Annotated in this window: 107 protein-coding genes, 1 pseudogene and 1 riboswitch (2 of these 109 cut by a window edge); of the genes and pseudogenes, 19 read left to right on the plus strand and 89 right to left on the minus strand. The window is 33.2% G+C overall.

The annotated features are described in order from the left end of the window. On the minus strand, positions 1 to 322 hold the 5' portion of the coding sequence (locus Z053_RS0100405) for a hypothetical protein (RefSeq protein ID WP_025663052.1). 284 nt of this gene lie to the left of the window's left edge; the window shows 322 of its 606 coding nt (coding positions 1-322); the start codon lies at positions 320 to 322; its stop codon lies off the left edge, out of view. A gap of 169 nt (positions 323 to 491) precedes the next feature. Here Z053_RS0100405 and Z053_RS0100410 point away from each other — a divergent pair, with 169 nt between their 5' ends. Next, the gene (locus Z053_RS0100410; protein ID WP_025663053.1) at positions 492 to 1,358 is read left to right on the plus strand and encodes a winged helix-turn-helix domain-containing protein; all 867 of its coding nucleotides are present in this window, start codon (positions 492 to 494) and stop codon (positions 1,356 to 1,358) included. A 67-nt stretch (positions 1,359 to 1,425) separates the two neighbouring features. Here Z053_RS0100410 and Z053_RS0100415 read toward each other — a convergent pair whose 3' ends face one another. The 24 genes and pseudogenes from Z053_RS0100415 to cbiE form a co-directional block, all read right to left on the minus strand. Beyond that, complete coding sequence (locus Z053_RS0100415; RefSeq protein ID WP_025663054.1) at positions 1,426 to 1,644, minus strand: hypothetical protein; 219 nt, start codon at positions 1,642 to 1,644, stop codon at positions 1,426 to 1,428. 14 nt (positions 1,645 to 1,658) lie between these two features. After that, complete coding sequence (locus tag Z053_RS27625; RefSeq protein WP_025663055.1) at positions 1,659 to 2,075, minus strand: hypothetical protein; 417 nt, start codon at positions 2,073 to 2,075, stop codon at positions 1,659 to 1,661. Next, positions 2,072 to 2,617 carry an RNA polymerase sigma factor gene (locus Z053_RS0100425; RefSeq protein ID WP_025663056.1) on the minus strand — a complete coding sequence of 182 codons (546 nt, stop codon included), beginning with the start codon at positions 2,615 to 2,617 and terminating at the stop codon, positions 2,072 to 2,074. Before Z053_RS0100425 ends, Z053_RS27625 begins: the two co-directional genes overlap by 4 nt. A 233-nt stretch (positions 2,618 to 2,850) precedes the next feature. Then, positions 2,851 to 3,432, minus strand: coding sequence for a fibrobacter succinogenes major paralogous domain-containing protein (locus tag Z053_RS29715; RefSeq protein ID WP_051475958.1), 582 nt, complete (start codon positions 3,430 to 3,432; stop codon positions 2,851 to 2,853). A 195-nt stretch (positions 3,433 to 3,627) separates the two neighbouring features. After that, positions 3,628 to 4,845, minus strand: coding sequence for a DUF418 domain-containing protein (locus tag Z053_RS0100435; protein WP_025663058.1), 1,218 nt, complete (start codon positions 4,843 to 4,845; stop codon positions 3,628 to 3,630). Positions 4,846 to 4,931: 86 nt separating this feature from the next. Then, positions 4,932 to 5,687: an alpha/beta fold hydrolase gene (locus Z053_RS0100440; RefSeq protein ID WP_025663059.1), complete on the minus strand. Its 756-nt coding sequence runs from the start codon at positions 5,685 to 5,687 to the stop codon at positions 4,932 to 4,934. 236 nt (positions 5,688 to 5,923) lie between these two features. Further along, positions 5,924 to 6,679, minus strand: a complete 756-nt coding sequence (locus Z053_RS0100445; protein ID WP_025663060.1) for a hypothetical protein — start codon at positions 6,677 to 6,679, stop codon at positions 5,924 to 5,926. A 75-nt stretch (positions 6,680 to 6,754) separates the two neighbouring features. Beyond that, positions 6,755 to 6,901 (minus strand): annotated as a pseudogene (locus Z053_RS30625) (DUF2200 family protein); the annotation flags it as partial. A 16-nt stretch (positions 6,902 to 6,917) separates the two neighbouring features. Further along, positions 6,918 to 7,346 carry a hypothetical protein gene (locus Z053_RS0100450; RefSeq protein WP_025663061.1) on the minus strand — a complete coding sequence of 143 codons (429 nt, stop codon included), beginning with the start codon at positions 7,344 to 7,346 and terminating at the stop codon, positions 6,918 to 6,920. A gap of 137 nt (positions 7,347 to 7,483) precedes the next feature. Next, complete coding sequence (locus Z053_RS27635; RefSeq protein WP_025663062.1) at positions 7,484 to 7,981, minus strand: VOC family protein; 498 nt, start codon at positions 7,979 to 7,981, stop codon at positions 7,484 to 7,486. Positions 7,982 to 8,057: 76 nt separating this feature from the next. Beyond that, entirely contained in the window at positions 8,058 to 8,873 is an 816-nt protein-coding gene (locus tag Z053_RS0100460) for an AraC family transcriptional regulator (protein ID WP_025663063.1), read from the minus strand. A 130-nt stretch (positions 8,874 to 9,003) separates the two neighbouring features. Beyond that, positions 9,004 to 9,447, minus strand: coding sequence for an acetyltransferase (locus Z053_RS0100465; RefSeq protein WP_025663064.1), 444 nt, complete (start codon positions 9,445 to 9,447; stop codon positions 9,004 to 9,006). A 106-nt stretch (positions 9,448 to 9,553) separates the two neighbouring features. Next, on the minus strand, positions 9,554 to 13,300 hold the full coding sequence (gene cobN, locus Z053_RS0100470; protein WP_025663065.1) for a cobaltochelatase subunit CobN: 3,747 nt from the start codon (positions 13,298 to 13,300) through the stop codon (positions 9,554 to 9,556). Beyond that, on the minus strand, positions 13,291 to 14,586 hold the full coding sequence (locus Z053_RS0100475) for a cobyrinate a,c-diamide synthase (RefSeq protein WP_025663066.1): 1,296 nt from the start codon (positions 14,584 to 14,586) through the stop codon (positions 13,291 to 13,293). Before Z053_RS0100475 ends, cobN begins: the two co-directional genes overlap by 10 nt. 199 nt (positions 14,587 to 14,785) lie before the next feature. After that, positions 14,786 to 16,450, minus strand: coding sequence for a VWA domain-containing protein (locus Z053_RS29720; protein ID WP_025663067.1), 1,665 nt, complete (start codon positions 16,448 to 16,450; stop codon positions 14,786 to 14,788). Between the two features lie 57 nt (positions 16,451 to 16,507). Then, positions 16,508 to 16,960, minus strand: a complete 453-nt coding sequence (locus Z053_RS0100485) for a tRNA (cytidine(34)-2'-O)-methyltransferase (RefSeq protein WP_025663068.1) — start codon at positions 16,958 to 16,960, stop codon at positions 16,508 to 16,510. A 90-nt stretch (positions 16,961 to 17,050) separates the two neighbouring features. Beyond that, positions 17,051 to 17,764 carry a hypothetical protein gene (locus Z053_RS0100490; protein WP_025663069.1) on the minus strand — a complete coding sequence of 238 codons (714 nt, stop codon included), beginning with the start codon at positions 17,762 to 17,764 and terminating at the stop codon, positions 17,051 to 17,053. After that, the gene (locus tag Z053_RS27645; RefSeq protein WP_035094530.1) at positions 17,761 to 18,858 is read right to left on the minus strand and encodes a cobalt-precorrin-5B (C(1))-methyltransferase; all 1,098 of its coding nucleotides are present in this window, start codon (positions 18,856 to 18,858) and stop codon (positions 17,761 to 17,763) included. Before Z053_RS27645 ends, Z053_RS0100490 begins: the two co-directional genes overlap by 4 nt. 91 nt (positions 18,859 to 18,949) lie before the next feature. Further along, positions 18,950 to 19,687, minus strand: a complete 738-nt coding sequence (locus Z053_RS27650) for a precorrin-6A/cobalt-precorrin-6A reductase (protein ID WP_035094532.1) — start codon at positions 19,685 to 19,687, stop codon at positions 18,950 to 18,952. Continuing rightward, complete coding sequence (gene cobM / locus Z053_RS0100500) at positions 19,684 to 21,540, minus strand: precorrin-4 C(11)-methyltransferase (protein WP_025663070.1); 1,857 nt, start codon at positions 21,538 to 21,540, stop codon at positions 19,684 to 19,686. Before cobM ends, Z053_RS27650 begins: the two co-directional genes overlap by 4 nt. Before the next feature lie 96 nt (positions 21,541 to 21,636). Further along, positions 21,637 to 22,650, minus strand: coding sequence for a glycosyltransferase family 2 protein (locus Z053_RS0100505; protein ID WP_025663071.1), 1,014 nt, complete (start codon positions 22,648 to 22,650; stop codon positions 21,637 to 21,639). Next, entirely contained in the window at positions 22,647 to 23,654 is a 1,008-nt protein-coding gene (locus Z053_RS0100510; protein ID WP_025663072.1) for an NAD-dependent epimerase/dehydratase family protein, read from the minus strand. The genes Z053_RS0100505 and Z053_RS0100510 overlap by 4 nt, the downstream gene beginning before the upstream one ends. Before the next feature lie 172 nt (positions 23,655 to 23,826). Then, entirely contained in the window at positions 23,827 to 24,147 is a 321-nt protein-coding gene (locus tag Z053_RS0100515) for a hypothetical protein (protein WP_206539196.1), read from the minus strand. A 198-nt stretch (positions 24,148 to 24,345) separates the two neighbouring features. Continuing rightward, entirely contained in the window at positions 24,346 to 25,542 is a 1,197-nt protein-coding gene (gene cbiE / locus Z053_RS0100520) for a precorrin-6y C5,15-methyltransferase (decarboxylating) subunit CbiE (protein ID WP_025663074.1), read from the minus strand. Between the two features lie 201 nt (positions 25,543 to 25,743). After that, positions 25,744 to 25,933, plus strand: a riboswitch (cobalamin riboswitch). Positions 25,934 to 26,038: 105 nt separating this feature from the next. Here cbiE and Z053_RS0100525 point away from each other — a divergent pair. Then, complete coding sequence (locus Z053_RS0100525) at positions 26,039 to 28,378, plus strand: TonB-dependent receptor (protein ID WP_025663075.1); 2,340 nt, start codon at positions 26,039 to 26,041, stop codon at positions 28,376 to 28,378. 104 nt (positions 28,379 to 28,482) lie between these two features. Beyond that, on the plus strand, positions 28,483 to 29,937 hold the full coding sequence (locus Z053_RS0100530) for a PepSY domain-containing protein (RefSeq protein WP_035094537.1): 1,455 nt from the start codon (positions 28,483 to 28,485) through the stop codon (positions 29,935 to 29,937). A 133-nt stretch (positions 29,938 to 30,070) separates the two neighbouring features. Here Z053_RS0100530 and bluB read toward each other — a convergent pair whose 3' ends face one another. The 33 genes from bluB to Z053_RS0100695 all read right to left on the minus strand — a co-directional run bounded on the left by bluB (position 30,071) and on the right by Z053_RS0100695 (position 78,481). Next, positions 30,071 to 30,727 (minus strand): 5,6-dimethylbenzimidazole synthase, encoded by a 657-nt coding sequence (gene bluB, locus Z053_RS0100535; RefSeq protein WP_025663077.1) that lies wholly within the window; start codon positions 30,725 to 30,727, stop codon positions 30,071 to 30,073. Between the two features lie 5 nt (positions 30,728 to 30,732). Then, entirely contained in the window at positions 30,733 to 32,088 is a 1,356-nt protein-coding gene (gene cobJ / locus Z053_RS0100540; RefSeq protein ID WP_025663078.1) for a precorrin-3B C(17)-methyltransferase, read from the minus strand. After that, positions 32,085 to 32,777, minus strand: a complete 693-nt coding sequence (gene cobI, locus Z053_RS0100545) for a precorrin-2 C(20)-methyltransferase (RefSeq protein ID WP_025663079.1) — start codon at positions 32,775 to 32,777, stop codon at positions 32,085 to 32,087. The genes cobJ and cobI overlap by 4 nt, the downstream gene beginning before the upstream one ends. A 5-nt stretch (positions 32,778 to 32,782) precedes the next feature. Then, on the minus strand, positions 32,783 to 33,367 hold the full coding sequence (locus tag Z053_RS0100550; RefSeq protein ID WP_025663080.1) for a cob(I)yrinic acid a,c-diamide adenosyltransferase: 585 nt from the start codon (positions 33,365 to 33,367) through the stop codon (positions 32,783 to 32,785). A gap of 46 nt (positions 33,368 to 33,413) precedes the next feature. Continuing rightward, positions 33,414 to 34,505 (minus strand): cobalamin biosynthesis protein CobW, encoded by a 1,092-nt coding sequence (gene cobW, locus Z053_RS0100555; RefSeq protein ID WP_025663081.1) that lies wholly within the window; start codon positions 34,503 to 34,505, stop codon positions 33,414 to 33,416. 345 nt (positions 34,506 to 34,850) lie between these two features. Next, the gene (locus Z053_RS0100560; protein WP_025663082.1) at positions 34,851 to 35,693 is read right to left on the minus strand and encodes a universal stress protein; all 843 of its coding nucleotides are present in this window, start codon (positions 35,691 to 35,693) and stop codon (positions 34,851 to 34,853) included. An 11-nt stretch (positions 35,694 to 35,704) separates the two neighbouring features. Further along, positions 35,705 to 37,300, minus strand: a complete 1,596-nt coding sequence (locus tag Z053_RS0100565; RefSeq protein ID WP_025663083.1) for a SulP family inorganic anion transporter — start codon at positions 37,298 to 37,300, stop codon at positions 35,705 to 35,707. Between the two features lie 151 nt (positions 37,301 to 37,451). Continuing rightward, the gene (locus Z053_RS0100570; RefSeq protein ID WP_025663084.1) at positions 37,452 to 37,781 is read right to left on the minus strand and encodes a hypothetical protein; all 330 of its coding nucleotides are present in this window, start codon (positions 37,779 to 37,781) and stop codon (positions 37,452 to 37,454) included. After that, on the minus strand, positions 37,778 to 38,449 hold the full coding sequence (locus Z053_RS0100575) for a TetR/AcrR family transcriptional regulator (protein WP_025663085.1): 672 nt from the start codon (positions 38,447 to 38,449) through the stop codon (positions 37,778 to 37,780). The genes Z053_RS0100570 and Z053_RS0100575 overlap by 4 nt, the downstream gene beginning before the upstream one ends. Before the next feature lie 95 nt (positions 38,450 to 38,544). Then, entirely contained in the window at positions 38,545 to 39,114 is a 570-nt protein-coding gene (locus Z053_RS0100580) for an RNA polymerase sigma factor (protein ID WP_035094542.1), read from the minus strand. Between the two features lie 520 nt (positions 39,115 to 39,634). After that, positions 39,635 to 40,303, minus strand: coding sequence for a response regulator (locus Z053_RS0100585; RefSeq protein WP_025663087.1), 669 nt, complete (start codon positions 40,301 to 40,303; stop codon positions 39,635 to 39,637). A gap of 12 nt (positions 40,304 to 40,315) precedes the next feature. After that, positions 40,316 to 42,292, minus strand: coding sequence for a tetratricopeptide repeat-containing sensor histidine kinase (locus Z053_RS0100590; RefSeq protein ID WP_025663088.1), 1,977 nt, complete (start codon positions 42,290 to 42,292; stop codon positions 40,316 to 40,318). Between the two features lie 32 nt (positions 42,293 to 42,324). Further along, entirely contained in the window at positions 42,325 to 42,480 is a 156-nt protein-coding gene (locus Z053_RS31245) for a hypothetical protein (RefSeq protein ID WP_160170031.1), read from the minus strand. 577 nt (positions 42,481 to 43,057) lie between these two features. Further along, on the minus strand, positions 43,058 to 43,297 hold the full coding sequence (locus Z053_RS0100600; RefSeq protein WP_025663089.1) for a hypothetical protein: 240 nt from the start codon (positions 43,295 to 43,297) through the stop codon (positions 43,058 to 43,060). A 763-nt stretch (positions 43,298 to 44,060) separates the two neighbouring features. After that, positions 44,061 to 44,816 (minus strand): endonuclease/exonuclease/phosphatase family protein, encoded by a 756-nt coding sequence (locus tag Z053_RS0100605; protein ID WP_160170032.1) that lies wholly within the window; start codon positions 44,814 to 44,816, stop codon positions 44,061 to 44,063. Between the two features lie 110 nt (positions 44,817 to 44,926). Further along, positions 44,927 to 46,870, minus strand: coding sequence for a glucosamine-6-phosphate deaminase (gene nagB / locus Z053_RS0100610; RefSeq protein WP_025663091.1), 1,944 nt, complete (start codon positions 46,868 to 46,870; stop codon positions 44,927 to 44,929). Between the two features lie 170 nt (positions 46,871 to 47,040). After that, the gene (locus Z053_RS0100615) at positions 47,041 to 47,940 is read right to left on the minus strand and encodes an ROK family protein (protein WP_025663092.1); all 900 of its coding nucleotides are present in this window, start codon (positions 47,938 to 47,940) and stop codon (positions 47,041 to 47,043) included. 10 nt (positions 47,941 to 47,950) lie between these two features. Next, a complete protein-coding gene (locus Z053_RS0100620; protein WP_025663093.1) occupies positions 47,951 to 49,387 on the minus strand; it encodes a sugar MFS transporter in 1,437 nt (478 codons plus the stop codon). 17 nt (positions 49,388 to 49,404) lie between these two features. After that, positions 49,405 to 52,761 (minus strand): VCBS repeat-containing protein, encoded by a 3,357-nt coding sequence (locus tag Z053_RS0100625; protein ID WP_025663094.1) that lies wholly within the window; start codon positions 52,759 to 52,761, stop codon positions 49,405 to 49,407. Between the two features lie 95 nt (positions 52,762 to 52,856). After that, positions 52,857 to 54,344, minus strand: coding sequence for a SusD/RagB family nutrient-binding outer membrane lipoprotein (locus Z053_RS0100630; RefSeq protein ID WP_025663095.1), 1,488 nt, complete (start codon positions 54,342 to 54,344; stop codon positions 52,857 to 52,859). 11 nt (positions 54,345 to 54,355) lie between these two features. Beyond that, positions 54,356 to 57,493 (minus strand): SusC/RagA family TonB-linked outer membrane protein, encoded by a 3,138-nt coding sequence (locus Z053_RS0100635; protein WP_025663096.1) that lies wholly within the window; start codon positions 57,491 to 57,493, stop codon positions 54,356 to 54,358. A 184-nt stretch (positions 57,494 to 57,677) separates the two neighbouring features. Continuing rightward, complete coding sequence (locus Z053_RS0100640) at positions 57,678 to 59,162, minus strand: alpha-L-fucosidase (RefSeq protein WP_035094548.1); 1,485 nt, start codon at positions 59,160 to 59,162, stop codon at positions 57,678 to 57,680. Positions 59,163 to 59,195: 33 nt separating this feature from the next. After that, positions 59,196 to 61,502 carry a GH92 family glycosyl hydrolase gene (locus Z053_RS0100645; RefSeq protein WP_025663098.1) on the minus strand — a complete coding sequence of 769 codons (2,307 nt, stop codon included), beginning with the start codon at positions 61,500 to 61,502 and terminating at the stop codon, positions 59,196 to 59,198. Positions 61,503 to 61,548: 46 nt separating this feature from the next. Continuing rightward, positions 61,549 to 63,885, minus strand: coding sequence for a GH92 family glycosyl hydrolase (locus Z053_RS0100650; protein ID WP_025663099.1), 2,337 nt, complete (start codon positions 63,883 to 63,885; stop codon positions 61,549 to 61,551). A 42-nt stretch (positions 63,886 to 63,927) separates the two neighbouring features. Further along, positions 63,928 to 65,280, minus strand: a complete 1,353-nt coding sequence (locus tag Z053_RS0100655; protein ID WP_025663100.1) for an alpha-L-fucosidase — start codon at positions 65,278 to 65,280, stop codon at positions 63,928 to 63,930. A 25-nt stretch (positions 65,281 to 65,305) separates the two neighbouring features. Next, complete coding sequence (locus tag Z053_RS0100660) at positions 65,306 to 67,627, minus strand: beta-N-acetylhexosaminidase (RefSeq protein WP_316930154.1); 2,322 nt, start codon at positions 67,625 to 67,627, stop codon at positions 65,306 to 65,308. Positions 67,628 to 67,720: 93 nt separating this feature from the next. After that, the gene (locus tag Z053_RS0100665; protein WP_025663102.1) at positions 67,721 to 68,731 is read right to left on the minus strand and encodes an isoaspartyl peptidase/L-asparaginase family protein; all 1,011 of its coding nucleotides are present in this window, start codon (positions 68,729 to 68,731) and stop codon (positions 67,721 to 67,723) included. A gap of 101 nt (positions 68,732 to 68,832) precedes the next feature. After that, a complete protein-coding gene (locus Z053_RS0100670; RefSeq protein WP_025663103.1) occupies positions 68,833 to 71,085 on the minus strand; it encodes a GH92 family glycosyl hydrolase in 2,253 nt (750 codons plus the stop codon). Between the two features lie 57 nt (positions 71,086 to 71,142). Further along, entirely contained in the window at positions 71,143 to 72,252 is a 1,110-nt protein-coding gene (locus Z053_RS0100675) for a putative glycoside hydrolase (protein ID WP_025663104.1), read from the minus strand. A gap of 1 nt (position 72,253) precedes the next feature. Then, positions 72,254 to 73,357: a carbohydrate-binding family 9-like protein gene (locus tag Z053_RS0100680; RefSeq protein WP_025663105.1), complete on the minus strand. Its 1,104-nt coding sequence runs from the start codon at positions 73,355 to 73,357 to the stop codon at positions 72,254 to 72,256. 11 nt (positions 73,358 to 73,368) lie between these two features. After that, positions 73,369 to 74,337 (minus strand): glycoside hydrolase family 130 protein, encoded by a 969-nt coding sequence (locus Z053_RS0100685; RefSeq protein WP_025663106.1) that lies wholly within the window; start codon positions 74,335 to 74,337, stop codon positions 73,369 to 73,371. Between the two features lie 39 nt (positions 74,338 to 74,376). Further along, positions 74,377 to 76,200 (minus strand): sodium:solute symporter family protein, encoded by a 1,824-nt coding sequence (locus Z053_RS0100690; RefSeq protein ID WP_025663107.1) that lies wholly within the window; start codon positions 76,198 to 76,200, stop codon positions 74,377 to 74,379. A gap of 10 nt (positions 76,201 to 76,210) precedes the next feature. Continuing rightward, positions 76,211 to 78,481 (minus strand): GH92 family glycosyl hydrolase, encoded by a 2,271-nt coding sequence (locus Z053_RS0100695; RefSeq protein WP_025663108.1) that lies wholly within the window; start codon positions 78,479 to 78,481, stop codon positions 76,211 to 76,213. 140 nt (positions 78,482 to 78,621) lie between these two features. Between Z053_RS0100695 and Z053_RS0100700 the strand changes: the two genes are divergently transcribed. The 7 genes from Z053_RS0100700 to Z053_RS0100730 all read left to right on the plus strand — a co-directional run bounded on the left by Z053_RS0100700 (position 78,622) and on the right by Z053_RS0100730 (position 85,105). Continuing rightward, positions 78,622 to 79,701, plus strand: a complete 1,080-nt coding sequence (locus tag Z053_RS0100700; protein ID WP_025663109.1) for a sensor histidine kinase — start codon at positions 78,622 to 78,624, stop codon at positions 79,699 to 79,701. Beyond that, the gene (locus tag Z053_RS0100705; protein ID WP_025663110.1) at positions 79,701 to 80,408 is read left to right on the plus strand and encodes a LytR/AlgR family response regulator transcription factor; all 708 of its coding nucleotides are present in this window, start codon (positions 79,701 to 79,703) and stop codon (positions 80,406 to 80,408) included. Before Z053_RS0100700 ends, Z053_RS0100705 begins: the two co-directional genes overlap by 1 nt. A 142-nt stretch (positions 80,409 to 80,550) precedes the next feature. Further along, entirely contained in the window at positions 80,551 to 81,912 is a 1,362-nt protein-coding gene (locus Z053_RS0100710) for an NAD(P)-binding domain-containing protein (RefSeq protein ID WP_206539197.1), read from the plus strand. A 93-nt stretch (positions 81,913 to 82,005) separates the two neighbouring features. Continuing rightward, entirely contained in the window at positions 82,006 to 82,191 is a 186-nt protein-coding gene (locus Z053_RS0100715; protein WP_025663112.1) for a hypothetical protein, read from the plus strand. Further along, positions 82,182 to 83,363: an MFS transporter gene (locus tag Z053_RS0100720; protein ID WP_025663113.1), complete on the plus strand. Its 1,182-nt coding sequence runs from the start codon at positions 82,182 to 82,184 to the stop codon at positions 83,361 to 83,363. Before Z053_RS0100715 ends, Z053_RS0100720 begins: the two co-directional genes overlap by 10 nt. Then, positions 83,335 to 83,874, plus strand: coding sequence for a sigma-70 family RNA polymerase sigma factor (locus tag Z053_RS0100725; RefSeq protein WP_025663114.1), 540 nt, complete (start codon positions 83,335 to 83,337; stop codon positions 83,872 to 83,874). The genes Z053_RS0100720 and Z053_RS0100725 overlap by 29 nt, the downstream gene beginning before the upstream one ends. Before the next feature lie 178 nt (positions 83,875 to 84,052). Then, positions 84,053 to 85,105 carry an ArsO family NAD(P)H-dependent flavin-containing monooxygenase gene (locus Z053_RS0100730; RefSeq protein WP_025663115.1) on the plus strand — a complete coding sequence of 351 codons (1,053 nt, stop codon included), beginning with the start codon at positions 84,053 to 84,055 and terminating at the stop codon, positions 85,103 to 85,105. Between the two features lie 267 nt (positions 85,106 to 85,372). Here Z053_RS0100730 and Z053_RS29725 read toward each other — a convergent pair whose 3' ends face one another. From Z053_RS29725 to Z053_RS0100885, 31 genes are all read right to left on the minus strand, one after another. Continuing rightward, a complete protein-coding gene (locus Z053_RS29725) occupies positions 85,373 to 86,047 on the minus strand; it encodes a hypothetical protein (protein WP_025663116.1) in 675 nt (224 codons plus the stop codon). Between the two features lie 17 nt (positions 86,048 to 86,064). Then, complete coding sequence (locus tag Z053_RS0100740; RefSeq protein WP_025663117.1) at positions 86,065 to 87,036, minus strand: hypothetical protein; 972 nt, start codon at positions 87,034 to 87,036, stop codon at positions 86,065 to 86,067. 4 nt (positions 87,037 to 87,040) lie between these two features. After that, on the minus strand, positions 87,041 to 87,739 hold the full coding sequence (locus Z053_RS0100745; RefSeq protein WP_025663118.1) for a DUF6304 family protein: 699 nt from the start codon (positions 87,737 to 87,739) through the stop codon (positions 87,041 to 87,043). Positions 87,740 to 87,746: 7 nt separating this feature from the next. Then, positions 87,747 to 88,307 (minus strand): hypothetical protein, encoded by a 561-nt coding sequence (locus tag Z053_RS0100750; protein ID WP_025663119.1) that lies wholly within the window; start codon positions 88,305 to 88,307, stop codon positions 87,747 to 87,749. Between the two features lie 64 nt (positions 88,308 to 88,371). Next, on the minus strand, positions 88,372 to 89,217 hold the full coding sequence (locus Z053_RS0100755; RefSeq protein WP_025663120.1) for a hypothetical protein: 846 nt from the start codon (positions 89,215 to 89,217) through the stop codon (positions 88,372 to 88,374). Positions 89,218 to 89,349: 132 nt separating this feature from the next. Continuing rightward, positions 89,350 to 89,940 (minus strand): hypothetical protein, encoded by a 591-nt coding sequence (locus tag Z053_RS0100760; RefSeq protein ID WP_025663121.1) that lies wholly within the window; start codon positions 89,938 to 89,940, stop codon positions 89,350 to 89,352. Positions 89,941 to 89,950: 10 nt separating this feature from the next. Beyond that, positions 89,951 to 90,457: a hypothetical protein gene (locus Z053_RS0100765; RefSeq protein WP_025663122.1), complete on the minus strand. Its 507-nt coding sequence runs from the start codon at positions 90,455 to 90,457 to the stop codon at positions 89,951 to 89,953. A 12-nt stretch (positions 90,458 to 90,469) separates the two neighbouring features. Next, complete coding sequence (locus Z053_RS0100770; RefSeq protein ID WP_025663123.1) at positions 90,470 to 91,021, minus strand: AAA family ATPase; 552 nt, start codon at positions 91,019 to 91,021, stop codon at positions 90,470 to 90,472. Next, the gene (locus tag Z053_RS0100775; protein WP_025663124.1) at positions 91,015 to 91,317 is read right to left on the minus strand and encodes a hypothetical protein; all 303 of its coding nucleotides are present in this window, start codon (positions 91,315 to 91,317) and stop codon (positions 91,015 to 91,017) included. Before Z053_RS0100775 ends, Z053_RS0100770 begins: the two co-directional genes overlap by 7 nt. A 7-nt stretch (positions 91,318 to 91,324) precedes the next feature. After that, positions 91,325 to 92,926: an SH3 domain-containing protein gene (locus Z053_RS0100780; protein ID WP_025663125.1), complete on the minus strand. Its 1,602-nt coding sequence runs from the start codon at positions 92,924 to 92,926 to the stop codon at positions 91,325 to 91,327. Continuing rightward, positions 92,923 to 93,153 (minus strand): hypothetical protein, encoded by a 231-nt coding sequence (locus tag Z053_RS27660; RefSeq protein ID WP_035094563.1) that lies wholly within the window; start codon positions 93,151 to 93,153, stop codon positions 92,923 to 92,925. The genes Z053_RS0100780 and Z053_RS27660 overlap by 4 nt, the downstream gene beginning before the upstream one ends. Before the next feature lie 18 nt (positions 93,154 to 93,171). After that, on the minus strand, positions 93,172 to 94,197 hold the full coding sequence (locus Z053_RS0100790) for an RHS repeat domain-containing protein (protein ID WP_025663126.1): 1,026 nt from the start codon (positions 94,195 to 94,197) through the stop codon (positions 93,172 to 93,174). Between the two features lie 7 nt (positions 94,198 to 94,204). Further along, complete coding sequence (locus Z053_RS0100795) at positions 94,205 to 94,585, minus strand: hypothetical protein (RefSeq protein ID WP_025663127.1); 381 nt, start codon at positions 94,583 to 94,585, stop codon at positions 94,205 to 94,207. 215 nt (positions 94,586 to 94,800) lie between these two features. Continuing rightward, complete coding sequence (locus Z053_RS29730; protein WP_025663128.1) at positions 94,801 to 95,406, minus strand: DUF6714 family protein; 606 nt, start codon at positions 95,404 to 95,406, stop codon at positions 94,801 to 94,803. A 2-nt stretch (positions 95,407 to 95,408) separates the two neighbouring features. Beyond that, entirely contained in the window at positions 95,409 to 95,831 is a 423-nt protein-coding gene (locus Z053_RS0100805; RefSeq protein WP_025663129.1) for a hypothetical protein, read from the minus strand. Positions 95,832 to 95,840: 9 nt separating this feature from the next. Further along, positions 95,841 to 96,347: a hypothetical protein gene (locus Z053_RS0100810; protein WP_025663130.1), complete on the minus strand. Its 507-nt coding sequence runs from the start codon at positions 96,345 to 96,347 to the stop codon at positions 95,841 to 95,843. Positions 96,348 to 96,387: 40 nt separating this feature from the next. Then, on the minus strand, positions 96,388 to 96,756 hold the full coding sequence (locus tag Z053_RS0100815) for a hypothetical protein (protein ID WP_152538230.1): 369 nt from the start codon (positions 96,754 to 96,756) through the stop codon (positions 96,388 to 96,390). A gap of 134 nt (positions 96,757 to 96,890) precedes the next feature. Next, positions 96,891 to 97,289, minus strand: coding sequence for a hypothetical protein (locus Z053_RS0100820; protein ID WP_025663132.1), 399 nt, complete (start codon positions 97,287 to 97,289; stop codon positions 96,891 to 96,893). A gap of 126 nt (positions 97,290 to 97,415) precedes the next feature. Continuing rightward, positions 97,416 to 98,213 carry a hypothetical protein gene (locus Z053_RS0100825; protein ID WP_025663133.1) on the minus strand — a complete coding sequence of 266 codons (798 nt, stop codon included), beginning with the start codon at positions 98,211 to 98,213 and terminating at the stop codon, positions 97,416 to 97,418. Positions 98,214 to 98,302: 89 nt separating this feature from the next. Further along, positions 98,303 to 98,743: a hypothetical protein gene (locus tag Z053_RS0100830; RefSeq protein WP_025663134.1), complete on the minus strand. Its 441-nt coding sequence runs from the start codon at positions 98,741 to 98,743 to the stop codon at positions 98,303 to 98,305. A gap of 20 nt (positions 98,744 to 98,763) precedes the next feature. Then, a complete protein-coding gene (locus tag Z053_RS0100835; RefSeq protein WP_152538231.1) occupies positions 98,764 to 99,165 on the minus strand; it encodes a hypothetical protein in 402 nt (133 codons plus the stop codon). A 32-nt stretch (positions 99,166 to 99,197) separates the two neighbouring features. Continuing rightward, on the minus strand, positions 99,198 to 99,557 hold the full coding sequence (locus Z053_RS27670; RefSeq protein WP_025663136.1) for a hypothetical protein: 360 nt from the start codon (positions 99,555 to 99,557) through the stop codon (positions 99,198 to 99,200). Positions 99,558 to 99,661: 104 nt separating this feature from the next. Further along, complete coding sequence (locus tag Z053_RS0100845) at positions 99,662 to 99,949, minus strand: DUF7677 family protein (protein WP_025663137.1); 288 nt, start codon at positions 99,947 to 99,949, stop codon at positions 99,662 to 99,664. A gap of 16 nt (positions 99,950 to 99,965) precedes the next feature. Beyond that, positions 99,966 to 100,697, minus strand: coding sequence for a hypothetical protein (locus Z053_RS0100850; protein ID WP_025663138.1), 732 nt, complete (start codon positions 100,695 to 100,697; stop codon positions 99,966 to 99,968). Continuing rightward, positions 100,694 to 101,974 carry a PA3715 family protein gene (locus Z053_RS29735; RefSeq protein ID WP_025663139.1) on the minus strand — a complete coding sequence of 427 codons (1,281 nt, stop codon included), beginning with the start codon at positions 101,972 to 101,974 and terminating at the stop codon, positions 100,694 to 100,696. The genes Z053_RS0100850 and Z053_RS29735 overlap by 4 nt, the downstream gene beginning before the upstream one ends. Before the next feature lie 38 nt (positions 101,975 to 102,012). Next, positions 102,013 to 102,354: a hypothetical protein gene (locus Z053_RS0100860; RefSeq protein ID WP_025663140.1), complete on the minus strand. Its 342-nt coding sequence runs from the start codon at positions 102,352 to 102,354 to the stop codon at positions 102,013 to 102,015. 15 nt (positions 102,355 to 102,369) lie between these two features. Further along, positions 102,370 to 103,218: an NADase-type glycan-binding domain-containing protein gene (locus Z053_RS0100865; RefSeq protein WP_025663141.1), complete on the minus strand. Its 849-nt coding sequence runs from the start codon at positions 103,216 to 103,218 to the stop codon at positions 102,370 to 102,372. A 57-nt stretch (positions 103,219 to 103,275) separates the two neighbouring features. Then, positions 103,276 to 103,662: a hypothetical protein gene (locus Z053_RS0100870; RefSeq protein ID WP_025663142.1), complete on the minus strand. Its 387-nt coding sequence runs from the start codon at positions 103,660 to 103,662 to the stop codon at positions 103,276 to 103,278. Positions 103,663 to 103,698: 36 nt separating this feature from the next. Continuing rightward, on the minus strand, positions 103,699 to 104,265 hold the full coding sequence (locus Z053_RS0100875) for a hypothetical protein (protein ID WP_025663143.1): 567 nt from the start codon (positions 104,263 to 104,265) through the stop codon (positions 103,699 to 103,701). Positions 104,266 to 104,401: 136 nt separating this feature from the next. After that, the gene (locus Z053_RS0100880) at positions 104,402 to 105,139 is read right to left on the minus strand and encodes a LytR/AlgR family response regulator transcription factor (protein ID WP_025663144.1); all 738 of its coding nucleotides are present in this window, start codon (positions 105,137 to 105,139) and stop codon (positions 104,402 to 104,404) included. After that, positions 105,136 to 107,328 (minus strand): tetratricopeptide repeat protein, encoded by a 2,193-nt coding sequence (locus Z053_RS0100885; RefSeq protein WP_025663145.1) that lies wholly within the window; start codon positions 107,326 to 107,328, stop codon positions 105,136 to 105,138. The genes Z053_RS0100880 and Z053_RS0100885 overlap by 4 nt, the downstream gene beginning before the upstream one ends. A gap of 240 nt (positions 107,329 to 107,568) precedes the next feature. Between Z053_RS0100885 and Z053_RS0100890 the strand changes: the two genes are divergently transcribed. The 9 genes from Z053_RS0100890 to Z053_RS0100930 all read left to right on the plus strand — a co-directional run. Next, positions 107,569 to 107,883: a hypothetical protein gene (locus Z053_RS0100890; protein WP_152538232.1), complete on the plus strand. Its 315-nt coding sequence runs from the start codon at positions 107,569 to 107,571 to the stop codon at positions 107,881 to 107,883. A gap of 157 nt (positions 107,884 to 108,040) precedes the next feature. Continuing rightward, positions 108,041 to 109,258: a GTP-binding protein gene (locus tag Z053_RS0100895; RefSeq protein ID WP_025663147.1), complete on the plus strand. Its 1,218-nt coding sequence runs from the start codon at positions 108,041 to 108,043 to the stop codon at positions 109,256 to 109,258. Between the two features lie 11 nt (positions 109,259 to 109,269). Continuing rightward, positions 109,270 to 109,986, plus strand: a complete 717-nt coding sequence (locus Z053_RS0100900) for an ABC transporter ATP-binding protein (protein ID WP_025663148.1) — start codon at positions 109,270 to 109,272, stop codon at positions 109,984 to 109,986. After that, on the plus strand, positions 109,983 to 111,389 hold the full coding sequence (locus Z053_RS0100905; protein WP_025663149.1) for an ABC transporter permease: 1,407 nt from the start codon (positions 109,983 to 109,985) through the stop codon (positions 111,387 to 111,389). Before Z053_RS0100900 ends, Z053_RS0100905 begins: the two co-directional genes overlap by 4 nt. Positions 111,390 to 111,391: 2 nt before the next feature. Next, a complete protein-coding gene (locus tag Z053_RS0100910; protein WP_025663150.1) occupies positions 111,392 to 112,816 on the plus strand; it encodes a DUF3526 domain-containing protein in 1,425 nt (474 codons plus the stop codon). Positions 112,817 to 112,849: 33 nt separating this feature from the next. Then, the gene (locus Z053_RS0100915) at positions 112,850 to 113,323 is read left to right on the plus strand and encodes a hypothetical protein (RefSeq protein WP_025663151.1); all 474 of its coding nucleotides are present in this window, start codon (positions 112,850 to 112,852) and stop codon (positions 113,321 to 113,323) included. Continuing rightward, positions 113,320 to 113,859 carry a hypothetical protein gene (locus Z053_RS0100920; RefSeq protein ID WP_025663152.1) on the plus strand — a complete coding sequence of 180 codons (540 nt, stop codon included), beginning with the start codon at positions 113,320 to 113,322 and terminating at the stop codon, positions 113,857 to 113,859. The genes Z053_RS0100915 and Z053_RS0100920 overlap by 4 nt, the downstream gene beginning before the upstream one ends. 349 nt (positions 113,860 to 114,208) lie before the next feature. Beyond that, positions 114,209 to 115,162, plus strand: coding sequence for a DUF5829 family protein (locus Z053_RS0100925; RefSeq protein WP_025663153.1), 954 nt, complete (start codon positions 114,209 to 114,211; stop codon positions 115,160 to 115,162). Positions 115,163 to 115,173: 11 nt separating this feature from the next. Then, on the plus strand, positions 115,174 to 115,343 hold the beginning of the coding sequence (locus Z053_RS0100930) for a hypothetical protein (RefSeq protein WP_025663154.1). It continues 649 nt past the right edge of the window; 170 of the gene's 819 nt are visible here — the first part of the coding sequence; the start codon lies at positions 115,174 to 115,176; its stop codon lies beyond the right edge, outside the window.

Consider the following 115,343-nt stretch of genomic DNA (forward strand, 5'->3'; position numbering starts at 1 on the left):
GAAATTCTATAATCGAATCTTTCATGGTAAGATGTTTAGTTTCGCCTAATGAAAGGTTAAAACGTCCCAGGAAATTACCATTAGAGTGTGGAGATACAAAATAGGATTTATCATATAAATCTATCGAAACAATAAGGCGCTGCTCACCCTTATCAGTAGTATCGGTTTTTAACGCTAACGCATAAGGATTATCCATTTTATTAATAGTTGCTGTTTTGGCTGTATCTGTCTGAGCAGTTTCTGTTACTACCTTGTCGTTTTGATTATTTTTAGTACAACCAATACTTAATAGTACTATGAGTATGATGATAGATTTGTTCATTTTTTGATTGTTTTAATGATTAGTAGAGATATACTTTCTTATGATTCTTCTTGTATTATTTTTTATTTTTAGTAAAACTAAATCGAACTGCGATTAAAAGTGTCAAAAAAGTGTCAAAGAAGTGTCAACCACTGTAAAATCTCGTAAGATTGTATGTTATTTGTAACACATGGAGAACAAAAAGATATATGCATTAGGAGCTCTGGCAGGAATTATTTTTCTCATTTTAGGTTTCTCTGATATAAAAGAGCAAACAGAAGAGTTTTCAGAAGTAGTAAAAATTGCATTACGCGATGTTGGTAATCAATTACTATTGGCTAATCAAGATAGTACTTCTTTGGTTTTGCCAGTAGTTAAACTAGAAAAGTCAAAGTATCAACTTTCTTTTGAAAATACACTTTCATTCGACCCAAGTGATTTGGTTTCTATTGTAAAAGAAAGTTTTCAAAAAGCCGGATTGCCAGAACAATATCGTGTTGAAGTCTTGCGATGTATAAATAAAGAAGTTCCGTATAGTTACCTAATAAGAAATGACGTTGCAAGAGATATTGTTCCTTGTGGTGGAAGGTTTTTACCAAAAAACTGCTATATTATTGAAGTGCGATTTACCGAAACCGCATCAAGTAGCTTTAATAATCAGACATTAATCTATGGTATACTTTTCATTGTATTTGCTCTCCTTTTGCTGGTTCTATATAGGCAAAAACGACTTCGGGGTACCAAAGAAAATGATGTAAGCTATATATCCATAGGTAGTTTTCAGTTTTATCCCAAGCAACATAAATTGATTAAACAAACTGTCGAAATTAGTCTTTCAAAAAAAGAATGTGAACTACTAGAGATTTTTGTTGCGCATCCCAATCAAATTGTCAAACGAGATGAATTAATTAAAAAAGTATGGGAAGACAATGGTGTAATCGTAGGGAGAAGCCTGGATACGTACATTTCTAAACTCCGTAAGAAATTAAAAGACGACCAGGCGATTAAATTAACAAATATTCATGGTATAGGTTATAAGTTAGAAATAGAACTTTAAGCAGTATCATTTTCACTTTTTAAAATTCAATTTTGGGTGGTTATAACAGGCTTTCTTCCCAAGAGTTTTAATCCGACAATGTTTTGATATAAAAGCCTTGTATTTCTACCAGGTCAATAACATCTCCCTCTGATAAATTCGTGGTAGCTTCAATTCTAAGTACATTGTCTATATCTTCTAGATCAATTGACCATTTAATAATATCTGAATGATTGTTAAGCACTGGTTTTAATGATCTAACTTTTTTCTTTGATTTAATATCTGTTCGAAATATTAGTAATTCCATATTAAAATGTATTGTTATTCTGAATCTGGTTTTGAAGTGTCTTCTTGCACTTGATTTGATTGTCGTTCGATATATTGTTTGTAATATTCATCACCTTCTTCTTTCCAAAATTTATCATAGTATTTCCATTTTGAGAAATCAGTCTTCGAATCTTTTTTACAGTTATCGTGTGAATCTTTTGATGATTTTTTACTGCTACCACTACCACAACCGCCAAGAAGTATTTTGAATAATATAAATACTCCCACAGCTTGCCAATAGGTAAGCGTTGTTAGTCCAAAAATCTCGGGCATAAGCCAATTCCACAACCACATAATGACAAAGCCAAATAAAATGGCTAATCCCGTTATCGCTATGGCACCAAAAATGATTATTCCTACAATCTCTACTGGTGACTTTTTTCTAAATTTATGAGTGAAAAAATTTGTCATAATATATTTTTATTTTTATTAATCTCTACTTCTATTTTTCTATATAATACTGCAATTGCTCTATGTCTTCTAGACATTAATGTTCCTATAGAAATTCCTGTTTTAGTTGAAATCTCTCTATATGTATACCCTTCAAAATCTACAGCTATAATAATATCTTTATATGCTGGTTTTAGCTGTTCGATGCATTTTTTTAATACTATTATCATCTGATCAGAAGTGTAATTATCGTTTGATTGGTGTAGTACTTCTGCCAGCTCTACTAAATCTTCATCAGCATCTACCGAATTCGTTTTTTTTGTAGTTCGCATCACATCAATGATTTTGTTTTTTATCGATCTGTAAACGAAACCAGCTACATTATTTATTGGAGCATATCGATCTGCTCCAGAAAATAATTTTAGAGCGACATCCTGGATGATATCTTCTGCATCACGATTGGCTGTGTCACTTATTTTAGTTTTCACATACCACTTGAGAGACTCATATTCTCTTCCAAAAAAGTCGGTAAGCTTTTTACTGTTTTCTGATTCCAAATTCATTAAAACCTTTTATGAAGGGTCTTCGATTAAAAAGACGATACTTTTTTAATCTATTGCATTTTTTAATATTTTTTTTGAAAAAAAATAAAATTTATGAAGGAGTGTTTCTTTTTACTAGCTACTATATAAGTCGTGCAGTAGAAAAAAGAGTTTAGACTAAAAGATAAGAATCTGTGTTTTAAACACCTAATTTAGTAAATACAAATTCATATGTCGTTGTCTTATTACTCGATTTATTTAATACATCGTATAGAAAAAGCATACGTTGGATGTTGTGAAGCTTTTCTGATTTTATTCTTACCTTTTTCCAAAATATATGTCCAAATAAAATGTTCCTCTTCTTTAGAATCTGACCAAAACAATGTGTTTTCTCCAAAATTATTTGGATGTTCTTTATTATTCCCTATTCCCGAAGGTCTTATAGAAAATCCACTGTCGTTTGAATTTATTTCTCCTTTCCAAAACTGTTTATCTTTATAATTGCCTGCTACATTATCTTTTGAAAAATTAAATAGTTTTTCCCAATCCTCATTATTTGGCAATCTCCACCCTTGAGGGCATACCTTGCATGCAGTTTCAAAATCATATAACAACCCATACAATTGAACATTACCTGAATTATTATCAGGGAAAAAATATTTTATATTATTTCCATTTATATCTCGTCTAACTTTAAGGTTTTCAGTCATCCAGAAAGTTTCTCCACACTTAGTTATCGAATATTGGTTCCCATCAATATCAGTCAATTTTGTTGTTTCACTTTTACAACTAATGATCATATAAAAAAGGAATATTCTATACAATAATTTATTCATATCTAAGCTTTTTATGATGCACAACATTATAAATAACAAATCGTAAAGAGATCAAATGTTATTAGACTCTATCTACAGCGTTGTATTGATACTAAGCCTGGTGTGAGTACAAGCATTATATCTTTTTCTTTCTAAAATCTCGTTCTACAACAAATATACAAGAAACCTTAGCTAATTATTTAACTACTATATCCTTTATACCTTACCAGATATAGTAGCCTTTTTTATGGGTAATAGTTCTTTATATGTTAAGCATCTCCAAATCCACTCTAATGGCCCAAATTGGTAATACGTTAACCAAATTTTGCTCAGTAATACCTGAAAAACAAAAACCACAATCGCTGTTAATAATGTCTGTGAAGGACTTAAAGTCTCATAAAGACTAAATCCTATTGAAGAAAATAAGATCAAACCTATAAAGCTTTGCATTATATAATTTGTAAGTGCCATTCTACCTACATATTTTAAGGGCGATACTATAAATTTATATCGTGTGTTATACCAAAACCAACCTATACCCCAAAGATAAAACAGCCCCATTGCTATGTCTGAAAACACCATTAATTTTATAAATACAGGTCGAAAAGTATCTGTAGAATAAATTGCATAGCTAGGTAGTACAAATAAAAATAATACTCTGTAGATATTAGTGATAACTGCAATAACCAACATTGGTTTTTTTATTCGTTGGATGAATGTATCTAAAGAATCATAAATTTTATTTTTACCAAGATAAAGCCCAAGAAGAAACATCGAAATAGCTACTGGTGCTAAAAAACCAAACAGCATAGGAATGTTTGACAGATATTCTAATAATCTCAACTGTATTCCTTCTACATAAGTTCCATTTTTTATGATTTGGTTGACCGTTTCTCCTGTATAATCACTCAAATAAATTTCTGGTCTAAAATTTAAAAGGTTGAATACATATTCAAAAAACTGGTCATAAAAAGGAAAGAAGAGGAAAACTACTGATAAGGTGAGAATTAATTTGTTAGACTTTTTTATCATAACCATGGTTATAAGTCCTAGTAATGCATAAAGATTTAAAACATCTCCCGACCATAAAAATACGATATGCAAAACTCCAAAAAGAAATAATATGAACATTCTTCTCGCAAAGAATGAAAACGAGAGTTTGCCTTTATCAAGCATTTTTAAAGCTTGCATTGAAATTCCTAAGCCAAAAAGCAAAGAGAAGATAGGAAAGAACTTTGTGTAAAAAAATAGTTGCAGGATTTTACCCGAAATTTGATCAATACTTGAAGTCCATTGCTTTGCAAATTCATCCTGATTAAGAAAAGTCGAATTCATTATCACAATATTGACTACAAAAATTCCGAGAATTGCAAACCCTCGGAAAACATCTAATACATCAATTCTTTTTTTTACTTTGATCGGTTGTTCATTCAATTTTACAGTATTTTTTTCGTGCTGTAGTATACAATGCTAAATATAACAAACTTCAATGTTCTGAAAAGGTATTATGAGTAGTAGCATTATCTTTTATTTAGAAACATTTTTGATTTTATGATAAACTCCTCTCTGGTTTCACCCTCATGGGCCCCATGAGAAACATTAGGTAATATCCAAAGATCAGAATTAGGTAGGTTTTCCTTCACACGTACTACTTCATTTAGATTCATCCCTTCATCATCATCTCCAATCATGATTAATACTTCTGGTTTTATGTTTTGTAATTCTTTGTCACTTAGTTTGACAATATAATGTTTAAACTGATCCATTATTGCTTTGATGTGTTCATCTCCATCATGAGATGTCTTGAGCCAAGGAAAATTGGCTCGATTTTCAAAAGTAAATGCTTCTAAATATTCGGGAAAGTCAAGAATTGTCCAAGTCCCTACTGCGCCAATTGTTATCATGCATTCTATCAAAGTTGGATTGATCAGGGCAAGTTGATAAAGTACATCTCCACCAAAACTGAATCCTATCGCTTTGATTTTTTCTAATTTTAAATATTTGATTAGAGAATTAAGATCTTCAGCCACAGATCTTATATTAAGATCTTGCTTAAAGGGTTCCGATCTTCCGTGGCCGGTTAAATCTACTAAGTACACTTCATACTCTTTTTCATAGTCTTTGACATATGATTTCCATGAATTAGAAGATTGTGTGTAACCATGTAAAAGAAACAAAGGTTTTCCTTCTCCATAAATTTCGTAATATATGTTTTTTCCATTTACCGAAACCGATTCGGCTTTCCTTGGTGATTGAGAGCGTATATTAGTTGACATTAATATTAAGGTTAAAAATATAGTAGTTCCTATCATTAAATTTAGTTGTTGGTTTTTAATTATTGCAGCAAACGTTATAAGAATGTCCTGTAGCAGAGTAAAATTACCTTGCCATAGATAGTTCTGTACTGATTACATGATTTCTCATCATAAAATCTTTGCGCTATCGCAAATATACAAGAACCTTTGATTAATCATATTACCGCTATGGTCACATACTTGATGTTGTACAATAGCTATTTTATAGCATTAATTAGATTTTCTTTCGCTAACTTTAAAATTTCATGTAATTCTTTTAGAGATATTTCTGCTGCATTATTAAAATCAACTAAAACATGATCATATTTTTTAGGATATTTTTCTTGTATAGCATCTCTAACATATTTTATCGCAGGCCTTAAATGACGATATTCTCCATCAATAACAATAGATGATTCATAGAGTGCACAAAATAAACTATAAGTATCATTTGATTCACATACTCTATTATCATTTTTATTCCAACTTTTCTTAGAATCTAGTAGTTTAATCGTGTTTTCTATAATTTTCACTTCAATTTCACTAGGCTTAAACCAGTTTCCTTGTAATTGTGCATCTTGAAAGTTAAATTTCTTAATGACTATAGGGAGTATTTTTGTCTCGTCTTCAAAGTTTCCCGCATAATAACCATCTGTATATTGAATAAGAGTTGCTATTCGTTTAGGCATATCGGGCCAAGAAATCTCTACAAACCTTTGAACTGTATCGTTTTTGATAACAGTGAATTGCATTTGAGGTCTTCCATATGGAGCGAGAATGATGCTAGTTAAAGCCCTACCCTCCTTGATTATGTTATACCTACCTTGATGTACTTTTCCGTTCTCATCTGTGTAAGTCCCAAACCAAAGCAGTTCTTTCTGTGCAAAAATAGTATTAGAGAAGAAAAATAGAAATAGCAAAAAAAGAAAGCTTGAATAAAATAGTGATTTGTTTTTTTTGATTGATGCTTGCATGGTTTTTATATTTAATTAGTTAAATATAAGAGCACAATTACATCAAAACGTTACAATTCAACAAGATAAGTTAGCTTACCCACCTCGCAAAATCTTATCCATCTTACGCCCTTTTGCCAATTCGTCTACTAGTTTGTCTAAGTACCTTACTTGTTGTGTTAACAAATTTTCGATGTCTTCTACTCGATAACCACAAATTACATCAGTAATAAGGGAAGTATTAGTGTATCATCCTTAATTAAAAGTTTATTCTTACCATCGTAATAAAAATTAGCAGCAATGTTACTATCCCAACAATAGTTGTAAACATTCCCACTTTTTTTGATTTGGTCCATCCTGATAATGAAATCATAACTGTTAGAGAAAAGAGTCCAATCATAAAAGTCAGCATCCCAATTATCCTAGGCATTAAAAAGTCATTTATAACAACATTTTTTACATATCCTCCTGGTGTAGTTATCATTGAGATTTGTATCATTGCAAATACAGTAACGAGAAAACAACCAGCAGATAACGTTGCAGACTTCAAAATTTTATTGGTTAGTTTATCTTTCTTATCAGAAACCAACAGATTAGCAACTACTGTAATAGAAAATCCGCTCAATAAAGAACTTATCAGAATAGTTTGATTAGCTAAAGTATTCCAATATTCTAATGTTATTTGCATATTCAGTTTGGTAATGGTTTGTAAAAGGCACTTCCTTTTATGTAGTAATATACCTATTTAAACACAAAATCGGTTCGAGTTTGTACCCGAACCGCTATTGTTACTATACCTTGTTTTGCGTTTGCTTTTTTCTGTAATCAATTTGGAGAATGTAACCCCATTTTATTTCCTTCAGAATCAAGAAACAATGCGAAATATCCACTTTCATCGGCATGAGGTGTTTTGGGAACAATGATTCTACCACTATTTTTCTCGACTTTATCAAGGATTACCTGAAGGTTGTCTCCTCCATTTAGATATATAGTCACACCATCTGCAGAGGGTTTAAAATCTTCTCCTTTCATAATAACACCAGTAACCATTTGTTCTTCATATGGAAATATACCCATTTCCATACCTGGCATTTCCATTTTCTCAATTTTAATATCCAAAATTGCCTGATAAAATTCGATTGCTCGTGAAATATCTGTTGCCGGAATTTCAAAAATTGAAATATAATTTTTCATGTCTTTTGCACTTTGATTTATGACTGAATCACTCTTTTGTCTCTCTAATTTGGGTTTATCTGTGCTATTACAAGCAGCAGAACCCAAGATTAATATTACTATAAAAAGACTACATATTATTCTCCTCATGCTTATTGATTAAAATATTGCGGCAAAGTTAAACTGTCTATGAGAAACAAAATTGTAAAAATGCGACAGATCTATTTCATTTGTAGAAAATGGAAGAAAGCGTCATGTTTTCATTTCCTAAAAACTCTTTCGGGCTAATTCCTGTAAACTCCTTGAAATCTTTAATAAAATGTGCCTGGTCATAGTATTCACTTTTATAAGCAATGTTAGTAAGACTTTCTCCTTCTTCATTAAGTAACATTTTTAGGGCACCTTGTAACCGAATTACTCTACCCAACTGTTTCGGGCTGATCCCTATTTGTTTTACAAACATTCTTTCAAGTTGTCTTCTTTTAGATACATCTTTTTTAAGAATATCACGTATAGATGTACTCCCCTTTGTTGATAAGAGGGTATTTATAGTTGTTTTAACAATATTGTCGACCGTGACCTGCTCACTGAGTTTATTAAGAAGAAAAAATTCGATGATCTCTATTCTTTGTTTTGTATCTGTGGCTTGAATTATGTCTTGCTCTAATTTTTTGGCGATTTTTTCTTCAAATAACATTTCAATTGGCGTTTCCTTGTTTGCCAATGTTTTGATTGGTGTAGTTACAAAATTGGCAAAACCATAAGGATAAAAACGGATTGCAAATGTGTTAACATATCCTGTTGGTTCTATATAAAAAGGGTCAATAATTTGCCCTAATACCATTGAACGAGGTTGTATAATAAAATTATCCTCGGTGGTATATCGTTTTATATCATCCCCAAGTATAAATGCCATTTCGATTGTGCCATCAGGAATTATTCGTTGTCTCTGCGTATCCTCTGTTACAGGAACTTCCAAAGTCCAATAACAACTAATTAACGATTCTAAATCTGGATGAGGCTGAAAAGTTTGATAGTTCATTAACTGTTTGTTTTTCTTAGGTGAAACATAATGTCTCAGTTATGGTTAGTAAGGAAATTAAAAATAGTAACCTTTTGGTTAAGTACTTAGCCAAAACCTGTATTAATTTAAACATTGTTGGTAGTCGTTTTTATCTTTTTAATTCCATATGTAAAACTGGGTAAGGTTTCCCAGAAGAATCTAATTCAGAGCGCCCTATTACTTCAAACCCGAAATGTTTGTAAAATCCAACTGCTTGTTCATTCTGTTCATTCACATCAACTTTCGTGACATTTAAGTTATCAATTGCATATTCCAATAATGTTTTACCAATTTTTTTTCCTCTATATTCAGGGTGAATGAATAGCATTTCTAAGTTTTGTTCAGCAATACCGACAAAACCAATTATTTTCTTCTTATTGTTCCTTATACAACGCAATTCAACTGCATCCAAGTATGTGTCTAAGATTAGAGGTTTAAAATATTCGATGTCTTCTTCTTTTAAAAAGTGATGAGTCGCTCTAACCGAAGATTCCCAAACATTTACTACTTCCTTGTATTCGGTTTTATTGATTGTATCTGTTTTTTGTTTCATTCTCTTAATTACTGTCAACAATGGAATAAAAGGTATATGTATTTACAAATCTACTGGTTTTTACCTGATCTACGACATTAACCTGTTAGCTTATACAAAGCTATACTTACTCCACCAATCCTTCACCTTCCATATACAGTTCCTCTAATTGTTTTTTAACCTCATCAGATGGATTTGCCCACATCCCTCGTTGTATGGCTTCCAACAAACGTTCACTCATATCTTTTAGTGCCCAGGGATTATTTTGGGTTATAAATTCTTTATTCTCGGGAGTTAACAAATAGCTTTCTGTAATACCTTCATACATAAAATCATCGATCAGATTTGTCGTGGCATCATAAGCAAACAGATAATCTAAGGTGGCTGCCATTTCGAATGCTCCTTTATATCCATGCCGTTGTACTCCTGCAATCCATTTGGGATTGATTACTCGTGATCGATATACTTTTAGCAATTCTTCTTTTAATGTTTTTACCTTAGGGGTTTCTGGTCGAGAATGATCTCCAAAATAGATTTCGGCTTCATTACCTTTTACTGTCTTTACGGCATTGGCCAATCCCCCGTGAAACTGATAATAATCATCACTATCCAAAATATCATGTTCTCTGTTATCCTGGTTTTGCATTACGATCTGCATTGCTTGCAATCGATACTGAAATGATTCATGTGCAGAAACTCCTTTTTTAGAATTACTGTAGGCATATCCACTCCAATTGATATATACTTTGGCAAGATCTTCCTGGGTTTGCCAGTTTTTTTCATCGATTACGGCTTGCAACCCTGCTCCATATGCTCCCGGTTTAGAGCCAAACACACGATACAAAGCGCGTTTCGAAGCTTCTTCTTGTGGTAATCCTTGCTCTTGCCACTGTGATTGTTCTGCTAAAAACCGTTTTCTGATAGGATTATCTTCTATGGATTCATCCAGATTCGCTAAACGTGTAACCACTGCATTAAACAGATTGATCACATCGGGAAATGCATCTCTAAAAAACCCTGAGATCCGTAATGTAACATCTACTCTGGGTCTTCCTAACTTTAGTAAAGGGATTACTTCAAAATCAGTAACTCTTCGATTAGCATTTTTCCATAACGGGCGTACTCCCATTAATGCAAATGCCTGTGCAATATCATCTCCTCCTGTACGCATGGTAGAGGTTCCCCATACCGAAATCCCAATAGTTTCGGGATAATCCCCGTTTTCCTGTAAATATCGATCAATAATGAGTTGTGCACTTTTCTCTCCCAAACGGTAGGCTGTTTCGGTTGGAATGGTACGTACATCAACAGAATAAAAATTCCTACCCGTAGGCAACAAATCCAATCGACCTCGTGTTGGTGCTCCCGAGGGGCCTGAAGGAACATAACACCCATTAAGGCCACCTAACAAATACCGTAGTTCATCTGTAGTCTGTTGTACCGCAACCAAAGTTGTAGATTTGATATATTGTAACATCTTGTTTAATACAGGATATTCTTCGGTTACAACATCGTTTTCAATATATGCTACCAGTTGTCTTTTTGCAATACTTTCTAATTGTTGAATCACATGTCCTGCCGTTTTACAAAAAACACCTTCAATAGTCAACTCCATAGATTCTGTATAGGCAACCTCAAGAATATTTTTGGTAATTCCCAAATCTTTGGCCAGTGCTTGTGTGATTCCTTCCTGATGATATCCCGGTACGCGATGCAAGGCAATTAACAAATCTATGAGTTGTTCATCTACAGGAGCTTTTCCAAAAACATGAAGTCCATCCCTAATCTGTGCTTCTTTTAATTCACATAAATACCCATCTAATTTAACTAATAACTCATCTACATCATCTGAAGCGATTCCCAAATCTACATTGAGTTTGGTTTGGGTAACCAGATCAGCTATTTCCTTTTCTAATACTCGCGATCGTTTGGGGTCTAGGGTAGAAGCTTCATAATATTCATCTACCAGATGTTCCAGTTTCATTAGACTACCGTAACTTTCTGCTCGGGTCATCGGCGGAATTAAATGATCTATGATCACGGCTTGATTACGTCGTTTTGCTTGTGTTCCTTCTCCCGGGTCATTAATGATAAACGGATAAAAATGCGGTAATGCCCCAAAAACAGCTGCAGGGAAACAAGTTTCGGGATCTAGTGAAACACTTTTCCCAGGCAACCACTCCAGATTCCCATGTTTTCCTAAATGAATCACAGCATCTGCCTGGTAGTTTTGTTGTAACCAAAAATAATAGGCCAGATATTGATAAGTAGGTGGTAAATCAGGAGAATGATAGATTGCCTGAGGATCCTGATTGTATCCTCGGGATGGTTGAATACTTACAAAAATATTTCCCAATAAAAATCCAGACACTATAAATCCATCACCGGTATAATACGGATCATCTTCTGGTTTCCCCCATTGCGTTATTACTTTATTTTGTAGTGTTGAAGACAATGCAGAAAAACATACATCAAAATCTGCTCGATCAAAAACTAATACATGTGGTCTGGTTATCGCGGTGGTAACGTCATTTGTAGTTACCTGTGTAATCCAATGCATTAACTCTGTACCACTTTTTGGTAGTTGCTCTCCTACATCATATCCTTCCGCTTTAAGCGTATCTAATAAAACAATGCAACTTTCGGGTGTATCGAGGCCTACTCCATTTGCGAGACGACTATCCTTATTAGGGTAATTCGGTAAAATGACCGCTACCTTTTTATCTATATTTTTTTTATACTGCAATGTTGCCCATCGCTGGGCTAATTCTGCCATAAAATCACAGGCAGGAATATGGGCTTCGTATTTTAAAATAGAACTATCGGTAAGTGTATCTTTACTAATTTCTTTTTTAAACGAAACCGCTCGACCGATAATCCGCCCATCAATTTCGGGCAAGGCAATATTCATAGCAATATCTGTAGGTGGTAAACCAAAGAGCCCTTCTTCCCATACTTCTTTATTCGCTGTAGAAAATATGGCTTGCAGGACAGGAGTTTTAAGTTTTTCGAAAATAAACGCTGAACCATCCATAGGCTTGATCGTAAACCCCGTAGTATTGATAATGGTGTGCACTACGCGCTTCCCATCATGAGTCATTAATGCTTGTACCTGATCTAATAATTTAGGATCTCGCAAGTTACTTGCAAAAACCACAAAAGCATTCATTCCTCGTTCCTGAAGCGCTGTACTCATCGCATGCAATGGCTCCATATTATCAGACAAGAAATGAGTACGATATCCTAGTAATGCCACATTAGGTTTAGAAATATCCATAGTATTTTCTAAAGCCTCTTGGGTCGTCATTCCTAATGTTTTGGTATATAAAAACACCTCTGAAATAGATATAGCAGGAGTAATGAGAAGTTTGGTATCAAAAAATTGAGTCCGCAAATAGTTCATTAATCCAATCGCATTTTCTTTTCCTCCTTCCTGTAAATATTGTCGGCACTGATGTACAATCTGTATATCGACCGATGACAATTGCATCAATTCAAAATCAGGTTCATGAGCTGGTAAAAACAATATTGTATTACCCGTTTGCTCTTGTAAACTCACCAGGGACTCAACTAAGTATTTGTAATAGCTGATTCCTCCTAGCATACTACAAACAATGACTTTGGCCTTACTTAATACTTCTTCAAGATAGGTATCTATAGTCAATTCTTGTTTGAGATATACCAGGTTAGTCATTCGTAGACTAGGCAACTTGTCACCTTCGGTTTTATATAGTTCCTTGTACGCCTCATTTAAAGTATGAATTTCGGTATCTCCTGCGCTCAGAAATACAATATCTCCCGGTTGCTGATCAATATAAAAAATACCATCATCATTGGGGTTCCACCCTCCGGGTATGGTTGCGATTAAATGCATAAGTCTACAGCTTCTTCTAACGCTGCCCAATACAAATGAATGTAGCTGGCGTATACGTTTTTATGTTGATATATTTTTGTGGTAACTTCTTTTTCTCTTGCCGAGAACACTTGGCCTACTATTGGTATGCTATCATCATTTAGCACTTTGGAATAATGAAATTCATGCCCCCAAATTTCTAATCCATTATACACTACTTTTCGATATCCTAAAGATAATTTTTTGTTTTGCATAGAGGTATTAAACGGAAATATTCCTACCATATCATATTCCTTACCTTTTTCATCAATAATGGTATTTCCCAGGTACATCATCCCACCACATTCTGCCAAGATTTTTACTCCTCGATCTGCAGCTTTTTTTAATTGATTTCGCATTGCGATATTATCAGATAACATTTCAAGATACAATTCGGGATATCCTCCTGCCAGATAAATCATATCTGCTTCGGGGAGTTCCTGACCATGAATCGGGCTAAAATATATGAGCTCTCCAATAGCTTCTAACCATTTTAGATTTTGGAGATAGGTAAATGTAAATGCCTCATCTTTTGCTATAGCTATCTTATATTTTTTTTCAGAAGTTATAATAGCTGATGCTTCCTGATCTATTTTAGGAACTATTTTTGCGCATTCTAAAAGTGTAGGTAATGATACATGAGCTGCAATATGTGATGCTGCTTTTTCGATACCGTTTTCAAAAGTACCATCGATATGTAACCCCAAATGGCGTGAGGGAATTGCAATTTCATCATTCGGCGGAATGTATCCTAACGATTGAATACCAACAGTGTCGCATGCTTCTTTAAGGAAAGCATAATGTGATTCTGTTTTTATAAAATTAAAAATAACACCAGCGATCTTAACTTTGGGGTCAAACGTTTTTAACCCGTGTAAGATTGGGGCAATCGTATATGCCATAGCACTGGCATTAACCACCAGAATCACCGGAATATCTAACAATTTAGCTATTGCTGCCGAGCTTCCCTGGTCTTTTACTGCTCCATCAAACAAGCCCATTACTCCTTCTACAATACTAATATCGGCAGATGCACTATACCGTTCGAAAACGGTTTTTACATGCTCCTCGGGCATCATCACAGTATCTAAATTTACAGCTGGTTTTCGAGCCGCAGTACTATGGTGAATCGTATCAATATAGTCGGGTCCGCATTTAAAAGTTTGCACAGTATTTCCCTGGTTACTATACCAACGAGACATTCCTAGGGTAAGTGTCGTTTTTCCCGAATTACTCCACGGGGCAGCTATTAAAAATGCTTTGGACATATAGTTTAAAAAGAATTGAGGTTTTAGATCGTTTCGCTGTTAGAGATTAGATTATAAAATTTGAATTGGTGTAATTTGGTCGATTCATTGTCATACTGATCTTGTCTAAGCAAATTATTGTATAAATGTCCTTCGACAAGCTCAGGGTGACATTCTTTTTTATACTTGTATATTTCTATATACATAATTATTTACATCATTAAAAATCAGAAACTGTAGTGTACTTCAGTTTTAGTCGTTGTGCTAATTGCCTGGCTTTACCTAATCGTACAAACCCTGTTTCTGTATCAATAACAATAGTTTTTTGAATCCTAGCCAGATATTTTTTATAGGTAGAAACCGCATATTGAAATGGGTTTTCTGCTCCTGCATTTATTTTTCCGTCTGTAAAAACAAACAATTGTACGGTTTGCGTATTTACAGATCGCAATAACTCATATACTTTAAAAAAAGCAGCTCCCAAATTTGTTTTTCCCCCTGTTTTTAATTGGTGATTTATATTCGAAATTTCTTGTGTGTTAGACGTAAATTCCTGAATAATTTTGGCTGTAGTATCCTGTAATCCAACAATAGCATACTGGATTTTTTGTAGAGGATATGACATAATTGTTTTCTCTATGATTCCCTTTAAATATGCCATTTGCTGATCTAGGGCCATAGAAGCACTGGTATCTACCAGGAATATAATTCGTGCTACTGCTTTCTGTGTTGCTTGTTTATATACTGTTGTAAATTTCCCTGTCTTTAGATATTGTTGTACCGATTTCAGTAGCGATATTTCTTGTTGTCGTTCTGCCGGATATGCTACTGAATATAATTTCTGTTGAGTATCTAAAAGGACTTCTTGTTTTTTAGTTGCCTTTGAAGCCGAAAATTTCAATCCTTGTTGTACAGCCTTTGGCAATTGAAATGCTGTATTATTTTGCTCGTTTTGAGGTGCCGTTTCTTCCTTGGGAGTATGATTTTCTGTATCAGAAGGGTTTTCTTTATTCTGATCTGTTGGAGGCGTATATTCTTTTGCACGGTGTTGCAATACAAAAGGTGCTATACTATCCACCATTTCTGTAGTTATCTGTTTCTCATTATAAAATGCTGCATACGCTCTTGCTGTTTTTAAAAGTAAGATATCTGCGCGCATTCCTTCTACCTGATTAGCTATAGTTAATGCAGCACACTGTTCTTGTATCGATTCTGGAATAATTACATCATTAAGTGTACGTCTGGCAGAAATCACCTGATTCTTAACTTGCTGTTCTTCTTCTTGAAACCGATTATAAAATGCTATCGGATCACTATCAAAACTAAGACGTTGCATTGCAATTTTGGTACGTGTCTTCATTTCTTTGGGAGTCTGGATAGTAACACTTAATCCAAATCGATCTAATAACTGTGGGCGCAGGGCTCCTTCTTCTGGATTCATAGTACCTACTAGACAAAAACGACTATCCATCCATTGAGAGATTCCTTCACGCTCTAGGTGATACCCTCCTGTTGCAGAAGCGTCTAATAATACATCCATTAGATAATCATTCAGAAGGTTTACCTCATCGATATACAAAAACCCTTGATGCGCCTGCGATAATAACCCCTTATCTACAATCGTAGTTTTCTGGTTAATCAATGCCTCTAGATTAATGCTCCCTAATACCCGATCTTCGGTAGCACCAATAGGTAAGTTAACAAACGGAAAATCTTCTCCCATCAACTGACTCAGTCCTCGTACCATAGTGGTTTTTGCAGTACCTTTATCTCCTGTTGCCAGCACTCCACCTATACTTGGATCTACCAGATTAAGTAACAAACATAATTTTAAATCTTCCTGATCGGGGATGGCAGTAAAAGGATAGGTATATTTTGGTTTCATCTGTATTTTTGTATGATTGGTAAAAATACGGAATTCTATAATGTAGCTAAGATCTATTTATTTAATATTTCTTATCCCCTCATAGACCACAATACTCACAGCATTAGCCAGGTTTAAACTTCTTACCTTATCACTGTATATTGGGATTTTATAGAGTTGATCTGGATATTTTTCTGTTATAGTTTTTGACAAACCAGTAGATTCTTTTCCAAAGACAAAAAATAGATCATCTTCATAAGGTATAGAACAATAGTCTTTTTCTGCATGACTCGATAGGTATACCATGTTTTTTCCTTTATGTATAGCATAAAACTCATCTATACTATCATACATATGTACCGAGATATGTTTCCAATAATCCAACCCGGCTCTTTTTAATCTCGAATCACTTAATTCAAACCCAAATGGTTTTACCAAATGTAGATTTGATCCCGAGGCTAAACTAAGTCTACCTATATTACCCGTATTCATAGGAATTTCTGGTTCTACAAGTACAATATTATATGCCATTCTTATTGTTTTTTAGGAATTAAATGGATTCTGGTCTTTGACGTATCCTGTGGTGAGTCGAAGGGCCGGAATGACAAAACCTCATAAAAATTATTCAAAAAGTACACTTTGTAATACGATGCAACCAACGATTATCGAAATGATACCAATAACACCATTCATCCATTTAAATATAGATATATTACGCTCTATAAAACGACTCATGGTAAAGATCAGCACATAACTATATACTGCCATAGAAAAGATAATGCCAATAGATTCTACTATTAATATCAGGATAGCATCAGAGATTGTGTCTGCACTAATAATTAATGCAGAAGTAAGGGCACCTCCTGTACCTGCCAACCCATGTAACATCCCTATCCAAAACGACCTGTTAATAGGATTCATAGCAATTTCTTCGCCTCTTTTTCCATGAAGATGAATAGGATTATTAGCTGCATGCTCATGCGCTTCTATTTTTTTATGATCTGCCATCATCTCATTAATCTTATGATTTCTTCGAATAGCCATTACGCCAAGCCAAATCATAATCGGACCAACAGAAAATTCTGCCCAAAAAGAGATACTCTCTACAAATGTAAGTAGGGCAGCTTTAAATGCTAAAGCAATCCCTCCAAACATTAACAAAGTCACAGAATGCCCTAATGCCCATTGAGATGCAGTAAACACAGTCTTAAAAGATACTTTCTTTTTCTGAATAGCATTTTCTGCTGCCAATACGGATACCGCAGACATGTGATCTGGTTCAAAAGAATGTAAAACCCCTGCGATCAGAGGGCGGACGAGGTTCATAATGTTCATATAGTGTATGATATGTGAGTTCCATCGTTATTAATCAAATACATAGCAATTGTTACATTTGGTGCTATTTTCTGACAATGATAATGGCATTCTTCTATTAATTTTTGATAAAAATTTTCTTGGGCTGTAAAAGTAAAAATTTCCCGAAGACGTCCTGCCATATTTAATGCTAAAACTTTGTTAGCAATTTCCTCTGGATATCCTGCTGATATAGCCAGCTGATATATAAAATCTTTGTCCCATGTTGCTTTTCCGCTATGTGTATTCGTTCTGCCTTGTGCTAATTTTGCTGCTTTTCCTAGCATAATCCCCATAGACACCTTGGTAATCTGGGGAGATTGATCAATTTTTTCAAAAGTTTCCTGTATCCAGTTTCCGTAATGTATACAAGATACTTCTGAAATGTTAGGAAATATAGACCTCAACATCTTCTCACTACGTGCTCCAGAGTTTATTAATAATTCTGTCATACCATTTGCAACAGCAACATCAATCCCTTGTTGAATACTAGCAATATAAGATGCCGCAGAAAACGGAGTAACAATACCCGTGGTTCCTAATATTGAAATTCCATGTAATATCCCTAAGCGACTATTCAATGTTTTTTTAGCAAGTTCTTCTCCGTTTTTCACCGATATTGTAATGGTTACTCCGTATCTCTCGAGCTGATAATCTGATATTATCTTTTTACAAACGATACGCATCATATCCCTGGGGACTGGATTAATGGCGGGCTCTCCTACAGGTATTTCTAAGCCTGGTAAAGTAATTAACCCCACTCCTTTTCCTCTTTTAAAAAGAATATCTCCTGTATTATTAAGAGATACAGTAGCCATGATCTCTGCATTATGAGTTACATCAGGATCATCACCTGCATCTTTTATTGTCGAATATGCAGCCTCCTTTTGTGTTAACGTATTGGATTGAACTCGAAATGTAGCGATTTCACCTATAGGTAATTGCACTTGTGTTTCGGTAATCTCCTGTTGGGTAACCAAACTCCATAACGCGGCTTTAACACAAGCAGTGGCACAAGCTCCTGTGGTATATCCTCTTCGTAAAGGCCTATCTGGTATGTCTTGTAGTTCGCTCAATATTTTTACTTAATAAATTTAATAAAACTGCATTTTCGATGAAGGCGCAGACCTCACAGGTCTTAGAGACCTATGAGGTCTATTGGCTTGGCTACTCATTAGTAATCATTTCAATTAACGCTGCTTTAGTATCTATACAAAGATATCGATTAGAAATTTTTGGTTTTTTAAGAATCACTATCGGGATATGTAAAGCTTGAGCCGCAGCTATTTTTTCTTCCAGTTTTCCATTACCTCCACTTTCTTTAGTAAAAATTATGTCTGGAGATAGTTTGGTAAACAACTCCATTTCGGCGGTCTTGGACTGTGGATATCCAAATAATAATTTTGTTTTTGGAAATCCAGCCTCATCGGCAATCGCTCTAGAGCTATCCCGATCCAAAATACGAAACCAGGTAAGGTGATTCTTCCAGTAGGTTCGTAATTTAGCAATAGTTTGCACTCCCGAAAGTGCCAGTAATGAACTATACTTATTTTTGTTAAAATAGCGTATCGCTTCTTCAAAGCTATCTACATAAGATACGTTTTGATCTAGTATTCTTGGAGAAAACTGTCTTTGAAAACGTATTAAAGGCAATGCCATCGAAATATCTGCAATCATTTGATGCAATTGCACCGCAAAAGGATGAGAAGCATTAATAATATGTGTAATCTCATGTTTCTTGCAAAAATTCTCTAAGAGAGAAGTTGTCATTACTCCATTTATAGAAATTCCTTTCCCTTCATAATCCACTTTTGTTTTGGTTGAATAGTAATACGGATATTCTAGTTCATCCAATATTTTGGCAACTTTTTTTCCTTCCGTAGTGCCTCCAAAAACGAGTATCATGAAGATTGAATTTCTTTTTCTTTTTTTCTAAAGATATGGTGCCATTTATCATCATATAACCACGATCTGTTTTTACGAGCGCCTACAGCTTCGCCAACTACAATAAGCACCGTACGAGTTAGCTTATTTTTTTTGATGATAGTAGTTAGTTCTGAGAGGGTACCTGTCCATACTTCTTCATCTTCCCAACTCACACGATATAGTACCGCCAATGGTGTATTTTCTGGATAATGTTCTAGAAGTTGTGCTTGTATTTTTTTAGCGATGCCTACACTTAAGAAAATACACATGGTAGTTCTTAATTTTGCCATATCTGCAATTTTTTCGTGTTCTGGCATTGGTGTATTTCCTTCTCCCCGGGTAAGAATAATAGTCTGTGCTACTTCGGGAATAGTAAATTCTGATTTGAGATATGCAGCTGCCGCCTGAAATGAGGAAATTCCCGGAACGATATAATAGTCGTATCCTTTTTCATCAAAAATAGTCATCTGCTCCTGTATTGCTCCATATATAGAAGGATCTCCAGAATGTAAGCGCACAATAGATTTTCCTTGTTCATAATATTGATCAATAATCATTATTTGCTCTTCTAAGGTCATCGATGCAGAATTACGCACTAATGCGCCTTCTTTTGCCATATGTGTCAAAGCTTCTGGCACCAAACTCCCTGCATATAAAATACAGTCAGCATTTTCCAAAATGTACTGCCCTTTTAAGGTTAATAGTTCTGGATCTCCCGATCCTGCACCTACAATTGCAATACTTGCTTTGCGCTCATATTTGGCCGACAAACTTAATGCATAGGTAAATTTCTTACCAGATGATGTGAGTGCTTTTGTTTTTTCGACCAACCATGTTGATTGACCTGCTATTAATGCCGCAGCGGCTTCAGAAACGCCATAAACACCTACTTTCTTCTTTACAACTTCTGAAGGGTTGGCAACTGTAATGGTATTAAGTTCTTCACCGGTATAGGTAATAAAAAGAATATTATAATACGCTGCAAAATCAAGATATGCCTGTTCCTCATTCTTAATAGTTGCAGATCCTATAGCGTAGATACTTTCTATCGCGATATGTTGTTCTTGTAATGCAGACTCTAATCCTTTCATTAGGAGTTGAGACTCTATATCTTTTGCACATCCACTACCTAATGCCACACAAGGAGGGTAGAAAGAAAGAACAGGAGTCTCTGTAGCCATAAGTTCATAACCCACATATAGTATTAATTCATAGTCGCTATGTTCAAAATCTTTCTGATCATAATAAACATCTACAAAATCCGGACAGGTTTTCTCCAAATATTGAACTCCTTTATTCTTAACTTTTAGAATTAATGCGGTAGACTTCCTGTTTACAAACAATGATATGATCTTATTTATAGGAATAGAGCTTTTCATTTTCCATCCATAGGTTTCTGCCAACGTATCCAGTGCCCATAGGTTTTGTAAATCACTAGATGTAGATAATACGGCTTGAGCATTAAGAATTCTACTAATTTGGGCTGTGAGTGTATTGGCTTTACCAATATGACCGCTAAGTACAGCTTGTACAAATTTTCCCTGATCATCAACATTAATCACAGCAGGATCACTTGCTTTATCCTTGATATGTGGGGCGATACTACGCACACAAATCCCTAATGCACCTACAAAAACCCATGCATCATAGTTATGAAAGGAATCTTCTATCAACTCTGTTACCGAATTGATTTGTTTTATATCTTTACTAACTTCTACTGTTCTTGTTGTAAACAACTTAGAGCGGTAAAATTCTTTTTGCAAGGTTTTAGCAATAGACAATCCCTGATCTGTAAAACAGAGTATTGCAACTTTTATAGTGTGTTCTGACATGTGTTTTTTTTGAAAAAGCTATTAAATTCTCCTACAACGCAAAGATATTAGGTTATTAACGTCTTAAAAAATGTTTATTAAGATTATGCATATCTGTTATGCAAAAAACCAAAAATCAACAACAGGCTTTTTATTCCATAAGAGGAGTAATTCTTCTATTTCTTTTTTCCCTGTTGGAGATGCGACTACAATAATGATTTGTGTATCCTCGAGTGTTTTAATATCATCATAATGCTCTAATCGTACCTCATAAATATCCTTTCCTATTTTTCTCTCATTATCACATACCCAATGAAATTTATCGTTATAAGATTGCAAGAGCTTGGCCATATCTTTTCCGTTTTTTCCTGCGCCCCATAGTACCAAAGGTCGTGTTTTATCTCTATCCAATTCATAGAAAAAGCGTAGCTTAAGATCAAAATATCGATTGTCTTTGTATTCGTCCCAGGTACGTGAAATCCTATTAGATCGGTCTCTCCAGTGATGTAGAATTTTATCAATCCCAACAACTGTTAAACCCAGTCTGTAAAATCGAAAACAGAGGTCGTAATCTTCTGGATATATAATCGGATCAAAAGCTCCTGCCGCATCAAAATCCTCTTTGTGTAGTAACCAACAATGAGATGGGATCACACATTCTCTATAAATCTCTTGATAATGAGTACTTGTTCTAGCAACTTCATTAAGCCATTTTTCATATTTAAGAAACCCATCACCTACAACTCCCTCGTCAACAAAATGCTCAGTTCCTCCTGCAATCACAGTTCCTTTTCCGTGTTTACTCCATTCTTCTACAAGTACTTCTATTTTATACGCTGGCATTTTATCATCAGAATCCATTCTGTTAATCAACGTTCCTCTGGTTTCTGCATATCCTACTTGTAGTGTTGGGATTAATTTAGGTCTATCACTATTAAAAAATCGAATTCTGGAGTCTTTTTCAGCATATTCCTGCAAAATTTTCGGACTATCATCAGATGAGTGATCATTTACCGCAATAAGTTCCCAATTTTGATACGTTTGTGCCAAAATAGAATCTAAGCAATCCCTCAAATAGGAAGCCGTATCTTTAACGGCCATTATAATAGTAACTAGTGGTTGATCTGTCATTGCTTTAAAGGTTTTCTCCAGGAACTCGGTAGCTTTTTTGTTATTTCAATGTTTTGGAATTCTTTACTAGAACGCGCCCCATGAGTTTTTACCCATTTGGCCATTTCTAAAAGCCCTTTCTCTAAATCTATATGTTTTTTGGGGTTAAAAACAGTATCAAATTTTGAATGATTAGCATAGGCATGAGTCACTTCTTCCCGTTTTTCTAATTGCTCTATATTCAGTTCTGATTGCATTGCATTACTAACTGCTATTGCCAGTTCTTTTACAGAGTAAACTGTATCACTTCCTATATTAAAAACTGTATTATATGCTTCGGGTACTGTTACCGAATTAGCAATATAAGGTGCAATATCATCAATATATGTAAAAGCTCTGGTTTGCTTACCATCTCCAAAAATAGTTAACGGTTTATTTTCTAGAATCTGATTCATAAATATCCCTACAACATTACGATACTTATCTCCTATATTTTGATGTCTTCCGTATACATTATGAGGCCTAAAAATGATATAATCCATACCAAACATCTTATGTGCATTTATTAAATCTAATTCTACGGCATACTTTGCTATTCCGTACGGATCTTCTGGTTGCGGAAATTGTGTTTCTACCAATGGCAATGTATTTGTTCCATAGACTGCAATAGAAGAGGTGAAAACAAAACATTTTACCTCATGAGCTACCGATGCATTAATCAGATTAACACTACCGATCAGATTATTCTGATAATTGAAATTTCTAATAAAATGACTTAACCCTTCTGCCGCATAGGCAGCCAAATGATAAACATAAGTGAACTTATACTCGTCAAAAAGAGTATGTATTAAGGTAACGTCTAGTATCGACCCTTCATAAAATAGTGCGGCCGAGTTTATATTCTCTTTATCTCCTCCAGAAAGATCATCTAAAACTATAACCTGGTGATTTTGTTTTAGTAAATGATTGACCACATGCGAACCTATAAATCCTGCTCCGCCAGTTACAAGTGAAGTTATTTTCACACGTTTAAATTTTTAATGCTCGTTTCATTTGGCAAACCTACATAAATTGATCATATATGGGACAGATTTTGTTTAAAATGAATTATTTTCAAGATCTATTATAGAGCTTGAAACAAACTTCCTGTTATTTACACTCTTATATAACAGGCTTTACAACCAAACGTTAATGATTCTAGAGTCTATAACGATAATCCAATATGAGAAATGGTGTTATGCGGGTATTTGTGAGTGATTCGATCAAGTCTTCTGTGTTTGATCCTGGGCAATAACTTTCATTCAATAAAATGTTGTCGTAAGTGACACACCTATTATCATCGTTAGTTTTTGTTGCTTCATCAATAATAATTTCAACATTCTGTAATGGAATGTTCTTTGTATCTAGATCTTCTAAAATAAGATTATTGGTAAGGAATTTTTCAGAAGAAATAGTACTTATAACGCTGTTGGTTTCTTCTACCTCTATTTCTATCTTTTTGATGTCAAATTTGGACATATCAACATCCTTTCTATAAGAATATAGAACAGCAACACCTATCATTAGTAAACTAAGTAGTTTATTTTTTTTCATAATCATGTTCTTTTCCTAATACTTAGGCACAAAAGTATACACTATATGAAGTGAAGAACACACTGGAAACCGTGAATTTTATTAAAAACGAGCAAACCAGATACTGTATAAAAAATTAAATTTCTATTTGGTTTTAGGCCTTAATTTTATTGCTTTAAGTAACGTAATTGGATTGTATTCATCAAGTGATAGTACGGATTCTTCTATGATAGTATACCCTATTTTGTCGCAGCCCGATTTAAAAGCTTGTACCGAACTTTCTTTTACAGCATTAATTACTATACAGGTTTCAAGTTTTAAAACCGGAGTTATCTTTAGAAAAAGTTCTTCTAATCTACCTCCATGACCTCCAATAAAAATTGCTTCAGGCTTTACAAATTGAGTAAGATCCTGCTCAAAAAAATCTCCCATTACAATTTGAATCCCAGGAACTCCAAAGCGTTTTTGGTTTTCTTCTAAAATAACTTTACACTCTGGTCTCTTTTCAAAAGCAATAATATCTAAATCCCTATTTTTTAATTTAGCCTCGACACTAACAGATCCGGTACAAAAACCAATATCCCATAATGTATCAATATTAAGAACATTTAAGTAATGTAGAGTTGTTAATCGAACAGGCATTTTGGTAATCATCTTAGGTCTTCCTGGCAAACCTTTAAAATCAGCATCCTTTATCCCAAAATCAATGTGGCGATGTCTTGTTTTTTTAAGTATAACACAATTCAGTGAGTGAAACTTCATTATTGAAGCTTTTTGTAACGCTAGTTCCTGAAACTTTTCCTGTTCTCCTTCTATATCCTCTCCTACTAGCATGACATAATTATCATATCCATACTCCAAAAGTCTTTTTGCAATGATAGCTGGTTTTTTTTCTGCATCTGTAAGTACCCCGATACTTTCTTTTTGTTGGATTAAGATAGCATCTAATGCTTTCCAGCTTCTTCCGTGTACACTTATAGTTTGTAAGTGATTACTGTTCAAATTCATGGCATTAGCCAATAATTGAATTGAACTAAAATAGGGTGCTGTTATAATTTCTGCATCAGGATATTTATTTTTTAATGTATTCGAAAACCCATAAAACAGCGGATTGCCAGAAGCAAAAACAATAATTGGTACTGTTGCTTTTTCATATGCCTCGAATACTTGAGACATCGGAGATTGAATAGTTATCCATTCATGATTTTCTGGAAGGTAGTCTTTAACTAATTCATAATGACGTTTTCCTCCACTAAAAATAAGGGTATCCAGAATACTTTGTTGTTGTTCTGTTGTGAAATCCGGGGTTTTATTTCCGATACCTATAATATGGAAGGTCATAGTGTTTTTGATATTATATATGTTCTGATAGTATTAACAAAGCTACAAAGTTAAAGTATATAGAAATGAAAACATTTATCACTTCTCTCTAAAGCTCCATTCTTTCTATCATTTACAATTGTTTAGTGTTAAAGCAAAATATATTCAGTTATTTTAAATGAAAAAACAACCTTTCAACTTAATCCAACAGCAAAAAAACTATATTTGCGCCCGATAAATGGTTTTTCACCTATGGTGAAAATTAAAAGGGAATTTGGTGAGAATCCAAAACTGTTCCCGCAACTGTAAGATTCACAAAAAAGTAGTACCATAAAACCACTGTAGCAAAGGCTATGGGAAGGAGGTATTTACCGAATTAAGTCAGGAGACCTGCCATAAAATCCAAATAATTATTAACTCTCGGGTAAAGAGTGAAAATAATAATAACTGCCTTTAACCTATAATGGTAGTCTTTATTTATTTCTGCATTTTTCCCTGCTTAATCTCAATTTAAAAAATGAAAAAATTAGTATTATGCAGTGTCTTATTGTTATGGGGTTTCATTACCTATGCACAATCAAACATTACAATTACTGGAACTGTAAAAAGTCAAACTTCCGGAAAAGGAATTTCTAATGTTTCTGTTTTTATACAACAGACAAATCACGAAACAATTACAGATGAAAAAGGAAAATATTCGATCTCATTAGAAAAAGGAAATTATAATATTTTGTTCTCTGCCATTAGCTATCAACAAACTATTAAAAATATTATTGTGGATAGGGAATCTCTCATTTTGGATGTAACACTTAAAAAAAACATTACTGGATTAGAAGAAGTGTTTATTAATGGAGGAAACAATAAAACCAATAAGAAAATACTAAGTGTTAACAAATTAGGAATCAAAAATATAGACATTCCTGTAACCACAAATAGTATTAATGGAGAAATTATGCAACAACGTAATGTTTCTGATATCGGAGATGCAGTTAAAAGTGTTACCGGTGTAAGGCCTATAAACAGGTATGGAGGTTTCCAAACTTTTAGAATTAGGGGATTTAATAATTTTGTTATGTTAGTTGATGGTGTTAGAGATGAAAGGCACAACATATCTACAAGTGCACCTTCTACGAATCTGGTAAATGTAGAAAGAATAGAGGTACTCAAAGGCCCGGCAGGGGTTCTATATGGTCATTCGGCATTAGGAGGAATTATAAATATAGTCCGTAAAAAACCTACACACAACCAAAAAGCCAATTTTAAAGCTACTTATGGTAGTTATGACACTTATAATACTGAAGGCGGTGTTAGTGGTCCAGTTTCGGATAAATTACGCTATAGAGTAGATATAGGAATGACACGTACCCAAGGGTGGAGAGATTATGGCATAGCGACTAATAACGGATCCTTAATGTTAGATTATACCCCTTCTGCAAATGACAAGTTAGCTTTCTACTTTCAGACCAATAAAGATGTATATGATACAGACACGGGTATTCCTGTAGATGAAGATAGCTCTATTATTTCTGGAATGGATCCGGAGACCAGGTACAACGACCCTCAGGATTATCTAAAACACAAGCGCCTTGATTATCAAATAAAATACTCACATGATTTTGATCCTAATTTAAAGTTATCTAATCTCTTATCGTATTCGAATGATGATATAGATTACCTTTCTACAGAATTTCTAGAGTTAAATCCAACTAAAGATTCTATCACCAGAGCTTTCCCGTTTTATTTTAATCATCAAACCAAAACTTTGCAAAATCAATTAGATTTAAGCTATACATTCAAAACAAGTACTATAGAACATAAGGCATTACTAGGGAATTCTATCAGTATTTTAGATCGTAAGACTTTTAGAGGAGAAGTAATTGGCCCTGGAACTTTTACAACTATTTCTGTTCAAAACCCTACTTTAAACCAAGGACACATTGAGACAATAGATAATAAAGTTGATATAAAAAAGGAGGTAGTATACGCGTTTTATTTGCAAGATTGGATTAAATTTTCAGATAAATTTAAAGCACTAATAGGACTACGTTATGATACATTTACCGGAACTTATTATAGAGATATTATTAATAATAACAGGGCCTTAATTACTTCTGGAGTTCGTACAAAAATTCCTTCATCTTCATTCTCATATCGCGCTGGTATTGTTTACCAACCAGTTAAAGATATGATTAGCATTTTTGCTTCATATTCAAACTATTTTAAACCATCTAGAAGAGTAACTCCGAATGGAAAAGTATTTGACCCTGAAACAGGTTTTCAAAATGAATTAGGAATCAAGTTTCAAAAAAATGAGCTGTTTACTGCTACACTTTCGGCTTATTATATGTTAAAAAATAATATCGTAGAGAAAACAAATGTCGACGATTACCAGCAAATAGGTTCTGCAGATTCTAAAGGCATAGAATTAGATATTGAATCAAAACCTTTTGAAGGATTTTATATTAAGGCAGGATATGCTTTTGTAGATGCCAAAATTAGAGATTATAACAAAACGCTACAAACTGTACCTGCAGGAAACAGGTTACCATATGCCCCTAAAAATTCTATTAATTTTTGGGGAAATTATGAATTTCAAAAAGGGTATTTACACGGTTTGGGAATCGGTTTAGGACTAAATTACGTTGGTAAAAACTATACCAATTCGAGTAACACATACACATTACCTTCGTATACTACTATAGATGGATCCCTTTATTATCAAGCGAAAAAAGTTAGAATAGGATTAAACATAAATAATATAGCTGATACACTTTATTTTACCGACGCGATCTATTCAAATCAGTTTTTTCCTGGCCAGGGAAGAAACTACAAATTAAGTTTGGCATATAAGTTTTAAACAAATTTAAACGGAGAATGTATCGATGTAATCTAACTATCGATGCATTTTCCATTACTTTAATAAAATCTACAATTACATACTCTGAAATATTATAAAAACAGATGAAAAAGATTATTTCTTTACATCATTGGCTTGGCACCTTTTTTTGTGTATTATTCTTAATTTGGTTTTTATCAGGCTTTGTTATGATGTATCAAAGTTTTCCACATTTAAATCAAACTGAAAGAATAGAAATGCTTTCTAATTCAGTAAATACCGAGGTATTATCTCCTAAAACCGTTTTTAAAAACGATACTATTCGCGAGATATCCCAACTTAGACTGAACTATATTCTCGATAGACCTGTTTTTCATTTGATTACAGGTCAGGGAAAACTTTTTTCCAAATATGCAGATACTGGTCAAAAAGTGACCTTAACAAAAGAGAGAGCACTAAAAATTGCAATAAAAAATACAAGAATAACGGCTAGTTCTACTATCCAAGCATTAACAGAGTTAGACCAGTGGATTCCAAGAACAAAGTATATACCTCATATGCCTATTTTCAAAATTGAATTTGAGGATGAAAACAATACGTTGGTTTATATCTCATCAGTAACGGGAGAGCTACTTGCTATAAATACCAGTTCTGAAAGATTTTGGTCGTGGTTGGGAGCTATTCCTCATTGGATTTATTTTAAGGATATTAGAATTCATAATACTTTATGGGCACAACTGGTATCATGGTTAGCTGCATTAGGGTTCATCATGGTAATTACAGGCATAATAACGGGATTGGTGAGATACAAAAAGAAACCAAAGGCTAAATTTAAAAGATTCAAAAACAAATGGTACAATTATCATTATTATTTTGGATTGGTTTTTGGGATATTTGTATGTACCTGGATTTTTAGCGGATGGATGAGTATGACACCTTTTGATTGGACTCCCAGTACACAATTACAAAAAGAAGAAGTTCTAAAATGGCAAATCCAAAAACATACTATAAATCATTATAATGAAGATAGTTGGAGTGGTTTTTTAAATCAGCTAAAGCAAAAGAAATTTAAAGAAATAAGTTTTAATTTTTTTCAAAATAATGTTTATGGTCGAGTTTTTTTTCAAAATTCAAGTTCTTTATATAGTTTATATAACACTAACTCTTCTTTAAGTATAGATAGCTATCAAAAAGTTGTAAATTCTTTTTCTTCCAAAAATGAAGTGAAAGAAAGTATTCTCTTAAAAGAATATGACAATTATTACTATAGTCGACATAATGATAAAGATTTACCCATAATTAGAATTAAAACCACTAAAAATATAACCTATTATATCAACCCAAAAACAACTAGGGTAGTATATAAATGTGCTACAAAAAACAAAATTCAACGTTGGATTTATAACGGCTTACATAGTTTAGATTTCTCATTTCTAGCATGGAACAGGCCCTTATGGGATATCGTTCTTTTTATTTTATTAACAGGAGGTGCAGTACTTAGTTTTTCGGCAACTGGATTAGGGATTAAATTCATCAGAAGAAAAAATAGACGAAGGATAAAAAGAAAAGAGAAAAAATAAAGCTTTACAATAGAATATCATTACTAAACTATTACTTTACAATTTGGTTACAGCAATTTTTGTGTAATAAAAATCACAAACCTTAACCAAAGCAATTTATTTTGTTAAAAGTGAAAAATAGTAGCATACCAGATTATTTATATTTTTCTTCAATCACCACCTCTTTTTGAAATTTTTTACGATCCCATTTTTTTAATTCTAATTCGGGTTGGTTGTAAAACATGTCTGTATACCCAAAGCATAAATACCCTATCAATTGGTTTTGTTCTGGAGCCTCAAGTACTTGTTTTACTTTTTCAGGATCCAAAATACTCACCCATCCCATTCCTATATTTAAGGACCGTGCCATAAGCCACATATTTTGTATCGCACAAACTACACTGTATTTTCCCATATTAGGCATACTTGTTTGACCCAAAACAGGACCTTCTGCAGGTTTATAAAATACGGCCATATTTAAAGGAGATTCTAAAATCCCTTCTAGTTTAAGCTTGATATATTCTTTTTGTTTTTCGTCTGTAAACTGCATTGCAGCACGTGCCGTTTCTTCAGAAAAAGTTTCTTTTACCGCTTGCTTTGTTTTTTGGTCCCGGATCAATACAAATTCCCAAGGCTGTGAAAACCCTACCGAAGGAGCAGCTAATGCCGCTTCTATAATCTTATTAATTGACTCTTGAGATATAGGAGTATCTAAAAAGTGATTCCCTCGAACATCTCTACGGTGGATCATGATCTCTTCAAGCAATGCTTGTTCTTTATCGTTAAATATACGTTGTGGATGCTCTTTCATATATTCTATAATTTAGCTTCTTCTAGCGTAAATGCTGCATTAACAATGGCCGCTGCAAAATTACTACCTCCTCGCTTTTTGGTAATTAATGCATACGGAATATGGGATATTGTTTTTAGTCGTTCTTTGGATTCTATTACATTGATAAATCCTACTGGCGCTCCAATAACTCCTGTAGGAGATAATATTCCTTCTTGAATCTGATCTGCAATCTCAATTAATGCCGTAGGTGCATTTCCGATAACAAATAATGCGTTGGGATATTTTTTTGCAGCGAGTTTTATTCCCGCCTGTGTTCGCGTTAACCCTTCTTTTTCTGCAAGTTGAAGAGATTCCTTATCGTTTAATAAACAAACTACTTGGTTACCATATTTGGCAGTATATGCTTTTGTAATACCTGCAGCCACCATAGTTACATCGGTAACGATTGTACCTCCATTTTTAAGATAATCATGCCAGGTAGCAATCGCATGCTTAGAAGTCTCCAGATAGTTTATATATTCAAAATCACCAGAGGTATGTATACATCGTATTGCTGCCCATAAAGTATCGTTTGCTAATGTATTTGATGGGATATCATCTAATATTTCTTTAAAGCTGGCTTGTTGTATTTCTTCACCGGTTTCAGGTTTTCTATTCAAATACCCTCTTGGTGTGATTAGATGATCTTTATATCTAAAGGTCTGACTATTTCCTATTAGCACCACACAAAACATATCTACCTCATCGACATCTAACTGTGCCAAAGTGGTAATTTTAATCTCTTCTTCTGTTCTTCCTAATTGTTTGCATATCGCTACAGGTGTAGTTTTGGGTCTATACTTCAGGTAAATAGTTTTTAACGCTCCCAATTGCCAATACCGTTTTTTACTTTTAGGATTATACAGCCCTGTTACAAAATCTCCCATTGCCGCAGCATGGATGCGCTTCTCTATTGTGGTCCATGGAGTCATTAAATCAGATAAAGAAATACAACAGAAATCATGACCTAATATAGCTCCTAATTTACTTCCTGCTGTAACAAAGGCAGAAATGCCTGGTACAGTCTCTACAGGAATATCTAATTTTTGCTCTGCAACTTTTTGATATACTATAGATGCCATTGCATATACACTAGCATCACCAGAACCAATAACGACAACCTGTTCCCCTTCTAAAGCATGTTGTATTGCGATTTCTGCTCTTTTTTCTTCTTCACTTAATTCTTTACCAATACATAAAGCATCAGGACGCACTAGATGTTGAATAAATTGAAAATAATAGTGATATCCTATGATTACTGAGGCTTCTGAAATTGCCTGTGTAGCCATTGGAATGATATAATCTGAATGCCCGGGACCTAGTCCTACAACTTTGATCATTGTTTGATAATTAATAAAGAGAAATATGGAATTTCTCTATTGGTCAGAGTGGTTAAATCTGTTGTTATATATTCTTGATTGGTTCCTAAACGTTCACAATAATAACATTTCCAATCTTTCTGTACTAATTCTGAGTGAAAATCATTCCAACCAGAGCGTATTTTCATTAATATCACGGTATCAAATTCTAAAAAGTATTTAGAGATTTCTGCGATATTTTTTACTCTTGGAACAATTGCAATTTTATCATTAAGCAAACTTAATGGTATTTGGTGTTGCGATGCTCCCAGCGAAAAAGAATTGATTCCCGGCACCAAAGACACTGGTAATTGCAATTCTTGAAGCCCTGTTAATATATACGAAAAAGAAGCATATAAGCTAATATCTCCTTCACATACAATCGCTATTTTTTTTCCTGCCTGATAAGCTTTTTCTATGTCTTTTACCGTTGCTGCATATGTTTCTGAAGCCTCTTGGCGATCGTATGACATATTTAGGAAAAACCCTTTTAGCTCTTTATGCTCTAATCCATGATATTGTAATATCGGATATACAAAGCTCTTTTTTTGATCTTTGGTAATAGATCCCGGATAAAAGATAAGATCGACTTCTTTTAGTATTCGTAACGCTTTAAGTGTAAGAAGTTCTGGATCTCCAGGTCCTAAAGCTATTCCATAAATTGTATGCAAAATCGTTATGTTCTTTTCTTTTTTCTTTTATACAAAAACAATTGCCATTTTTCTTCTGCTACTCCGGCTTTATCCATTTCTGCTCTGGCCATGGTGAAGAATAAATCTGATAATCTATTAATATAGGCAACTACATATTCTTCTACAGATTTAGGATCTTCATGCATTAAGGTAACCAATCTACGTTCACCTCTTCTTATTTGTGTTCTACACACATGACATAGTGCTGAAATTTCATTCCCTCCTGGTAATAAAAAATAGTCAGATGGAGAACTAATATTGGCTTCCATCTCATCCATCCATTGTTCACAAAAATCTGCTCCGTCTTTGGGTTTGGGATTAGGGTTTTCTTTTTTAGAATCTGATGGTCTTGCGAGGTGTGACATCATATCCATAAGATCTTTTTGAATTTTATGAAGATTTGGCTGCCACTCGTGGTCATTACCTAACTTTGCACGTAGCAATCCAATAGTAGAATTCGCCTCGTCCAAAGCTCCATTACATTCTATACGTGCAGAATCTTTAAATTCTCTTTTTCCTCCAAAGACTCCAGTTTTACCTGTATCTCCTTTACGTGTGTATATTTTCAAGGGATTAAAAATTTTAAATTAATACTGAAATTATGTCAATGAATGGTTATACTCCTTCTCCTACCAGCAATTTTTCTTCTAATACCTCCTGAATCTTTTGCTCTTCAAGTTCTTCACCAATAATTACTAATCGAGTAGCCTTGATTTCTCCATCAATCCACTTTCTATCAAAATAGTTTTCAAATCGATCTGCCACTCCCTGAACAATCATACGCATTGGTTTACCAGGCACATGGATAATTCCTTTAATCCTGTAAATATGGTATTCTGCTACTAGTGTTTTTAAATTTTTGATTAACGTTTCTGGAGTATGAGGTACTTTAATTTCTATTACAATAGAATTGATTGAATCATCATGATCGTGGTCATGATGGTGATGACCATGTTCATCATGATCATGGTGGTGGTGTTCTTCGTGATGAGAATGTTTGTCATCTACATGATCTTCGGCTTTAGCATCAATTCCTAATAGTACATCGGCAGGAATATTACCTTTTACTGCAGAAATCAACTTGATGTTGTTGCCAACACGATTCTGGATAATATCTCTCACTTGATTATATTCTTCTGTATTGATTAAATCTGATTTGGTCATTATAATCAAATCTGCACAAGAAAGTTGATCTTCGAATAACTCTTCGATAGAAGATTCGTGATCCAGGTTTTCATCGTCTAATCGCTGAGATTGTACTTTATCACGGTCACAAATTTCACCTGTGGCCTGTCCTACACAATCGACAACAGTAATTACAGCATCTACAGTGATTTGTGGTTTCAAATCAGGCCAGTTAAACGCTTTTAATAACGGTTTAGGCAATGCTAATCCCGAAGTTTCGATAATAATATGATCAATATCCTGTTTACGTTCCATCAATTGAAGCATGGTGGGCAAAAACTCTTCCTGTACTGTACAACAAAGGCATCCATTACTCAATTCTAATATATTTTCTTCTTCACACCCACAGTCGTTACCTTTTAGAATTTCTCCATCCATTCCTAATTCTCCAAATTCGTTAACAATTATTGCTAATCGTCTACCATTTGCATTTTTAGCAATTTGATGTATCAAAGTCGTTTTTCCAGATCCCAGAAACCCTGTAATAATCGTTACAGGTATTTTTTGTGTGTTTAAAGCCATATGTTCTTATCAAAAATGATTCTAAGCAAAACTATCTATTATTGCTTAAAGGAAAAAACAAATTATGATATGTTTATATTAGATTGTGCACATGTTTTTATAATGATCTACTAATAGAAATATATTAGATCGTTTTATTGCGATTTTGCCTCATTATTAATCTTTAAACATACATTCATTTCTATTGACAATCTATAAATAAAAAAAGCTGTCTAAAAATCACTTTTCAGACAGCTTACTTTTAATATTTTGATGATCGGTTATTCTTATTCTGGTAATATCCGGATCCAAATCTGGCATAGGGGTGTTACCTCTATTTAGTATTTCCTCTCATCATCAGCATTTTTAGTTATCCAGTATAAGAACTGGCACATTTGTTTTATTTATAGTTTGTTGAATTTTAGTATCAAAACCAATTGATTTACTCAGTGTTTGTTTGGCTTCTCTTTTTACACAAAGCAATCCTAATTTATTTTTTTCAATATATTTTGAGAGACCACTACTGGTATCCATTCCTTCTTCAAACTCAAAGATTACTGTATTTTCTACAATAGATTGCTCTTCAGGTTGTGAAAATGCCGTTGGTGTTTTAATTTGAGATCCTGTTTTCTTAATTTTAAACAATTTAAAAGGTATATCAGTACACTTTTTTAAATCCTGCACAATCCCGACTTCATTATGGATAGAGGTATCATCAAGAAAACCAAGAGATACATTATGGCCAGAAATAAGATGCTTATCATTTCCAGAAATAAGAATTCCTCCTTTATAATTCTTCAATAAATAAGAAGTTAATCCACCTCTCAAAAAGTTCACTCGTTTAGGTTTTCGTTTACCAATAACAACGATATCCGGATTTGTTTTAGCAATATGGCTTTGTACTTCGGCAATAACATTCCCGAAAGCAAAACTGTAAATAATAGGAATATTTTCGTTGTCTGATACAGTATCGACCAATTTTTGCATTGCCTTTTTTGAAGCAATTCTTTCTTCGTCTAATGTTCGTAATGCTGCTATTTGATTATCATACTGAACAACCTGCATAGGTGATTTTACATAAAAAACCTCTATTCCTGCATCTATAACCTTTGCCAAATTCACAGCATTTCGTAAAGCTGTGTATGAAGATTTGGTTTGATCAATTAATACTAATAATCTGTATTTTGTTTTTAATATACGTTTTTTCATAAGTTTTTATTTTAAGCGCTTTTAGGGCGTAATCTGAAAAATTTAATAAAACTGTCTGGATTTTCTATAGTACCTCTTTCTGAAATAAGTTGAATGTCGATATTCCTATTTCTTGCTTTTTCAGAAAAGTCTTCAAGAATTTCGACAATATCATTGTCTAAATATCTCGTTTTTCGAACATCAAGTTCTAGATAGGTATCTCTGGGAAGACTGTCTAATTCTTTAAGAATAGCACCTTTATTAAAAAATGTTACTTCTTCTGCTAATGTCATCTTTATTTTATGTTTTCCGTTACTCTTATCTTCGATATGCAAGAAATGTGAATTTTGAAAACTCTTTATCAGAATAACTACAACACCTACTAATAAGCCTAGTCCTATCCCTACCAAAAGATCTGTAAATACAATACCTGTAACTGTAACTATAAACGGAACAAATTGTTTCCAACCTAATTGATACATGGTTTTAAATAATCCTGGCTTTGCAAGCTTATACCCAACAATAAAAAGAATTGCAGCTAATACAGATAACGGAATCTTATTTAAAAGTCTTGGTATTAAAATTATAGAAATTAACAACAAAAACCCATGTAAGATTGCTGCCATTTTGGACTTACCTCCTGATTGGATATTTGCCGAACTACGTACAATTACCTGGGTAACAGGTAATCCTCCGATGAGTCCAGAAATAATATTTCCTGTTCCCTGAGCCAATAATTCTCGATTGGTTGGTGTTACTCGCTTACGAGGATCTAGCTTATCGGTAGCCTCTACACACAATAAAGTTTCTAGACTAGCTACCAGAGCAATAGTAAATGCAGTTACCCATATTTGAGGGTTAGTAATGGCTCCAAAATTCGGAAAACTAAATTGCGCTAAGAACGAAGATGCATCTTCTGGTACAGGTACACTTACCAGGTGTTCTGAAGAGATTCCCCAGGTGCTATTTCCTGCGGTAACTATAAAGTATATAATACCGGCAGCAACTGCTACCAAAGGTCCTTGAATAAGCTGAAATATTTTTCCTTTTTTAGAGAGTACTTTACTCCATAATATAAGAACTCCAAGGCCGATAACTGCAATTAAAGTAGCTCCAGGGCTAATAGCATTAATTGCATTTAAAATTTCTGAAAACGTATTTTCTCCATCTACCTGAAAGAATGCAAAATCACCTTCTGGATCTGCATCATATCCAAAGAAATGCGGTATTTGTTTAAGTATAATGATAATACCTATTCCTGTAAGCATTCCTTTAATTACTGATGATGGAAAATAATATCCAATAATTCCTGCTTTCAAAAAACCAAATGCCAATTGTATCACACCACCCAAAACAACGGCCAAAAGGAAGTTTTGATAACCTCCCAATGCACCAATAGCGGTTAATACAATTGCTGCTAGCCCAGCTGCTGGGCCGCTAACACCAATTTGAGATCCACTCATGGCTCCTACTACGATACCTCCTACAATACCTGCTATCAGGCCAGAAAACAGAGGAGCTCCACTTGCTAAAGCGATACCTAAACATAAAGGTAGCGCCACAAAAAACACGACAATACTGGCCGGAATATCGGCCTTTAAATTTTTAAATAAATTTGAATTATTCATAGCTATTTAGATTTGAAAATGCCATACCCATTAGGTACAAAAACATTGAGCAATTAATAAGTTATTATGTAAATGATAAGTCCCATAATAATGGAACCAAATTGAAATATGATAAGGATTCGGATTAAGAAGTAGAATCCTAATTTAATAATTACACCTGTTCGGGAGGTGGGATGGGAATTTCGAGATCAAAATCATAATGAGGTTGTAGTACCTGATAACAAGAATGTTCTGAAGCATAGATAAAATGACGATCGTAAGAATTTAAAATTTTTAATTCATTTTTTTCATACTTACAATCATCTTCCTGTTTTTCTTCTTCATCAGAATCTTCTTCCCAATCTACTTCAACTAATTCGATATCATCATTAGTAAAAAGTGTAATAGTCTGCACTATTGGCTGTAACAACATACCTACAAGCACAATGATAAATGAACCATACTTTATAAAACTAAATATGTTATGACAAAATAACTTCATTTAGCAATAATTTTTTGTACTAAATCCGTATAAAATCTCACTATATTATTTTTTCCTTCTTCAACATCGGTTAATGAAGGAAGATGTTGAGAAAAATAACGTTGATGGTGTGCTCCCTCAATTACTGTTGAGATAAGCATATGTGGAAACTCAAATTTTGGATTTATCTCCAAAACCATATCGCTTACTCTTTGTACAACTCTTTTATAAGTTTTATAGAATCCTTTTTTATTTTCTTCATCTACATCCTTTGTATGATATGCTTTAGCAGATTCTGAAATGATAATTTTATTAAGTAGTACTTTATTAATAAAAGTAAAAGAGTTGTCTTCTTTTACTTCTTGAGTAAATAGTGTGATAGCAATGTTCAATTTATCTTTTGCAGAGGTAATATTTGTCGTTGCAAAAACCAGTTTATACTCAATCCAACTCCAATACCAATTGATCAAGTATACCAATAACGCATGCTTACTTTCAAAATAACGATAAATCGAACTTTCATTAGATCCTATAGCGACCCCTAGCTTCCTAAATGTGAAAGATTCAAAGCCTAAATCATTTATCATCTCGATACTAGTCTGTACTATTTTCTTTCCTAAATCAGAGGATTCAGGATTTTTGGTGTATAACTCCGGATTAATTGTTATATGTATTGATAAACTTTCCATACTAGAAAGGCAAAGATATGAAAGTATTACTATTAAATTGAGGTCGTTTAACTATTTTTTATGAAAGTATAATATTTATAAACCTCTGATATAAGCTAACATACTGCCTTTAGCTCATTATACATTGGATCTTTTTCGATCATGTTTAACAGTTTCTTTTTGGCTTCAAATTTCTTTTTTCTGGTATACCCTTCAGAATGTCCTATGATTTTCGAAATCTCTTTCATTGATTTTCCTTCAAAGAAAAGAGATAATAGTTTCTTATTCTCTATACTTAGTTTTTGAAAGTGTTTTCTATAAAGATGTTCGCGTTCTTGATTTTCGATATCAGCTACTAAAGAGTTATTGGTTCCTTCTTCAAAATGATACCACCCATCATCGATAACGAGTTTTTTCTTTTTCTTTAATCGATTCCTCCACAGGTTTTTACAAATCCCATAAAAATAGGTTTTTATTGGTACTCGTAGCTCTAAAAGACCTGATCGTAACTTCTGATATAGCACAACTAAGGCATCCTGAAAGACATCTTCTACATCTTCAAGATTTCCATTATTGCGAAGAATATATCCCTGAATGTATCGTATATTTTCTTTATAAAAACAGGTTAGTATTTTCTCGTCCCCATCAATGATTCCCGCTATGATTATTTGATCGTTATTCATCATTATTGTGAGTTTGTATCTTTTAGGGTTTAGGTAATACCATCTATCTTTTGAATTTACTTAGATAAAATATTCTTTTTTCACTTCAGTTTCAGAATGAAAATAAACCGTTCCCCAACTATGCTTGATTTTCATTCATCACTGAAGCAAAAAAAATCTTAATTTTCTTTTCCGGTAAATTCAAACAACAAATGGTATAAGCTCATTGTCATTTATCGCTCACTTGCCTTTATGATACAAACATAAATCGACTACATTAGATGTCCTTACAGATTTCTGTAATGGGGTCTATTTTTTACAAAAAAAAGTTATTACGCTGCTTTTGAAGATATCTAATACTTTTTCTGTATCAGTTGAAATTCGGATAGTGTTTTATGCGACAATAAACCAAAATTTGATATAAGAAAATAACTTCAATTCGAATGATTCGGCATAGATCAGGGCAGGCTAAAGTCGAGGAGCATTCTGAAAAATTACTCGAATTGACGCTTTTTAAATATTTTAACTTACCTCGAAACTCAAATCATAATATTCCTAAATCCTTTACAATAGCTACCAGATGAGTGGTGTTTTTTGCTTTGAAGTCATCAAAAAGTTTACTTACTCTTTTATCAATCGCACTCTCACTGTTTGGAGATATATTTTGTTTTTTAAGCTTGATTCTGATTTCTTTTTTGGTAAATCCTTGTGATAATTCTTCTAGCAGTATGATATCCAAATCATCTAGATGAATCATAGTATTTGCGGCAGAATTATTGGTTAATTCTGGTGGCCATACTGTATTACCTTGATAAACACCATCTACGCATGCTACTAATTCTTTTATGGCATGCTGACCTTTACAAACGTATCCATCGATGTTAAGTTTTTCGAACAACATTTTGATTTTATCTGGTCTGTTTTCCTGAGAATATACAATCACTTTAATATCCGGTTGTATACTTTTGATATCTTTTATGAGCTCGATACCCGAGGTTCTGGTCTGGACCTTATGATCTTCTCTAAATGAAAGATCTGTGATCAATAGCTCAAATACTTCCCTGTCATTATGCGCCTTTCTGAATTTTAGATAGGCATCATCACAATATTTAGCTTCCTCAATATTATGGATTCCAATTTTATCATTTAGTACTTTTATAATGCCTTGATTGGCAATTTCATAGTCTTCTGCTACCAATACTTTAGAAAACATCTTGCTGACTTTTTAATTAGGGATTTGTATTTCGGCTTTAAAGCCTTTGCCTTTTTCTGAGTCAAAGATAAGAGTTCCTTGTATAGCTCGAATACGGTTTTCTGTATTTCGGAGTCCATTTTTGGATTGTACATGTTCTTCTGTTACCCCTACACCATTATCAGAGTAGTTAATTGTGAGGGTATCATTAGCATTAGAAAACCTTAATTTAACCAGGTTGGCCTGACTATGTTTCTGCATATTGGTCATTAGCTCCTGCAATACTCTGTATACCGTTATTTTTATGGTTTTATCCATCTCATCCCAATCAATTCTATCAAACCCTATAGCAATTAACTGAATCCCATTTTGGGTATAGTTTTTTAGCATATTATTCAATTCTTCTGGATAGGTCTCACCAGTTTCGAACTCATTATTTTCGCGCGAGATATCGCGTGCTTTGAGATAGGTCGTATTCAGTTTATCTTTAATATGAGGATCGTGAGGGTCGCTTTGATATTGCATCATCACCTGAAAAATATCATTCCCCAGCTCATCATGCAATTGTTTAGAAATACGGGTTTCGGTTTCATAGCTGGCTTCAAACTGTATTATTTTATTTTGCTGGTTGAGATGATGCATTTGTTGTTTAAAAAAATAGATTATAAACCCAATACCTGTAATTAATAGCAACATCCCGAGAAGGTAGATTGTATTTTCGTTACGAACCTCAGATATTTTTCTGTTTTTTTCTGCGTTCTCTTTTAGTAAGTTTTCATTCTCGAATCGCGTAGGTGCATAGATTTCTCGAGTCTTTTTTCGAAGTTGCATGAGTTTAAGACTAGCTTCTTTAAAGCGTTTATGATCTTCTAAGGAATTTGGATCCAATTCGGTAATCAAAGTTAGTACTTCCAGTAATGCCTCATAATCGCCAAAATCTTTTAAGCTTTGGTAGGCTTCCCGAGCATGATATTTTGCTTTTCCTAAGTCTTTATTTCTATAATACTTAGTAAGATGTATGTTGCTTGCAAATAAACCGAATATACTTTTTTCTTGTTGCCTGATACTGAATGCTTCTAATAGCATCGTTTCGCTTTCTACATTCTTAGGATTTTGAAGGAATTTAATATGCCCCAGATTACTTAAGATTTGGGCATATCGTGTTTGTTTTTTTATTACGTTCTTATCTTTTAATAAGGACTGCAAAATATCAATACTTTCCCGGTATTTTTTTTGCTTTGCCAAAATATTTGCTCGAGTATTTTTAAAAATAGGTAAGTTGCTTATTCCTATTTCCTTTCTTGCTGTAGAATCTTTAATCACGCCCATAATTTTATTATTCCATAAAAGAGCTTGATTATAGTTTCCCAATTCTTTAAATGCTAAAGAAATGTTTTGATACAACCCGTAGATAGTTTTATATTGATCAGAATTTTCTACATATTTTAAACCGTCTGTAGCGGTTGTTTTACAGGCATTATGATCTCCTAATCTTCTTTGAATATTAGACATATTCATTAGAGATTTTCCAGCGTTGATACTATCTTTAAGGTTTCTGTAAATCTTAAACGATTGGTTATAATACCCAAAAGCTTCTAGATAATTATCAAGTTTTTTGTTATAAAATCCTAATCTATAATATGCTTTTCCTATATAAATACTATCCTGATTTTGTTGCGCAAGCTGTAATAATAAATAAGATTGATCCATTGCTTTTTCTGGGCCTTTATACTTGTTAAGCAACTTTGCATATAACGAGAGTCCTTTATGCCGTAACGAATCAATTTTCAGCTTTCTGGTTCCCTGTAAAAAGTTACTTATAGCCTCTAACCTCTTTTCTTCAGCTTTCGAACTACTAGAGGCAATATCATAATAGATATGTAAAGAATCGATTTTTTTGATTACCAGAGAAGAAATCGGATCATTGGTAACATTATGATTACAGGAATTGAAAAAAACACCTATTACTATACCTAAAAAAAAGAGGGATGTAAACGTGTATCGTTTCATCCCCCAAAAGTACTAAATTATAATGATTAAGATTAACTCTCATCATCTCCTATTTCTTCATCTTCTCCGGTAGTACTTAACACTTCAGTTTTTAGGATTTCGTTTTCTTTAACGCTATCATCTGGCGTACAAGAAGCAAAGTTGACTCCTAGAAGTATGGCTATTAGTATGTATTTTAAAGTTCTCATTGTTGCTAAATTTTTTGTTTTCCAAAGTTTAGGGTACGCCCATAGGTGTCAACCCCAGATCGGTATGTTGTTACATACCCATTACCTATGGGAATCATCAATTGGTTTTTGGGAAAGTGTAATCCAATACAGTTGCGATACCCTACTTTCCCCTTTTGGGTAGCAGCAAACTGTAATTTGGATGTTTTTGATGGGTCAGTTTTCTGTATTTTCTATGCAATCCGTTTGTAGCCCCAACAATTTGTTAAGTATACACGCTGTGGATATTGATTTTTTAGATATACTTGGTTTTCAGGCTTTTTACACCAAAAACTATATATAGTCCTAAAAATCCTATAGTGTTATAGAAAATACTGGTTGGTAGTGTTAGTAACAGTTAGAGTATGTAATTAATGTATTAGAGATCTTACATTGTTAGATACTTGATCGATCATCCTGTTCGGTTTTTCATATTAGCACTTGCTAATACGGTGTGTTCATTGCTCGAATGGAAATCGATTTTTTTCTTACTATTGCTTAGCTTGCCTCGAGAGGCAAACTCAATCACTTATACGAATTATCATTACTCTTATAAAGTTTACGAAACGAATACTTTACAAGAAACATAACTGCCTTTGATTACTACTTCATGGAAGTTTTTACTTATAATTTGAAGTGTTTCTTCCAATCTTTCGCCATCTAATGATTCGGATATCACTTTTGGAAGAGGATTAACAACCGAAGTATATAAACCCATCCCAAGGACACTTCCGAATGCATCGGTTAACAGATGGTTTCTGTCCTCCTGTCCTTTTTTAGAATTTTGATTATACTTCATTGTTTTATTTTTTAGTTAATTAATTAGCATATAAATATTCAGTATGAATACGCATTCTTTTTACGTAGTCAATTAGTATTATTTTTTCTAAAACTGAACAAATAATATAATGCTTGTATTGAGATACAAAGATACGGATATTTTTAAGATCCTACAACTATTTTTAAATATTAATTTGTTGATTGTCAGTTACTTAAAATAAAAATTAAGCAAAGAAATCCCTGTCCGTTTTATAACAGATTTTGGATATTTTGGCAATCACCTAACTACCTGATACTTGCTTTCCAATCACTTACTCTTTATGTACTATTTAGCTTTTACGCATTCCTTTAAAATTTTACTTATTTTCTTTTAAATTGTTTTATAACATATTACTATTTAAGTGTGTTTTACTATTTCTCTCTATTGGTTTTATGATTACGATCAGGTTTTATGTTTTTGAATTTGGTTTATACCAAAAAACCTGAATAAAAAAAGCGTCCAATTTCTTGGACGCTTGCTATATTATATCGTTTTCTAATTTATATCATCTCAAAAAACAATTACAATAGTCACATAGCGTCCTCTCTTGTAGAAAGACTTCATTAATCCATCGATAATCGCACTGATTAAGCCGCAATATTAATGCCATATGTATACTATTCTGTTTCATTTTGTTATACAAAAAATAACGATTTTAGTCTTATTTTCCAAATTAATGCGCAAATATATGTATTTGAATATGAATTCGATCCAGGTGATAATCAAAATTTAATAAAGTATCTTATTTTATTCTAATTAAGACCGGTAAATGATCTGAAAGCAATAGGTTATTCTTTCTTCTATCATCAACATTGGTATAGCTACTCACTATTATATTTCTGGTCAGGATGTAATCTATTCTTGAAGTTATCTTTTTTTCTGAATTGAAACCATTAAAAGTTCCCTTTGGACCGTATGGAGGAGTTTTACTAATCTCAAATGAATCTTCTAACTTGGTTTTTAATATTTGAATAGGTTTTGCTTTTGGCAAACAGTTTAAATCTCCAATTACTGCAATGCGTTCGTCTTCTATTTTCATTTTTTTAATTAGACCGAGTACTAATGTAGAAGAATTTTCCCTTGCTACTTCTCCAAGGTGATCATAATGACAATTAAAAACATGAATAGTATCATTAGTAGATTTATCTTTAAATTTACCGTAGGTCACAATTCGCTCCATTGCGGCATCCCAACCAATAGATACTGTATCTATTTTTTCTGAAAGCCAAAATGTTTTAGTTGCTATCAGCTCAATAGTATTAGTATTAAAAAATAAAGCAGCATATTCTCCTTTTTGGTTACCATCTCCTCTACCTACACCAACAAAACTGTAATTTGTTAACAGGCTGTCTAAATATGTTACCTGGTCATTTAACCCTTCTTGAATTCCTAAAATATCGGGAGAGTAATATTTTATCATCTGTACTACGTCTAGCTTTCTATTCTCCCACCAATTTTCGTTATCATTAGGATTGTTATACCTTATGTTATAAGACATTATAGATTTTTGAGCGCTAAGGTTTAAAGTAACTAATACGAATAGAGCGATCAGCTTTATATTTTTTTGTTTTATTATCATTAACAAGAATCTATATATTGTTTAGTTACTTAAAAATAATACCTTTTAAAAGCTTCGATCCCAGCATAATCTGTTAATCCCAATTCATGATATTTCTTTGCGGTATCTTTATTACGTTCTTCTGCTCTTACCCAAAATTCTCTGGTATCATCTCCCTGAAACATCACATTATCTTTTTGAGATTGATGAAAAAATATTGCTTTTCGTTTTTTAAGTACCTCATCAGGACTTAGAGGAACGGCCATTTCGATATCATGGATATCCCATTCCTGCCATGCCCCACGATATAACCATACCCAACAATCTTTCATGAACTCCTCTTCCTTACTATTTTCTATTACTTTAAACAATATATCCAAACAGACTTTATGGGTTCCGTGAGGATCTGCCAAATCTCCTGCAGCATATATTTGATGCGGTTTTATATCTCGTATTAACTTGGTAAGAATGGTTATATCTTTCTTATCATAAGGCTTCTTTTTTACCGTTCCGGTTTCATAGAATGGTAAATCCAAAAAACTCACATGAGTATCAGGCAATCCCAAAAAACGAGTCGCTCCTAATGATTCTACTCTTCTTATCTGCCCTTTAAGGGTTCTAATCGCCATAGCATCAATAGCATTCTCCTTTTTCTTTTTAAGTTCGGTAATGATAGCATCAATATTTACACTTCCTACATTTTCTAATGACATGCTTTTAGCAACCTCTGCATATTTAATGGCTTCTTCGTCAGATACTGCTATATTCCCCGAGGTTTGATACGCTACATGTACCTCATGTTTTTGTTCGATCAAGCGAAGAAAAGTACCTCCCATTGATATTACATCATCATCTGGATGAGGGCTAAGGATTAAAACTCTTTTTTTATGAGGTGTATTACGTTCTGGCCGGTTAGTGTCATCTGCATTTGGCTTACCTCCTGGCCACCCTGTAATAGTAGATTGTAGTTTATTAAACATATCGATATTAAGATCATAGGCCGATCCTTTTTCTGCCAACAATCCAGACATTCCATTGTCATTATAATCTTTATCAGTAAGTTTCAGTATTGGTTTTTGTACTTTCTGGCTTAACCAGACGATTGACTTATTTTTGATTTTTTCATCCCAAATACAAGACGCTACTATCCAAGGGGTTTTAATTCTGGTTAATTCTCCGGTTGCTTCCTGATCTAAAACAAAAGTGGTGTTTTTATGTTCTTGTAGATACGATGCAGGAATATCAGATTTTATAGCTCCTTCTATTGCTTCTTTTACGACAGGTGCTTTTTTATGCCCGAAGGCCATGATTACTATTCGCTTAGCTTTCTTTATGGTTCCTATTCCCATAGTAATGGCTCTTTTGGGGACATTTTCTAAGCCCAAAAAAGCTTCAGCAGCATCAGATCGGGTTATGTGATTTAACGTGATAATTCGTGTTCCCGAATTTGGATGTGAACCAGGTTCATTAAATCCAATATGCCCTGTTCTTCCGATTCCTAATAACTGAAAATCTAAACCTCCTACTGCATTTATTTTTAGCTCATAATCTATACAATATTGATGAAGATCTTTTTGTGACACCGTGCCATCTGGTATATGAATATTTTCTGGCAAAATATCTATATGATTAAATAGGTGTTCATGCATGAAGTAATGATAGCTTTGCACATTTGTTTTTTCCATAGGGTAGTATTCATCTAAATTGAATACTATAACATTAGCAAAGCTTAGATTGTCTTCTTTATGAAGTCGAACTAATTCTTCGTAAACCTTAATAGGGGACGAACCTGTTGCTAGTCCTAAAACACAATAGTTCTCTTTTGTTTGTTTTTCTTTTATTAATGCAGCTATTTCCTGAGCAATTACTATAGATGCATAATCTGAGTTTTTGAATATAACATTGTGAATTTTTTCAAACTTGGTGTTTTCATAAATTCCGGCTTCCCTATAACTAATATCTTCAAACCCTTTTAATTCAACTTTAGTAATCATAATCATTTTCAATTGCTATTAGATTTCACGGTAAGAGTAATTGTACTTACTCTTCTTCAGGTTTACTATGACTTATAGTTTATGTAATGAAATCTATTTGTATTAATTTTTAAATTGCTTAATATTTCTAAAATGTACTGCTACCCTTATACATCGGTACTTTATTACCGTTATAACTCATTAAAAAAATCATTATCTATTAATCTGGCCGCACCTATAAGAGCTGCACTCTCTCTAAGTGTACTTTTATAAATCGGTATGGTAATATTTAGTTTGTTAAGTGTTTGGATTAAGCTTTCAATAAAAAACGTCCAGGCGTTACTAATATTACCTCCAATTACTATAGCTTCTGCCTCAAAATCTCGTAGCCAGGGAGCTAGAAAAACTGCTAAATTCTCTGAGAATTCTTTAAAAATTTGTACGGTTACCGTATTATCTTTTTCATACCTAATGAGTTCTTTTACTCCACTTATTTCTTTATTAGTAATTTCTTTATAACGTTTTTGAAACCACACAGTAGAAAAATTAGTATCTGCTATGTCATTTCCGAATGGTAAATGATACAACTCTCCGTATAACGGAACTCCTTTTCCTTCTAATGTAGGAATTCCTTTTTCTAAAAAAGTAGCTCCCAGACCTGTTCCTAAAGTAATTGCAATAGCTTTATTAAAAGAAATCAACTCTCCTACCCAGGCTTCTCCTATTCCGAAACAGGCTGCATCATTATAAAACCGAACAGAAACAGAAGGTTTTAGGCTTAATTTTTTGATAATATGATCTTTAAGATTAAGATTACTTAGCTTCTGAAACTTATTTTCTCCTTTACCAGGAAAAACTCCTTTCACATAATCAAAAGGGCCTGGCATAGCTATACCTATTCCCTTTAATTTTTGATTTCCTAAATTATCAATCGCCATTTCTATAACACCGATCCAGCTATCTAATATCAGATCTGAATCAGATGTATTACTAATTTTCATTGTATAGATGTTTTGTACTTGATTTGGTACGTTTTCATCTATAATAGCTACGGAAATATGACTACCTCCGATATCTACTCCTAGAACCATTTTTATATTTTTAAAGTGTATGTTTTATCTTGTATCCAACCAGACCATAGAAAATTAAATACCCATAGCATGCTAGAGGTATAAAAAAGGATAGTTTAATACCTATATAATCTGCTACTACTCCCTGTAATAGGGGTATTAGCGCTCCTCCGACTATCATCATTACTAATAATGAGGATGCTTGACTTGTATATTTTCCTAAATCTTTTATCGCTAGTGTAAATATATTTGACCACAAGATTGAATTAAATGCTCCAATCGCTATAGCGCTCCAAAAGGCTAGCTCTCCATTATATAAGATCATGATTAATAATAATACTATAATTATTCCTGCAAATAAGGTTAATACTTTTGAAGGTTTGGTGCCTCCTATAAGGAAAAACAAATAGTTACTAATTAAGAAAACTACAAATAACCAAATTTTAGAAAATGATAAAAATTGTAGTGAAAATGTACCATCCTCAATCTTTATCGCAGTAATAAAATAAAGAACAAAAAAGAACAGAATCGATAACGAAGCCATAAGGAGATATTTTTTCGTTTTGCTGGTAATTTCGCTCATAGATACTGACCCCAAAAACCTACCAATCATTGCACCTCCCCAATAATATGACAAAAATACTCCTGCCTCTGCTTCTTCCATTCCCATAATGGTTTCCAGGCCAAAGAAATTTATCAAAAAACTACCAATAGATACTTCACCACCTACATAAAAAAAGATAGCAAACATACCCAAAACAACATGCCTGAATTTTAATACTCCAAGCCCTTTCTCAATTTTTTCGTTATTGATAAAAGATGGTAGCCTAACAAATTTTATGATAATAGCTAATATAAAAAACAGGCTTCCATATATTAGATATGGCATCTTTAAAGAAGCTACTGTAATTTCACCATCAGAGAACACTTTATATAACAGTATTGCTCCTACAATCGGGGCCAATGTAGTGCCAAAAGAATTGAACCCTTGTGCGAGATTAAGTCTACTTGATGCAGTTTCTGGCTTTCCTAATATGGCCGCATATGGGTTGGCAGTAATTTGTAAAATTGTTACTCCAGAAGCAAGAACAAACAAAGCTCCCAAAAACACAGGGTATCGTTGATAAATAGCTGCAGGGTAAAAAAGGCAACAGCCAATCCCACACAATATAAGCCCTATAATAATTCCATTTTTATATCCTATCTTAGAAATGGGGTCTCCTATACTTATCGAAGTGATAAAATAAATAAGAGAAATGATAAAAAAGGCTCCAAAAAAAGCAAACTGTATTAATGCCGCCTGAAAATAACTAAGTTCGAAAACAGCTTTTAAATGAGGAATTAACACATCATTCATAACCGTAATAAAACCCCATAAAAAAAACAAAAAGATAATCGCAAAAAAGGGCTTATTGTAGTTGTTTTGCTTTTCTGACTTTGTAAGCAAAGAGTTGGTTATATCTGACATATTATTCTTAAGTTATTTTAATTATTTTTTAGAATAAAGGACTGAAGTATCCCATCATTATTTGCTATTAATACTTTCTTACTATTCTTATCATTAAGTATTTCAATTTTTTTAGCATCTTTTCTAGTAAAAAAACCGCTTTCTTTTCCTAATAAAGCAGAAAAATTGCCCTTACCATCTCCCAACATTAATACTCCTGTCCCTGCATCATTTCTTGGCGTTTCTATTTCTGACACAAATAAATTTCCAACCATTAATGCATCCAGATGACCATCTTTATTGAAATCTTCAACCATGATATCATTAATACTCGAAAACTGCGCCTGGTATGGTAAAGGTGAAATCTTATACTCTCCTTTACCTAAGTTTTCGATATAAGAAGAAGCAAAAGTTTCTGTTTTATAGTGTAATGCCCCTTGTAATTTTTTTTCACCATAAACTTGGTTTATCTCTAAAGACGCAAATAAATCATACTTGCCAATCTCCTTTTTAAGAAGAGGTATTTGTTCTGCCGAACATGAAAATCCCCTTAATGGATAGTGCTTATTTTTATTGTAATATCCCAAAACTATGTCATTGCTACCATTATTATCAAAATCATCATAATAGATATCAAAAGGAGCTTTTTTGGATGTTTTATATTTATAATTTAGACCTATATTACCTGCTATAAAATCTATATCACCATCATTATCAAAATCTCCTTTTTCGATACTAAACCACCATCCTGATGAGTTTTTTAAACTCTCATTAGTCTCTTTATAAAATTTACCATCTTCATTTTTAAATAAAGTAATGGGCATCCATTCTCCTACGAGTATAAGATCGATATCATTGTCATTATCATAATCGGCCCATACTGCATCTGTTACCATCCCAATGTTCTTTAATTCTGGAGCTATCTTATCTGTAACGTTTATCAACTGACCATTTTCATTATTTAAAAGCATGCTTGTGGCTGGCATAGGATATTGATGAGGTATAACTCTTCCTCCTATAAAAAAATCTATATCACCGTCTTTATCATAATCTTCGGCTATTACTTTTGATCCACTATGACGATTTACATTAAGAATTGCTCCTTTAGAGAAATTTCCTTTTCCGTCATTAAGATATAATCGATCTATATAATGAGGATCATTTTTTGGATATTCATTACCACCACTTACCACATATAAATCCAGAAATTTATCTCCATTTACATCTGCAAAAATTGCATCTACATCTTCGTAAGCATTTTCTTTTTTCCAGAAATTTTTATCACTTCTAACAAATGTCTTTTCTTTATTTTGAATATAAAGCTCTGCATCAAACCCTGTAGCTCCTCCTAGAAATACATCTTCTAAACCATCATTATTAACATCTCCCACTGCCATAGCTGGCCCGAACTGAGATAGTTTATGTGGTAATAGTAATTGATTCGTATAATCATTAAATACATTTTCCTCATGCTTAAAATCAATCCCAAACGATGAGGTGTTTTCGGTAAATAAAAAATTCTCTTTATGCATATCTACTCTACTAATATCCTTAGCAGAAGCATTGTTCATTTCTAATTGTAATACTGTATTTGCTGAAATATTTTTTTGTATCGTTTTACGACCATTTGGCCAGGTAACGATTAGGCTATCTATTTTTTCATGATTACCCACTCCAAAATGCACTAAAGGATCACTGGTCGAATAAATTCCTCTAACATTAGTGGTCTCCTGGGTTTGCACATTACCATCACAATATAATTGTATCCTGGTTCCAAAAACAGGTTTTCCTTCTTTGTCTGACAATTGAATTCTAAGGAAATTAGATGTTGGTATTTTCTCAGAATTATTGCGATATATAAATGCTTCTTCATTGATATTATTCACCACAATATCTAAGTCACCATCGTTATCAAAATCGGCATAAGCGGCTCCATTTGAAAAAGATTCTTGATCTAGCCCCCATTCATTTATAACTTTTTTAAATTTTAGATCTCCATAGTTTTTAAATACATAATTTTGTAATGGTTGTGATGGTATTAGGGATAGCGCCTTATCCAAATCCAGTATTTCCCAAATACTAATTTCTCCTGCATTTGGGTTTTTCTTTATCCATTCATTTGCTGTTTCAATAACAAATTCTCCAACTTTTTTATCTGCATCGGTATTACGAATGTCACGTAGCAATCCATTTGTAACATATACATCTTTTAGTCCGTCGTTATCAAAATCTGCAATAAGATTGGCCCAACTCCAATCTGTAGCTGCCATATTTGTTAGCTGAGCAACATCACTAAAAGTTGAATTCCCGTTATTGAGTTGAACAGTATTGTACATATACTGGTAGTGTCCTCCATTTTTTACTACTTTCTGAAAAGCTTTTGGATTCATCCCGCTCATATTTGATTTAGATCGAAAATTATCCTCAGACACCATATCTACTACAAAAACATCTAATAAGCCATCATTATTAATATCTGCAATATCTACCCCCATACTATAATAAGACATATGATTTAAGGCATAATCAGCCTGATTAGTAAAAGTGCCATCCTTATTATTTACAAAAAGAAAATCTGGTGCGTAAAAATCGTTTGCTATGTAAATATCTGTCCATCCATCATTATTGATATCACTGGCAGATACAGCATTGGGGAAACCTGTTCGCATGAGTCCTGCCGCTTCTGTTACCTCTACAAAGGCTTCTTTTCCTGTATTCTTTAGTAATTTGATATGATACTCTGGTCGAAGTAGCTTTGTTCCAAAATAATCTGAATAACTCCCTGGATTAGGAGGTTGTGTTAATAAAAGTAAATCTAGTAGACCATCTTTATCATAATCTAAAAACGTAGCGTGTCTGGTTCGTTGAGAATCTGCAATACCATATTTAGTCGCAGATTCTATAAAAGTTCCATCTCCATTATTAATATACAATAAATTAGTTCTCCATTCTGGTTTATCATCATAGAGTTCTCTACTTACATAAACATCAACATATCCATCATTATTAACATCTGCAATAGTTACTCCTGTAGACCAACCACCATCATCTTTTACTCCTACTTGTTGGGTTACATCTTTAAAAACAAGATTTCCTTGATTAAAATATACTTTATCAGGGACCATATTTCCTGCAAAATATAAATCCTGTAAGCCATCATTATTAAAATCGCCAACTCCAACTCCAGCACCTCCATAAAAATTAGCATATTTCAATATATTTCTTTCTTTGGTATCTTTTATCGTATTTGAAAAAGTCACTCCACTATGAGAAGAATCTAGTATCGAGAATCTTTTCTGTATACTATTATCTTTCACTTCTTTTTTCCCATAAAAAAGAAGAAACACTATTATAATAACAGGTACACAATACAAGTATAAATTACCATTTTTCATTTCATCATAAGTATATTTCTCAAAAAAATGAAGGGGAAATTAATTTCCCCCTCATCGATTTTGGGCGACAAAAGGGTTCAAAAAAAACACATAAACTATTCCTTATCCCACCACACTCTTGTGGTTAATACATCTGGCCCTTGTCTTGATATTGCTGCGTTGTAATTTTCGGTATTATTACTTTGTTCACTAACAGCGTATGTTAATCTTCTAGGTATTGTTCCATTGGTAACATTTCCAGGGTAATTAACCGGAGTTAATACGGGATACCCTGTTCTTCTCCAGTTTGCAAATGCTTCATATTCATTTAAAAATGTTGCTGCCCAATATTGTGTATTGATTTGCTCTAAGGCATTGGCCACAACAAAAGGATTATCAATTAAATATTGATCTATATCTGCATCTGCAATTGCTCCTGCTGTACCATATAATTCTAACATTTTCATAGCTGCTCTTACTCCTGCATTATAATGGGATTCGGGATCACCTCCTGCAAGACCCCATCGATGTGCTGCTTCTGCTAACATAAATTCAACTTCTGCATAAGTTTGGAAAAACATTGGGGCATCTTCTCCTGTAATAATATTTCTATTAGGTTCTGTATAAGCATCTGTGTCTTCTTCTCCTGTTAATGCCATTAGCAAGCTAGCATCTAATCCATTAGGTAGTCCTTTTTGGTCTGCCGGATCTGTACTTTCATCACTTCTTCGTGCTCCAAGAATTGGTAATCTCGGGTCTCCGGTTAAGAAATCTACAAATGTTTTACTCAAACGAGGGTTTCCATCTGCAGTAAAAACCTCTCCGATTCCATTTTTGTTAATACCTTCGGGACCTGTTGTATGCTGAATATAAGCGATATCAGCATTAGATGTCATAACACCTCCTGCAATAGCCTTTGTGACCCATTCTTGAGAAGCTGCAGGGTCTGCTTTAATCAATCGTAATCCTAAACGTAACATCATAGAATAAGCAAATTTTTTCCACTTTTCCTGATCCCCGTTAAACATTAAATCTCCTGATCCAAAACCTGAAGTACCAGTGCCCAAAGCAGCAGCAGACTCTTCCAGTTCTTTTAACATATCAGCATAAATTTCACTTTGCGCATCATATTTTGGTTTCAGTATTCCTTCTAAAAAAGCTTTACCAGCTTCACTATATGGAATATCTCCGTGCAAATCTGTTAATCGATGAAATACAAAAACACGCTGTATCCTGGTGATCGCTTTCATCTCTTCGGGATGTCCTTCCTCTTCTAATTGGATTAACATATCTTCTAATGTTTTTACAGCATTCCCATAAATCCTGTCAATCATTGAAGAGGCATACCCTTCGTTTAAAGTGTATTTATCTCCAGCCCAGTAACTCGCAGTTGTAGACATATGCTGCATCATGGTAGAGCAGTAAATTAGGTTTGCTCTCCAATTCTCATATCTTTCTCCAGATGTGTATAGTTGTGTAGCAGATAATTTATTTACTACACTTACTTGTGTTGGTTTAGTAGGGTCAACATTTAATTCCTCAAAACCTTGATCACATGAACCCAATAGTATTGTCAAGAATATTATATAAATTGATTTTTTCATGATTCTTTTTTTTAAAACTTTAAATTCACATTTAATCCGTAGCTTCTGGTAGAAGGAAGTCCAAAATATTCAAGACCTTGTGCATTACCTACATTATAAGCACTTTCTGGATCTATATTATCTACTGTTCGCATGATATAGAATAGGTTAGAACCTATCACAGAAATCGTAGCACTATCTAAAAAAGTATTATCTAGCAACTTATCAGGAAAACTATATCCTAAACTCAATTGTCTGAATTTTATATAATCTGAATCCTCAACAAATTCTTCTGCTATTTGACTAATTCTACCGTAATAGGTTTGTAAATCCTCTGGAGCCACTGTGGTGGTAAATTGCTCTCCGGTTTCTGCATTTACACCTGTAACGGTCAATCCATTTTCTCTACCAGCCAGAGTACCTTTATGTAATCCGTTTCCATAAGTAACTGTATTAGTTCCGGAAAAAATCTGCCCACCGAACTTACCATCGATCAAAAAGTTCAATATTAGATTCTTATAGGTAATTGTATTTGTAAACCCTAGTGTTAAAGGAGGAACTCCTTCTCCAAGAATTTTTCGCTCTCCTCTTTGTGCTAGTGGAACACCATCACCATCAATTTCATACACTATGTTTCCATTATCATCTCTCACATAGGATACGCCAAAAATGGTTCCATATGCTTCTCCTACGATTTGTTTGATTTCGACATTTCTCGACCTGGGTTCTCCCAGGCTAATTTCTCCCTCATCCTCGTTGGTTGCTATTACTTTTCCTGAGTTATGGGCTCCATTGATACTAGTTTCCCAACTGAAATTTTCCGTTTTTATAGGTGTTCCTGATATTAAAAATTCAATTCCTTTATTTTCTACTTCTCCAATATTTGCCAAAGCTCTTGAATATCCTGAAAATACAGAAGTACCTACCGGAACTATATCATTGGTTGTTTCATTATTATAATATGCAATATCAAATGACAGTCTATTATTAAAGAATCTTGCGTCTAGACCTACTTCAAATTCACTTTTATTAAATGCTACCAGATTAGCATTTGGCACCTGATCTCCTGCTATGGCTCCCAGAGGTTGTCCCTGATGCCCTTGTCCAAAAATCTCATATGTCAAGGCCAATTGATATGGATCTTGTGCTCCTCCTGCTACTTTTGAATACCCTGCTCTTAGCTTTAAGAAATTAATTTTTTCGGGTAACTCTAATGCTTCCGATAAGATAAAACTTGCACTTACAGAAGAATAGAAATCATCATTTGGAGTTGTTTTTCCTGGAAATGATAATGTAGAAAACCAATCATTTCTTCCTGTAAAAGTTAAGTAAGCAAAGCTATCGTAAGAGAATTCAACAGATCCATATAACGATCCTATTTTCCGTTTTCCATTACCAGGATTGTCCCTGTTGGCCCCAAAAATATTTTCCGAGGATTGATTAACGGTATTCCCAAATTGCTCTAATCCTGGTACTATAAAATCATTACCTCTAAGTATTTTTGTTTCCTGAGAGACACTATTCCCATTTGCCCCGATAAAAATATTTGTAGCTAGCCTGTCTGTTATATTTTTTTCTACTCCAAGTATTAAATCTGCATCAATTTGACTATATCTAATTTCTCTCTCTTCTATACCTCCTAATGGTTTATATGCGGTTCCGAAAGGCTCTACTGCAGTTCTTCTAATTGTGTAGTGATCTACTCCTGCTCTACCAGAAACATAGAACCAATCAAGAATATCATATCGTAACGATGTAGAAGCTATAATTCTATTTTTTGTGTCTTCATTTCTAAAATTATAAGCGGCAAAGTATGGGTTTTGAGAAAACGTATTTGACGAATATTGTCGTTCTGTTAAATCTTCATTTGCTCCTGGATTCATAAACCTAACATCTACATTTGGAGATAAATTAGATACTGTAAAGTTTCCATTTCCTGGGGCATCAGACAAACGAGGCCTATTCATTACTTTCTCTACAACATACTTTACATTTACCTGAGTCGTAAGTTTTTCAGCCATAACCGCACCAGAATTCAATGAAAACGTTTTTCTATTCAATCCAGAATTTGGAGTGATATCATTATTAGATAGGTCAGAAGCAGAAAATCTATAATTGAAATTATCTCCTCCATTTGTTAATGCAACAGAATTAATATATGTCGTTCCTGTTCTGTAAAAATGATCTAAATTATTACCGACATATGAATATGGTCTAGATACACCATCCCATTGTATAACACTAGAACCATCTAATCGTTCTCCCCATGAAGATAGACCTACATCCAATGCCTCTTCCTGATTTACTGGTTTGGCTGCTCGCCTACCCTGGCCATATTCGGTCTGAAAATCCTGTAATGAGGTATCTACTTTATCAAATGTTACAGAGCTACTAATTTCTACTCCAAAACCTTTTTGCTCTTTCCCTGATTTTGTTGTCACTATAATAACTCCTCCTGCGGCTCTCGAGCCATATAAAGCTGAAGCAGCTCCTCCTTTTAATACACTTACAGATTCAATATCGTCGGGATTGATACTAGAAATACCGTCTCCTCCATCCGAACCTCCCCATAAACCAGCAGATCCATTATTATTATTACTAATCGGAATACCATCAACAACGTATAAAGGTTGATTATTTCCAGTTAATGAACTTGAACCTCGAATGATTACTCTACTCGAACCGGCTGCACCAGTTGAGTTTTGAGTAACATTAACTCCGGCAACTTTTCCTTGTAATGAATTAACCGCATTGGTAAATTTAATTGTAGATAACTCTTCTCCTCCAACCTCGGTTAAAGAATACCCTAGAGCTTTAGTGGTTTTCTTTATTCCTAAAGCTGTTACTACTACTTCTCCTAGTTGTTCAGAATCTGTGGCTAATGTTACGTTTATATTTGCTTTCCCATTTATAGCAATTTCTTTTCCTTCAAATCCAAGAGAAGAAAATATTAGAATACCCGATGAGTCTGAAACTACAACAGTATAATTTCCATCAAAATCTGTTGATGTACCATTAGATGTTCCTTTTTCAATTACATTCACCCCAACCAGAGGTATCCCGTCTTCACCCGTTACAATACCAGAAACGGTTTTTTTATTTTGCGCTAATGTTACACTACTTGATAAACACAACACAATTGTTAAAAAAATCAGTAATTTATCAATCATACTATCTTCTTTTAGTTAATTTATTTCTATATCGACAGTACAAATGTTACTCTAATGTTAATTTTTTATATAAATTTTTCGATCAATGACAACTCAAAAAGGTTAAATAACATCGAATTGATTTATAAAAGAAGTGGCTTAACACGGCATGTTTTTTAAAAATTATAGCGCCAAACGAGTTACTTTATTCGTTAATCTTTACTACAAAAGCGAGGGTATTCAAAAGTTTGGTTTTCATTTTTTTGGGAATGTCTATTTCTATGGTATTACCTTTCCTTATCCATTTTAAAGGAATATCGAACCCAAGTAGTTTTAGTTTCGCTTTATCTGAAGGTACATATCCAGAGAATATAATTTTGGAAGGTATCTCGGTTTTAGTCTCTTCTATTAGGTAGATGAGGTAGACTGTTCCATCTCTTTTCTTTGTGATGCAAATGTTCTCAAATTTGTAGGGAGGTATAGATCTTGTATTGTAAATGGCTTCATTATTTACGTTCATCCATTTGCCAATTTCTTCAAGTAGTGTGTAAGCACCTTCATCCCATTCTCCCATAGCATTGGGAGCTATATTTAATAATAGATTTCCTCCTTTTGCTACAATATTTACCAATGTATGTATTGCTTCTCTCCCTGTCATATATTTTGCATCTGGTGTCCAGGACCACCCACCACCCGATATGATACAAGACTCCCATGGGTATGGAAGTGGACTTTTAGGAACTCTATTCTCGGGAGTCAAATAATTTTGGTTTTTTCCGTGAACAGCCCGATCAACGACTATTAATCCAGGTTGTTTTTTTCTGGCTTTAACCACTAGTTCGTCCATTTTGATATCCTGATTTACTATACGATGTTTTAAGTAGCCATTTTTTTTATTGACTAATTGTTTGTCGTACCAACTTGTAATTTCTGATTTTGAGGTTTTAGCTACCCATCCACCATCTAGCCACAAAATATCTACTTTTCCATAGTCTGTAAGCAATTCTAAAATTTGATTATGTGTAAAATCAATATACTTGCTCCATTTTTTGGGATATGCTTCGGGCTCATAATTTACATTTCTGTCTTTTGGCGGAAAATATGGATCCCAATAATTCTCATGGTTCCAATCTGGTTTTGAAAAATAAGCTCCCGTCCAGAATGTCTCTTTTCTAAAAGCATCAAAAATCTCCCTGGTAATATTAGCTTTAGGGTTTTTAGAAAAAGGAGTTTTAGAATCTGTTATTTTATAATTGGTATACTTCGAGTCAAACATTGAGAATCCGTCATGATGTTTTGTAGTAAAAATCACATATTTCATCCCCGCATTCTTAGCTGCTTTTGCCCACTTCTCAGGATCGAAATTAATAGGGTTAAATGTTTCTTTTAGTCCTTCGTATTCTTTTTTATAACTATTGTAATCATTGGGATTAGTTCCTTTTTTACGCTCACACCATTCATATTCTTCGGGGCATAACGACCATGATTCTACAATTCCCCATTGACTGTATGTTCCCCAATGCATTAGCAGCCCAAATTTGAGATCTTGCCATTCTTCCAGTTTTTTAAGCACTACAGTATCTGTTTCAGGAACATAACGTTCTTCCTCATAAATCGCTTGAGCCATGCTATTCTGTACAAAAATCAAAACTACCCAAACTACTAAAAAACTTGAATTAATATCTTTCATGTATTAGAATTTATAATAAATGGTCAATCTTATTTATTTCAAAATAAACTGCAGTCTTCCTCGATTAATTAATTCCTGATGTGAGATAAAATAACTCTCATGTGCTTTTTCATTCACTAATATGGTATTAATAAAAGCTTCTTTTTTGGGAGTATTAGAAGTGATTACGATCTTATCATTGTTATAATATTCTCTATTTAAATGAATTGTGATTTTATCAAATTTTGGAGTACAAAACGTATATATCGGTTGCGCTGGTGAAACTGGGTATATCCCTATCATCGAAAATATAGCCCAGGCCGACATAGTACCTGTATCATCATTTCCTGGTAACCCACCCGGAGTATTTTTATAATACGTTTCTAAGAGCTCATTAACTGTTTTTTGTGTTTTCCATTCTTCTCCTCTTATATAATTAAACAAAAAAGGGTATGCTATATCTGGCTCATTTGCCATGTCGTATTGCTTATTATCAAAAACTTTCTGTAATTGCTCTAAAAATGGTTGATCACCCCCCATAAGTTTTTTTAATCCAGAGATATCGTGTGGAACCATAAAAGTATATTGCCATGCATTTCCTTCTATAAACCCAGGGTTTTTTACAAAATTAGCTCCGGTATCAGGATTATATGGAGATAGCCAGCTTCCATCATCATTTTTAGGTCGTAATAAATTGAATTCTTTATCAAATAGACTCTTGTATGTTAATGATCGTTTTGAAAAACGCAGGTAATCTTCTTCTTTTCCCAGTTCTTTGGCTAGCTGTGCTATGGCAAAATCTGTGATATTATATTCTTGTGTTGTAGATACCGATCCGCTATTAGTTGTTTTTGTGGTAAGATATCCCTTTTCGATATAATCTTTGATACCGGGACGTAGTGGGTTATCATCCAATTGATCTGCACTTTTGAGCATAGCTTCATATGCTTTTTCAATATTAAAATCCTTAATTCCTTTTAGATAAGTATCTGCAATAATAATTCCTGCCGGATCTCCAACCATGGTTGTTGTTTCTGTTGCATTTAATTCCCACTTAGGCAGCCATCCTGTTTCATCATAAATCTGCAACATGCTCTTGATCATATCTGATTGTTGTTTTGGATATACTAGACTCATCAATTGATGTAAATTTCGATAGGTATCCCAAAGTGAAAAAACAGTATATCGCGTTCCTTCTGTTTTTAAAGTCTCCCTGGTTTTCATTTTAGGGTATTCTCCATTTACATCATTCAGAGTATTTGGATGTATAAGCGTATGATATAGGGCTGTATAGAATTTTACTTTATCCTCTTTTTTTCCTCCTTCTACTTCAATTTTTGACAAGTATTGATTCCAGTTTTCCCTGGTTTCTTGTCTAATTTGATCAAAAGTCTTATCTGAAGTTTCTTTTTCCAGGTTTTCTCTGGCATTCGCTATACTTACATACGAGATTCCTACTTTCATTTCTACCTGTGTTGGGGCTTCAAAATGATATTTCATATACCCTCCAATACTATCTCCTACTGCTTCTTTTGTGTATCCTTTCTTTATTCTTTCTTTTCCATTATACCCCATCCACTGCGCTTCAACCCCCTTGTATTTCTTTGGTTTTTTCCATACTCCAAATTCATCTGCTGGTCTAGAAAATCGAGCTACAAAATACACTGGATATGCTTCTTCTGGTTTATAATAACAAAATGACCCTACAGTACGTATTCCTTCTATTTCTGTTGAAGATACTATTTTGATCATTCCACCTTGTTCATTGGTAAGCCCTAATCCCAAATTGAGTATTATATTAGATTCTCCCTTTGGAAAAGTATATTTGCTTACCCCTGTTCTGGTCGTAGCTGTTGTCTCTACTTTAATAGTATACTTATCCAGCATATTAGAATAATAGCCTACTTCTGCAACTTCATTAGAATAAGTACTACCATATAAAGAATGATCAGTTTTAATTGCTCCTGTGGTTGGCATTGTGAGAATCACACCCAATTCAGGGCATCCTACTCCGCTAAGATTTACGTGACTAAAACCTGTTAAATACTTATTTTCGTGAACATAAGGTGTAGAAAACCAACGGCTATCTTTTTCTAAAGGAAGATTTTGTTTTCCTGCTACATTAAAAGGGGATACACTTGCCATTCCTCGTACAGCAATTGGCCCCGGATTGGTTGTTCCAAAATTTGAGGTTCCGATAAACGGGTTTACATACTTTGTCACATCAATTGACAGTTTTTCAGTACTATTATTTTCTGTTGTCTTTTCTACTTTAGTTTCCTTTTGACAAGAGAAAAACAATAGGGTAATTATTATCCATAGTTTCAAAAAATATATCTTTTTAAAAATAATACTATTCATCTTCTCTTATTTTTATGTAATACCTGAAGGTCTATTTTAAATTAATCTATTCCTTACTTAAAGAATAGGGAACTTCTTCATTTGAGTTGGCCCAATCTTTATTTGGAGTATTGGTCATTTTGAAATCTAAACGGCCTCCCTGCTGAATTACTTCATAATCCAAATAACTATTATGATATGTTTCTCCGTTTAACAAAGCTGATTGGATGTAAACATTCTCCTGATTATTTTCTGGAGCATTAATTACAAATTCATTTCCATTTTCTAATGTAATTGTAGCTTTCTTAAACAATGGACTTCCTATTACATATTGATTCACTCCCGGAGTAACCGGATAAAACCCTAAAGCACTAAAAACATACCAGGCAGAGGTTTGACCATTATCCTCATCTCCACAGTATCCATCTGGTGTTGCAGAATACAGTTTAGTTAATACTTCTCGTATTTTTTCCTGAGTTTTATACGCAACATTAGCATAATTATAGAGGTAAATCATATGCTGGATAGGTTGATTTCCGTGGGCATAGTTTCCCATATTTACAATTTGCATTTCTCTAATTTCATGGATTGTAAATCCATAGTAGGAAGCATCGAATTCTGGCGGCATATTAAACACATGATCCAATTGCTTTTCGAATTCAGGTTTCCCTCCCATCAATTGAATCAGACCTTCTATATCATGAAAAACAGACCATGTATAATGCAAACTATTGCCCTCGGTAAAGGCATCTCCCCATTTTAAAGGGTTAAAAGGGGATTGAAAACTACCATCTTCGTTCTTACCTCTCATTAATTTAGTAGTAGGGTCAAACAAATTTTTATAGTTTTTAGATCGCTCATAGAATGTTTTTGCGATCTCTTTTTTTCCTAGTTTTTCTGCCATTTTAGCAATGGTAAAATCTGCATATGCATATTCTAATGTTCTTGCTGCATTTTCGTTGATATTAACATCATAAGGGACATATCCCAATTTGTTATAATAATCAATCCCTTCTCTTCCTACAGAACGTATTTCTTTACCATTAGATAAGGGACGCCCTTCTGATGTTGTTGCATTTTTGAGGATCGCTTCGAATAAGGTTTCTACATCCATATTAGGAATTTCTTTTAAAAATGCGTCTGCTATTATGGGTGCAGAGTTAGAACCAATCATGCAATCTCTATGTCCCGGACTAGCCCATTCGGGGAGCCACCCTGATTCTTTATAGGTATTTGCTAACCCTTCCATTATCTGGCTATTCAATTCGGGATACATCATGTTGAAAAAAGGAAATACTGCTCTGAAAGTATCCCAAAACCCATTATCTGTAAACATATAACCTGGCAACACTTTCCCATTATATGGGCTATAATGTACTACTTCATTCTTTTCATTGAATTCATAGAACTTCCTTGGAAAGAGCAACACTCTATATAGACAGGAATAAAAAGTTTTGATATGATCAGAATTATCATCTTCGATCTTAATTTTACGTAATTCTTTTTCCCAGGCTTTTTTTGCCTTTATTTGAGTTTGTTGGAATGTATCGTTTCCTACTTCTCTGTTTAAATTTAATTGTGCTTGTTCTGGGCTAATAAAGGATGATGCTACTTTTACATGTACCGTTTCTCCTTTTTTAGTTTCAAAACCTATTATAGCCCCTACATGCTCTCCTTCATTTTCTTTTGAATTTTCTACCAATTTCCAATCCTCTCCCCAGGTATGATTGATGTTAAAATCTTTATCAAATTCGGCCACAAAATAATTATGAAAATTATCTGGAACCCCTCCACTATTATTTCTACAATATCCTATTATCTTACGTTCTTCTGGGATAATTTTTACCATAGAACCTTTAAAAAAGGCATCCAACATAATATAGGATTGATCTGCTTTGGGGAAAGTGAATTTAAAATGTGCTGCTCTTTCGGTAGGAGCAACTTCTGCCACCACATCATAATCTGCCAAATATACCTTATAGTAATATGGTTTTACGGTTTCTGCTTTATGAGAAAACCATGAGGCTCTTTCATCTTCTTTATACTTAAGATCTCCTGTTATGGCCATTACTGAAAATGCTGCATAATCATTGATCCAGGGACTTGGCTGATGCGTCTGTTTTATTCCTCTTAATTTATTCTCATCATATTTATAGGTCCATCCATCGCCCATTTTTGAAGTCATGGGTGTCCAGAAATTCATCGCCCAAGGAGTAGCAATTGCAGGGTAGGTATTACCATTAGATAAGTCAAAAGCTGAGTCAGTTCCCATTAATGGGTTCACATAATCTACCAAACTCTGTGCTAGAACGGTTTCTTTACTTTCTGTCTTTTCTATATTTTGTTCTTTACAGGATAGTATTGATATCACTATCAGGCAACTCCATATTCGTCTAGCTTTCATCTTTTATTTCTTTTATATATTAATCTGCTATATCATCTATTGTTAATTTAATTCTACAGCATTTCCATGACCTCGATACAGTTTTAATTCTCCTTCTAATTCTACTTCCAAAACAGTTACATAGGTATCTAAGTTTTCTTTTTTAGGAACTTCTATTCTTACAATTCCCGGAATATTGTTCCAGGATGCTCCTCCGTTTCGAACAAAAGTTAATTCTTGATTTTTTCCGACTACTTTAATTGATTTTATTTTATTCTGAATTCCTTTTAAAGAGATATAGTTTTTAGGCTCATTAAACAGACATAAATACAATTTTGTAGTATCCTTACTTAGGAGTGTGGGACCATAAAAGTGACCATATGGCAATCCTGCTTTAGTATCAAAAACAACTTTTTTATGGGTATTAATCCAGTTTCCCAGTGCTTCTAATCGTTCTTCTTGTTCTTTAGGAATTGTTCCGTCTGGTTTCATTCCAATATTAAGCAGTAAGTTTCCTCCTGTGGCTATTACCTCAACAAAAGTTCTAATAATCTGCGAAAATGGCTTGTAGTTCGTATCGGAAGGAAAATACCCCCAATTATCATTCATGGTCATACAAAATTCCCATGGACCTTTTGGCCTTACCACAGGAATTCCTTGTTCTGGAGTACTATAATCTCCATATGTTTTTAATCTAGAATTCACAATGGTTTTAGGGTTCCAGGATAGTAATGAGTCTTTTAAGGATTGTGCTCTCCATTCTTCACTTGATTTTTCCCAATCTCCATCAAACCAATACAAATCGGGTTGATATCGATTACTGAGTTCTTTTAATTGTCCTTTATAAAATCTAACAAAACGTTCCCATCTTGTTAAATTCTCCAATCCTTTTTGAGGGTAATCATTTTTAGTGTCTGGTCTGGGAAATACAACATCATAATCTGGATGCGACCAATCACATAAAGAATAGTATAATCCTACTTTTAATCCTTCTTTTCGTAGTGCTTCGACATATGGCCCTATCAAATCTCTATTTGCAGGTGTTTTTTCTTTAACATTTAGAGTACTGTATTGGGTGTCCCACAGAGAAACTCCATCATGATGTTTGGTCGTCATTACAGCATATTTTGCTCCTATTTTTTTAAACAGTTTAGCCCATTTTACCGGATCATAATGTTTTGCAGTAAACCCTTCGCCTTGTTTCATATATTCTTCATAGGAGATTTTTTTATGGTATAAGGACCATGATTCTGCTATTCCGTTTACACCATAATATCCCCAGTGGATGAATATACCCAGTTTGGCATCTTCAAACCAGGATAATCGTTCTTCTTCCGTCGGTTTTTCGTTTTGCGCAACCATCAAATTTCCAATACTCAACAAAACAAGCATGCAAATTGTTCTTATGTATTTCATCTGATTTATTTTAAACTAATATCTATCAGTTAATTAAAATTTCATCTACAAATAACCAGGTATCTCCTCCTCTTGGGTTTTCTTTTAAGTTTGCTATTTTCACTTTAATAAATCTTGCAGTATGCTCTTCAACATTAATTTTAAAATCTTTTAATTCAATAGTAGCATTATCAGCATAGGATCGTTTTACTTCTCCTGCTTTTTTAAAATCTTTTCTATCTATTCCTGTAAACACTTCTATTGCAACAGGAAAATATATTCCCGGGCCTTGATGTTCCATTGATCCAACAATTACCTGATTTATGGTATCTTCTTTTTTAAGATCTATGATAACTTCCATATCATCCTTTAACCATGCCTGCCATTGCCCATCCTGAAAATTTTTGGTTCCTCTTAAGGTATTTACTAATGTAGATTTTCCTGTTCCTGTATATCGATCACTATAAGGAATAGTATATGCTACAGTACTGGCTACTCCTTTATGAAATACAATAGTGTCCTGAAATACTTTACCAATCGGTTTGTTCTCTTTAAATATTGACGCTTTAACTATTGTGGTCTGGTCTAATACAATAGGATCCATATATTTAACAGGAGTATCCTCTAGTCTACTATCGTTTAACACATATCGTATATCTGCATCAGTATATTCGCTTTGTAGTGTTAATGAAACTGATTTCTTTTCTAAATTTGTCTCGACTTCTGGTCGTATTAGATACGAGCTTTTTGCATAGTTAATTCCTAAAAATTCATACCGTTGAAACATATTGATCATTCTATTTGAAAAATCATCCCAATCTTTCTGGTTTTTGGCGCTCCATACCGCTTCTGATAAGGCAGCTAATCTTGGGTAAATCATATACTGGGAGTGTTCTTTTGTAGGGATATACTCTGACCATAAGTTTGCTTGTCCACCAAGCACATGCTCAGCTTCTTCTGCAGTCATTGAATCTACTATAGGATCAAATTGATATACTTTACTTAATGGTGTATATCCGCCTATTGCCAAAGGTTCTTCATTTTGTGGTCCTTGGTAATGATCAAAATAGCAATGAGTTCCGGGTGTCATAACCACATCATGTCCTTGCGCTGCGGCTTCTAGTCCACCTTTTACGCCTCTCCAACTCATCACAGTTGCATCTGGAGCTAATCCTCCTTCTAAAATCTCATCCCAACCTACTAATTTTTTTCCATGAGAGTTTATAAATTTCTCCATTCGTTTTACAAAATAACTTTGTAATTCTTCTTCATTTTGCAATCCTTCTTCTACTATTCGTTTCTGGCAGTGCTGGCATTTCTTCCAATTGGTTTTGGTCGCTTCATCTCCCCCTATATGTATATATTTTGAAGGAAATATTTCCATAACCTCGACTAATACATCTTCTAAAAAAGTAAACGTACTTTCTTTTCCTGCGCAGTATATATCTGTAATTGGCCAAACTCCACCAGAAGGCACTCCTATTGGTTTTTCAAAACATGATAAATGTGGGTATGCTGCAATCGCACTAGATATGTGAGCGGGCATTTCTATTTCGGGTATAACCTCTACATTTCTAGATTGTGCATAGGTAACTATTTCTTTTAATTCTTCTTGAGTTAAAAAACCTCCATAAGTCCCTTTATCTTCTGGTTTTACAGGTAGTCTGGCATTCCAATGTAAGCTCTCCTGATCTACTCTCCATGCTCCTACCTTTGTAAGTTTTGGGTATTTTTTTATTTCTATTCGCCACCCCTGATCATCAACCAGATGCAGATGTAACACATTCATCTTATGCATAGCTAAACCATCAATTACCTCCTTGATGTATTCTTTATCAAAAAAATGACGAGAAATATCCAACATTAAGCCCCTCCACTTAAATCGGGGACCGTCTTTAATTTCTACATTCGGAATTTCCCAGGTTCTATTTTCTAATTTAGTTTTGCTGTCTATCTTGGGAGGTAGCAATTGACGTATTGTTTGTATTGCATATGAAAAACCTGATGGGCTACTTGCCGTAATTTCTATATGATTATTATCTACTTTAAGATCATATGTTTCTGGTTTACTGGTTTTGTCAATCGTAAAGGCTACATAATTCTTTTTTGGCTGTTCTTCTGTTATTATTAAATCCCATCCTGCTACTGTTTTAAAATTATCTTTTAAGACATGAATTGGTTCTTTGGATATGTCATTTGAAATAAAAAACTTAGTATTTTCATTAAATTCGAATACTCCAGGATTAATTTTAACCATCTCCGGCTTAGGAATGATTTTAATATCCTCTTCTGTATATATTCTCTTTTCATTGGTTTTACAACCTAATACCAATAGAATGGTGATCAATATTGTGAGTTGTTTCATCATAATATGGTTTTTGTGTTGATTTAATCTGAACACCTTGTTATACTTATTTTTGATAGACCTAAGCTAGTATTATCTATAAAACCACCTTCATTTCTAGTTTTCCCAAGCCATTTTAAACGTTGCATCTTCTAGTCTGTTTCCTTTCTCTATATCATTTATAGCATAATTAAAGCCTGATCTTAAGCTATAGCCTCCGTATTCTCCATTTTTATTTAAAGCTATGAATCCCACCTGAAGGTATTCCATATCTTTATGGTTCTTATGTTTATTATAGATTCGTTCTACGATTTCTTTACAAGCTTCGGCAGGAGATTTTCCCTGACGCATTAATTCTACAACCATGGCACTTCCTGCTGTACGAATAACAGCTTCTCCTAAGCCGGTCGCTGCTGCTGCTCCAACCTCATTATCCAGAAATAATCCGGCTCCAATTATTGGAGAATCTCCCACTCTTCCATGCATTTTCCAGGCTGCACCGCTGGTTGTACAAGCTCCTGATATATTTCCATCCTCATCTAAAGCCAGCATACTTATCGTATCATGGTTTTCGATATTTATTACGGGTTTATAATTAGATTTCTGTAACCACTCTTCATACGCTTTTTTGGTTTCTGGAGTTAATAAATTTTCTTTTTCAAATCCCTGGTCTAAAGCAAATTGCAATGCTCCCTGACCGGTTAACATAACATGGGGTGTTTCCTCCATTACTTTTCGAGCTACAGAAATAGGGTGTTTGATATGTTGCAAAAAGGATACGGCTCCGCAATTGCTATTATGATCCATTATACAAGCATCCAAAGTAACATTACCTTCTCTATCAGGAAATCCTCCTATCCCAACACTTTGATTTTTTGGATCTGCTTCTGTTACTCGTACTCCTTGTTCTACTGCATCTAATGCATTGCCTCCTTTACTTAATATTTTCCATGCCTCGTCATTGGCTGCAATACCATGATTCCAGGTAGAAATAACAATGGGCTTTACACTCTTTTTAATTTCTTTTTCTTCTTTAATAACAGCTGTTACCTCTTCTTTTTCATTTGTTTTACAACCAAAAGTTGTTAGTATTAAAAAAAGTGATACGTAGCAATACTTAGTGTTAATTTTCATCTGTTCTTTTTTTATTGTTCTTTTAATTGTCAGATGGAATTCACCATTGATCATATCGGTTGGTATTAACCTAATAATTATGGCTCATTTCATAATCAATATATTTTATTTACTTCTGGTAATGATGAGTTTTTAAAGGCTTCGTCATTTGGAGAATTACTCATTTCAAATTCGAGAAATCCTCCATTTACAATTTCTTTATGCGTTATGTACATACGGTTAAGTGGTTCTCCATTTAATCGTATGCTCTTGATATATGTATTCTCTTTAGATAGGTTTTTAGCCGTGATCAAAAATATTTTTCCGTCTGATAGATGTATTTCGGTTTCTTTAAATATTGGTGCTGTAATATGATATACTCCTTGCGCCGGGTTTACAGGGTAAAGCCCAAGAGAACTAAATATGTACCAGGATGACATCTGCCCGCAATCTTCATTCCCGCAATGTCCATTGGGTTCATTTTTGTATTGTCCTTTTAAAATTTTGTGAGTTAATTTTTGTGTTTTTGAAGGTTGATTTACGTAATTATACAGATATGCTACATGATGACTTGGTTCATTACCATGTGCATATTGCCCAATCATTCCTGTACTAAAAATAGGTAGTTTATCTCCTGGTTTGGGGTCATAAGAAAACATTGAATCCAGTTTTTGGATAAATCGCTCTTTTCCTCCTGTATTTTTTATCAACCCTTCTATATGTTGAGGTACAAACCAGTAATATTGCCAGGCATTACTTTCACAATAAAAAGGTGTATATTCTTTTGGTTTAAAAGGAACTACAAATTCTCCCAGCATGTCTTTGGGTTGAATCCAGTTATTCTTATGGTTATACAATTTTTTCCAGTTCTCAGAACGTTTCATAAAATATATATAATCCTCTTCTTTACCCAGGTCTTTTGCAAACATAGCGATACACCAGTCATCATAGGCATATTCAAGAGTTTTAGAAACAGACCAATTTTCATGATGCTCTCCTATCGGGATATACCCTAAACGCTTATAAATATCTATTTCTCTATCCTCTACCATGGCACTTTCCTTACACGCTTTGTAAGCAAATTCTGCATCAAATTGAAAACCTTTAAAATATGCATCAACTATAACCGGAACGGCATGATACCCTATCATCATATTGGTTTCATTTCCTTGCATAGACCATACAGGTAATACTCCAGTTTCTCTATAATGAGCCAGTATAGATTGGATCATATCAGGAACTCTTTCTTGCTGAATTATTGTATATAAAGGATGTGCTGCTCTAAAGGTGTCCCATAACGAAAATGTATCATAGCGATTAAACCCTTTGGCATTTACAATAGAATCGTTAGCTCCTTTATAATTTCCGTTAGGATCACTTAATAATGTTGGGGCCAACATAGATTGATACATCATTGTATAAAAAATACTCTTCTTATCATCATCTGCAGTTGTAATTTGAATCTTTTGTAATTCACGTTCCCAAATGGCTTGTGCTTTTCTAACATAGTGATCAAAATCGAAGTCAGGAGCTTCTGTATTTAATGATTCTTGGGCCCCTTTAATACTAGCTGTAGACAACCCGGTTTTAATAGTAATCTGTTCATTTTCTTCTGTATTATAATACAGTATAATTTTTGTATTTGTTCCTTGAACAGGAAGTGTAGTTGGTTCTTCATCTTTAAACACTTGATATGTCGTAAAAGGTTTTGAAAACTGCATTACAAAAAAGACTCGTTGATCTTTTGCCCACCCGGTAGACATTCGATATCCCTGAATCGTTTTGTCATTTACTTTTTCTATGTAAGTATCTGTAGGTTTATCCCAGTTTATAGCATATCCCAGATCCACATGTATTGCAGTTGCAGTATCTTTAGGAAAGGTATATCTATGTATACCTACTCTATTGGTTGCTGTAAGCTCTGCTTTAATCCCATAATCCAATAAATCTACGGTATAATATCCTGGTGTAGCAAATTCTTTATCATGACTATATGTAGAGAATGGTTTATAATTGTTTTCTTTTATTTTTTTTGAAAACCTGCTATTGGTGGGCATTACCAAAATATCATATAAATCTCCTGCTCCGGTCCCGGTAAGATGTGTATGAGAAAAACCACTAATGATAGAATCTTTATAGTAATATCCTGCAATTCTATCCCATCCCGGAATTCCTATATCCGGACTTAACTGTACCATCCCAAATGGAAGTGTTGCTCCTGGATATGTATTACCAGGACCATCTGTTCCTATAAATGTATTTACATAAGAAGTTAATGATTGTTCTGGTAGATTTACTGAAACCTTCTCTTGATTGCATGACCAAAGCAATAGTAAAAGAACGATATGTGAATAGAATATTTTTTTCATTTTTGGTATGAATAAGATCTCACAAATTTTAAAAACTTATTAAGCTAGCACATCGGATTATTTTTTTGATTTTTTAATTACCTCTAGTTGTTCTTCTGTTATTGCATTGCCGTCAAAAAATGAAATCCCTGACGCTCCATTATCTTTTGCCAATTGTATGGCTTTTGATACATCATTTGCACTCATAGGAGGAAGATATATTCCTGTATGCAATTTAGTTTGCTTTCCTTGCAGATCATTAACTCCTTGTTTGGTAGCAAAACCAATCCAATCTACCTCTTCGTTATAAAAGTTGTGATAAATCATGGGTAATACTTCATCTACATTCCATTTATCCCATCGTTGTCTAACCATATGATCTGCCATTTCGGGATATGGAAATACGGCTGCGGTTAACTTTTTATCATATTTATGAGCAATTTCATAAGCCTCATCTACTACTCTTTTTATCTGATTTAATCTGAATTGTTTCCACTCCATATCTATTGCAATATTTTTAGCTTCTTTTGGATTTTTATGATGCTTTTGCTCAAATGTTTTTATACATACATCGCAATAACAAAAATCGAACTCTGGTAATTCTTCATCTTGTACTAAGTTATATTTTGGTAATAACCCAATCGGTAGATAGATATCTGGATATCGAATATAATCGAGATGTACACTGGTTACTCCTTCAACCTTTGCCAGTTGTTCTACTAACCCCAAAATATGTGCTCTAGATTCTTTTCTGGTAGGGCATAACCACTGATAATAATCTACATATGGTCGTGTATCGTAACACGATTTACCTTCTCTACTCACAGCATACCATTCTGGATGTTGTAAAGCCGCTTCATCACCTGGTCGATTCATGGTAAACATCCAGGCATGAACTTCTAATCCTTCTTTTGTAGCTATAGGTGTTAGTTTTTTTAACACTTCGGGATCAGCCAATGTATTTATTAATACTGCATCTATGCCATATTCTTTATATTTTTTGAACTCCTCTCTATATTCGTCATTTGATTTTGAAGGGTTCGCAGTAATCCAGGTCCAGTACTTAAATGGTGCTGTCTTCTCTTCTGAAACATCTTCTTTTATAATTACTTCTTCTTTTTCAGTTTCGGTTTTACAACTAACACTGACTAGTATACTACATAAGAGTATAATTTTGAGCATCTTCATATTAATCTTCTTTTTGGATAATTTTACCATCTTCTTTAATAATAAACAGGTGTTTTGTATATGGGCTTACCACTGTTATATTCCAACCTGTTTGATGACTTTCTAAGGTTTTAACAACTTTATTTCCGTCAACCAACAGATCATCTGCTTCTAGTTCTTTAAAGGTTTTTGCCCAACGGGTATTCTTTTTAAAATATTCCTTTTGTTTTCTATACAATTGATACAACAATCGTTTTACTTTTTCATCTTCAGGAATTCTGAAATCATCATTCTCTTCTACTTCTTTTGAGGAAAAATATACATATCCCCAATCTTCGGGTTGGTGCATATTAATTACACCGATAGGAGACCACACCCAATTGTATTCTGGTTTAAATTTTCCGTTATCATCTCGCTTTCTGGAGTATTTATTATTCTGAAGTTCAAAATCCCAATTCACCCTGGAAAAATTTACTCTCCAAAATTTATCTTTAGGAATGTTTTTGTGATAATATGAGGTTCTAAATACTTTAAACGGAATAGCTATTTCTAGTATCCATCCTTTATCGATATCGTTTGGATTATTTATGGTTCCGTTTACTTTAACTGAAGATTTAAATCCATTCGCATCCCAATCGTTTAATACCGGGGTCCCTTCTCTATATGGTTTTGTAATAAACAAATCCCACAATGTATTTAATGCATTAACTTCAAATTCATAATAATTATGAGTGTCGTTATCTGGATCGATAAAAATTTCGAAGTCATTATCATAAAAGATAATAGTATCCCTTTGCTTTAGATTTCCCCATACATGAGGTTCTTCCATTTCTGCTAGAAAATAGAAATACTCGTCATCCCAAAGCATTTTTACTGTAGTCTTATATTTTGGGATTTTGCTTCCTTCAATATCTATAAACAACTCGGTAGATTTTGCTTTACTCCATGAAGATTCTAGGGCAGATCCATCAATATCTATTGATTCTTTGGTATAATGTGCGACATAAGATTTTGGAGAAATTTTACTTTCATTACTTTGCCCATACACACTAATTGCATTACTAAGCACAAATACTATAACGCAAAATATTTTGTTGATTCGAGCTTGAAAAAATTTCAATTTCATTGTAAACATTTCTATAATGAATTTTCTTTAGTAAACTTAATAATTTCACTTATCCTTCCAAAAGCTAATGCAACTACAGTATCTGCGGCTCCATAATAAATAGCGACTTTATCCTGCTCTATATCTTGTAGAGTTGCACAAGGAAATATCACATTAGGGACATCTCCTATTTGTTCATAAGTCACAGAAGGTGTTAAGAGGTATGGTTTTGTCCTGTACTTTACCTTATCCGGGCTATTCTTATCCAAAATAGCAGCTCCCATAGCATATCTAAATCCATTACATGTATTTATGACTCCATGATAAAACATCAACCACCCTTCTTCTGTAAGAAAAGGCACGGATCCAGCTCCTATCTTAGTACATTGCCAGGCACTTTCCTCGAAAGGAGTTGCCTGCATTACATTTCTATGTTCTCCCCAATATTTCATATCAGGGCTATAACTAATAAATATATCACCAAAGGGAGTATGCCCGTTATCACTTGGGCGGCTTAACATTGCATACTTGCCATTGATCTTTTCTGGAAATAATACTCCGTTTCTGTTGAAAGGTAAAAATGCATTTTCGCATTGAAAAAACTCTTTAAAATCAAAAGTATATGCAATTCCTATGGTAGGCCCATAATACCCATTACACCATGTAATCCAATATCTATCTTCAATAAAAGTAACGCGAGGGTCATACTTATAATCAGAAGCTATCATTTTGGTATTTCCTGCCTCCATGACAATGGGCTCTTCATTAATTTGCCAATCAATCCCGTTATGACTGAATCCTGCAAAAATATTCATCTGTACAGCTTTATTATCACATCTAAATACTCCGGCAAACCCATCATTATATGATACAACTGCACTATTGAATATGCTATTAGAAGTGGGTATAGCATCTCTAGAGATGATGGGATTTGCAGAATACCTCCAAATAGCATCAGTGCATCCTTTAGGTTTATCCTGCCATGGTATTTCTTTTTTCATCATATTTCTAGTATAAATATTACTACTTTTCAAAAAGTATTATTTTGTCTTAAGTTTATCATACCATGTTTTCTTTAATATTATCGATGTAATAATCATTAATACTATCGCGAAAGCCATACTATAATATTCTTTTATTATTAAATACATCGGAACCAAAACAAAAGTCATTTGCCAAATAATCCCTATGCAACAATTAAACATGTCTTTCCAGAAATTTTTATTAGGTAAAAAATCAGGATTTTCTTTTTGTATTGCATTAACTACAGGTTGCCACCATCCCCAGGGCTTGGTGGTTCTATAAAAGTTTTTTAACACCTCTATATCATCTTGTTTCCCTAATATGACTCCTATAAAGCACCCAATAAAAGACACCAATAAGATAACTGGAAATAGGTAAATGGCCGTTGTGTCGGGAAAAATTATAGGGACTATTGTTGCTGCAATAAGTCCTGCCAGCATTCCTCCAAAATACCCATAAGAATTAAATCTCCACCATATCCACTTTAATACATTTGCTGCTGCATATCCTCCGTACAAAGCTGAGGTTAACCATATGGTTAGTTCATTAATAGATGATGCAAAAAAACCACCAATCACTCCTATTAATACAATAAGAACAGATGATAAATAACTATACTTAATATATGTTTTATCTGATGCTTTTGGGTTGATATATTTCTTGTAAATATCATTAACTATATATGCCGGTGCGGCGTTTATAAATGCTGCAAATGTTCCCATAAAAGCGGCTAATAAACCTGCCAACAATAGCCCTTTAAAACCTATTGGAACAAATCGATGAATAGCTACTGGTAATATGGTTTCGAAATCTACATCTATACCTCCTTGTTGTAATTCTGGTCCTAAATATACCAAACCAAGTACGGCAAAACCTGTGATCATTAAATACCTGGGTACGAAAAGAACAATAATTGTAAAAGCACTCATTTTTGAGGCTTCGGCTTCATTTTTTGTAGATAAAACACGCTGCATATCATAGCTAGGAACAGGGCCAGCCAGGCTGGCAAAAATGCCTTTAAAAATCATCATCATAAATAGGAAACCAAACAAAGAGAATCCGTCTTTCTCTATCTTTTCGTTCACACTATCGATATATCCGGTCCAATCCAAATCTAATTTCATATCAAAGAACAAATTATTCCAGTTTTCTGGGGTAGCGACTGCGATTTGCTCTGCTGTAACAGTGGTAAAAGCAATATATCCGATAACTAAACATGAAACGGTCATGATTACAAACTGGATGACTTCTGTTCCTACCACACTATACATTCCTCCTTTTAGAGTATATAAAGTAGTTATACCAATAATTATCAAAGCATAAGATTGTTCTGAGGCCACTGTAAATAATCCCAGATCTATAGATAAGTCCCAGGGGAAAAATATAATTGCAAATTTGCCAATCCCTTCAAAAAAGTAGGCTATAAACCCTAATGTACTGATAACAGCAAAGATTGTTACTATGATATGAGACAGTTTTGCTCCCATTGCAGATCCGAATCTATAGGTTATCCATTGTGCTCCTGTTATCACATTTGACCTTCGTAACCATGCGGCCATAAAAATCATAATAAAAACCTGATTCCATACGGGCCATAACCAGGGGAGCCAGGCACTTTTCATCCCGTAAACAAAAAGAATAGTAACTGTCCACATCGTACCAGAAACATCAAACATCCCAGAAGCATTTGATAATCCGAGGTAATACCAGGGTATTTCATTTCCGCCCAGGAAATAGGATTTTATATCTTTTGATGCCTTTTTAGAAACATAAAATCCAAAAAGAAGAGTAATAATAATATAACATAGAATTATTACAATATCTACGGTAGCTAGGTTCATTTAGAGTTGGTTATTTCTGTACACCCCAGTTTTTGTTAGGAGATGCTCCCATTACAAAATGTAATGTTCCTCCTTCTGTTATTTCCTGATGAGTAATATATGATCGATTAAATTCTTTTCCGTTTAGAGTTGCAGATTGGATATATATATTTTTATCTGAAACGTTTTCGGCTTCTATACTAAAGCTAAGATCGTCTGATAGTTTTAAAGTAGCTTTTTCAAAAACCGGACTTCCAATTTGATATTCTCCTGATGCAGGATTCATAGGATAAATCCCTATAGAACTAAATATATACCAAGCTGACATTTGTCCGCAATCCTCATTACCACTTAATCCATTAGGTGTTGTATTATATTGTGTTTTTAATATTTGACTTACCCAGTATTGAGTTTTCCAGGGGGCATTAGCTTTATTAAACATATAGGCAATATGATGACTGGGTTCATTACCGTGTGCATATTGCCCTATAAGGCCTGTAATATCTGCAGAAATATTATCTCCTGTAATTTTAGAATCTTCAGTAAATAACTGTTCGAGCTTTGCTACAAAAGTGGTTTCATCTCCAAACAATTGTATCAGCCCCTTAACATCATGAGGTACAAACCAACTATGTTGCCATGCATTTCCTTCTGTATAATCAGCATGCACTCTATGTGCAGAGTATTTGGGATCAAATGGCTCATGCCATTTTTTTCCATCTTCAGATTTTCCTCTCATGAATCCTGTTTTAGTATCAAAGAGATGTACAAATGCTTTGGATCGTTCTAGGAAATACTTATAATCTTCTTCTTTCCCCAGAGCCTTGGCAACTTGTGCAACACACCAGTCATTATAGGCATATTCTAATGTAATGGTAACCGATTCATCTAGTAAAGTATATGGAATGTATCCATATTTTTTATAATATTCTAACCCTCTTTCATCTTGCATCATAGTGGTTTTCATCGCCTCATATGCCTTCTCAATATCGAATCCTTTGATGCCTTTTAAGTATGCTTCGGCAATCACAGAAACAGAGTGATACCCGGTCATCGTATTAGTTTCATTAGCATATAAAGTCCATACAGGTAAAATCTTACTATTTTCATAATATACCAACATAGAATTTACGATATCAGAAACTTTATCTGGTTCTAAGAATATCAATAATGGGTGTTCTGCTCTAAAGGTATCCCATAGCGAGAGTGTAGAATATGCAGTAAAGTTCTTTGCAAAAACGATACTATCATTTTCTTTTCTAAATGCACCATCCTGATCACTATACGTAACCGGTGCTACTTGAGCATGGTATAATGCGGTATAAAAAATGGTTTTTAATGAATCATTTTTAGTATCTACTTCTATTTTAGATAATACATTTTGCCATGATGCCTTGCTATTTTCAGCAATTTTATCAAATTCAAATTTATTTTTATTTGCAGAAATATTATTTTTTGCATTTTCAACACTTACCGAAGAGATTCCAACCTTAACTTGTAATTGATTTTTATTTCCTTTATTAAAAAACAACTGTGCAGATGACTTGACACCTTTAATGATATTACTGTCTTCAGCATTTTTGGTATCTGTATATAAATCATAGTTATTAATGGCTTTAGAAAATTTTATCACAAAAAATACTTTTTGATTTTTTGCCCATCCGGTACTATTTCTATATCCCGAAACTGTAAATTTATCTTCAATATGTATTTGCGATTCTAGGGTTTTATCCCAATTAATAGCATATCCTAAATCTAATACTACAGATTGTGTATCTCCCTCTTTATATTCGTATCTATGAAAAGCTGTTCTAACGGTAGACGTTAATTCGGCATTAATATCAAAATCTTCTAAAAATACACTATAATATCCAGGTGTAGCTTTTTCTTTATTATGGGAATATTTGGATTTAAAAGGTATTTCATCTCTTGTTTTAAAAGAAGTAGATAAATCAACTTTTTTATTAATTGGCATCAATCTAATATCATTAAGATCTCCAATCCCTGTGCCACTAAGGTGTAAATGACTAAAACCTATAGTTAATGAATCAGAATAGTGGTATCCTGAGCACCAATCCCATTCTGAAATACCATTATCCGGACTTACTTGTACCATACCAAATGGCATTGTCGCTCCTGGGTAGGTATGACCATGACCTCCTGTCCCTATAAAAGGGTTTACATACTTAATAACATTACTATCTTTATGCGTTATGCTACTCTTATTCCTATGCTCTTTCTTACACGAAAAAGTACTCAATATTACTATTATCAATAATTTAATATTACGAGGTATTTTCATCTATTTATATTTATTTTTTTATCATTGTTCTACAGAAAGAGCAAGTAAAGACATAAATATTTACAAAACTTATGGTTAAAAGAATAATTTTAGATCAATAACAAAGCAACTCAGTTAAACGTCATAAAATTTGGGGAAATATGCTGCAAAAAATTAAAAATGCACTTAATATAACATCTGGGAATAATTATACTATAACGGTAAAACATCATGTTATATTCTGGCTGGTATATTTTCTATTTACCACTTTTAAATGGGGTAGTTACTTTAACGATTATGCTTATTCTTTAAAAACCACTATTCTAGGGTTTATTATACATATGTCTTTAAGTTATTTCAACATCTATTACTTAATGCCAAAATTTGTAGAAAAACGTAAATACTTGATATACATATTTTTATTACTCGCATCTCTTTTTACAATGGTCCTAGCAAAATTTTATTTTACTTATTTTCTTGTTAACCAAAATGTTTGGCCAGAAGGTCCAGAAGTAACCAATAAATTGTCCCTGAATTATACTATAGAAATGATGTTGGGAGAACTTTATGTGGTGTCTTTTGTTTCTGCTATTAAAGTAACTTTAGATCGGTTAAGAGAGCACAAAAAATTAATTGATGTAGAAAAATTACAATTAGAAACAGAGTTGCGCTTTCTTAGGGCTCAAATGTCTCCTCATTTCTTTTTTAATACCTTAAATAATATTTACTCTCTTTCTGTAGAAAAATCAGACAAAACTCCAAAAACCATATTAAAGTTGTCCGAATTAATGCGGTATTTATTGCATGAGACTAATCAAAAAAGACAATGTCTTAGTAAAGAAATTATGTGCCTTCAAAATTATTTGGATTTAGAAAGAATTCGATATGGAGATTCTTTAAAAATACATGTAAATATTTCTGGAGAAATCGAAGGTAAAAAAATTGCTCCTATGCTTCTTTTATCCTTTATAGAAAATGCTTTTAAACATGGGGCAAATAAAAATGTTGGAGAAATCGAAATTGATATTTCTTTCAACATAATAGATGACTTTCTGTATTTTCAGATTACTAATCCGATTCCTGCTAAAAACAATAAAAACAAAATTGATTCTTTTTCTGGTGGTATTGGGATAGGAAACGTAAAAAAAAGACTTGAACTGGGGTATAAACCTGATGAGTATAATCTAACGATTAGTGAAAATAACAATCAATATATTGTTGAATTAAAAATTAAAGTATAATGGATTTAAAATGTGTTATAATAGATGATGAACCATTGGCTATTAATGTTATAAAAAACTATGTTGACCAAACGAAAGGATTGACTTTTTTAGCTTCATTCAACGACGCAACCGAGAGTATTGATTATTTAAGAAATAACGAGATCGATCTTCTTTTTTTAGACATTAATATGCCTCTTTTAGATGGATTGAATCTGTTAAAAAGTATACATCAAAAACCACTTACCATAATTACTACAGCACATGAGGAATTTGCAGTAGAAAGTTATGAGTTAGAGGTAGTAGATTATTTGGTAAAACCTATCTCTTTTCATAGGTTTATTATGGCCGTAAATAAAGCTTTCAAAATAAAAGAGTATCAACAAAAAGATAACTTTACTACTCCTAACAAACGAGCATATATCTTTTTGAAAATCGACAAAAAAAAGATGCAAAAAATATATCTGGATGAAATATTATCTATCGAAAGTCTTGGAGATTATATTAAAGTAAATACGTCATCGAGCAACTATATTGCTCATCAAACATTAAGTAATTTTACAGATGACTTACCCTCTGATAAGTTTATTAGAATTCATAGATCTTATACCATATCAATTGATAAAATAGAATCTATTGAAGGTAATAGTATAGAAATTGCAAATAATCGATATCCAATTGGAAGAAGCTATTTAAATGAAGTAAGAAGTGTTATTTTTAAGGTGTAATCACTTGATTAAATCTCATATATAAAATGGTAAAACACGGTCATTTTTCATACCCTAACCTTAATTTCTTGAAATTTTATTTATAGTACCCCGCATCATTTTTTAAAGTTGTCGTCTTAAGAGATGAATACAAATTTTAAAAATGATGCAAAACAATAATTTACCCATAGCAATAATAGGTGCTGGCCCAGTAGGATTAGCTGCAGCTGCACATTTACTAGCACAAAACCTCCCTTACATTGTATTTGAATCGGGAAGCTCTGTCGGGCAAAATATACGTTCCTGGAGCCACGTTCGTGTGTTTTCTCCCTGGAAATATAATATAGATCGAGTTGCAAAAGAATTATTAGAACAAACCGATTGGATAGCTCCTGATGAAAATGAATTACCTACAGGACAAGAGTTAGTAGAACACTATTTTCGACCATTAGCAAATTTACCTCAGATTAAACCACACATTCATTTGAATAGTAAAGTTCTTTCTATCGGAAGAAAAGGTTTGGATAAAATGAAAACCTGGGGACGTGAGAGTAAACCTTTCTCTATTAAGGTTCAAGAAAATGGAAACATTAATTATTATGAAGCAAAAGCGGTAATTGATGCTACAGGAACCTGGAATCAACCCAACCCTATTGGTTCTGGCGGTGTGTTTGCAGAAGGAGAACAAGAACTAAATGAGCATATCTTTTATGGTATCCCTAATGTAAAAGCAGAACATCTAGAACGTTATAAAAACAAAAATGTAGTTGTTGTAGGAGGAGGACATTCTGCGATTAATGCTTTATTAGATTTAGGAGGCATTCAAAAAGAATACCCAGAAACACAACTTAATTGGGTATTAAGAAAAGATAATATGAACAAGGTGTATGGTGGGAAACAAGAAGATGCGCTAGAAGCCAGAGGTGCTCTTGGTATTCGTATTGAGCAATTGGTCAATAGTGGAAAATTAAATGTCTATACGCCTTTCCATATCTTAAAACTGACCAAAAAAGAAGACGGTATCCAAATCATCGGTGACCTAAATGGCGAAATAGAAGCTATCAATCAAATAGATGAAATAATCAGTAATACAGGTTCACGACCAAATTTGGAAATGATTCGAGAGGTACGAACAGATCTAGATGCCTCACTAGAATCGGTTTTTGATCTTGCCGAATTAATTGATCCAAATGTTCATAGTTGTGGAACAGTAAGACCCCACGGAGAAAAAGAGCTTCGCCATCCCGAAAAAGATTTTTACATCGTGGGTTCTAAAAGTTATGGTAGAGCTCCAACATTTTTAATGGCCACAGGATATGAGCAGGTACGCTCTATAGTAGCTCATATGGCTGGTGATATTGAAGCTGCAAAACGAGTTGAACTTAATTTACCAGAAACAGGAGTGTGTAGTACCGATTTTGCAACCGACAAAAAAAGTGACAGTGTAGCTTGCTGCTCTTCAGAACTAACCATAGAAGGAGTAGAAACTACAAGTTCTGGTTGCAGAACGTCGGGATGCAATTAAAAAAATAAAAAATGATGCATCACTATAAAAGTCTTGCGTCTTAAAGAGTGAAAACAATACATAACAACATAGAAGTATTAAAAATTAATAATTATGAAAAAGAGAAATACAAATAAGCAGGTAGAAATAGCTGAACAAGGTAGTGTATGCTGTGGGTCTACAACGGTACAAGCACAATCTGCACAAAGCTCTTGTTGTGAGCAACCTACAGATGGATCATCGTGTTGTGATAAAGAAGAGAGTAAAGAAATTAATATTGAAAAAACTGGATGTTGCTAACCAAAAGCTCTCCTATCTCCAAAGAACAAAGCTCCTCATTTCGAGGAGCTTTGCGTGCTAGTGGAGTGATGGCTTTTGCAGGATTAGGGGATGCCGTTTTATACCCTGTACTTCCCATTTATGGTAAAGAATTAGGTTTTTCTGTATTTTTTATTGGTATGTTATTATCGGTAAATCGTTTCGTAAGAATTATTGCAAACACACCTATTGCAAATTGGATACATCGAATCGGAATCCGAAAAATGTTAATTATCGCCGCAACACTGGCTACACTAACTACTTTTATATATGGACTGAAATTAGGTTTAATTTCTTTTTTAATAGCAAGAATTTTTTGGGGACTTAGCTATTCTGGATTAAAAATATCTACTTTATCTTATGCTTCACAAGCTAAAGAAAAGTCTGGTTTAGCATTCGGATTATCACAAAGCATCAAATCATTAGGAGCTTTATTTGTACTTTGGTTTGGGCCAATCGTCATTAGTGAATTTGGTATTCAAAATGGGTTATTTAGCATAGCATTAATCAGTTCGTTAGGTATACTTTTAGCGTATTCATTACCAAAAATTGAATCTGAAACAAAAGACGATGTCGTAAAAACAAATCTTACTTTTTATCCAAATGCTATCAATTTATTAGTATTTATAGTATCTGTTTCAATAGATGGAATTTTAGTCGTATCTCTATCACATTTATTATCAGAAAACATAATCAATTCGAGTAAGTTACTTGGTTATGTGGCGTTTTATTTGTTATTAAAACGATTATTTGTTTTGTTGTTTTCTATAATCGGAGGCATGCTCACCATACATTTTCGACCACTATTCTTATTTTCAATTTCAATTAGTATTTGTTTATTAGCAATGGCATTGATTGCATTCGACAGTACCATTTTGGGTATTATTCTAGCTTTTTTATTCAATACAATTGTGGTTACTTTTTCGCCACTTATTGCCATCAAGAATTCACAAAACAAAGATAATTCTTTACAGGCAATTTCTAGTGTAAGTACATGGTGGGATATAGGTGCTGCCGTTGGTGCATTTATCGGAATCTACGCCATCGAATTTCTTGGAATACAAAACCTATATTTATCTTTGTGTATAATAGGAACAATTTTATTCATCAATTTCTCTATAAAAAATGCAAAATCAAGTCGTTCAACTATATAATCCTTTATTGGGCTATGTTAAAAAGCGTGTCCGCAATCAGGAAGATGCTGAAGATTTAACCCAAGATGTATTTTTGAAATTATCCAAATCGAATGGTAATGGTGTCGATAACCTTAAAAGCTGGGTGTATACCATTGCCAAAAATACAATTACCGATTATTATCGTAAAAAACAATTGCATACAAATACCATTAAAGATGATGCATTTTTTGATTATGACACCGATAATGATGCTGGTATAGAGCTGGGTAAATGTGTACATTCTTTTGTTAATCAATTACCAGAAGAGTATCGAGAATTAATGATCTTATCTGAAATAAAGGAAATACCACAAAAAGAAATAGCCGAACAGCTTAATATAAACTATGTTACGGTGCGTTCTAAAATTCAGCGGGGAAGAAAAAAACTTAAGGAACTGTTTGAAGGTTGTTGTACTATTTTACAAGGTGGAAAAGGAAGTATTTTGGACTTCAAATCAAAAACAGGAAGTAATAAGAAATCATCCTGTTAATAATTATCATTGGCATCATTTCTCACATACTACGTCTACAGAAATAAACTAATTATATGAATTTATTTGATATACTTCACAATAATTATGTGCATCACTTTGCTGAGAGTAATCTTTGCATGTTAATACCTATGTGTCAAAATTCGGGAAGTATCCTACCAAATAAAAATAGCTATAAATGAAAATATACGATACTCTTGTAATTGGTGGTGGACAAGCAGGGCTTTCGGTAGCTTATTTTTTGCGCAGACAAAAATTAAACTATCTAATTCTGGATGATAAAGATAAACCCGGAGGCTCTTGGTTACAAACCTGGGATAGCCTCAAATTATTTTCACCAACAGAATACAGCTCATTATCTGGTTGGGCTATGCCCAAAAGTAAACATGAATATCCAACCAAAAAAGAGTTCATCTATTATCTCGATGCCTACGAAAAACGTTATGAGTTTCCGATTCTGCGAAATACACAAGTAATTTCGGTAGCTAAAAACAATGATCTTTTCACAGTCGAAACTAATCAAGGAATTTTTCACAGTAAAACTTTGGTTAGTGCAACAGGTACAGCACAACAACCTTTTATCCCGCAATACCCAAATCAGGAGTTATTTCAAGGAGAACAACTACACTCTTTACATTATAAAAATTCTGAAGGTCTTATCGGTAAAAAGGTGTTGATCATTGGTGGAGGGAATTCTGGTGCTCAAATTTTAGCCGAAGTTTCAAAAATAGCGCAAACACAATGGATAACATTAGAAGAGCCTCATTTTTTGCCTGATAATATAGATGGGCGTTATCTATTTAATGCTGCCACTCAACAATTTTTAGGAAAATCTAGCCAAGAAAAAGGCAAAAGTACTAATGTCTCTTTAGCAAATATTGTTATGGTAGAAAGCGTAAAAGAAGCCCGAAACAGGAATGTATTACATGCCAAACGTCCTTTTGCTTCCTTTTATGAAAAAGGAGTCATTTGGGAAAATAAAACCAAAGAAGAGTTTGATACTGTGATTTGGTGTACAGGTTTTAAAGCAAATTTAGATCATTTACAATCCCTTAATATCATCGAGAACAATCGTATTAAAACCCAATACACACGTTCTATAAAGGAACCTATGCTTTGGTTAGTAGGTTATGGCAGTTGGACCGGTTTTGCATCAGCAACCATTTACGGTGTAGGTAAAACAGCAAGGCAGACAGTTAAAGAAATATCGGCAGTTATACATCAAAAATAGATTTCCTGCCATTCTGTTATTTAAAAAAAAGAGAGAGAACCTCTACCGACCTTGCCTATATTCAATTGAGTTGGAGTGACTGCATACAAACTTATGTCTAAGATCAAGATTGGAGAATGAAAATGATGGATTGTTACTCATTATAACCCCTTCTTGTTTATTAAGTTTGAAAGTGAAATTATTTCTAAACTTTTCATCTCTATTTCAATAGAAATACCTCCGAACTATCAATTAAAATAAAATTTTTAATTGATATGATCATAAATTTTAGTTTACTAACTTTTGACATACAATACGCATTAAACTCTTAAAACTAGTTTGATGTAATTCTACTTTGAATGAATCCGCAATACATTCGAAAGTGCTATCATGAAAACCAAAAAAGAAGTGCTTGGCACTTTTCCAATTATCTGCATTGTGGTTGGTATGTATACTATTTATTTTCTTAATCTCTTTTATCCAATTCGAGTTGATAATTTGTAGAGGAGCATAAAACTCAAGACCTTTACCGTATAATGGATGTCCTTCGAATACTTCATCATTTGGAGAACCCAACTTGGCTGATGTGCAATGCTCAAATTCTACTAAAGCTAAAGAGGTAACTTTATCGCTAGCAGTGTCGACTATGGTTGTGTAAGTTCCATCCCAGTTTGGATCTACTGATTTTACATAAAATAATAAATATGCCTTATGATCATTAAGGAATACATGAGGTAGTGGAGCTCCTACATCCCATGCAACTGGAAAGTCAATAACGTCGGCATATTCTTCGTTTTTTGAAACAGCGAGTTGGCGTTCGCATATGAGGAGGTTCTTAGAAGCTTCATCAAACTCTGGCCATTCAATACCAGTATTTTTTGTAGAAACAGCAATACTTGCTTTTTTAAGTCTTGCCTTGGCTTCATTCAATTTATTCTCATAGTGTTTAATAATTGTTGACATAGTTTGATCTTCAATTTTTATTGTCTTGCTCCGATATTTTGATCAGTAATTTTTATTTTGGTAATGTTGTTTAGATCTATATCAATAATTGTCCCTGTATCTCCATAGCAGACTAAATGTGTACCTATGACTTCTACTTTATGGATTGGGTTTGAAAACGTAAAAAAGATGGCCCAATTTAATTCTCCGTTTACTGTTGTTGATGCGACATAACCTTCATTCCCCATAGCGCCATCGCCAAATACAAATTTTTGATTTTCATATTCAAAAGCTCCATGAAAAATACTAACTTCTGTCCAGATATCATCATCATATTTTTCAATTCCCTCTAATGTTGTGTCACATAGAGGTGACCAATATTGTTTGGTTTCTCCATTATTCGGATCGTAGGTACTGTATACATTTCCTATTACAAAATCTCCCTCTCCCATGACGATACAATCAAAACCTGGCAAATAGCCTTGTTTCCATTTTTCTTGTATTTTAGGATGCAACATATATTCTAATTCATCAAAATTTATTTTTTCTATTTCTTGTAAAAAATGGTTAGGTAAATCTTCTAAAAATTGTCTTACCTGGTTTAGTTTATCTGTTACTAAATCGACGTCATTAAGTCTTCTAATTTCTATTGTTTCTGTTTCCTTTGGTTCTAACAACTCATTGAAAGAACTGCACAATTGGCACTTAAAATGAATGTATTCTGTACCTACACTTAAATAAACCAATGCATTTAAAAAATGTGGTTTTACGGTTTCGTTTGACCATTGATACTCATCAAAATCTAATTCTAATCGCCATTGCTTATTTAATCCCCAAGCGGCATATTCAAACTGGCAAATAATAGGCAAAGGATGATTAAACTGTTTTTCTTTTAAAATTTGCTCGTATGCAGGATCTATATTTTGTTTTATTTTGGTTAACCGTTCTCTTAAAATTGCATTGAGTTCTGTATAAAATTTACTTTTTTTTACACTTTCTAAATCATCCATATTCCTAAATCAATTTTGTCCAGTTTTTATAATACCAATCGTCTTCGGCAGGTAGTTGATGTTCTGAGCAATCAAAGGTTTCTTGTACAGAAAAAATGTCTCCTTTGTCTACTGCTTCGGGTGTCCATAAATCCAACAAATCATGTTTATCTTTAACTTCTTTAAGTTTTTCTTTTACCTTTTTAAAACAATATATATTACCAAACATACCATTTCCAAAAGGGCTATAATTAGAATACTTACAGCTTAAACAGGTTTTTAAATAGATGTTTTCTGGTAATTGATTCTGTAAAGCTATTAAGGCATCTTCGATCCATTCTAGTTTCTTTTTAATCATAAATTCACCAAAAGAAGTGATCAACGTCAAACTGTTAAGTTCACTATCTAAACCATCTATGGTCGTGGTTTCGCCCACTTCAATATTAGCGGTTAGGTTTTCTATAAAGATTTTATCTGTTTTAGTGTTAAAGAGTTGTATTGGGATCGTTATGGTTAGTTTAAAATTGGTTACATCTCCAGAGCCGTCTTGAAACATTTCATAATCAAATTTGGTATCATCAATTTTATTTGCTGTTAATTGATCAAAATCCGGACCTTCAAAATCAATACCTCTCAAATTAAAAGACATATCACTACCATCAGACTTTATATAGATAGTTTCTGCTCCTCTTTTATCTTGATATGTTGCTAAGTATTTTCGCATAGGTTGTTTATTTTTCTATCAAGTAAGAAAATCCAATGTCAGTAACCTTACTTTGCATTTTATTTGAAACTCGATTAATTTGAAACTCGAATGTAGCTTCTTCAATATCATCTTGAGAAACAAATCCTCCTAAAATATTTACAGTATACCAACCATTTTTCACTCCTATTTTTTGCCTGACACCTGCTTTAGCGGCTTCATTTAAACGATGTATTCCTTTATTTTCGGTCCAGTTTTTTAAATAAGGTACTGTTACTAAACAAATTTCATCATTAATTACATGTAATACATAACCTGTTTTTTCGAACAATAGCAAACTTGTATCTTTCTTGAATACAGATGTTTGACCATTGGTATTAAAAAAGATGGTATATGGTTGGTTTTTAATATTACTCATAGGAATCATGATTCCTTCTTGTATGGCCAATTCTGCACTATCATTTGTAGTAAACTCACTTATTAAATCGTCTGATAAATTATTCTCTTTCTTAAACTGCAATAAATTAGCCGGGTCTGTTAAAAAGAAATAATCCCAGGTATCATTTAAACATTCTGTAAATTTTATCATTTTCTAAAAAAGCTTTTTGGGTTGCATCTTTTATTTGTTGTTTAATACTTCGAAATCATAAACGCTATTTATTAACAGGTTCTATCCCCTTTTCGGGGTTGTAATCAGGAAAAATATAGTAGTTCTTTAATCCTACATTTGCACTGTCTTTTACCAAGGTTAGCATTGATTTTTCTGGAAATTCTTTTGGTTCATAAACTATAGAGTAGGCAATATTAAGGGTATCTTCTTCTAGTGTGATGAGCTTTGTAATAGGTTCTAAAAATTTGTATTGTACTATTTGTATTTTACTGCCTCCTACTCTTTTTATGAATTTAGCAATTACTTTTATAGTATCTTGTTTATGAGTGTAAGGGTTAAAACTACCTCTAGCTTTTTGCTCTTGTTTTATGTTGTATTGCAACGTACTATTGGTATTAAAATAATCGTCGATTATTTTTCGGTGGCTACTCGTATGCTTATCAGGAGTTATCGTATAGTTTGAACCTCGATAACCTTCTCTCGTATCAAAATAAACACTACCTATTTCCTTTTTGTACGAAAACAAATCATGAATGGTATAATCGGTATCATATTCGTGTTGAGTATGTTCATCAATTCCGTCACCATATTTAAAAAAAGTCAATCTCCAATTCACATTTTTGTTTTGAATCAAAAAGAAGTCCTTCTTTACATGATTAACTACAAAACTGTCTATTTTAATTTTGTGATGCTCGTTATTTATATCATAATTTTTCACTACAAAAAAATCATTTCTTCTTTTAGAGAATTTTCCATTAACTGCAGTTGTATCTATATAGACTCTATTGGGTTTTAAATGGAATATTTTAAAGGTTTTATCTGTTACTTCTTTTTTACAAGAAATAAAGTTAATAAGAAATAGTATGCAGATTAATCGGGTGGTTTTCATAGAATTTAGTTAATGATTTTTTCAAATGCTACTAATATCTCTTTTATATCGTTTAGCGTTTCTTTTTACTCTTTCCCTACATCTAAACCGTCATCTGAAACAAATTCTTGATGTATATGCTTTTTAGCTTCTTCAATTCTCATCTTTTGTTTTTTTTGTTGACTGTCTTTCTATTTTTTTCCAGTGATGTAATTCTTTTGCAGGAATATCATTAAATCGTTTTATACGACCATCACAATAATGTTGGTAGGTTGCATTTTCTATAGCTTCTAGTTCTTCTAGTTCCTTGTCGTCAATCAAAGCATCATTACAGAAAGGAACCCCTAACTCTCTTCTAAGAAAGTATTCTCTTTCTTCTCTATTTTTAAATTTTCCTTTTCCTGATTTTAATTCAATAGTAAGTTTTGTGTCTGTAGTAATTGTATATGATCTTTCAAAAGGTTTATAGTTCATTCCGAATACACTAATCTTAATGTTATGGTTCACTATTTTTTTAGAGCATACTTCCCAAATACCTATTCCATCATAATCTGTATCAATTACATCAATCCTTTTATTTCCTGAATTAATCACGATAACCGCTATAGGAACTTCGGTATGTGAATCTGCATCGATAACTTTAAAAAAAGTATGTAGTATTTTGTTTTTACTATTTGTGGATTGAGCCCTACAATTCAAAAAAAGTAATAGTGCTGATAGATATATTAGTCCTACTATTTTCATCTTATATTATTTAAGAATAATCATTTGGGTCGTTTCTGTACTCTACTAGTTTTCGTACATAATTCTTTAAAAATCGTTCCTTTTCAATGACATCTAATTTTCCACAATTTTCTACGTCTTCATAGGTTTTGGACCATTCTAGTGCTTTTAGCAATGACCAAATGATATGAATTCCTGCTTTATAGGCTTCGTTTGTGATTTCTGGGTATATTTCTTTTATGTTTTCTGGTATTTCTTCACTTTCGGTTATCAAACCAAACAGATCGGATAACAATAATTCAGAATCTTTTAGGCCTAACCCTTGCTTTTTTACTTCATCATCTCCTTGTTCTATATCGGGCCTTTGTTCTACCCATGTTAATTGTTCTACCGTTGGCCACATAAATTTTGCAGTAGAGCCATGCATGAGCAAACCTGATTTGATACGGTTTGTAACTTTTTCTAACTGCTGCTTTGTTGTCTTTTTTTGAGAATATTCACTTAATAAAGACAATAGTATTTGTTTTCCGCTTGCCATAGTATAAATGGATTAGTATCCTGAAATATCTATAATTTTAAGATTTTGCTCTACAATTTGTTTGTAGGTTCTTCTAGCATTCCTATTTGATCCGTATACATTGTCCCGTTTTGCTAATTTCTCTGTTAAATCATTTTCGTTTTCTTGCGAAACGATTAATTGAATTGATTTTTCACCTTTTTTTAGATCATCCAATCGTTCAATTAAAATTTTAATGGTTCTTTCTACATAGCCTACTTCTTTAGGGTTGATTTGATCTAATTCATCTATTATCATCAAACAACTATTATCCTCTTTACGTAATATATCATGGTGCGAATACACCAATTGTAATGCTGGAAAAGGCGGGTATCCTGCTGTTTTGTAATCGGGGTTATACATTTTTACTTTTTTAATAAAATCTGCATAATCGTCTAATCTTGTTATTCCTCTTGGTGTTCTAACCACTTCTCTATTAACATCTTCTATCAGATTGTTAATAAATAGCCTTCTATCGATTTCAGATCTCCCAATAATTAGCAGGTGCTTATTACGATATAATTCCTTTTTGGCTTCTTCTAGCATCCTTGATTATTATTTAATTCTGACTCATGACGAATTCCTTTTTTGTCAATACGTATATTCCATTTACAGCTGGTAAATGCACCGCTGTTATTGGGTTCTACTGTTCCACAGGCAATTAAATTATCTGGTTTTCCAAATTCGTCTTCATCTTCCATATATACGCAGATTTTCATTCCTTCTTTGAGTTCTATTGTATTTCCGTTTGCGTCTTTTTTGAAATCGGTTTTTGATAACAGTACCAAATCACATGTTATCATTGCATTGAAATCAATATATATTTTTCCTTCTTTTTGCATTTTATGATTATATCCTTACACCTTGAAATTCCCATTCGAATGGTTTGCCTAATGATTTTAAGGATTTAAGTTGTTGTATTTCAATTTTTTTCTGAAGATCTTCTTCGCTTTTTTCATCCGTCTCATCATCGAAATACATCCTTGAGGTATTCATTTTTTTAGTGATAAAATTAACCTTGTAATCAGTTTCTTCGCCAGAACCTCTATGCCGTTCACTTGATTCATAAGTTATTAATTCAAAAGCCTCATTTTGATATCTAAATGTATATTGATGGTCTGACATTTGCCAACTACCCGCGCTGTACCAAAAATGAAAATCAATCTGTAAATCTCCATTATCAAGGATTTTTACACCATCAAAGGGTTCATCCATTGTTGGTGAATCTCGTAATATGATGAATTCATTTGATTGTAGTTTCTTTTCAAAAATATGATCTGATTTTCCAAAATATATCCCCAAGACTCTTGGATTGAGATCAAGTGTGTCGATTCCGGGGCCATCATTAAATTCTAAATTTTCTGGTAATGTATTTTGTATTGCAAAAACTATATCATCTATATCATCATTATTTAAATCCCCAGATGAAGTAGATAAAACTTTCCACCCCTGGGGTATAAGATCACTTAATTTTGTGCCTGACCTAGGTAATTCTACAGGATAGTCTTTTATTTCTGTTTTAAAAAAAACATCATCGCCTTTGTGATTAATTATCTTATAGATAAATGTAGTTTCATTTATCCAATAAAACTCTTTGAAGGTGCAGATATCGTAATTATTATCAAACTGGGTTAAATACGTAAACTCATCATTTATCTTTTTTTGCAAAAAATAAGTAATACATTCATGCCCTCCAAAAATACCATTTAAACGATGTGTATTTTGGGGTGATGGAATTATATACTCGGGATTGCCTATAGTTAATTGTGTTTCTCCAGTTTGGATTGAAAAACAGACATCGATAGTATGTCCTCCTTCTAAAACTAAAATATCATATTCTGGATAATATCCTGACCAACCTGCAGCAAATACATAATCCTCTGCACTATTTTGATTTACGCTTAGTTTTTGTCCATTTTTTGTTTTAATGCTTTTAATTAAATCCTCTCTTTTATGTTCTTCACTTTCAAATTTAGTAGTCCATTCTATGTGATTTTTCAGAATCTTTTTAATAGAATCCAGGCTACTTATTTTCTTTGGCTTATGAATTTGTCTGGATGATTTCTGTTTTAATTCATTAAATTCGACACTACTTATTTGAGATCTATTTATGATGCTATTATTATTTGTTTTTTTTAAGTACCCATCAAATACATATCCTTCTTTTTCGAATGGTTCGGTTTCTTTTGATACTAAATACAAATAGTTGTTATATTTTATTTTTACCCAGTTTCCTGTGATTATTTTTCCATTATCATTAATGGTCATTTTTTTGTTGGTATCGAATATTTTTTCTACTAAAACTCCATATGGAATTTTAGCAACTTTTGCCGATAACAAATCACTGCCAGAACGTACATTTAAGCCGTTTTTAGCATTTATAAAATAATACTCTTGACTATATATGTTCAGAGAAATAAAAGTTGTAAAAATGATGGTAATTATTTTCAATTGTTTTTCTTTATCTGTTTATATATGAGTGTTCCTGTAAGAAACACTCCTAAAAGTGCTAAAATGCCATATACTTGTTTTGCTTGCTCGTGATAAACAACACCATCTGGGGATAAAAACCTGCCATTAGCATTGTATTCGATATTTGCTCTTTGCAAAAACATCCCTATACAGAAAATGGTTATTAACCCTAGTATTATAGTTAGTATAGACAGTACATGTTTCATTTGTTTAGTTTAAATTAGTTAGTAGGTTATATGTCCTTTGTCTTCACCCCACCGTCTGTTACTGTCTAGGTAGATTAAAGTTCCTTTATCGTCATATTGGTAACTCCCTATTAGTTCTCCATTCATTTTTTTTTGAGTTAAGTTTCCATTAGTATCATATACAAAATCCCAGTCTTCAAAGGGGAAATCTGGATAATGTGTGTATGTACTAATTTTAATAATTCTATTTTGAGGGTTGTAGTGATAGATTAAACGCGTGTTTTTGAATGTTTTATTTCGCCATGTTTTTACGTCACTAACTTTGATTATTTTATTGTGCTTATTGTATTCTAATACAATTTTACTTCGCTTATTTTTTATGATTTCTGATAGTAGTCCTTTGTTATTGTATCTATAATCCAGATCGTTTTTACCATCTTTTGTGGTGGTGGTTGCAGATGCAATCAATTTATCATCCTGGTACTTGTACTTTCTGGAACAGGATATTTTTTTGGATTTCGCATTGCGATAACACTTTTCAATTAACTGCCCCTTGTTATTATATCTAAATACACTATTTTCTTTTTCTATCAACAACCCATATTTATTGTATTTATAGAGGTTTTCACCTCCAAAATGATAGTCATCTCCATCTGCAATATCGTTTGGACAAATTTCTTTATATCCTGTTTGTAAGCCTAAATCATTGTAAAAATAACGTACCGAGCAAAGAACTATTCCAGCATCAACATATCGTTGTGTATATAAATAGGTAGGAAATGTTTCTTCTGAAATTTCTATGTGCTTCGGAATTTTCCCATCGTAGATAATATCTTGTACTTCCTTTGGTAATCCATAAGGAGTAGATTTTTTACTGTTTAAATTAACGATCTTTCTTAACTCACCTAAACTAGTATAAAAGTAAATAGAATCGTTTTGCTTTTTTATGGCTATGGTGTCGTTTTCAAAACGAACAATTCCATTTTGCTGCGCATAACTATTGAATTTAAAAAATAATAGTAATGCAATGATAAAATTTACTCTATATATTAAACAGTACCTCATGATCATATTAAGGTTTATACATATGTATGGTTTTGAACGCTTTTTGTTCGTCAAGAGTTAATTCAAGCCCCATGAAATCCCATATTTCTCTAGAATTCACTTCATATTTCTTTGGATATAGGACATAATAATATTCTTTACTATGGTCACTATAGCCAATTTTTTCGTTAAGATCAAACTCCTTTTTTAGTTCTGTTTTTAGCTTATTGACATGCACACCACCACTTCTTCCAATTGCATTAACTACTTTTTTGTAATTCGTAATTGTTAATTCTCTATCTTTAATTACTTTGGCACTAAAATTTGCTTCCAAATAGTACCAGTATGCTAATCCTCCAAGCAGTATTGTTGAAATTGCAAGTAAGATGGTTAGTAGTTTTAGTTTCATTTTGATTTTAAAGGTTTATACCATTTTTAGTATGTAACTAATTTAAGCTTATTTATGTTACTGTACTATAGTTAACCTATATTCGTAGAGGAAGAATTAATATTTGCAAAAAATCGATTCTTAAAAAGTTTTCTTGTTATTAAATACGAGAAGATTGTTCTAAATCTGAAGTTATCATTTGATCGAAATCAATATACTTATGATCATTTCAATACTTATTCGATTTCAAAATTATGTATCCAACAGTTTAATGCTTCTTGCAATTGCATATAGTCCTTGTTGTATTTAACTGCTGTAGGTAATAAACCTAGTTCTTTTGCATCATTACTTTTATAATACATTTCTAATTCACTCAATTTAAACTCAAGGAATTTTATAATGCATTTTAATTGCTTGCCAGAAAATAATGAAAATGGTTTGGTATATAATTGTTGGTACCCTAATGAATCTTGAGCGTAATCGGTAATCGTTTGTAACCTATTTTCAATATCAGGGTCAGAACAGTCATTCAAAAGTCCTTCCTTTTGCAATTGTTGTTGTTCTTTTTGAAAAACTCCTATGGCATATAGTAAAAACATGGGCGTATGAAAACGCATTCCTTTGGCATCAAAAAATGTTAATGAACTACTACATTGATATAAATGAATTAATGGGATATTATTCCAATCTTCTTTTTCATCTTTAGCTCTTAGTTTTTTACATTCTAAATCACTTACTCTATCATCATGTCCTTGTGCTTCCCATAGACCTATTCCATCTTCGAGTTTCACCTCTTTAAAAGCTTCACTTATTTCTTGGATTAATACTTCTTTGTTACTCATTTTCAAGGTTCCTGCCTATTGTTCTTTTTATTGTCTAACCAATGTGCTATACTCTTAAAATCGCTTTCAGAAATTTTGCTTCCACAGTCTACTCTGGTGGTTTCTCCTCCTTGTCCTTTTTGATATTGAATATCAAAGTTGTTTTTATCTGAATTATATCTAATATACACCATTGGCAGATCATATCGTTTATCATAATTTTTACCTAATGAAAGCCCTAATGCATAATGTGATTGGCTAGGATAATAACGCTTCCAGAAACCAATTTCTTTACACTCTTTTATGAACTCAAGAAGCGGTTTTAATTCCTTTTTTTCAACTTCAATCCATAATATACACCATTCGACCATAATGTTCCATTGTACCTGTTTATCATCAGATTTCATTCCGTTAATTATTTCGGTATAGCGATCTCTACTATTCATACTACAGGATTACTCTTTCCAACGGTATGGATTTTCTTCTACCAGGGAGAAGGAAGTTAATTGAAAACTATTTGAGCTTAATCCTTCAATGTCATTTATATTTTCAAAGGTCAATTCAACACCACTTTTTAATCGTAATAAAACCCCCAGGTTATCGGTTTTCTTTTTATAATCAATATCGTGTTCGTTTAGTTTTGTTATCACAAATAAGAGGTTGAGTTGGCTAACATCTTCGAAGATCCATTTGTTTAATTTTAGTTGATTACTGCTATCTAATTTCCCATCATACCAATAATCTGAAAATATCAAATAGAGCTTTTTGTTTTCAAAATGTAGTTCAATCCCCCCATAGGTCCAGATATTAATCTCTTCTGTCAAAAAATCAGCTCCAAAACAATCTGGGTCGGGAAAGTTGTTTACAATCCATTCTTTGGTTTGTCCCAGTTTTAGATAGTCAAACTTTCCTATCTTAAAAAACTCTAACAAATCAATTTCTATAGGTGTTTTTAGTTTCATCTGTTCTTTTTATGGTTTTTTAGAGCGTTGACATCCGCGTTTATTCTATTTGAATTCTTCCTGTACATATCAGTTTTAGATATTTCCAAAAACCGAAATGATATTTTTTTATTTCGTTTAGCTCAATTGCCTCATAAATTTCGTCAAAATTTTCGTAGAACAATCCGTTTATTTTAAATGAGGTTCTGGATGATTTATCTACAAGATGAACTGTCCTATAATCTTCATACCGACCATATTCTACAGATTTTATATATCCTTTAAAGTCTTGTAATCTGACTGTTTTTCCTAAAGGATAATATATCGAACGCCACCTGATTGTTTGGGCTTCTCGATCTATAACGATGTATTTAAAGTCTTTAAAAATAATGAGCACTACCATTACGATTAGACTCAATAGGAATACCATGAAAAGTAGAAATGTTTCAACGCCTTCATATAAAAGTGTTTTTAGAAGTAACCCTATGAGTAAGAGCAACCCCATTGTGCTTAGGCTCATGGATATGAACCATAGGATAAATCTTAATTTAATTTTGCTTTTCGTCATTTTAATACTTCGGGAATTTTATCAATTTTTTCGAAAGAAATAATTTTTGCATAAGCATAACCACCAAAAATTAAGCGCTTTGTTTCATAGTTGAACTTTATGGTGTAGTTCTTCTCCTTCATTTTTATTGGGCTTTCGGGATGAAGCTTCTTGAAATCTATTTTAGTAACATATATCCATTCGATATCTTTATTTTGTGTTCTTAGGAATATTCTTTTTTTTCCTAATATAGATTCTAATCCATGTCTAAAAATATCCTTCTGCCCCAGGTCAATCATTTTATATTTTACTTCTGATGCTCCTCTAATTATTTTAGAGTGAACCAGTCGATATCTTACCAAAATAAGAATCAATAAAACTAAAAGCGCTATGATAATAAATAGTATGGTTTTCATTTTTTAAGACTTTTGACGTACCAGATACAAGATCAGTTTTGTTTTTTTAGTGATACTAACATCTGTTGTATTGTATGATTGCATCCCACAGATTACATATAAACTATCAAATTGATGACTATAGCTTTATATACTATTCATTATTCCTGTAAATACGTTGTGTTTTTTACTACAACTATGGCAATTTATATCTCCTTTAAAATATTTAATTAATGGTTTTAGCGAATTAATATTCATTATGCCAATTGGTTTTTCTAACCACTTAAGACTTACATTAGATTCGTTTAAAACAATTCTTAACTTTTCTTGGTTTTTGTTGGTAGTAGGATCTCTACTATACGCATTTAAAACATTTTCTTCATTCCATAAGAAGGTTTCTTCTTCGCAGTTAGGACATACAAAAATATATTCGTCATTTATATTGAAGGTTTTAAATATTTCAGCTTCTTTATGTCTTTTTATTGAAACTAAAAATGCTATTAAATAAAATCGTTTGGACTCCTCATCTAAAACCTCAGTATTACGTGCATAATCATTTACTAAGCTCTTAAACTTTTCTATAGCATCAATAAATGCTATCTGAATGCTATTTTTTTCCTTTTCATCAAGATTATGCTCTTTGAATATTTGTTCTAGGTATAATATGTTGTCAAGGTCAATTAAAACAACTCCCAGAGAAGCTATTATATCGAGATTAAATTCAATGTTATCTGACTTCTCAATTATTTTTAATAAATGAGGTACAGTAGCAAGTGTATTTTCATATACTGACCCTTGATGATAAATGTGTTCCCAGATTAATTCATCTGCAATTTTTTTATCCAAAGTTTTTGAAAGCTTGTCAATTAGCGATGGTATTACTTCAGAGTTCCCATATGGGCTACTTAATTTTTTCCAAATATGTAATTCATCTAATCTTATCATTGTTTATGAGTTGTAGTTATTCAACATACGAGTGTCTGAAATTTTATTTTTATGTAAGTTCAGCCGTTTTTACTGCTCCTGTTTTTTTACTATTCTTCTTTGTAAAATGAATCGATTAAATGAAACATTTCTTGTCTGGTAGGATTTAGAGGAAACTCCTTTTCTAAAACTTCTTCAAAAAGTAATCTATAATCAGCTACAAGATTGGTAAAACCCTTTTCTGTTAATTTGTCAAAATCTTCTACACTATCGGGTAATGCTCGGGATAAAATCTCATCATATACATCTTCTTTGGGAAAATGACTGTTTTGCCAATCATCACCTGTATTTTCCCAAATAGATACAAGGCCTAATACTCTTAATGGGTCACCACCAATAAATTTACGATTGCCTTTAACTGCACAGAAATCCCCAAAATATTCTTCTCTTTTGTCTGGTATAAGGAAAATTTTATATCCTTTAGATAGTATAATTCTTAGTGCAATGTTATACGTGTTCATCGCATCTACAATAGTGCATCCGTTTTCCATGTTTCTAATAGATTTTGACTTTAAAACTCATCTCCTTTGTTCCATATATAGATTTCTTTAGGTACTGATTTTTTTTGTTGAACTTCATACCAAACCGTAATCCAGGTTTCTTGATCTTTTTCCCAGGTAAGTTCATCTATTACAATAGATTCGTTTTGCCTTTCTTTTTGGCTGTATTTATTGGTAATTGTATTTCTAAATTCTCCATGGGCGTCGTGTAAAGTAAATTGTTCTATAGAAGAAGGTATACCGTATTTATGTATGGCTTCTACTTTTGTTAAAAGCTTCAATTCTTGAATAGATATACTATCTTTTGAATTTTCTATTTTTTCAATTGTTTGATTACTATTAGTTTTAGCTTCTTTTCCGTTTTGAGCACAAGAGCTGACTATGACTAAAATCATATAATAAATATGTTTCATTTTTAGGTTTTTATCTCTTGATTTTTTCATGGTTACTTTTCCTCTTTAAAAACATACTCAACTACTTTTCCATTTAAATGTGTTATGCTTGCAATAAGTTTTTTATCCCTTAGTTCTAAAGACAAATGCTCTGCATAAGTACCTTTTGTTTGTTCTAGAATAAAATCAATACTGATTTCCTTACTGTACAACAATTCCCAGTTATAATTTCCTATCTCGTATACTGATTCTTTACCACAGGTTGATATTTCTACTTCTGATACCTTTACTTGTTTTTTATCAAAAAACAACGATAAATAGATTTCACTACCTGCGCAAGGATTGTCATCGGGTGTTTCCTCGCAGACAGCTCCAACTTTTGCTATGAGTTTTTTGTTTAAGTGATTTTTCATTCCCTGGGCATGAGATGATAAACAGCATATACAAAACAGTATCATTACTACAATAATCTTTTTACTACAGGTAGTAAATTTTATATTTTTTTTCTTACACATAATTAATGTAATTCTATTTCCCAATCTTTATAAGGAGGTTCTACTTCAAATTCTGGATCACAATACGAGCGAAGGTAATCTACCGCTCTTTTTTCGGCATATTTTGCATTTAATACGTTTTCGTCTAACTCAACCACATTAGCAAATATGGCAAAGACTTGCTCTATAGCACTAGGTTCTTTTCCATACAGTTTTAGGTAATCAACCCCTTCTAACTGATAGTGTGTACCACTTGCCATAAAATAGGCAAAGGTTCGTAGTGCACCGCTAAATGAATTGCTTAGTCTCATGTGTTTATTGTTAGAATTAAATTTTTACCCAACCAATGATACTTTGATCTTTTTCTTTTAAAATCACTAAAAACCACTCGTTTTGTTTTTTTATAACAGTTACAGCTTTGTTTTCTATGACTCTTATCTGGTTTCCTGTTTTGAGATCTCCCGTACAAGGATCTGTTTTCTTTTTATCATCTGTAACAGGTTGCGTTCTTAGGGTTGCTGAAATTATTTTCTGTTCGAATGTCTTATTAATTACACCCATTTTTGTATCCGAATAGAGCGCTATCGTGTTTTCGGTAAGGATATTATCGCTATTAATAACAAGCACTGACAACATCGTCATATCAAAGCAACCTATAGCACTACTTAAAACATACATAGTAGTTTTTTCTCCTTCTTTTAGACTAACTAATGCTCCTGAACCATTCCATATTTCAACAAAATCATTACCTTTTTTTATGAGCAATACAGTTGCATGATAATGGCGATTATCTTGATAGATGATATCTTTTGCTCCATCATTATTAACATCTACTATATGTATGTTTTTGCTATTAATATCAAACACATCTGTATCGCCATTTTTGGTATAGAATTTAGCATTTTTAATGGCTAGAAAACCAGTATTGTCCAAAAGGAATTTACATTCTGATGGATTTTGTAATAACTGCAATTGTGTTTTTAAACTGCTGTCTTGAGCATACCCCGATAAAGTTAAAAACAGGCAGTATATACCAAAAAAGAAAACCTTGTTTTTCATGTATTCTTTTTTAAATATTCTTTTCCATTAAATTGTAATACTGTTGTTGCAGAGGAGGTTTTATTTTCTTCATCACATTCTCCATTTTCATCTACAAAAGTTTTACTTTCCAGAACCGTGCTTTTTACAATAATATCAAAGTATGCATTAGTCTTTTCTTCAGACATAATGAGTGTGTTTTTTATACTTGTGGATTCTCCAGCACATTGGGTATCCCATTCTCCACCATAATCCTCTACGTCATAATTATGTAACACTTTTTTTAAAGTATCTCCCGACTTTACAAACAAAGAAATAGTTCTGTTACTATATGGGTTTGGTTTAGACATACCATAATGAAATACTCGTACCCCAAATGCTCTTGTATTTTGGGCAACGATGTATGGGGCGGTATCAATTGAAATTTCTGAAAGTACCACTGCATCAGAAACCCAGCCATTTGTTTCAGAGCTTTCAAAATATTTGTAGATTATTTTCCCAGTGATATTATTAACTACAATTATATGGCTATTTAACTCAAAATGATACTCATCATTATGATCATCTACATATTCTGGAATAACGATGATAGTTTCTTTAGGGTTGTTAGGCATTACTTTGGTAACCAATAAATCGGTATTAACCTTAGAAATCTCTAAATTAAGTTGTTGTATTGCGCTATCAATAAGGTTTTCTTCTTGAGAAATAGGTTCTATTTTTCCGTTAGCTTTTATTTGAAATGATGCTGTTTCTACTTTCTTTTCATCAATCCATAGAATGTTATTAACGGTTAACTTGTTTTCCTCAATTTTGGATTCAATTCTCGATTGACCTTCGGCTATTTCATCATAAGAGATAACTTTAGAGTCGATAAGATCTCCATTCGAGTCGTAATTAATTAGTACCGACTCCATTTCGTGGTCGCCTTTAAGAATAGTTACTACTACAGAATAGAATGCTTTAGATAGTTCTATTCTATAACAATTTATTGCTCTATAATGATGACCTTCTTTATTAAAATTAGGATATATTTTTTCTAATTTTAACGCTTTAACATCTACTTTTTTATAATCATCTTCATCAATAAAGCTATCAAAATTTGTAGCGTCTATTAGTGGGGTTGATTTGGTTTTAATTTCGCTGATGATCTTGTTAAAACTTATAGTATCTATCTCTTTAGCGGGGTCGATTGATTCTGCAACAGCATCTTGCTCTTTTACAACGATTTCTTCTTTTCCTTTTGCCTTTTCAGAACAAGAGGTTAATACAAGTAAGACTAGAATGTATAGGTTTTTCATTTTTTTATTTTTTTCAATTATTTGAAGGGTACTTTTTTCTAGATAACATCAACAACTTTTTCTAATATATAATGTACTACCCCAACAATCATAGCAATACCAAGAAGTAATATAAACCGGGTAATTGTTGCTTGTATATTGTTTTTTAATTTCTTTTTCAGGTAAAAAACATCCAAAATAATAAATAAAAAGGCCATTACACCTCCGATTCTTGCACCTATATGAAGTAGGCCTAAATTGTAAAAAATATGGAACAAGTACCATAGTCCTTCAGAAGGTACTTTGTTGGGACCTAAAAGAATACGCATATAAACTATACCTAGTATAAGCGATACTGCTATCCATATTAAGTAGGTAAAAATTTGCTTTAAGGCTTTCATAGTTTTACTTTGGGTTTACTTTTTATTCAATAACTCCATAAGATTATATTTTTTATTTAAACCAGGAAGTGCGGTTTTACCCAAATTTGTTTGTATTTCTGAAATACAAACGTCATCGTATTTACTTCCTTTATAAACGCTTACAGGCTCTAATGTAATGATATCGTTAGTTTTAAAAATCGCATTCACTTTGAATTCTTGCACTAAAGGTGTATCCATTAAAACTACTGTTTCTATGTATTCATGATTAACATATACTTTTACTTCTTTAACTCTAGTGTTCTCATAAAAAAGCGCTTTTGATTTTACGTACCCATTGATTAAACTTAGCTTTATAGGGTTCATAATAACCTCATTTGTATTCAGCAATTTTTTGTTTGAATACTTACCGCTTAAAAAAGATTTATCTAGGTCTAACTGTATATTTAATTTTACTTCGGTATGAGGTTTAAACACATAAGCTGTTGAATAATCGGTATCCGAGATATTTGTAATCGGATATTTTTCATTCTTAAAGCTGGAATTTATTTTATAGAATAAATTCTCAGTAAAAGTTAAATCTGTATTTGAGCAACACCTCCCAAATAGTTTGTCAGACCAGGCACTATGCTCTTCAACTAATTCTTGTTTGTAATAATCGAAAATCGTGGGCAGCTCATCATCTATATATCTTTTTATTTCGTTTATGCTTACAGAATCAATTGTCGCTAAGGTTGCCTTTCGGTTTTCATCCAATCCTGAAGTAACTATAGTATTACTTGTATCTATTTTAATAGCGTCAACAACTGGTATATTGGTATCTTTCTTTTTATTCGAATTACAAGCTATACATACTAACAATAAGATTACTAATTTTATTTTCATTCGAATAAGTTCAATAGATTTGTATACTAAGTAAGTTAGTATAAAAAATAAACATACTTACATAGCAGCTTTATTAATCACTCCTTCTAGTTCTTGAAAAGCTTTTTCCTGAGCAGGAGCTAATACTGTTTCCTTTATTTTCCCAGCAATTATTTCAATTATACTTCTTCTTGCTTTAACACTTTTTCCAAAATAAGCATTCATGATCGAACTTGGTATGATATGATTTATTTTTATTGTATTTTCTTCTGCAAAATATAGTTTTACTGCATGCATTGCACTTTTTTTAAGAACAATACATTGTGCCATTTGCCCGTTGGCATCTGTTCTAACTTCCCAGTTATCATAGTTTTTATAACATTCAAAAGAAGATGTTGTTTTTAAAAAGTCATAAAGTGTATCTAACGAATTGTACTGTTTCTGGACTGTAATTATTTTTTCCATTGGTTTATTTTTTTTGATTTTAGGTAGTTCTAAATATTAATAATCCATTTCAATAAGGCTACCATCTAACTTATAATTAAAAGTAAAAGTGGTTCCACCATTTTCTGGTTTCAACATTACTATATATTCAGTTTTGGTTATGTCTCCATTTTCTGGGAATTTTATAAATGCTATATGCAAAACTGAGTTTTTAATATTCTTTTCGGTTTTTAGTTGTACACTAGATTTTTCTACTAATTCTCCTAATTTTGAGAGATTAATCTTTTCGTTTAGCTGAAACATAAAGTTTGCCGCCTTGCTACCATCAGGAACTTCAAGAGTGATTTCTGAAGTTTGTCTCCAAGAATCCTGAGATAAAAGCCATTCTCCCATTTGTAAAGATTCTGGCGCTTCTGTAACGGTAACTCCAATAGAATTTCCTAGAGATTCATTATAAATAATATTCAAATTCGTGAAATAGGCATTTTCGCCAAACTTGCTTTTTATTTCTTTTTCTATGGCTTCAAATCCTTCTGCATTGGCTGGTTTCTTACTAGTTCCCCCACTACATGAGATTAGCATAATTAATACTGTTACTATTACTGTAAATTTTAATACTTTCATTTTTAGTGTGTTTTTAGTTCATTTCAACACAATAAAAGTATATTGTATGTTTAGGATAGGAAATAGGAAATCTATTTCTGTAGTTTTAGAATACATAAGTGCGATACTTCAAAAAATATCCGCAGTAGAAAGAAGTTTAGTTCTTATTCCAATGTAAAAAAGCGTTTAAGAAGTGTTCCTTTCTTCGGGAAGATACTGGTATTTTTTTGCCATTTTTTAAATAAATAACACCCGATTTATCATACTTGTCTATAAATTTTAAGTTAACCATAAATGATTGGTGTGGCCGTGTAAAATTAGCTTTAGAAAGGCGTTCTTCAAATTCTTTTAAGGTTTTTGAAACCATATACTTTTTATTATCACTACAATGAAAAGTTGTATAACCTTTGTCTGACTCACAAAATAGTAATTCGTTTAAATTTACCACCTGAAAACTATCATGAAGCGATAATATTAATGTAGAGTCTTCATTATTCCAGACCTCTTTTACCGTTTTTATCTGCTTTTTTTGTTCTGTTATTGGTAATGCTATGACTTTTTGTAATGCTATTTGTAATTCATCTACATCTACAGGCTTTAATAGATAATCTACAGCACCAATTTTTAAGGCTTGTAACGCATGTTCTTCATAGGCCGTAATAAAAATCACTTTAAAGTTTAGATTTTCTGTCTGCTTTAAAAAATCAAACCCAGTACCATCGGTAAGATTTATATCTAAAAAAATTAATTCTGGTTTACAGGCGTTTGCTACAACAACAGCATCTTTTACCGATTCACATTCCCCTATTACTTCTATTTCGGCATCTATTAATTGCAATAGATTAAGTAAGCCTTTTCTAATGTATTCCTTATCTTCTACTATTACTGTTTTCATTGTACTTCCTTTATTTTATAAGGGATGATTAAAGTGACTAATGTTCCTTGCTCGTTATATTTCTTTCTATCTTCAACGGTAACCGAACTTTTCATTTTGAAATCTTTGGATAATATTTTTAATCGTTCAGAAGTTATCGTTGTAGATAATGATTTTTTATTATCCTTTTTATTTTCTTTTTGAGAGTCGACCCCAATACCATTATCCGTAATGGTACATATCAAATTTTTATTAGAATAAGATAGGTGAACATCAATTATTCTATTTTCTTTTTGATTTACAAACGCATGCTCTATAGCATTTTCAACAAATGGTTGAATAAGCATAGGAGGTATTTCAAACACAGATACGTCTATAGTAGCCTCTACAAAAACAGTATATTTATAGGTTTTGTTTTCTAAATTCTGAAGTGCTAAATAGTTTTCTATAGCAATTAATTCTTGAGAAAGCGATACTGTTTTGTCTCTAGAGTTTTCTAATATAATACGCAGTAATTTTGAAAATTTTGACAGATAAGCAACTGATTTTTTTTCTTCTTTATTCAATATCATTCCTTGTAAAACAGAGAGTGAATTAAAGATAAAATGAGGAGTCATCTGTGAGCGTAGCAATTTCTGTTCGATGATGATATTTTGAGTTTTGGATTTTTCGTTCCTTAATTTTAAAAAGAAAATTATTGCTCCTAAAAGTAAAGTTGTCGTTAAAAAAGCAATCACCCCAAGTAATAAATTTCGTTGCGACTTTTCTAAGTTATTGGTTGTCGTTTTAACTGTTTGCGTAAGTCTTAGTTCTCTTTTCTCTGCAGATTCTAACTCGTTTTTGTACTTATATTCATACTCTACTTCTGTAATTTTCTGAATATTCTCTCTATTAAAAAGACTGTCATTTAATATTTTTAGTTGTTGATTACTTAAAAGGGCTTTTTGATGTTCTCCTAATTCATTGTTTATTATAGAAAGTAACTCATAGGCATCACGCTGATGCTTTAAAAGTTTATATGTATTGGCTAGTTGAGCTGCTTTTTCAACATTAATTAATGCCAGGTTACCTTTTTTCATATAGTAATATACGTATGCCATTCCTACATACGATTCTACTAATTCGTATTGCTGTTGATTAACAGAAGTAATTTTATTCGCCTCTTGAAAATTAGCTAAAGCTTCAGAATATCTTTTCATTCCCAAATATGCAAAACCTAAACCATTAAGACTAGTCGCTAAATGTTCATTATCTTGAATTGCGCTACTAAGCTTACTTGTTTCCTTAAAATAAGAGACAGCCTTAGTAAATTCCTTTTTATCGATATAGATGCCTCCCATATTATTTTTTATGGCAGTGATACTTTTGCTATTACGATTAGCCTGTTTAATAGCTAAAGCCTTTTTATAAAAATCCAGTGCTTTATCATAAAGTTGTTGTTGTCTATAAATATTTCCGATATTATTTAACGATTGGAAAATACTAAGGGAATCTTTAGATTTTTTGGCTATGTCTAATGATTTATGGTTGTATTCTATTGCCAGAGGATAATTACCTTGATCAAGGTACACTATAGCTATAGAATTGAAACAGCTAAGTATTCCGTATTCATTTTTATTATTTGTATATACTTGTAGTGCTTTTTTAAAATTACCTAAAGCTTCTTTATGTTTTCCCATATCAGAGTAAATACTACCAATATTATAGAGGTAATTAGGCATATTCTTTTTCACTCCCAGTTTCTGATCAATTGCTAAAGCTTTTTTATAATATTCTAAGGCGAGTTTTTGATTCCCCTTATATTTATTTAGAACTCCCAAGGCATTATTACAACCTGCAATACTTTTTAAATCACCTATTGAAGTATATAACTCAATTGCTTTTTCATAATTAGCAATAGAAGTTTTAAAATTACCTTGTTCCATATGAGTAATCCCTTTCATATAAAAACTACGAGCTTTTCCTTTTATGGATTTTATTTTATCGGCAAGTTTCCTTGCTTGTTCGGCATATGCTAATGATTGAAGAGGGTTATTTCTATAATGATAATAAGCTAAATGATTAAGGATTTTTACTCTAACGGTATCTTTTTTGGTATAGATTTTTAATTCCTTTTTTAAACTATCTATCTTTTTATTCTGAGATAAAACAGTTGTAGAAAAAGACAAGAAACATACTAAGCAAATAATAGATGTATTTATTATTTTCATAAAATAAAGAACGGTTATTAAAATTTTAAATCAAAAAAATAGAGAATTATTCTACTCAATTTTACGTTGTAGATTTAGATAAAACCATTAAAAAAGAATTCGTATTAAGGTAAAAAAAGAGAAAACGTTCTTACACCATAATAGTTAGGAACAGGATTATAAATCCAAAAATTTTGCCAAAGTTTATTCCTTATAAATATCTTAAGATTTAAGAATCCAATTAATTACTATATTTGGCAAATGAGAATGAACATTTGGAAAAATATAATTACTCTTTTTTTTCTATCCGCTTTTCTATTTCTTAGAATTGTTAATGTACATGCTATTTCTCATTTTTCTGATGACGATGATCAAATACATTGTGAGTTATGTGAAATTATCGCGGTATCATATAAACTTACTCCTTTTACAGATAGTACCTTTGTAGAAGTAGAACAAAAATCTGCGATAGATTTCCATGAGTACAAAATCAATTTTTGTTACGAAACATCGCAATACAGTATTACACTCCCTAAAAGCATCTATAATAAACCTCCACCTAAATATTTAGGGTAGTTGCATTTTATTTTTGAAAATTTTCTTTTTGTATGTTGATATTTACAACGATATGATTTTATAAATCATATCATAGTGTATACAATAGATCAATTACCCTTCTCTGTTAGTCAGAAAATTTTCTTCCAACTTTTTTAGTATTTAATTTTTTTTAGTCATGAAAAAATTACCAGTTACTGTATTGAGTGGTTTCCTAGGTGCAGGCAAGACCACATTGCTTAATCATATTTTACATAATAAACAAGGGTTAAAAGTTGCTGTGATTGTCAATGATATGAGTGAGGTCAATATAGATACTCAGCTCATACAAAATGAAAACAGCCTTTCTCGAACAGAGGAATGCCTCGTAGAAATGAGCAATGGTTGCATTTGCTGCACCCTTCGAGAAGACCTGATGATAGAAGTCGAAAAATTAGCTAAGGAAAACAGGTTTGATTATCTAATTATCGAGAGCACGGGTATTTCAGAACCTATTCCTGTGGCTCAGACCTTTAGTTTTGCCAGTGAGGACGGCAGTATCGACCTAAGTCGCTTTAGTTATGTCGATACTATGGTTACCGTAGTAGATGCATATAATTTTTTGAAAGACTTTTCGAGTGCTCAATATCTGTCGGATAGGCAGCTTACTAATATTGAGAATGATGATCGTACAATTGTAAATCTACTTACCGATCAAATAGAATTTGCAAACGTGATTTTACTCAATAAAGTAGATCTGGTTACCAAACAAGAATTAAAAAATGTATATGATATTCTTCAAAAATTAAATCCGGGAACCAGAATATTTCCTACCAAAAATTCACAAATAGCATTACAGGAAATTATCAATACAGGGTTGTTTAACTTTGAAGAAGCCGAAAATTCTGCAGGTTGGATACGAGAACTCGAAAATGAACATGTTCCTGAAACCGAAGAATATGGTATTGGTTCCTTCGTATTCCGCAATAAAAAACCGTTTCACCCAGAACGGTTCCTCGACTATGTTTCTAACCATTTTCCTTCAAATATTATTCGAAGTAAGGGCTTGTTTTGGTTGGCTTCTCGCAGTAATCAAGCCTTAATCTGGAGTACGGCAGGAGGTTCTACAAAAATTGACCCCGCTGGGGTATGGTGGGCATCTATGTCATTTGCAGAACGAATCAGCTACCCTTCCTTTCTGGATAACCAAAAATTAATAGAGTCAGATTGGATAAACCCTTTCGGGGATCGAAAGATAGAACTCGTCTTTATTGGGCAGCATCTCGATGTTACCACGATAACTCTACAACTTGAAAAATGTTTGCTTACCAATGAGGAGGTGCTGGATTGGAAAACAGGAGAGTTCTCTAATATCGATAATTGGCCCATCCCAAGCTATCAAGATTCAAACATATAAATAATAGTATTATGATCAATATTAACAATCTTACAAAGAAATACGGCGAACACGTTGCTCTGAACCAATTGAGCCTTCAAATCAAAGAAGGTGAAATATATTGCCTTCTCGGAGCTAATGGTGCCGGAAAAACTACAACAATCAACCTCTTGCTAGGTTTTACGACACCAACCTCAGGCAATGCCTCTATTAACCAAATAAACGTACAGGAAAATCCTAGGGCAACCAAGCATTTCTTAGCTTACATACCAGAGAATCTGATGCTTTACCCAAGCTTAACTGCTTTAGAAAACCTCGACTATTTTTCTGGAATAGCAGGAAAGAAGCTTTCGACAAAAGAATTAAAAGGCTTTTTGGAAGAAGCGGGACTGCAGGCAGAAGCCTTTGACAAACGTATCACTACGTTTTCTAAAGGTATGCGTCAAAAAGTAGGAGTTGCTATTGCCTTGGCCAAAGATGCCAAAGTCCTGCTGTTGGATGAACCCACTTCTGGTCTTGATCCCAAGGCTAGTAATGAGTTTGGATTGCTATTGCACAAGTTAAAGGCAAAAGGTATAGCTACCCTAATGGCAACACACGACCTTTTTCGTGCTAAGGAAGTAGCCACTCATATAGGTATCATGAAAGATGGCAAATTACGGCAACAATTTGTGTCCGACGACATTTCTCTTGCCGAGTTAGAAAAGGTATATCTCGATACCATGGACTATAAAGAAATATTATCATGATAACAAAAACTTTTCTTAAGGAAACCAAGGAATTGTTGCGTGACGGTCGCGTTCGCATCTCCTTAATTATCGTATTCTTTTTATTAAGTGTGGCGGTATGGATCAGTGCTCAACAATACCAAAATGTGAACGCACAGTACTCGACTGCTAAAACGGCAGAACGTGAGGTTTGGGACAATCAAGGTGAAAAGAACCCACACTCTGCAGCACATTATGGTACTTATGCCTTTAAGCCCAAATATCCTCTTTCGTTAGTAGACCAAGGTGTAGATAAATATACAGGTGCCTTCATTTTTTTGGAAGCTCATAAACGCAACGAGGCACAGTTTAGCGCAGCGGCAGATCAAACGGGTCTCGCTCGCTTTGGAGATTTGACACCAGATTTTATGTTGCTCTTCATCATTCCTCTCCTCATTGTTCTTCTGGGTTATAACGGTTTTACCAAAGAACGTGAAATGGGCACCTTAACATTGCTCAAGAGTCAGGGCATTTCCCAATGGAAATGGATCTGGGGAAAATGGATGGCACTTTTCTTTCCTATTTTGTTGATTACGGCAATTCTGTTCTTGGTGGCAGGTATCCTATTATCCAATTTGCAAGATTTTGGGGTGTTCAAGTGGGAATCATTGTTCTCATTGTTTGTGGTATATGTAGTTTACTATATTATCTTTATCAACTTGGTACTATTGATTTCTATCAAAACCAAAAAATCAGGTATCTCGCTAGTAGTGTCCCTATGTGTTTGGATCATCGCTTGTTTGGCAGCACCAAAAGCGGCAAGTAACTTTGCCGAAAACAAATATCCCTATCCAACACGACAAGAATTTACGGCCAATGTCTTAAAAGACAAAAAATCCGGGCTCGATGGTCATAATCCCTGGAACAAGGAGGCTAAACTTCTAGAAGAAAAAATATTGAAAGAATACGGTGTGGATAGCCTATCTCAGCTTCCCTTTAACTATGATGCCTATAGAATGCAAAAAGGTGAGGAACACCAGGCAAAGATCTATTTAAAACACTATAATCATCTCAAGAATCAATATAAGCAGCAATCAGATGTATACAGGAATTTGGCGCTTCTATCTCCCTATCTTCCTACTCGATTTTTGAGCATGGCTATTGCCCAGACCGACTATGCCACGCATTGGGATTTTGCCAATGCTGCAGAGGACTATCGCATCGCTACTCAAGAATTTTTGAATGGTAATTTTGCTAAAAACTCAGAATATGGCAATTGGTCGTATCAAGCAGATGCCGAAACCTGGAAACAGTTACCTGACTTTGACTACACTCCTCCTCAACTCGGAGTCATTCTAGAGCAAAATACTTCCAACCTCATGGTCATGGGGCTTTGGTTCTTAGGTTCTTTTGGATTCCTTTTTTTCATTCCTAAAAATTTATAAGTATGTTCAGTTACAATTTTAAATATGAATTAAAGCTGTTGCTCCGTAGCCGATGGATACAGCTCTTGAGTTTGATATTATTACTTCTCTTCGGTTTTTCGGCCTTTAATGGAAAACAAAAAGTAGAGAAGCGTAAAAATATCATTGTAAAGGCACAAGAAGAATTACGGGAAAGCGATGCCGAAATGTTAAAACTTCTCGACTCGGTACAACGCGGAATGGAAGTAAGTGCTTCTCGATGGACTTTACCCACAAGTCCAATGGCTGTAGGAAATTATCATCCCAGGGTAGCTACCATGGAACCCCAGCCTATGGCATTTGTATCAACGGGCCAAGCAGATCTTTTTACCCATTTTGTAAGACCAACGGCAACAGGCGATGATTTTGCTCTAAATTTTACCGAAATGACGAGCCCTGTGCAATTGCTGTTCGGTAGTTTTGACCTGGCATTTGTGATTGTGTATCTACTACCTCTTTTGATCATTGCTTTTTCCTATAACGTGCTTTCTGCCGAGAAAGAAAGTGGTGCACTCCGATTACTGGCCGCACAACCCATTGGTATTCCCAATTGGGTCATGCAAAAACTAGGATTACGTTTCTTCTGGATGTCGGTTTTGGTCATTGCAGCATTAACACTTGTTTTTCTTATCATCGGTATTGACATCCTAAGTCAAAGGAATTTATTTTTAGGACTACTTACTTTGGTGTTGGGATATATGTTCTTTTGGTTTACTCTAGCCTTTTTGGTTAATCTATGGGTAGGTAGTTCTGCCAAGAATGCAGTAGCTATGCTAGGACTTTGGGTATTGTTTGTATTATTGGTTCCTTCTGTATTGAACCAATTAGGAAATACTCTTTATCCTATGCCATCACGTACCCTTATGGTCAATGAGATGCGTGAAGTGAAAGCAGAAATCACCAAAAAACAGGACGAAATCCTTGATAATTATCTACGTGACCATCCAGAGTATGCGATTAATGATACTTCTCAAAGGAGGTCTTTTTGGCACAGGTATATGGCTTCGCAACAGTTGGTCAAAGAAGAATTAGAACCTGTAGTAAGCTCTTTTGAGAATCAATTGCGAAAACAACAAGACTGGATGAATAAATTCAAATGGATATCTCCGGCAATCACTGTTCAGGAATCATTCAACCACTTGGCAGGAACTTCTACAGAAGACTACGAAAGTTACCGAAAACAGGTCATCGCCTTTGCAGGAAATTGGCGGGAATATTTTGTCCCCCTTCTTTACAATAATAAAAAGTTTGCGCAGAAGGACTATGCTACATTACCAAAGTTTCAATATAGCCCGGCCTCATATCAATTGATTCCAGTGGCTTTAACACTCTACCTGATATCCATCGTACTTTTTAGCCTTGGATTTTTCAGTTCGAAACATCTAAAAACAAAAGGTATACTTAATTAAGAAAATAATGTTCAATTTTTAAATAAAACAATAATGATTACCAAAGAAGAAGTACAAAAAGCACAAACAGAATGGGGTAACGGGGTTGTCGAGATCGGTGCTAAAAAAGATCAAAGAGAGGAATGCGAGCGTTTTACAAGCAAGTTCCTGGATGAACGCTATGCTTTTGATAAAAAGAAGGTACTGTTTAAGCCCACCAAAACATCGCTCATTCAATTTAGGCCTGATAAGGAAGGAGCTCTCTCATATTTTATTGCAGGAAACGATCAATATCCAGAGGATGGAGGTTTTGCTATTCAACCCTGGACCAAGGTACGTTTTGAAAACGAGGCTATGCTACTCGAAGAAAAAAGAGCTTTGGCCATGGGTAACTATTACTTTACTGGCCTAGATGGGCAGGAGGTCAAAGTTGAATATACCTTTGGCTATACTCTTGATCCTTCTGGAAAATTAAAGATAGACGTTCATCATTCCTCCCTACCTTATAACCCTGAGGCGTCGGTATGATTTTCTTCGGCAAACGGCAAGAAAAAACCCTTTTTCTGGTTTGTCCTATGGATTTTATGGAACCCGTAATCAGGGAAAGGTATAAAGGAAATTCTTTTTTTTACACCGCCCTGGGGGTTTTTCTTGAGTTCGATGAATCCACCCAGTATAATCTTTATAAGCTAATAAAGAAAGAGGGGATAGATTATATCACATTGGTCGCCAAGGCTGATGGGGATTTCTACCAGGGGGCATTGCTCGATTGGCAGACGCCATTGCACCTTCCTGTGGAGCGATCTTTGGCGCAATTGAAAACTGGTATTGCTCCCAGGATAGAACGACAGAAAGGCTCTTTCTTAAAATCGAGAATGATTATAGGCGAACACCTGGACCAGCAAAGAGAACGTCTTCTTAATACTAAACTTCTAGGGATTGGATTGCTACGTAATGGGATAGGTGTAGATAGTCTTGTTTATGAACCTTCTAATAAAAGCTTTACAACTACTGGAGATGTTTTAAATAGGGCAAAATTATTTGATGGGATGATGGTTAATTAAAAAACGATATGAAATGAAAAACTCATGTTTTTAGTCTTTTTGCTTTAGATAAAGATTCTCTTTGCCGTACAAAACAAGATAGACAACTTCCTGCTTCCAAATACCTATCATTATTCCGATGGTAGGGATTGGATGTTGATGAGAAATTAAACAGGTCCGATTTTTTGAACTTAAGTCATTGAAAACAGAAAATCCAAAACTAAAATTTAAAATCAATGAAAATAAAGCTTAAATAAAATGACCTCGAAAGACGTACACTATCTTATGTTAAAGGCAGTAGAGGTTGAGAATATATTTTAAGACAAAAAATAAATTATCAGTAAACTCACTTTTTAATACAGTTTTAATCATGTTTAACCGAATTGCTCTTTATGTTTTTCTTTTGATGCTTTTAGTTTCTTGTAAAGATCAAGTACAAAAAAAGCACGTCCCATCTGCAATTGATCGAGAAAAGATTGATGCGGCCTTTGGCAAGCATGTTTCTGCGATAATGTTGAATCATTTATATATAGTTCTGGATAGTCTCTCATACTCTAGTTTAACAAAAGATATTGGATGGGGCAAAACTTATGGAGCATTAGATAAAGGACTTCCTTCTTTTGCTCCAATAGATAATGATACACCTATGTGTTATCTAAGAGGACATAAACATTATATAGAAATTTTAGGGCCTAACAATGTATTCAACGAACCTGTTGGAAAAAGTGGCGTAGGTTTCACTCTAGAGAATAATGATGAACATTTTCATTTAGGTGTTAAACCAAAGCTAAAAGTAGAAAACACTCGATTTCTTAATGCTACAAAAACTGTAGATATGGAATTAAGTAACCAAAAAGAAACTTGGTTCAAAGCATTTTATACCCCAAGTCCTGGTACTGCTTTACACACCTGGTATGCTTTTTATAATCCTATTTTTCTTGATAATCTTTACCAAAAACATCATCCTTTTTATTCGCGTGAAGCGTTTTTAAAGCCGAACTACGCAAACCAAAAGCTTTTTAACGGTATAAAATTGATTGCAATGACCTGTACTACTGATGACTACATCCGTATCACACAAGAATTATATCATCTGGGATGTAAATTATTAGAAAAAGATGGTCACATGCTTAGTATTGATGGAGGAGATATAATCATAAAAATTACGGCATCTAATGAGGTTGAATATAGCCAAATCACCCAGATACGATGTCATTTAAATAGATCTGACGATAGTGTTACTAATCTGGGAAATGTCACCATTATTAACAAAGGGAAAGAATCTATATGGAATTTTGATAATCTTCATAAAAATAACTTTTAAATCATATAAAAATGAAAACTCATTATTTAACCACCGTAATCCTGTCCTTATCTATTACTTTAATAGGGTGTAAACAACAAAAGAAAAATGTTACAGAAGAAGAAATTGTAAATCCACATGTTAAAGAATCTATAGAAGTTCAACAATCGATCACCATAGAAAAGTTAGAAAATTCTCCGGC

Source organism: Aquimarina megaterium XH134, from assembly GCF_000520975.1.
GTDB lineage: Bacteria > Bacteroidota > Bacteroidia > Flavobacteriales > Flavobacteriaceae > Aquimarina > Aquimarina megaterium.

What these genes read in the sequence shown, in the direction of transcription:
- Z053_RS0100410 (WP_025663053.1), top strand. Translation starts at nt 492, where the DNA reads ATGGAGAACAAAAAGATATATGCATTAGGAGCTCTGGCAGGAATTATT.
- Z053_RS0100415 (WP_025663054.1), bottom strand. Translation starts at nt 1,644, where the DNA reads ATGGAATTACTAATATTTCGAACAGATATTAAATCAAAGAAAAAAGTT.
- Z053_RS27625 (WP_025663055.1), bottom strand. Translation starts at nt 2,075, where the DNA reads ATGACAAATTTTTTCACTCATAAATTTAGAAAAAAGTCACCAGTAGAG.
- Z053_RS0100425 (WP_025663056.1), bottom strand. Translation starts at nt 2,617, where the DNA reads ATGAATTTGGAATCAGAAAACAGTAAAAAGCTTACCGACTTTTTTGGA.
- Z053_RS29715 (WP_051475958.1), bottom strand. Translation starts at nt 3,432, where the DNA reads ATGAATAAATTATTGTATAGAATATTCCTTTTTTATATGATCATTAGT.
- Z053_RS0100440 (WP_025663059.1), bottom strand. Translation starts at nt 5,687, where the DNA reads ATGTCAACTAATATACGCTCTCAATCACCAAGGAAAGCCGAATCGGTT.
- Z053_RS0100445 (WP_025663060.1), bottom strand. Translation starts at nt 6,679, where the DNA reads ATGCAAGCATCAATCAAAAAAAACAAATCACTATTTTATTCAAGCTTT.
- Z053_RS0100450 (WP_025663061.1), bottom strand. Translation starts at nt 7,346, where the DNA reads ATGCAAATAACATTAGAATATTGGAATACTTTAGCTAATCAAACTATT.
- Z053_RS27635 (WP_025663062.1), bottom strand. Translation starts at nt 7,981, where the DNA reads ATGAGGAGAATAATATGTAGTCTTTTTATAGTAATATTAATCTTGGGT.
- Z053_RS0100460 (WP_025663063.1), bottom strand. Translation starts at nt 8,873, where the DNA reads ATGAACTATCAAACTTTTCAGCCTCATCCAGATTTAGAATCGTTAATT.
- Z053_RS0100465 (WP_025663064.1), bottom strand. Translation starts at nt 9,447, where the DNA reads ATGAAACAAAAAACAGATACAATCAATAAAACCGAATACAAGGAAGTA.
- cobN (WP_025663065.1), bottom strand. Translation starts at nt 13,300, where the DNA reads ATGCATTTAATCGCAACCATACCCGGAGGGTGGAACCCCAATGATGAT.
- Z053_RS0100475 (WP_025663066.1), bottom strand. Translation starts at nt 14,586, where the DNA reads ATGTCCAAAGCATTTTTAATAGCTGCCCCGTGGAGTAATTCGGGAAAA.
- Z053_RS29720 (WP_025663067.1), bottom strand. Translation starts at nt 16,450, where the DNA reads ATGAAACCAAAATATACCTATCCTTTTACTGCCATCCCCGATCAGGAA.
- Z053_RS0100485 (WP_025663068.1), bottom strand. Translation starts at nt 16,960, where the DNA reads ATGGCATATAATATTGTACTTGTAGAACCAGAAATTCCTATGAATACG.
- Z053_RS0100490 (WP_025663069.1), bottom strand. Translation starts at nt 17,764, where the DNA reads ATGAACATTATGAACCTCGTCCGCCCTCTGATCGCAGGGGTTTTACAT.
- Z053_RS27650 (WP_035094532.1), bottom strand. Translation starts at nt 19,687, where the DNA reads ATGATACTCGTTTTTGGAGGCACTACGGAAGGAAAAAAAGTTGCCAAA.
- cobM (WP_025663070.1), bottom strand. Translation starts at nt 21,540, where the DNA reads ATGTCAGAACACACTATAAAAGTTGCAATACTCTGTTTTACAGATCAG.
- Z053_RS0100505 (WP_025663071.1), bottom strand. Translation starts at nt 22,650, where the DNA reads ATGACAGATCAACCACTAGTTACTATTATAATGGCCGTTAAAGATACG.
- Z053_RS0100515 (WP_206539196.1), bottom strand. Translation starts at nt 24,147, where the DNA reads ATGTCCAAATTTGACATCAAAAAGATAGAAATAGAGGTAGAAGAAACC.
- cbiE (WP_025663074.1), bottom strand. Translation starts at nt 25,542, where the DNA reads ATGACCTTCCATATTATAGGTATCGGAAATAAAACCCCGGATTTCACA.
- Z053_RS0100525 (WP_025663075.1), top strand. Translation starts at nt 26,039, where the DNA reads ATGAAAAAATTAGTATTATGCAGTGTCTTATTGTTATGGGGTTTCATT.
- Z053_RS0100530 (WP_035094537.1), top strand. Translation starts at nt 28,483, where the DNA reads ATGAAAAAGATTATTTCTTTACATCATTGGCTTGGCACCTTTTTTTGT.
- bluB (WP_025663077.1), bottom strand. Translation starts at nt 30,727, where the DNA reads ATGAAAGAGCATCCACAACGTATATTTAACGATAAAGAACAAGCATTG.
- cobJ (WP_025663078.1), bottom strand. Translation starts at nt 32,088, where the DNA reads ATGATCAAAGTTGTAGGACTAGGTCCCGGGCATTCAGATTATATCATT.
- cobW (WP_025663081.1), bottom strand. Translation starts at nt 34,505, where the DNA reads ATGGCTTTAAACACACAAAAAATACCTGTAACGATTATTACAGGGTTT.
- Z053_RS0100560 (WP_025663082.1), bottom strand. Translation starts at nt 35,693, where the DNA reads ATGAAAAAACGTATATTAAAAACAAAATACAGATTATTAGTATTAATT.
- Z053_RS0100565 (WP_025663083.1), bottom strand. Translation starts at nt 37,300, where the DNA reads ATGAATAATTCAAATTTATTTAAAAATTTAAAGGCCGATATTCCGGCC.
- Z053_RS0100570 (WP_025663084.1), bottom strand. Translation starts at nt 37,781, where the DNA reads ATGAAGTTATTTTGTCATAACATATTTAGTTTTATAAAGTATGGTTCA.
- Z053_RS0100575 (WP_025663085.1), bottom strand. Translation starts at nt 38,449, where the DNA reads ATGGAAAGTTTATCAATACATATAACAATTAATCCGGAGTTATACACC.
- Z053_RS0100580 (WP_035094542.1), bottom strand. Translation starts at nt 39,114, where the DNA reads ATGATGAATAACGATCAAATAATCATAGCGGGAATCATTGATGGGGAC.
- Z053_RS0100585 (WP_025663087.1), bottom strand. Translation starts at nt 40,303, where the DNA reads ATGTTTTCTAAAGTATTGGTAGCAGAAGACTATGAAATTGCCAATCAA.
- Z053_RS0100590 (WP_025663088.1), bottom strand. Translation starts at nt 42,292, where the DNA reads ATGAAACGATACACGTTTACATCCCTCTTTTTTTTAGGTATAGTAATA.
- Z053_RS31245 (WP_160170031.1), bottom strand. Translation starts at nt 42,480, where the DNA reads ATGAGAACTTTAAAATACATACTAATAGCCATACTTCTAGGAGTCAAC.
- Z053_RS0100600 (WP_025663089.1), bottom strand. Translation starts at nt 43,297, where the DNA reads ATGAAGTATAATCAAAATTCTAAAAAAGGACAGGAGGACAGAAACCAT.
- Z053_RS0100605 (WP_160170032.1), bottom strand. Translation starts at nt 44,816, where the DNA reads ATGTCTTATAACATAAGGTATAACAATCCTAATGATAACGAAAATTGG.
- nagB (WP_025663091.1), bottom strand. Translation starts at nt 46,870, where the DNA reads ATGATTACTAAAGTTGAATTAAAAGGGTTTGAAGATATTAGTTATAGG.
- Z053_RS0100615 (WP_025663092.1), bottom strand. Translation starts at nt 47,940, where the DNA reads ATGGTTCTAGGAGTAGATATCGGAGGTAGTCATATTTCCGTAGCTATT.
- Z053_RS0100620 (WP_025663093.1), bottom strand. Translation starts at nt 49,387, where the DNA reads ATGTCAGATATAACCAACTCTTTGCTTACAAAGTCAGAAAAGCAAAAC.
- Z053_RS0100625 (WP_025663094.1), bottom strand. Translation starts at nt 52,761, where the DNA reads ATGAAAAATGGTAATTTATACTTGTATTGTGTACCTGTTATTATAATA.
- Z053_RS0100630 (WP_025663095.1), bottom strand. Translation starts at nt 54,344, where the DNA reads ATGAAAAAATCAATTTATATAATATTCTTGACAATACTATTGGGTTCA.
- Z053_RS0100635 (WP_025663096.1), bottom strand. Translation starts at nt 57,493, where the DNA reads ATGATTGATAAATTACTGATTTTTTTAACAATTGTGTTGTGTTTATCA.
- Z053_RS0100640 (WP_035094548.1), bottom strand. Translation starts at nt 59,162, where the DNA reads ATGAAAGATATTAATTCAAGTTTTTTAGTAGTTTGGGTAGTTTTGATT.
- Z053_RS0100645 (WP_025663098.1), bottom strand. Translation starts at nt 61,502, where the DNA reads ATGAATAGTATTATTTTTAAAAAGATATATTTTTTGAAACTATGGATA.
- Z053_RS0100650 (WP_025663099.1), bottom strand. Translation starts at nt 63,885, where the DNA reads ATGAAAGCTAGACGAATATGGAGTTGCCTGATAGTGATATCAATACTA.
- Z053_RS0100655 (WP_025663100.1), bottom strand. Translation starts at nt 65,280, where the DNA reads ATGAAATACATAAGAACAATTTGCATGCTTGTTTTGTTGAGTATTGGA.
- Z053_RS0100660 (WP_316930154.1), bottom strand. Translation starts at nt 67,627, where the DNA reads ATGATGAAACAACTCACAATATTGATCACCATTCTATTGGTATTAGGT.
- Z053_RS0100670 (WP_025663103.1), bottom strand. Translation starts at nt 71,085, where the DNA reads ATGAAAAAAATATTCTATTCACATATCGTTCTTTTACTATTGCTTTGG.
- Z053_RS0100675 (WP_025663104.1), bottom strand. Translation starts at nt 72,252, where the DNA reads ATGAAGATGCTCAAAATTATACTCTTATGTAGTATACTAGTCAGTGTT.
- Z053_RS0100680 (WP_025663105.1), bottom strand. Translation starts at nt 73,357, where the DNA reads ATGAAATTGAAATTTTTTCAAGCTCGAATCAACAAAATATTTTGCGTT.
- Z053_RS0100685 (WP_025663106.1), bottom strand. Translation starts at nt 74,337, where the DNA reads ATGAAAAAAGAAATACCATGGCAGGATAAACCTAAAGGATGCACTGAT.
- Z053_RS0100690 (WP_025663107.1), bottom strand. Translation starts at nt 76,200, where the DNA reads ATGAACCTAGCTACCGTAGATATTGTAATAATTCTATGTTATATTATT.
- Z053_RS0100695 (WP_025663108.1), bottom strand. Translation starts at nt 78,481, where the DNA reads ATGAAAATACCTCGTAATATTAAATTATTGATAATAGTAATATTGAGT.
- Z053_RS0100700 (WP_025663109.1), top strand. Translation starts at nt 78,622, where the DNA reads ATGCTGCAAAAAATTAAAAATGCACTTAATATAACATCTGGGAATAAT.
- Z053_RS0100705 (WP_025663110.1), top strand. Translation starts at nt 79,701, where the DNA reads ATGGATTTAAAATGTGTTATAATAGATGATGAACCATTGGCTATTAAT.
- Z053_RS0100710 (WP_206539197.1), top strand. Translation starts at nt 80,551, where the DNA reads ATGATGCAAAACAATAATTTACCCATAGCAATAATAGGTGCTGGCCCA.
- Z053_RS0100715 (WP_025663112.1), top strand. Translation starts at nt 82,006, where the DNA reads ATGAAAAAGAGAAATACAAATAAGCAGGTAGAAATAGCTGAACAAGGT.
- Z053_RS0100720 (WP_025663113.1), top strand. Translation starts at nt 82,182, where the DNA reads ATGTTGCTAACCAAAAGCTCTCCTATCTCCAAAGAACAAAGCTCCTCA.
- Z053_RS0100725 (WP_025663114.1), top strand. Translation starts at nt 83,335, where the DNA reads ATGCAAAATCAAGTCGTTCAACTATATAATCCTTTATTGGGCTATGTT.
- Z053_RS0100730 (WP_025663115.1), top strand. Translation starts at nt 84,053, where the DNA reads ATGAAAATATACGATACTCTTGTAATTGGTGGTGGACAAGCAGGGCTT.
- Z053_RS29725 (WP_025663116.1), bottom strand. Translation starts at nt 86,047, where the DNA reads ATGTCAACAATTATTAAACACTATGAGAATAAATTGAATGAAGCCAAG.
- Z053_RS0100740 (WP_025663117.1), bottom strand. Translation starts at nt 87,036, where the DNA reads ATGGATGATTTAGAAAGTGTAAAAAAAAGTAAATTTTATACAGAACTC.
- Z053_RS0100745 (WP_025663118.1), bottom strand. Translation starts at nt 87,739, where the DNA reads ATGCGAAAATACTTAGCAACATATCAAGATAAAAGAGGAGCAGAAACT.
- Z053_RS0100750 (WP_025663119.1), bottom strand. Translation starts at nt 88,307, where the DNA reads ATGATAAAATTTACAGAATGTTTAAATGATACCTGGGATTATTTCTTT.
- Z053_RS0100755 (WP_025663120.1), bottom strand. Translation starts at nt 89,217, where the DNA reads ATGAAAACCACCCGATTAATCTGCATACTATTTCTTATTAACTTTATT.
- Z053_RS0100760 (WP_025663121.1), bottom strand. Translation starts at nt 89,940, where the DNA reads ATGAAAATAGTAGGACTAATATATCTATCAGCACTATTACTTTTTTTG.
- Z053_RS0100765 (WP_025663122.1), bottom strand. Translation starts at nt 90,457, where the DNA reads ATGGCAAGCGGAAAACAAATACTATTGTCTTTATTAAGTGAATATTCT.
- Z053_RS0100770 (WP_025663123.1), bottom strand. Translation starts at nt 91,021, where the DNA reads ATGCTAGAAGAAGCCAAAAAGGAATTATATCGTAATAAGCACCTGCTA.
- Z053_RS0100775 (WP_025663124.1), bottom strand. Translation starts at nt 91,317, where the DNA reads ATGCAAAAAGAAGGAAAAATATATATTGATTTCAATGCAATGATAACA.
- Z053_RS27660 (WP_035094563.1), bottom strand. Translation starts at nt 93,153, where the DNA reads ATGAAACATGTACTGTCTATACTAACTATAATACTAGGGTTAATAACC.
- Z053_RS0100790 (WP_025663126.1), bottom strand. Translation starts at nt 94,197, where the DNA reads ATGAGGTACTGTTTAATATATAGAGTAAATTTTATCATTGCATTACTA.
- Z053_RS0100795 (WP_025663127.1), bottom strand. Translation starts at nt 94,585, where the DNA reads ATGAAACTAAAACTACTAACCATCTTACTTGCAATTTCAACAATACTG.
- Z053_RS29730 (WP_025663128.1), bottom strand. Translation starts at nt 95,406, where the DNA reads ATGAGTAACAAAGAAGTATTAATCCAAGAAATAAGTGAAGCTTTTAAA.
- Z053_RS0100805 (WP_025663129.1), bottom strand. Translation starts at nt 95,831, where the DNA reads ATGAATAGTAGAGATCGCTATACCGAAATAATTAACGGAATGAAATCT.
- Z053_RS0100810 (WP_025663130.1), bottom strand. Translation starts at nt 96,347, where the DNA reads ATGAAACTAAAAACACCTATAGAAATTGATTTGTTAGAGTTTTTTAAG.
- Z053_RS0100815 (WP_152538230.1), bottom strand. Translation starts at nt 96,756, where the DNA reads ATGGTATTCCTATTGAGTCTAATCGTAATGGTAGTGCTCATTATTTTT.
- Z053_RS0100820 (WP_025663132.1), bottom strand. Translation starts at nt 97,289, where the DNA reads ATGAAAACCATACTATTTATTATCATAGCGCTTTTAGTTTTATTGATT.
- Z053_RS0100825 (WP_025663133.1), bottom strand. Translation starts at nt 98,213, where the DNA reads ATGATAAGATTAGATGAATTACATATTTGGAAAAAATTAAGTAGCCCA.
- Z053_RS0100830 (WP_025663134.1), bottom strand. Translation starts at nt 98,743, where the DNA reads ATGGAAAACGGATGCACTATTGTAGATGCGATGAACACGTATAACATT.
- Z053_RS0100835 (WP_152538231.1), bottom strand. Translation starts at nt 99,165, where the DNA reads ATGAAACATATTTATTATATGATTTTAGTCATAGTCAGCTCTTGTGCT.
- Z053_RS27670 (WP_025663136.1), bottom strand. Translation starts at nt 99,557, where the DNA reads ATGAAAAATCACTTAAACAAAAAACTCATAGCAAAAGTTGGAGCTGTC.
- Z053_RS0100845 (WP_025663137.1), bottom strand. Translation starts at nt 99,949, where the DNA reads ATGAGACTAAGCAATTCATTTAGCGGTGCACTACGAACCTTTGCCTAT.
- Z053_RS0100850 (WP_025663138.1), bottom strand. Translation starts at nt 100,697, where the DNA reads ATGAAAAACAAGGTTTTCTTTTTTGGTATATACTGCCTGTTTTTAACT.
- Z053_RS29735 (WP_025663139.1), bottom strand. Translation starts at nt 101,974, where the DNA reads ATGAAAAACCTATACATTCTAGTCTTACTTGTATTAACCTCTTGTTCT.
- Z053_RS0100860 (WP_025663140.1), bottom strand. Translation starts at nt 102,354, where the DNA reads ATGAAAGCCTTAAAGCAAATTTTTACCTACTTAATATGGATAGCAGTA.
- Z053_RS0100865 (WP_025663141.1), bottom strand. Translation starts at nt 103,218, where the DNA reads ATGAAAATAAAATTAGTAATCTTATTGTTAGTATGTATAGCTTGTAAT.
- Z053_RS0100870 (WP_025663142.1), bottom strand. Translation starts at nt 103,662, where the DNA reads ATGGAAAAAATAATTACAGTCCAGAAACAGTACAATTCGTTAGATACA.
- Z053_RS0100875 (WP_025663143.1), bottom strand. Translation starts at nt 104,265, where the DNA reads ATGAAAGTATTAAAATTTACAGTAATAGTAACAGTATTAATTATGCTA.
- Z053_RS0100880 (WP_025663144.1), bottom strand. Translation starts at nt 105,139, where the DNA reads ATGAAAACAGTAATAGTAGAAGATAAGGAATACATTAGAAAAGGCTTA.
- Z053_RS0100885 (WP_025663145.1), bottom strand. Translation starts at nt 107,328, where the DNA reads ATGAAAATAATAAATACATCTATTATTTGCTTAGTATGTTTCTTGTCT.
- Z053_RS0100890 (WP_152538232.1), top strand. Translation starts at nt 107,569, where the DNA reads ATGAGAATGAACATTTGGAAAAATATAATTACTCTTTTTTTTCTATCC.
- Z053_RS0100895 (WP_025663147.1), top strand. Translation starts at nt 108,041, where the DNA reads ATGAAAAAATTACCAGTTACTGTATTGAGTGGTTTCCTAGGTGCAGGC.
- Z053_RS0100900 (WP_025663148.1), top strand. Translation starts at nt 109,270, where the DNA reads ATGATCAATATTAACAATCTTACAAAGAAATACGGCGAACACGTTGCT.
- Z053_RS0100905 (WP_025663149.1), top strand. Translation starts at nt 109,983, where the DNA reads ATGATAACAAAAACTTTTCTTAAGGAAACCAAGGAATTGTTGCGTGAC.
- Z053_RS0100910 (WP_025663150.1), top strand. Translation starts at nt 111,392, where the DNA reads ATGTTCAGTTACAATTTTAAATATGAATTAAAGCTGTTGCTCCGTAGC.
- Z053_RS0100915 (WP_025663151.1), top strand. Translation starts at nt 112,850, where the DNA reads ATGATTACCAAAGAAGAAGTACAAAAAGCACAAACAGAATGGGGTAAC.
- Z053_RS0100920 (WP_025663152.1), top strand. Translation starts at nt 113,320, where the DNA reads ATGATTTTCTTCGGCAAACGGCAAGAAAAAACCCTTTTTCTGGTTTGT.
- Z053_RS0100925 (WP_025663153.1), top strand. Translation starts at nt 114,209, where the DNA reads ATGTTTAACCGAATTGCTCTTTATGTTTTTCTTTTGATGCTTTTAGTT.